The following is a 115,343-nucleotide window of genomic DNA, read 5'->3' on the forward strand; positions in this document are numbered from 1 at the left end:
GAAAGAAGGCAGTGTGCTTGAGCATTTTCCCAAGGAAGCATTATTTCATTCGGATCGCCATCCCTACACACAATCATTACTGGAGGTTTTTTCAACATGTTGCCTTCCCACCGAGCCTATCTTGCTTTAGCTATCCCTTTAATTATTTCGACGATTACAACCCCGCTACTCGGTGCGGTGGATACAGCTGTAATCGGTCATTTGAGCGATTCCGCGTATTTAGGCGGTGTAGCGGTGGGCACTCTTATTTTTAATACTTTATATTGGCTGTTTGGCTTCCTGCGAGTCAGCACATCAGCTTTCACGGCCCAAGCCGCGGGGGCACAAAATAACGACCAGGGCATAGCTGCTCTCATGCGCCCACTGGCCATTGCTTTACTCATTGGTGCGGTATTCATTGTGTTACAAAAGCCCATTCTGTTAGCTTCTCTGCAGCTAATCCATCCAGCTCAGGATGTGGCAGCGCAGGCAGCAATTTATTTTAACATTCGTATCTGGGGAGCCCCTCTTACATTGGTGAACTATGTGCTGCTCGGCTGGCTGATGGGATTATCCCGTGTGAAGGCTACATTATTTTTGCAAATTACAATGAACGTAATCAATATGGTATTAGCTATTGTATTTACACAGATGATGCATTGGAATGTCACTGGTGTAGCAAGCGCTACTCTGATTGCGGAGGCTCTTGCATGTATATTGGGTCTCGTTCTGGTGTTCCGCTCATCGATTTGGAGAGAATGGAAGCAAAGCGGACAGATGAATTGGCGAGGATGGTTTGGAGCTTCAGAGTTGAAAAGTGTCATGGCAACAAACCTTGATCTTATGATCCGTACAGCCTGTCTGCTGACGATGTTTAATCTGTTTACGGCGCGCAGTGCGAGCTTTGGAACCGATCAATTGGCGGCAAACGCTATTTTGTTGCAGATCCATTACATTATGGCTTACTTTTTTGATGGGTTCGCCAACGCCAGTAGCATCATGACAGGTCAGGCTCGGGGTGCCGGGGATCGTAAAATGCTGCAAAGGGTTATTCACTTGTCCTGGTTCTGGACACTGGTGACCAGCGTAGTGACAGGAGGATTGTATTTCGCACTGAAAGAGCCGCTTATCTCACTATTTACGGACAATGCTACAGTGATTAGCCTTACAGGCCCTTATAATGGGTGGCTTGTGGTCTTTCCGCTGGCAGCCGGGCTGGGACTGGTATTCTACGGTGTGTTTACGGGGATGACGGTAACGTATCCGATCCGTAATTCGATGCTGATTTCATTGCTCTGCTTTTTGATCGCTCTCTTCTGGTGCGTTCCCCATTATGGGAATCACGGACTTTGGCTATCCTTTATCGTATTTGCACTAGGACGGTCACTGTTTCTTGTAATCTATTTACCTCGCTTGCAGAGGATATAGCAGCACCTGATTTACATCGCTCTCAAAAACAAAGGATGTCCCATCCACCATGTACGTGGTGTTGGGACATCCTTTTATTATTTATTCATACGGCTTTCAGGTTAGGAGTTTGCAGATACCTCTACTCGCCTTGAGGAACGGTCAAGCCTAAACCTTCGGCTACACGGCGTCCGTATTCAGGATCAGCTTTGTAGAAATGTCCGATCTGACGCAGTTTGATTTCATCACTTTCTACGGGCTTCATCGCATTTACGATGTTTCGGACCAGGCGTGCACGCTCTTCTTCACTGAGCAAGCGGTATAGGTCGCCCGGTTGTGTGTAGTGATCATGATGATCGTAGGCTACACTTTGAGCTTCGCCAGACACTTCAAAAGGAGCCATTTTGTGCGCAGGTGATTCTTTGGGTCCACCGAGACTATTAGGCTCGTAATAGACAGATCCTCCGCCATTGCTGTCACTGCGCAATGCACCATCGCGTTGGTAGTTGTGAACTTCCGCATGCGGACGGTTGATCGGCAACGAATTATGATTTGCACCTACACGGTAGCGATGTGCATCGCCGTAGGCAAACAGGCGTCCTTGCAACATTTTATCCGGGGATGCCTCAATACCAGGAACAAATGAACCCGGGGAGAATGTCGCCTGCTCTACCTCAGCAAAATAGTTCTCAGGATTGCGATCCAGCACCATGCGTCCAACCTCGATCAGCGGGTAATCCTTTTGAGACCATACTTTTGTCACATCAAATGGATCAAAGCGATACGTATCTGCATCTTCTACCGGCATAATCTGCACATGAAGTTTCCATGCAGGAAAATCACCTTTTTTGATGGCATTAAACAAATCTTCTGTATGATAATCCGGATTTTCACCAGCAATTTTCGCAGCCAAATCCACATCAAGATTTTGCACACCTTGCTCTGTTTTAAAATGATATTTCACCCATACTGCCTGTCCTTCGGCATTTACCCACTTGAACGTGTGACTACCGAAACCATGCATATGTCTAAGAGTAGCTGGAATACCGCGGTCAGACATTAGAATACTTACCTGATGCAGCGATTCAGGAGATAAGGACCAGAAATCCCAGACCGCATTCGGGTTTTTCAGATGGGTTTGGGGATGGCGTTTTTGCGTATGAATAAAGTCAGGAAATTTAATGGCATCCCGAATAAAAAACACAGGTGTATTATTGCCCACGAGATCATAGTTGCCTTCTTCTGTATAAAACTTCACCGCAAAACCACGCGGGTCGCGTACAGTATCGGACGAGCCCAGCTCACCCGCCACTGTAGAAAAGCGAATAAACATCGGTGTACGCTTGCCCACCTCAGACAAGAAGCTTGCTTTTGTATATGCAGACAAATCATTAGTAACTTCAAAATATCCGTGTGCTCCTGCACCTTTTGCATGAACGACACGTTCCGGCACACGCTCCCGGTTAAAATGTGCCAATTTCTCCAGCAGATGCACATCCTGAATTAGTGCGGGACCCCGCGAGCCTGCTGTGATCGAATTTTGATTATCTCCAACAGGAGCGCCCCAGCTTGTAGTCAGGTTCGTTGGTTGGTTACTCATGATTGAAATCACCTCTTAAATGAATTGGTTGACTATGTGTCTTTCACTATAAATTGTGCACAAACAAAAATCAATACTTTTTTATAATTATTATAATTTAGGATTTAGAATTAGTTTAAAATCATAAATAAAAAAGCAAGCCCTATAAGGCTTGCCGTATATGCACTACTGTATTTATTTACTAATAGGTATACTTCCATTTTCACGTTCTGTAATGATTCCTTTGATCACTTCTCGAAGTTTTGCCATTGAGGCTTTCAGACAATATTCATATAGAATTCATCATAAAATCATAAAAGTAGCTGCTTGCTATCGAGAAAATCCAAGATATCCTGAACCGACGGGATTACCTCCCGCCCTTCAGTGGATACGATTAGATCCGGTTCCAGCGGTGCTTCATAAGGAGCATCAATCCCCGTAAAATGATGAATTTCTCCGGCGCGCGCTTTCTTGTACATTCCTTTTGGATCGCGTCGCTCACATTCCTCCAGGCTGCACTGTATATATATCTCATAGCAACCTTCTTGCTTTAAAATCTCCTTTACCATTTCACGATCTTCACGATAAGGGGAAATGGTGGCGCAAATGGTTAGGACACCCGCATGTGCCATTAGCTTTGCAACTTCAGCAATACGACGAATATTTTCTTTACGGTCAGCGGGTAGGAAGCCTAGATTCCGATTTAAACCATGCCGAACATTATCCCCATCCAAAATAAACGTGTGTATGCCTCGTGCATATAACGCTTTTTCAAGTGTGGAGGATACCGTTGATTTTCCCGAACCAGACAGCCCTGTAAACCAAAGCACCGGACTTTTATGGCCATTCAAAAGCTGACGCGCTTGCTTATCAATATCGGACACATGCCAGGTTATATTCGAAGATGGTTCCATTCAGCACCTTCCTTTTTCATGAGATATTATAGTAAACGATTTAATGCACTGCCTTTACTTCAAGAAAGAACATTTTTAAAGCTGTTTAAAGTATGTTGGTCTGCTTTGTGATCCAACACTGCAAAAACAATCCGGTCAAACAGCAAACCATATCCTTCATCTACAAGCACTTGCTTGAACCAGAGGGCAACCTCTTCCGGCTTATTGCGGAATACCCCGCAACCATAGGCTCCCAGCACAAGATGTTCTACGTCGTTTTGCTTAGCCATTCCAAGAATGTAACGGATTCGCTCTAGCATCACTTCACCTATCCGATTCACCTGCTCTGGCTCCCGTTCTCGCACCACTCCAGCATTTACAGCAGGTGCTGTCAGGAAATCGACTTGATAGGGCTTCTCCAACAATGTTCCCTGATCATCCCGAAATACCGGAACTTCAGGCGAATAAATCATATAATCTGAATAAAAACAGCTCCGCAGCTTCCGATTATGTCCATACATCTCTTCCATTTGTGAAATGCAAGGATACAACGCTGACGAACGAGCCAAGCTTTCCTCTTGAGCCTGGCTGCCTCCGAGAAATCCACCTCCCGGGTTTTTGGCTGATGCAAAATTCAAACACGCCACGTGGGTCAGCTTCTCCTCTACCTGGAGTCTGTATGCTGCCTGTAACGTACTTTCTCCCGTAACTTCCAATTTTGCAATGATCGTCTGTTCGTCTATGCGGGAAGAAGGCTCCAATATACTTTTTATTATTTGCTCTGTCTCTTGCTTTACAGCCACCAGCTGAGAAGGTGTGTATAACCTCGAGCCTGTGACCGCATTCTCTATCTCTTTTGTCATATTTACTTGAGCCTGCTTGATATTCGTATAATACCCATTTTCCAAAATGGATAGTGTCTCCTGCGCCATCTGCGATCGAGCATCCCGGTTGCTCCGGGAATTCATTGTATTTTTCATGATGACTGTTCCTCCTTTTGCAATACATCCTCACGTAAATTCGTCAATATTTCTCCTAGCCAGTTCGTGCCACGCCATAGCTTGCGGTTCCGTATACGAGCATCGCTCTCAGCTAAGCCTACACCCCAAATGGTGTCGGTCGGACTAGCCTCAACCAGAGTGGTTCCTTTCGTTTTAAGCAGATGCTTGAGCAAATTCGGATTTTGTGTAAACTTGGCGTAATTACCGTCATACACAAATTGCCGGCAATTGGCCTCCCACAAGGATTGGTCAAATCCGCGCACACTGCGGCCACGGGCTTTTTGCTCCCTTGGGGTGGGGGCTTGCATAATTTTCAGGGCTGCCTCTTCATCCCCAAAAAGCTGTGCTTTTTTTAACATCATATATTGCTCGGCACAGTTAAACTCCAATCCATCCATGACAAAATCAGAAGGATACCATTGCGAAAACGGCGAATGACTGCGATAAAAAAACGTAAACTTTTCCATGATGATTCCTCATTTCATATTCCTTATGTTACATAAAACGCGACCGAGGCTTAAATCGGTATAACTTGGATGGACGGTGTCCGGCCGCTTTTCTATACTCATTGGTTTCTTCCACGAGATCAGCTATTTTACGACGAAAAGCTGCGGCCAACAGCTCCTTACCTAGAATAATTTCATACACCTGCTGAAGCTCACTCAGTGTAAATAGAGCTGGCATCAGGTGAAACGCGATATCTGTGTATTCTATTTTGCTGCGCAGACGCTCTATACCGTACGCAATAATTTTGGCATGATCAAAAGCAATTCCCTGTGACTCCAGCACTTCTCGCTTGATTTCAATGGTTCTTCCCTTAAGAATTTCAGTTATTTTTACTTTGGCTGACAGATGGATGTCCCCATGCTTCAATTTGATGTCAATGTCTTGTTCCCATGTGTAACCTTCCGGCTGATTCGTCCGCGTCTCCTGAGCTACGCTGTAATCCAGCTCAAACCATTGGGCATCAGCGGCATCATCCCCCGCCTGTACCTCCAAGGAATCGTGGTCAACTAAAGCCATGTAAGCGCAACTGATCACCCGCATACGTGGATCACGTCCCACATCTCCCCAAGTATATAGCTGCTCCATATAAATCTGATCCACATTCGTTTCCGTTTTAAGCTCGCGTCGTGCAGCTTCTTCCAGACTTTCATCTATGCCTACAAAACCACCTGGCAACGCCCATTGTCCTATATAGGGATGCTCCCCTCTTTGGATCAAAAGAAGCTGTAGGGTCTTCTCCGGCAGCTTACGGTAATTTTGTTGGAGCTGATCCATTACCGTAAATAGCAGCATATCTACCGTTACGGATGGGCGCTCATATTCACTCGCATCATAAGCGGCCAAAAATTCCTCTTCCGTCAAGCCACTGTAATTATGTTTCAATCCATCTGTCACTTGCGTCACCTACCTGTTCATATATGGGTATTTCATCGCTTTTGAGTCAAAAGTGGCGAATGCTCTATGTAACTTTTAATTTGAATCAATTGATAAAAACAAAATGTTAATATCAATACAATAATATATAAAAACTGCTTCGTCAATAGGGTGTATAGACCTATTTTTAATCGTTTGATAGTACTATTAGACTGTTTACTGAATTTTACTTGTTGCTTATTGTCATATCATGTATGATGTTTTGGTCAATATAGGAAACACAACATACTAATCACGTAGGGAGAAGATCCAATTGTCTAACCAGTTTAATCCGCAAAACAATCAACAAGGAGCACCATCCAGACCAGCCCCTGTGTACCCGCCTCCAGTCTCATTCAAGGAATGGATGATCAGTTTACTTCTGATGGCTATACCGGTAGTTGGACTTATTATGCTGTTTGTGTGGGCATTTAGCGGCTCGACTAATCCGAGCAAAGCTAATTACGCTAAAGCAGGCCTTCTTTGGGCCGCTATTGTAATCGTAATCTATATCATTATGGCTGTTGCTCTGTTGCCTGCACTCATAAGTTCATTGAATTCAAGCAGCTACTATTGATTCCAAGTACATAGCAAAACAACCTTCCGATAAATCAATCTGATACATCAGAAGGTCTTTAAACTAAACTGCCGACCCCGTCGGCAGTTTTTATTTGATCTCTTTTCCCTTTAATTGTACCAAAGATCATCTGTTTTAAGTTCCTGTAGACTGCTCAAAAACGATTTTGAGTTATCAACATAAAGTTCAGTATCAATATAGTACAGCTTTTTATCATGTAAGCATTGATCAATATACTCTGCATTTAAAATACTTTTATCTTCTACATTGGCGGCAAAAGCTTGCAGTTTGGGAAGCGCGGTTTTCTGATATTCAAGCCATGAATGATGGAATCCAGCTGGCTCCTCCAGACAATAAATGTCATGATACAGCGCTTCAGCAATCCCTTTCTTCCTGAGATAGTCGGGTAAGAAAGGCATACTTTTGAAGTACCGGCCGGTCATGGCGAACACGCGATAGCTCCAATAAGGAGCACCGTGATTAGATTGGCAAAAAAGATTCAGGAAGAATACAGAGTAGTGCATTTTAATTGTAATAACTTGATGTTTCTTCACTTCCGAAACAATACGATCCGCCATCCGGTTATCAATGATCTCATCAAAATCAGCCAAAATGATCACATCATCATCCTCAACCTTATCCTGCAAGATAGAGGTACTCTTGTTTCTTTGGCAAGCCTCATTATGAAACGCACTGTTATGGCTGAGCAGACGCCAGTACCAGCGGTCAAAGTTGTCCGCACCGCAGCTATCCACATCAAAGTACAATGAGTGCTTCTCAGGTTCACGAAACAGTTGATCCGCATGAAATGGATGATAAATGACCTTGGGACCAACATAATCTGGATTAAAGTTCCGAGGCTTATCTAAATAGCTGAACGTCTTGTTAGCTTCGATCACGTGCAACTCATCAATCCAACCGGAATTTTCTTTTATTTTAATATCTGCAATGCGATTTTCATTGAAAAATGGACAAAATTCATATATTTTCATAATCTGAAGCTCCCCTCCGCTATCATGGTATATGGGCGAACACTGATGCTTTGGCACAGATGTCTGGATATGAGGCGTATTAGCTCAGCGATCGTCTGATCCTTATAATGCAGTGAACTATAATAGCAGGTTAAACTTAATCTGTCGCATCTAAGACCTGCCGTCATATTTAACTTGTAAGCAGAGGGATTGTCCGCCGCGTTCGTATTTCCGTAAGATATGGGTAAAGGCTCAAACAAATCATCAGCTATCCCGTTCATTTCCTCTGATTGGTAATGGAAAAGCATGTGTGTTCCGTCCCTTAGTGGTTCCTTATTTAGATAAATTCCCTGTATCATATGTCGTAAAATAAAATAATCCAAGCCTTCAGATGGAATATGCCGCAACGTATGTGTGACATGTCTCAGTGCCGTTTCCCAATTCCCCAACAGTTCTCCTTCTGGGATCTGAATTCGAAGAGGGTATGCACCAGCAAAAAAACCGATAGTACGATCAATCATAATACCCGGCAAAAAAGACTCACGTTGATAAGACATCACATGCAGCAGCAAATCCGATTGCTTTTTCAATTGGAAACAAGCTTGTGACAACGCCGTCAGTAAGATGCTCAGTGGAGTAGTATGATGCTTCATAGCCAATGCCTTTAGAAGAAGAATATGCTCCTCTCCTTCAAGTAAATCATACGTTATAGTTCTCATGTGTCGGTGAAGAGGCTGTATCTCCGATTCCCTGTCAACCTGTAAAGATTGGCCGCCTTCCACAACCTTACTCCAGAAAGTGGATGCTTTAGGAAAAGGGTCCTTTGCCGCATATTGCGACAACGCTATGCACCAATCCCGATAACTGCTTTCCTTCTCCTCCGCATGTAACGCCAAATCACTCCTTTTTCCCGGCAAGAGAAGACGTCTCAACTCTTCTAAAAAAATGTTTATGGAAATCCCGTCAAAAATTAAATGATGGAACAGAAGTAATATCACCTGTTGTCTCTTTTCGTAATAATGGTCAAACAACACAACTTTCCATAAAGGTCCTTCCTTGATATCGAATTCATGCTGCACTTTCGAGCAGTATTCCGAAATGTAGGCGTCATGTGATCCCGAGATCATGTGCAAATCTACGTAAGAAACTACCTGTCCTGCACTTATTTTCTGCTCAAACTGATACCATTCATCATCCAGTTGAGCAAACGACAGCCGCAACGCCGCATGTTTGTTCAATAGTGGTTCAATCGACGCGTTCAGCAATTCTGTAGGAATGTAATTCTTGAGCCGAGCCAAGTAAGGTACATTAAACATGTTATAATTCACGAGATCTCTTTGGAAAAAACGTTTTTGTACAGCAGACAGCGGAAATCCGTCATCCGGGTATTCTTTTCTTATAGACTGATATGGGATATCCATGTTCGGACAAAGGTCAGTTGCTGTATCCGTCATTGCATTGATCAATGAGAGGGCCAAACGTTCGATCGTCTGTTCGCGAAATATTTGGTTGACCGTAACCGGATATCCACTTTTTTGCAACAGGCTGGCTATGCGTAGTGCATGGAGCGAATGTCCTCCCAACGTGTGGAAATCTTCAGCCTTGCCAATGTAATCAAGCTTCAGAACCGTGCACCAAACTGCTTCTATGGTTTGCTCCAGTTCAGTCTTCGGTCCAGCATTTGCTTCCTTATCGCTGCTATGGATTTCAGGTAAAGGAAGACTTTTGCGATCGATTTTCCCGTTAGCCGTTAATGGGAACGATTTCAGCCAAACGTAACGAAACGGTAACATATAAGAAGGAAGACCTTCGGCCATAAAAGTATGAAGCTGCTCCACTCGTTGCTCCTCTTCCGCTGTATAGTAAGCGATCATCCGCAAATCGCCATAAACCTCCCGGATAAAGACCAGACATTCTTTCACTACAGGATAGCTGCTAAGACGGAACTCGACTTCTCCGAGTTCAATTCGATAGCCGCGAAGTTTTACCTGATCGTCAGCCCGTCCGATATACTCGATATTCCCGTCTGGCAGCCATCTTGCCCGATCTCCCGTACGGTATAGAATTGAATTCGTACCTCTTTCACCATCTTTGGCAGAACGATATGGATTCGGCGAAAACGCCTGCTGTGTCATTTGGTTTTGCCGCCAATAACCCCTTGCAACCCCGTCTCCTCCCATGTATAATTCCCCGATTGCTCCGACAGGCTGAACACGGCCCCGTTTGTCCAGAATATAACAAGTTGAATTACTAATGGGCTTGCCAATAGGGATATTCTGCTCAAAAGGCTTTTCGATCCGGTAGCTCGTCGAAAAGGTGGTGTTCTCCGTAGGACCGTATACATTGAGAATCGAAAGTTCCGGATTGGCAAGACGGATACGATTGATATGCTTAACCGACAAAACTTCCCCACCTATGAGCAACCATTGGATTCCAGCAAATATCTTTTCATTTTCTTCAATCCAGTGATTACACAGTGCAGAACTTAGCCATAGTGTATTAATTCTCCACTCCTTCATCCGCTGCTCCAGCACATGTATATTTAGAAGATCATCTTTTGAAACTACAAACAGCTGTCCTCCATTCAGCAGCGTCCCCCAAATTTCAAACGTAGAAGCGTCAAAAACAGGCGAACCTGTATAAAGCAATCTGATATCAGAAGAAAACGGAAAATAACAGGTGTTTTTGACCAAGCGAATGACATTGCGATGTTCCACCATAACGCCTTTCGGTTTTCCCGTCGATCCGGATGTATACATTAGATAAGCAAGGTCATTGGGAGCAATCATGTTCTCCTTCTCTTCTTGTTCTACAACTCCATTTTGGTCAAAATACTTTGTATCCATCAGTGTTAAACGGATTCCCTTACAGGCTTCCGAGATACGTTCCGCTCCTTCCTGTGAAGTGATAATGGTGTCCAGTCCAGCGTCCTTGATTAATTCGCGGGTTCTTGCTGCCGGAAAATCGGGGTCAATGGGAACATAGGCATATCCCGCTTTCATGATCGCCAGGATGGAGACAATGAATTCAAGAGAGCGCGGCAAGTAAACTCCAATAAACTTTCCACGATTGTTATCATCAGCATCATCCGTTAACATCTTGGCAACGTACTGGGACATGAGGTTTAGGGTGTGGTAGGACATAACCTGATTGTGCGCAATTACTGCAGGCTGTGAAGACCGCAGCTCCACTTGCTCTTGGAATAGATCAATAATTGAACACTCTCTGGGATATGCTGTATACGTATTGTTCCAGTCGTAGACGATTCGTTCATATTCATCCTTGTTCATGAAGCAAACGTCTCTGACGTTGTAATTCGGGTATTCCAGCACATATTCCAGCGTATTTAGCAGATGCTCTGCTAGTCGACAAACCGTTTCTTGGTTCAATCGATCTGCATCATACATAAACTTGATGGTGATCTGTTCCCCGTCATTGGCAACGGTGATCGTCATTGGATAATTCGTTTTCTCTCGTTCCTCCATAGCTGACATCTTCAATTCATTTTCTGGTTGCCGATAGTCGTTCAAATAATTTTCGAATGCTACGATGCTGTAAAACATGACATGTCCTTGAATACCAGTCCAGCTCTTCAGTTCATTCAGACTCACATAGCTGTAGTCATTTAGTTTCTGAATGGTTTGGTGCAGCTTTTGTACATATTCAGTGATGGTTTGCTCGACATTCCAGTGCATGACCAAAGGCAGCGTATTAATCAGCATACCTGTGATCTGATCCGCTTTTGCAAGATCCGATCCCCTTCCGGAAACGACCATACCAAATATGGTTGTATCCGCATCTTGATAGACTTGTAGCACTTTACCCCATGCAAACTGCACCAACGTATTTAGCGAAACTTGCGCTTGCTGAACAAAATCAGCGATCCGCTTGGTTCGTCTCGGATCAATACAAAGAGTCTCGATCTGCTGGTTCTCAATCGGTTGATGTGCCCCGGGAAGTATGCCCTTCTCTATCGGTAGTTGGGTTGGCTCCGTTACGTCGGCTAAATATGCCTTCCAGAATAACTCGGCCTCTGTGCGATCCTTATTGTTTAACCAACGAATATAAGTTTCATAAGAACGGGTCAAGCTGCGCTGTGGCATCCGGTTTTGCAGGCTACAAGCATAGAGCTCATGAACTCGATTTATTAGTAGCGGCAGGCTCCAACCGTCCAGCAAAATATGGTGGTAGCTCCAGATCATCGTCCATTCGTTTGAAGCAGTCTGAATCAGTGTTATGCGGAATGCAGGCTGACTCAGATCAAAACGGCGATTACGATCCATTGTCATCCAGCGTTCGATACACTCTTGTTGCTGCTCTGGTTGCTCTGCTTCAAAATCCAAAAATGTCCAATCCCATTCTGCATTTCGGATAATACATTGTATGGGCTTGTCCAACGCCTCCCAAATGTAGCAAGTCCGCAAGCTATCATTTTCAGAAATAATGCTGTTCCAGACTTCCCGGTAACAGTCTACCTCTAGCCTACCATGATATTTCCAACTAACCTGCACAAAGTATTGATCGGAACTAGGATGATCTAAATAATGGAACAGCAGTCCTTCTTGTAAGGGACTTAGGTACATCATTTTATCCAAACCATATTGCCAATGATATGTCTTTACGATCTCGTCAAGCGAATGTTGTTCCAGTGACACGGATGGAAAATCACTAGGTGTGAACTCTTGGTGTTCAGTCCGGCTACAATGTTCGATAATAGCAAGCACACGTGTTATAAAAGTATCTAACAACTGAGTAATGGTGGTTTCTTCATAGTGATGTTTGCTATATTTCATAAACAAATGCAGCTTGCTATGAACAATGGAACAGTTGAGTTCCAATAGGCTTGTTCCATGATTAAGCGGCGAGCTATAATCCTGTGCTGCGTCACTTGTAAACCCTAACCACTGGTTTAATTCGCTCGCATTCCCCTGATCAAACTGGCCCAAGTAATTGAAAAGAGCCTGAGGTTCAGAAGCTGATAACTCGGAACGGACTTCTGTATTCGGATGGCAGTATCTCAAAGCGGCATATGACATGCCGCGGTGAGGAATACAACGCAACTGCTCTTTGACAGATTTAATCGTCGCTCCCAAGGGGGAACTGTCCGTAATCTGAATGCATACCGGAAACATGGAGGTAAACCAACCGATGGTTCTTGTCAGATCTATATCGGATACAAAGTGCTCACGTCCATGGCCTTCTAAGCGAAACGAAATCGTCTTCTGCCCAGACCAAGCGGAGAGCGCCAGGGACCAGGCTGTAAGTAGCAGGTCGTTAATCTCGGTATGATAAGCTTGGGAGCAATGGTGCAAAAGCAGTTCCGTATCGTCAGGAGTAAGCATTGTAACTAATTCCGAAGATTCACTGCTCTTTTTACGATCCGGGTAATGGTCTACTGGCAATACAAATGCTGTAGTTTGATGCTGTACTTTTTTCCAATATTCAATATGACGTAAAGTATCTTTATGTTTAGAATAACTCATCAATACAGAATGCCACTTCTTGTATGGATTTAAAACAGTAGGCAGCGCTATACCCTGATACAATTGATACAATTCCTGGACTAATATTCTCCAAGACACTCCATCAATGACTAGATGATGTATAGTCATAAACAGACGGGCTTTACCGTCAGGGTGGCCTTGAATTACTCCTGCATACATCATGGCGCCCGTCTCATAATTCAATTGTCTGTTCCACGTATCACATATGCTTGAAATTTCGGATTCGGGATAATCGACTTGTTGAAGGGTGTAGCTAGCCAGTTGAATGGAAGCATCCTTTCGGTAGCGCTGCGAATACGCATGTTCCTTGACTACGATCTCCATCGACAGCTCTGGATGTAATCGAATCAATTGATTAATGGCGGTTTCCAGCTTCACAGGATCACAATCACGGAGTACAAACAGCTGGGATTGGTTGAAATAATGCGGCTCTACAAACTGTTGCTCGAAAAACCAGTGCTGGATCGGTGTCAAACCAAATTCGCCTGTCAAGTCAATGCTGAGATCTTCCTTTTGATCATTGTCTGTCCAAGTAACCACAGCAGCTAATTTCTGAATGGTTGGATACTCCGCAACTTGTCTTGGAGTAAGCATGATACCATGATCCCTGGCCATAGATACGACCTGAATGGCAAGAATTGAGTCTCCCCCAACCGCGTAAAAATGGTCGTTAACCCCGATATCTCCTCTTTTTAAAATCTGCCGCCAAATCCAAAGCAAGCGCTTTTCGAAACCGTCCTCGTCTGCTTCCACAATTTCATCAGCTTGATTAAATAAGGTACCCCTCGGATCAGGGAGAGCTCCACGGTCGACTTTGCCGTTTGTATTTACTGGAACTGACTCCAGATAACAAAAATATGAAGGAACCATATAAGCTGGTAATACAGAGTTTAAGTGCTGTGTAAGATCGGCCTCTTTCAGCTCTTCTACAGCAGTATAATAGGCCACCAGTTTATGGTAGGACCCGTCCTTCCAGGCTTGAACGACACATTGACCGATGTCAGGATGTTGGCGGAGCTGATGTTCTATTTCACCTAGCTCGATACGATACCCTCTGATTTTAATTTGTTCATCACTACGGCCGATAAAAACCAATTCACCATCCGGCGTCCATTTCACAATGTCCCCGGTTTTATATAGCCGCTCACTGTGTGGCGGATATTCACTGCTAATTACAACCTCTTTGTGAACGAACTGTTCCTGAGTCAGTTCTTCACGATTCAAATATCCTCTGGCAAGCCCTATGCCGCCCACCCATAATTCACCGGGAACGCCGACAGGCACAGGACTGCCGAATGGATTCAAAACGAATAAACGTTTGTTATAGACGGGTTTGCCGATTGTAATTTCTTTTCCCGGTCTGCAGACGGAAGTAGAACAAATAATCGTCACTTCGGTCGGCCCGTAAGCGTTCACGAATCGTCTTCCTCTTCCCCAATAGTCCACAATATCAGGCGTACAGGGTTCTCCGGCAGATACAATTGTCCGCAACCTTGGCAGTTCTCTATGTTTCATCGTTCGCAGCACAGATGGCGTTAGCATCGCAACGTGGATATTTTTCTCTTCAAGAATATCTGAAATGTCTGCATAAGGAGGCAGTTCCTCGTCTGACAGAACAACCACTGTTCCGCCTACTGATAGCGTGCCGATCCATTCATAGACTGAAGCGTCGAAACTAATGGAGGCGAATTGCATGACTCTTGAATCTGAGGTGATTCCAAACTTTTCAACAAGATAAGGGATCAACGTAACCAGACCCGCGTGTTCAATAAGGGTTCCCTTCGGTTTTCCAGTAGAACCGGATGTGTAGATGACATAAGCGAGATCATTCTGTGTAACCTTGATCTTCAAGTTTTCGTAGGGATAGTAGTCCTGCTGCACCAAGCATTCATCCACACAAATCAGCGAATGTATTCCCATACCCATTTGAGAAATATATGGATTTAGCCTACTTACTAATTGGCTGTGCGTTATAATTATTTGGGCCTGTGCATCTTCTAAAATAAATCGCAGCCGTTCCCCAGGATATTGGGGATCGATCGGAAGATAAGCAGCGCCCGCTTTCATAACTCCAAACATCGACGGGATCACATCTGCGCTTCTATCCAAGACGATGGCAATCAGCGTGCCGGTCGGCAGAACGCCATGCCCCTGTATCGAATACGACTCTAAAATCATGCGGCTGATTTGATTTGCCCGGTGATTTAACTCATAGTAGGTCAGCTTCTGCTCTCCAAACTCTAAAGCGATTGCATCGGGTGTTCGGCCAGCCTGCTCTTCGATCAATTGAACCACGGTTTTATCCAAAGGATAGGCTTGTTCCGTATCATTCCATTGTTGCATCTGTCTGCGTTCTCTTGTGGTCAGCATGGGGTGAAATAGTACCGTCTTCTCCGGAAGAAGGAGTGCATTTGCCAGCAGTGTTTTGAAATGGCCTGCGAATCTGGCGATTTGCCTTTTTCCGAAACGGCTTCCATCATACTGTATTGCGCACTCCAATATATCCGGGTCATACCGGTAGCAGAGCGCGATTTCTGGCTGATCTATACCCTGTAGGGGAGCCAGCTCTTCCATATTTGAACCTGGAGATGGGAAGTTATCATAAGTCTCTGCGATACCCACATTGAAGAAATCCTTCCCTACCTCTGACGGAGGATCGACTTTAGTTTGCTGTGAAAAATCAGCTCTCAATTCGTCGCTACTATGTTGTTTGTTCCATTCCATTTGTATCCTTTGTATCAAAGAGAGAAGATGATCTTCCTTCTGTATATGAATGAGTAGTGGATAATCCAGACGACATTCTTTCCCTTCCTTGTCTGATACCACGGAATATAAAACAGGCAGAGCGTATTGATTGGAGTAATGGGATAGCAGTACGGACCATATGGCTGTTATAAAAGAAGGCATACCCAACTGATGATGCTGTACAAAACCCATAATCGTTTTGACCTGTCTTGTCCCCAAACGAATCTTGTAAAGTGCTTGATCATCGCCTTCGGGCAATCCGGCATTTCCTTTTTGCTGAGAAAATAAAGGCAAGTAACGTCGCGACCTATCAGAACTACTCTGATTAGATGTATTAGCTGATTCCATCACGTTATTAAACCTCCCCTATCCGGGATGCCATACCGGCAGCTTGATAAAATGCAGCCCTGACTTCCTCAACCTCTATCTCGTAACTGCATCGTATAGAAAAAATAAGGCCGTCCGTGTAGGAAGAAGCAATGCAATTGAACAGTGAATAGATCGGTAGCGGATTGGGTTGCTTTATGATAGTTTCATCATAATAATTGCTGTATTTTGAGTCTGCCTTAGCGCTGTTTCCTAAATAGTTAAACATGAATAAGTCTAGTTGCTCGTACTGCTTCCCAAACTGTGCAAGTGTTCTGGCACGTTCCCACTTGTCTTTGTAATCAGGACTTGTAAGAAGATGCATAAAATTAATCGTATAGTGTTTTAATAATTCCAGTCTGCTTCTGACAGACTGCATCATTTCATCCGGATTTTGTTTCAGTTCAATCAGCATAGGTACAAAATCAATAAATTCACCGGCCGTGTTATAATAAGCCGCCTCCTCGTACCTTCTTCCATCATATAAAAATAACAATGGTAGCTTATCCATACCTAAATAAGTTTGCAAGCCCCTTGTATAGACAGAAAGCGCAAACTCCAAAGAAGGATTTTCAGCAGGGATGCTTACGTTAAACAGGTAGGCTTCTGTGCTCGTTCGAAGATTTGGTGCCTGGAAGACATTTTGCTTGCTTTTTTGGAACGCTTCCAGATTAAAGGCTGATATCAATTCTTGTTCCGTAATTCCTTTCGGTCCACTTTGGATTAGATTGACATACTCCACATAGGGCTTCACTTCATCCGTAGGAAGGGGTCGATTTTGAAGCAGACTCCTGTAGCAAGCAACCAACTGTCTTTCAGCTACTTCCGAGGTCACCCGATCGCATATCGCATGATGATAAATAGTAATGACATAATGTTCACGAAGGTTTCGTTTCAGCACAAACATGTGGAACAAAGTATGTTCTTCGGCGAAACGGGTGTTCGTAACATAATCATTTATCATGTCCGTAATGGGACCACATGGGTTGTAATCCGACACATCAATGATGTTGAGTTTTGGTAAACCATCGCTAGAAGGTACGTATTCCCTCCAATAAGTCCATTCATCTCTTTGGACCGGGACACTTCTCAGTAATCCTTGACTTTGTACAAAATGAGCGAAAGCCTGATCCAAAAAATCGTAATTCACGCACTCATCCAGCCTAAATATACCTAAACTTGGAGGTGTATCAAACGAATTTTGCATTTGCTGAATTCCACTTAGCGGATATTCTTGTGCCACTGCTCCTGTTTTAATCCACTGATCTTTTTTCAAATAATCGTCTTCCAGAAGCTTGCGTAAATCTTCCACCTGATCCAGATCCATGCTTTTTAAGCCCAGACGTTGGAAAAATACCTCTTCATCCATGGTCCAGTATAGATCAGCCATTTTAGCTTTTTGATGCAGTGGTACAATGTAGTGTGGCAGTAGCTCTTGAGTTATTTTCCCGTCCATGATCCGCATGATATGGTTAACGTCAGCCACCGTGTCGCAGTAAAGCACCTGAATATCTCTAACTTCGTGAATAAAATCCCTTACTTGGTATTTCACCAGCTCGTAAACACCATCTGTTTCTTGGTGAAGCCAAGATATCAACTCTTGAGTTGTTTTTATGATGTCCTGTTGCTTTTTGGACCCTACAATATTATTCTGAGTTGAATGAAGATAATCAGCGAGTGCCCGAATCGTTTTATAGTGGTAAATGTCTGTTAAAGTGGCGTGATATCCTGCACGCTCCATTCTCGACATTAATGTAAGCGCATGAATAGAATGCCCACCGAGGTCGAAGAAGCTATCTAAAACACTGAACTGCTGCACACCCAATACATCCTGCCAGATGTCCATCAGCTTCGTTTCCAGTCCTGGCTTCGAAGACACATATTCTGCTCCACCATGCATATTCTCTTCAAGGGCCAACAGTGCCTTGCGGTCCAGCTTACCATTCAGTGTCAATGGCATTTGTTCTAGTTGTATATAAAAAGATGGAATCATGTAATTCGGCAGCTTTATAGAGAGAGCCGTTTTAATTTCATCTGCTGTCAGTTTTTTGGTCGCCGTAAAGTATGCTTCCAGTTGCTTTTGACCGGCCTCCTTTTCACGGGCAATAACTGCCGCTTGTTGTATATCATCTACTTTTAATAAATGCGACTCTATTTCCCCAGGCTCAATTCGATAACCCCGTATTTTCACTTGATCGTCGATCCGGCTGATATATTCGATGTTTCCGTCCGCTTGCTCTTGCACCCAATCTCCGGTTCGATACAACCTGCCTCCAGGTACCCATGAAGACTGAATAAACCTCTCTTCTGTCAGCTCTGGACGATTCAAATAACCTTTAACTAATCCATCGCCAGCGATGTACAGTTCACCTGCAACTCCCTGTGGCAGGGGATGCTGCTCTTGATCCAAGATGTAAACCTTCGTGTTGCTGATGGGTTTGCCGATCGGTACGGTATTTGCATTTTCGTCCAAATGATCGATATGATAATAAGTAGAAAATACCGTGCTCTCCGTCGGTCCATAGACATGAATTAAGCGGCCCGGACCTAGACGGGCAAACGCTCTACGCACATGGCTGACTGAAACCTTCTCACCACCGAATAGCAAGGTTTCAATTGTTGCAAAGCAATCGGGATCCACATCCACCAATGCATTAAAAAGTGCTGTCGTGACGAAGCATTTCGTGATCTGTTGTGTCCGTAGGACGCTTGATAGCTCACGTGCATTCATGGTTTGATCTTGTGAGTTCAAAACGAGAGTGCCTCCGTTAAGCAAAGCTCCATAAATACCAAATGTAGAACCATCGAACGAAAAACTGGCCACTTGTAATATCCTATCTTTTGTCGAGAATTGGATGTAATTCGGCTTTTTAACAACACGTGTAATATTGTAGTGCATCGTCAGGGTGCCCTTAGGTTCGCCTGTAGAGCCAGACGTATACATAATGCAAGCAAGGGTGTCGGAACCTTGCTTAGATGAGAGATTCCCTGTTTCTTTCCCATAGTTCCGCTTGTCCATCAAATCCAGTACAACATAACTGCCGCTTGTTGTATATCATCTACTTTTAATAAATGCGACTCTATTTCCCCAGGCTCAATTCGATAACCCCGTATTTTCACTTGATCGTCGATCCGGCTGATATATTCGATGTTTCCGTCCGCTTGCTCTTGCACCCAATCTCCGGTTCGATACAACCTGCCTCCAGGTACCCATGAAGACTGAATAAACCTCTCTTCTGTCAGCTCTGGACGATTCAAATAACCTTTAACTAATCCATCGCCAGCGATGTACAGTTCACCTGCAACTCCCTGTGGCAGGGGATGCTGCTCTTGATCCAAGATGTAAACCTTCGTGTTGCTGATGGGTTTGCCGATCGGTACGGTATTTGCATTTTCGTCCAAATGATCGATATGATAATAAGTAGAAAATACCGTGCTCTCCGTCGGTCCATAGACATGAATTAAGCGGCCCGGACCTAGACGGGCAAACGCTCTACGCACATGGCTGACTGAAACCTTCTCACCACCGAATAGCAAGGTTTCAATTGTTGCAAAGCAATCGGGATCCACATCCACCAATGCATTAAAAAGTGCTGTCGTGACGAAGCATTTCGTGATCTGTTGTGTCCGTAGGACGCTTGATAGCTCACGTGCATTCATGGTTTGATCTTGTGAGTTCAAAACGAGAGTGCCTCCGTTAAGCAAAGCTCCATAAATACCAAATGTAGAACCATCGAACGAAAAACTGGCCACTTGTAATATCCTATCTTTTGTCGAGAATTGGATGTAATTCGGCTTTTTAACAACACGTGTAATATTGTAGTGCATCGTCAGGGTGCCCTTAGGTTCGCCTGTAGAGCCAGACGTATACATAATGCAAGCAAGGGTGTCGGAACCTTGCTTAGATGAGAGATTCCCTGTTTCTTTCCCATAGTTCCGCTTGTCCATCAAATCCAGTACAACACTGGCGAGTTCTGTTTGCTGGTGGATTGGAAGCCGGGTCAGCAGGAGATTTGCACCAGAATCCGTCAGCATATAGCGTATACGTTCCCTCGGGTGTTCAGGATCAATCGGAACATACGCTCCCCCAGCTTTTAAAATCCCGAAAATTCCGATGATCATTTCCAATGAGCATTCGACCATCATTCCGACAGCCTCGTCTTGTTCTAAACCTTTAGCCCGCAAAACATGTGCTAGTTGATTAGCCTGTTTGTTCAGATCAGCATACGTCAAGTGCTTGTCCCCAAATACAACTGCTATGTGATCCGGTGTGCGCTCAACCTGCTCTTCGAACAGTTGATGAATCGTTTTCTCCCGCGGGTAATCCGCTAACATACCGTGTACCATGCTCCACTTCATCTCCTTCTCCTATTAACTTTTTTAAAGATGGGAATCTTTCTTATGAGCCAATGCTAAAAAAGGTATATGTGCCACTTAGAAGTGATTTCTGGATAGGCAGTTGGATGAAGAGAATGAAGACTACAGAGGATAAACTATAATCCCGATATTACATTAGGTTGGGTATTTAACTGGAGAAAAAGAAATGACATCAGAGCTTGTTTTTTGACTGAAAATTTCTTTAAAATAAGTATATAGCTACTTTTTGCTCTACAATAAAATACCACAGATTGGTTACTCGACTGGAGGAAAAGAAATGACATCGGAGTGGCAGAGATTACAGACCAAACTGCCGGAATGGGTAGAACAAAGCCGTCATGAGTATATTCATGGCAAGGTAGCAGCATATATTCCCGAACTGTCCAAAGCCCCGGCCAACGCGCTTGGTGTTGTTGTAATGAACGGTGCGGGTGAAACCGTGGTAGCCGGGGATACGGAAATCCAATTTACGATGCAAAGTATTTCAAAGGTATTTACGCTCATTCTGGCCTTGATGGATAATGGAGAGGACGTTGTCTTCTCTAAGGTGGGGATGGAGCCTACCGGAGACCGTTTTAATTCCATGCTAAAATTAGAACTGGTTGAGCCGGGGATTCCGTTTAACCCACTGATTAACGCGGGGGCAATCGCGATCTCCTCTCTGATTCGCGGGAACAGTCCAGAAGAGAAATTTGCCCGTGTTCTCCAATTTTTCCGCCTCCTCACCCACAATGACACATTGGAATATGATCAGGATGTCTACGATTCAGAATCAGCTACAGGCCATTTAAACCGTTCCCTTGCTTATTTTCTAATGGAAAAAGGTATTTTAAGAGGTCATGTGGAGGATGTGCTTGAAGTTTATTTCAGACATTGTGCTGTCAAATTGAACTGTACAGATTTAGCACGCATGGGACTTGTACTAGCCTACAACGGCCGTGATCCGGTGACAGGTATACCGCTGATTCCCCGCCGCTATGTACAGATCGCCAAAACATTTATGACGACATGCGGCATGTATGACGCTTCAGGGGAATTCGCCATTCAAGTCGGACTACCTGCCAAAAGCGGCGTATCAGGCAGTATTATGACGATGGTACCTGGACGCTATGGCATTGGACTGGTTGGACCTTCTCTGAACCGTATGGGAAACAGTACAGCCGGTGTACACTTGCTGGAGACGATGTCTCGGGATTTGGATTGGAGCTTGTTCTAGTATACGAAAAAAGGGTATTCCCAGCCTTTACGGCTTATAGGAATACCCTTTTCTATTTCTGTTGAGTTCCTTCTATGTTACGAGATTTGACCGTTAACCAGTTTAATTTGAATGCGGAACGGATCAGCTACATACTTGGCGCCATCGCGTTCTTGCACTCCATAGCCTGCTGCCTCTAAACGAGCCACAATGGCATTCAATTCATTCTGATCTGGTACGATCAATTCAAAATAATCCAGTCCGGCAGCGTGCTCAGGAGCTGGTGGGGCTCCTTCACCTGCCCATATATTCAAGCCCATATGGTGGTGGTAACCACCTGCGGAAACGAATAAGGCTGAAGAGCCATACCGGCACGTAATGTCAAAGCCAAGCACATCGCAATAAAATTGCTGTGCTTTGAGCAAATTAGACACATGGAAGTGGACGTGCCCGATTACCGTTCCCTGAGGTAGTCCCTGCCAAGGTAAATTCTCGGAAATCGCAACCAAATCTTCTGCATCCACGGGATCTGTTCCCATCATGTAAAATCCATTTGCATCCTTTTTCCACTGATCATGGGGACGATCTGCATAGATTTCAATTCCGTTATTATCGGGGTCATGGATATATAGGGCTTCACTTACATCATGGTCTCCCTGTCCGATTTCAATCTCATGAGCCAGCAGATTACGTAAAGACAGGCCCAGAGCTACACGGTTCGGTAGAAGAATAGCAAAGTGGTATAATCCGGCTGCGGACTGGCGCGGCAGAATAACTGCATTTTCAATATAGTTAAGGATCAGTAACGCATGCTTCCCATCGACAGTCAATTCAGCGGTATCCGCCGTTTGACGCAGCAGCTGAAAACCAACGACCTCTGTATAATATTGAATAGAACGTTCCAAGTTGCTTACTTTTAATGAAACCTGCCCGATTTTGGTGTTGTCATGAATATGTGCTGTCATGAGATTTCCCTCTTTCTACATGGATTGGAGGACTAAAGCTATTCAAAAATTATTGTTCGGTTGACTCACGACGGCCGATCAACGAATCCAGAGACAAGCGAGTCGTTGGTGCAAATACCAGATGAAGTGCTACAAGAATAAAAGCAATATCCAGTTCATAGCCAGCTCCTTGGCCATTCCCCATCAACCCGCCGGACAATTTTGCTGTAAAAATAGCGCCGATCAAAACAATCACAAATAGCCCAGATACATAGCGGGTAAGTAATCCAAGAATCAATGCAATTCCGCCGACCAACTCAATCACCGCAATGACATAACCTAAAAATCCTGGAACGCCAATGCTGGAAAACCAGCCTGCTACATTACCCAACCCCATTTGGAATTTAGCAATTCCATGTGCCAAAAACAAAATTCCCAGCGCCACCCGCATAATTGTAGAAATGTTTCTGCTTGCTGAACTCATATTTATCTCTCCATTCTGTTTGTTTATTACACTCATACAAGTGCATATGAATAATTAATTTATATTACTAATAATTTGGTTAAAAAAATAATACTGTCTGAATCTATGCCGCAACACATGAATGTGAATCAAACTCGAATTATTAGTAATAGAAATAATTATTTTGTAATGTGAATTTATCATAAGAAACTGTGGTCTGTCAACAAAATATTTGGTATGATAAATATTACATTAGTATACATTATATTTTCTTAAAGGAGGAACGCTCTATGAGTATAGGATGCAACATACGCGCTGCTCGTAAACGTAAAAATTTATCCATTCAGCAAATATGCGAACGAACCGGACTATCGCAAGGGTTTATGAGTCAAGTAGAAAATAATAAAACCTCACCTTCCATTGCTACATTGGACAGCATCGCTAATGCGCTGAACGTACCTCTTGCTTTTCTGCTTCTTAAAGATGAGGAACGCATGCAAGTGATTCGCAAGGACGAGCGCCGTAAAACCTTATATGGTAAAAACAAGCTCCAGGTCGATCATTTGGGGGGTCAGGGTAACGTCAAAATGATGCTCGTTGAAATGCCGCCCGGCTCATCTACAGAAGAAGAGCATGCTCATGCAGGGGATGAGATTCATTTTATCTTGGAGGGCACGGTATACGTGGAGCAAGGCGAGGATACAGCTACCCTGGAAGCAGGAGATTCCTTTAGCTGGAGAGCAGCCATCCCCCACTATGTCAAAAATGTGGGAGAAAACAACGCCCGAATTCTGATCTCCGTGTTTCTCGAAGCAAATAATGATGCTTAATAGATATTTACGCAAGCACGAAGCAACAAAAGTACAAATCCTATCGAAAAAAGCGCGTACCGGAAGTATCTTTACTTCAACGATCCGCGCTTCTTATATTTTCATTTGCTATTGCTGCTTTTAACTTATTCCATCACCTGCTGGGCATCTGTACGCGATTCCCACGGCAGCTTGAAGGTTTTCATAATTTGTTTGGTATTAGCCGGGAGTCCAGTTATCGGATCACCAGTAGTACCCAGCAGTTCTTCTTTTTTATCCGTAGTAATACGCCCATAGAAAGTGGTACTGCTGTCTCCCCATCCTGTAGTGAACTTCTCCAACGTATAACCTAAATCAAGCGAAACATCTCTCAGAGATATATATACTTCTTCACTTACAACCTCAAAGGTAAGTTGCTACTGGTTCTTACGTGATTGCTCCTTAAGAACCAAGGGTTCTGCCCACTTTTGTAGCGTAATCTGCTTCTTTTTGACATCCCAGTGGTAGGTTGCACCTACAGCTTCGGCTAAAGGTTTAAGCGGAACCATGAGCTTTCCGTCGATCAATAGAGGTTTAGCCTTGCTGTCTATAGGTTGTCCGTTTATAACAATATCTATGAACTGCGTTGATTGAGACGCTATGGCACCCTGTTTAGTAGCTTCGGCAGCCGCCTGATGCATTGTGGTCAAGAGTAAGGATAGCATTAACAAGGCGACAAACAATCGCTGAAATCCTGCTCGTTTTAGCTTCATCATCAGTCTCCGTTCACTTAATGAACTAGTTCATTCCCGATCTATCTCTTTTTGGCTGCGTCAATGTCTCCAGGATTCAAACCTTCCCATATGTTCGGGATACTAACGGTCTCTGGATGCTCAAATACGAGAAACGCAGTCGGCAAATAGCGCTCTCCGTATTCAGAAGAAGGCTTGTTTACAATGGCATTATCCTTGACTAGCACCGTTGAAGAACCTCCATCCAGATTAGCACCGATAACCGCTCCATGTTTAAGCAAAATATTTTGCATATCATACAAGTTGGCACCTATGCTGTACCCAGGCTGACGACCGTCGATGGTCACGAATATAATGGCACCGTCTGCTCTTTGCCCCATTGCGGTACGGGGGGCAATTCCCCACCCCTCGCTTGCATTACGAATCAGACCTTTCCCATTCACGATTAGGCGTGGTTGAAAAGTAACCGCTTCTTGCACATTCATTTTGGACAACTCGGACAACGAATAGTGACCGGCTATCATTTTCCCCTGTTTATCAATACCTACGATTTGAACAGAGGCATTTCTACCCATATCATTGTAGTATATCTTACCCTGGGAAATGACAACGCCAATCGGTTTAAAACCATTCCCATTCCAGTTGGGGTCAGCAAAGCCACCGCCATTTACGCCAGCAACAGCCCCCAAACGCTCGACCATGCTAGATACATGTTCTCCCCGGCCGACTTTAGCAGGAACCCCGAGCCTAATTTTAGTGGGGTCATGCACCGTCATAACATAGCCATGATAGTTACGACCCGACACTTCTTCCACTTCAACCAACGGCGTTTGCTGTACTTTGGTAGGTATCAGATCAGGCAAGTTGATTGTATGTCTATCCTTCTCCTCACCCATCTCTTCGAACCGGGCCGAATATTCAGCCACTCGTTTCTTCGCTTCTGCTTCGCCGATAAAATATTTCGCCCAGTGACGATGCTGAGTCGTAATCAGCGTGTCCGCAGCCAAATAGCGCATGTCCTTGCCAGAAGGGGTTAAAAACAACCATGCACCACCCCCAATTCCCGCTAACAGGAATACAATAAAAAGTCGCAGCATAAAGCGACCAAATTTTCCTTTTCGTTTCTTTTTCTTATTTTTCTGCCTGCGAGCTGCTGCACGCTGTGGCAAGACTTCCGGTTTCATTTATCATCTCTCCTGTTTGGTGACTTCTATCGTATTTCATCACTATTGCCCATCAAATGATCCGTAACGATAGGCTGCGACATCTAACGACAATATCATAAACTAATTTTGTAGAATGATAGTGTCAATTTTTTAACAGATTCATCCACTCTGAAAAAGAATACATTAAAAAGTCCTTCACATAAATGTGAAGGACTGAAATGTAGGGGTGATATCCTATTTACGGAGCAGCCTCCGGTTCGACCAGCATGAACAGCTCTTTCATCTGCTGTCGCTTGAGTTTGGGACTAAGCACGTACAAAGTATCGCCCGGTTCAATCACCGTCGTGCCTCTCGGGGCAATAATTTGCTCGTTCCGAATGATGGCTGTGAATAAAATATCTTCAGGCAACTGTATATCCTGAATCGCTTTGCCCGCTATCGACATCCCATTTTGTACCTGAATGTGGTTGATTTCCGAAGTAGTTTTTCCCAGTGAAACTAATTCCAGCAGTGATGGAGACGACGTCTCGTTAGGGTCCATCAAGCCAAGCTTCACCGCTAGCCACGAAATAGTGGTACCTTGAATAATCGCAGAAGTGAGCACGACGAAAAATACAACATTAAAAAACAAGGGTCCTACATCCATCTCATCCAGTAAAGGATAGGTTGCGAGTACAATAGGTACCGCCCCACGCAGTCCTGCCCAGGATAACAGTGTTTTCTCGCGCACAGAGTACCTGGAAAAAAGCAAGCTTAGGAACACGCCTATTGGACGAGCCACGAGCATGAGGATGAAGGAGAGCGCCAAGCTTTGCCATGCAATGCCCAGCAATTGATCGGGAAAGACCAATAACCCGAGCAGGACAAACATCATAATCTGCACCATCCAGGCGAAGCCATTGTTAAAATGAATAATAGATCGCTTGTAGGTCAAGTCGGAATTTCCCAATACAATGGCCATGACATACACTGCCAGCAATCCGCTTGCCTCTAGTAACGATGCCGCCGCATACGTCAAGACCGCAAATGCCAATGCCATCACAGGATACAAACCGGATGAATCAAAATTCATTTTATTAATGGCATATACACCTAAGCGTCCGAGTACAAAACCAACGGCTAAACCAAAGCCCATTTCCCATAAAAATAACAAGATATGTATCCAAATGGATTGCTCAGGGTGATGTATCAGCTCAATCAATGTTACTGTGAGAAATACAGCCATCGGGTCATTACTACCGGATTCCGCTTCAAGCGTCGAGGTAATTCGCTTTTTGATGTTTTTACCTCCTAGAACGGAAAACACGGCTGCCGCATCCGTCGAACCAACAATAGCGCCAAACAGCATGGATTCCATCCAGCTTACGCCTAAAATAAACTTGGCGCAGACGCCAATGACTACGGTCGTAATGATGACCCCTAACGTTGATAATGACAGTGCAGGTCGAATAACCGGCTTAACATCTGCAAACTTTGTCTGCATCCCGCCTTCAAACAAGATTACAATGAGCGCGAGAATGCCAACTAGCTGTGTGATAAAGGCATTATCAAAATAAATAAACTGACTGAGCACCATACCTACGGCAATAAACAATACGAGCGCAGGCATACCGAAACGGCTGGAAAATTTGGTAGTCAGCACACCGACCAGCAGCAAGCCGGACAGCAAAAGCACAATAAAATTAATAACGGTTGTCTGTTCCATACGGCTTCTCCTATCTTGAAAATAGATGTTCAATTTTTCGCCTTTTATCTATATACCCTCAAATCACACAGAATACTAATTCTAAACAAAAAATTATATAATAAAATAAAAAATCCAGCTCATGGTTTGTGCTAAATCGCACTCCATGAGCTGGTTTGTATATTTTTTATAAAGCTTAAGCAGAGACAATCGTCGTGCTTTAGGCTTTAGGATGAATCATATGCGCAGGTACAACATATTGATCGAACTGTTCTTCAGTCAACAGTCCGCTGCGGAGTGCCGCTTCTTTTAGGGACAGCCCTTCTGCATGTGCAAGTTTGGCGATTTTAGCGGCATTTTCATATCCGATATGTGGATTCAATGCCGTCACCAGCATCAGTGAATTATTCAAATTGTGCTCAATCTTCGTGAGATCAGGCTCGATGCCAACGGCACAGTTGTCATTAAAAGCAATGATGGAATCGGCCAGCAGATGAACAGACTGCAAAAAATTGTATATAATGACTGGCTTAAACACGTTCAGTTCAAAATTACCCTGACTTGCTGCAAAGCCGATAGCTGCATCATTCCCCATGACTTGTGTAACGACCATCGTCAGTGCTTCACTCTGGGTCGGATTCACCTTGCCGGGCATGATGGAGCTACCTGGCTCGTTAGCAGGAATCGTGATTTCGCCCAAGCCGCTACGCGGACCACTTGCCAGCCAACGAACATCATTGGCGATTTTCATCAAATCGGCAGCGAGCGCTTTGACTGCTCCATGTACGGCCACCACTTCATCGTGGCTAGTCAGTGCATGAAATTTATTGGGTGCGGAAGTGAACGTTTTGCCAGTGAAACTGGAAATTTCCGCTGAGGTTCGGGAGCCAAACTCTGGATGAGCATTAATTCCAGTCCCCACCGCTGTACCGCCAATCGCCAGCTCCTTCATGTATTGCACCGTGTCGATGATCATTCGCTTGCTCTTGTCCAGCATGGCATACCAACCACTTATTTCCTGACCCAGCGTAAGCGGTGTCGCATCTTGTAAATGGGTTCGTCCAATTTTTATAATATCCTTGAATTGCTCTGACTTCTGTTGAAAAGTCTCTTTCAGCTTATCGATGGCAGGCAACAAACGGTCTTCCACTGCAATGACACCCGCTACATGAAGCGCCGTGGGAAACGTATCATTCGAGCTTTGCGACATGTTAACATCGTCATTGGGATGCAGCTTCGCATCCTTTCCTTGCTCTTGTAACCATTGGCTCCCCAGATGAGCAATCACTTCATTCACATTCATATTGGACTGCGTTCCGCTCCCTGTCTGCCATACAACCAACGGGAAATGGTCATCAACCCGCCCTGCGAGAATCTCGTCCGCTGCATAAATAATCGCGTCCTGCTTCTCCTGTGATAGCTTACCCAGCTTATAGTTACTGATCGCCGCGCTCTTTTTAAGCACCGCGAACGCCTGTATGACCTCTAATGGCATTTTCTCCGAGCCAATCGGGAAATTTTCCTTGCTGCGCTGTGTTTGCGCTCCCCACAGACGGTCTGCCGGTACTTTGATTTCGCCCAACGTATCCTTTTCAATGCGGTAGTTCAACTCATTTCCTCCTCTTGGCCTATGTAATTCAGACAAAATATGGTGATCTCTCTTGCCTATTATACATTAAATTTCAAATGTTATCATTTATTTTGCAAGCGCTTTTTTACGATGAGGCCAGAGGAGGAAGAAGGAAAATTCGTCTACAAGCCTGACCACTAGGATCAACTAATGGTGATATTGCTTTTGGCATGTACTTCTTTTCTGCCCAGTAGCTTGTTCAGCGCATCGATGTAAGCTTTGGCGCTAGCTTCCAAAATATCAGTACTTGTGCCTCTTCCCAGAGCTGTGTACTCTCCTTGCCTCAAAATGGCGTGCACTTCCCCCAATGCGTCTTTGCCATAAGTTACAGATTGGATCGAATAATCCTCCAACTCCACCTCTTCACCACTGGCCTTGTCTATAGCATGGAAAATCGCATCTACAGAACCGTTACCCATTGCCACTTCATCAATTGCTGTCCCATCTTGTTTACCCAATCGAATGGATGCGACTGGAACCGACTGATTACCATAAGACACCTGAATGGAATCCAGTGTGTACATTTGAGGCGAGGCATTGCGGCTTTCGTCCATCAGGACGAGCAAGTCTTCATCCAACACCTGTTTTTTCTTATCCGTCAATGCTTTGAATTTGCGGAACGTCTCTTGCAGCTGTTCCTCCGTCAAAGCATCAAACCCCATGTCCGCCAGTTTTTCTTTAAATGCATGTCGACCCGAGTGCTTGCCCAACACAAGTTTACTCGTCTTCAGACCAATACGCTCAGGGGACACGATCTCATATGTTGTACGCTCTTTAAGCATCCCGTCTTGGTGTATACCAGACTCGTGAGCAAACGCATTGGCTCCAACAATGGCCTTGTTTCCCGGCACCGACATCCCCGTTCGTTTGCTCACCAGGCGACTGGTAGCATACAGTTCCTCTAAAACCAGACTCGTTTGTGCACCATAAAGCTCGGTTCTGGTGTCAAGGGCCAGTGCAACTTCTTCGATAGGTGTATTTCCGGCTCGCTCACCGATGCCATTGATGGTACCTTCAAATTGGTCTACACCATTACGGATGGCCGCCAGCGTGTTAGCTGTGGCCATACCAAGATCGTCATGACAATGTGTGCTAAGTTGTATTTTTTCGATACCGGGCACTTGTTGTTTTACAATTCTAAACATTTCACCGAACTGATCCGGGGAGGCATATCCCACCGTATCCGGTAAATTGACGATTGTCGCTCCAGCACGAATCGCCATATCTACGACCTCACAAATAAAGTCCAGTTCGGTACGACTGGCGTCCTCTGCTGAAAATTCTACCTTGCTGAAATACTTGCGTCCATAACGAATGGCAGCAGCAGCGGTCTCTAATACTTTCGTTTTATCCATTCGAAGCTTATGGTGGCGGTGAATAGGTGAGGTAGCCAGAAACAAATGAAGACAGGCATCCTCTGCTCCTCGTAGCGCCTCTCTGACCGCATCAATATCCTGTTCTTTCGAGCGCGCAAAACCAACCAGTGTCGCTTGGGTAACCTGTTTGGCAATCTCCTGCATGCTGGTGATCTCACCAGGCGAGGTTGCTGGAAAGCCGGTCTCAATCCGATCTACGCCTAATTTTTGCAGCTGAAGGGCAATTTCCACCTTTTCCGTGCTAGTTAAGCTAACTCCTGGTGATTGTTCTCCATCTCTTAACGTTGTGTCCAACACCCATATTTTGCGCACACAGATACCACCTTTGGTTTGATTTTAGGAGATGCTCGAGCAGAAGGTTTAAAGATTTCATTCATCCGATCATCTGATGTTTAAGAGTAAAAAAATTATGAACTTCCCATATGCTTTTGCAGCTCCAGCTTGGTGCCGTCCAAATGTTGAATACTATACAGCTCGGCAGCCTTGCCATCCTGATCTCGGATTGCTTCATATATTTTTTCATGCTGCACAGTAAAATGATTTTGCATCGCCGGATCGGTAATGAGATTGTTCAACGCCTTGCGAATGGCCTCTACAAAGCTGCCATATACATCTGTAAGCACCTTATTGCGTGTAGCTCCGGCAACAGCCAAGTGAAAAGTGATATCCGCATCCAAATACCCGTTCATATCTCCAGCGGCCAAGGTTGCAGCACGACGATCCAGCGCCTCACGCATCAAGCGTAGATCCTCGTCTTTACGACGTAACGCAGCCAATCTGGCAATCTCTAGTTCCAACACACTCCGCACTTCATAAACCTCAATAATTTCAGCACGGCTTAGACGGTAATCCAATGGCTCTTGAGAAGTTGTCGGTTGGCAAACAAAAGTTCCGTGTCCTTGCTTTTTCTCTAATAGACCGGCATGCACCAGAACGCTAACCGCTTCACGTACTGTAGATCGCCCGACTCCGAATAGCTTCATGAGCTCAGGTTCGGTTGGAATCTTAGTGCCCACATCCCATTCACCAGTAGCAATTTTTCGTTGCAGCTGTTCAGCTACTTCATCGGCGATTTGCTTGCGTTTGACGGCTTGAAAAGGAAAATTCATCTGATCATCTCCTGTTTCGTATCATACTATGACTGCTTGGCATTCTGCAACCTTTTTCGTCCTCCTTCCCCATTGGCCCTTACCTGTGCTTTACAACCCCAAATAAAGCCTGCACCGTTGGACACGATACAGGCCTATAAGGATAAATTTAAATGCTAGGATTTCGATTTATTAGGTGTAATACAATACAAACGGCTGGTTGCTTCAAAAATATGGCCTGGAGCCAGTGCTATCAATCCGATCTCCTCCGCTGGTAGGTCTGGACGATTCGGTGCATTGATCATGTTCATTTGCGGCTCAGGACAGATGAATTCCTTGTTCGCTTTGTTATTCCAGATCATCCAATGCTTATAAGCTGTACCTACATCGTATACGAGGGTAGCACCTGTCTTACTGTGTGTCAGTTCCATGTAGTTGCGTCCATTTTGCGGAGCTGCCGTGTAATGATTATCCATAGAGGCAAAATAAGGACTAACTCCCGTCGTCTTCAGCAGTTCCTCTTCCGGAGATAAAGGCTGGAACTGACCTGTGGCCAACAACCGTTCCGTCAGCTCACGACGCTCACCGATTGTGACCTTAATCTTGTAGTCCTCAGGCGAGCTATCGGGTACGAACGGAACGCGAATCGCTGTGTGAAAGGCAAATAAATTGGGGATCGGTTGATCGCCCTCGTTATGGATCACATAACGCTGATGCAGGCCAAATTCGTCCAGACTGTACGTTAGTTTCATGGTAAAGGTGAAGGGTAAATAGCGGAACATGGGATGTCCTTCCCTTACATGCTGATTCATCACCACATAGCTGCCCTGCTCCCCGGAACCGTAGTCCTCGACCTCCCACCGAACAGTGTGTAAAAAGCCGTGCAGATGGTTGTGGGTCGCCTCTTCATTTATCGGCAGCTCATATGTAACACCATTCCACAGGAATTTTCCATCCTCATACCGATTCGGAGGGAACAGGAAAGGAATTCCGTAAACGGACGGGCTTTGCTTAAAAGCCTCTATGCTCTCAGCATCTGGCTCACGCAGAAAAGAATATCCCGTTTCATTGTCACGAAAAGAAATCAGATTTGCGCCGTTTCCCGGCAGGGCAACCGCTTCATATCGTCCAAATTTAAGACGAATCGCCGGTATTCCATAATAAAGATCACCAATTGCAGCATGTTGTTGTGTCATCAAAAAATCCTCCTTGATGAAATGACGATGTTTAATGAAAGCGTTTAGCTTTTGGCTTGACTATACCATGCTGAGCAAAAAAATTCCACGTCCACACAAAAAACGATGCCCCGCAAGGCATCGTCCTTCACACATGACTACACATAACGTCCTTGTTTGGGTACAGCTATGTGCTCAAAATCTCCTGCCAGTCGCTCTAGCTGATCTGTCAGCTCAGCACCATGCATGTAATGACCATGTCCTGTAACTGCAATCTCAGGCTTTAACTTGGCCAGCATTTCCACCGAGCGCTGCGCAGCTTGCCAATCTGTTGTAAAATACGCAGGAGGCCCGTGTATTTCTTTTTCCTGTAAAATAACGGCCAGTGCCGATTCCTGTTTCACCGTAATAAAAGCGTCACCGGCCACCATTAACCTTCTTCGCTCATGAAAAAGCGATACATGACCAGGTGTATGTCCTGGCGTATGCAGCCACTTCCAACCAGGGGCACCAGGGACACTGCCATCTTGGGGCAGGGAGGTGATGCGATCATCGAGATCTATAGCATCACTGGGGTATAAGAAGGAAATGCCCGACATTAAACCTCCCCCTACACTAGGGTCAGGTTTTTGATAATCCTTCATTCCCGTCAAATAAGGTAATTCCAAAGGATGTGCATAAACAGGTGTACCCCAATGCTGTACCAACTCAATAACCGAACCTACATGATCAAAATGACCATGTGTAAGCACAATAGCGATCGGAGGGCCAGTGAACCGTTTCTCTGCCAGGCGTATAATCGAGTCCGTAAATCCTGTCATCCCCGTATCCACCAGCACCCAGGAACGGCTTCCTGGCTCCCCAATAAAACACATATTTACAAATAGCGTCCGTAAGCTCAGGAGATCGGGAGCAGCCTCTTCATTTGCCGTCATTCCTTCGGTGAACAGATGATTTGCCAAAGCTTCACCCTCCTATTCACATGGAATTTACTGTTAATATCGACCTTTAGGCTTCCCCCATGTCAGCAGATTATGCGGACACTGCTAAATATAATCCGCTTGTCAAGAAAATAGACCATGTTTACATTACTCGGGTAATTTGCTCCATGCCGTATCTAGCAAATAGTCGAATAAATCATCGTTCTCTTCAATCCAGCTATCCATTTGCAGCATCTCTTCCTCCACCCGTGGCTCCCCCGCAAAATGGAGACTGTAATCCCATTCCTTTCCTCTTTTACTGTGGAATGTGATTTCATATACAGAACTCTGCCCATCTACTCCAAATACCACTTGGCCCAAATAAGCACCATTCTCATCTCTTGTCATTTGTGCCTGTTGAATATGTACTTCTTTCACTTCCTGAGGTGAATTTTGCTCTGTCATTCATCTATCCGCCCTTTCATTTTCACTAAATAGTACCAAAACTAATTTGTGAACCTTTTCGTTACATTGTACAATATATAAGCTATGTGTGGAATTTGCAAAAAAACTGTGCAAGTTACCCAAGCCTTATTTAAGGCTTTTCGTGAAATGGAGGAAAGTTACATGTCAGATTTTCAACAAAAATTGCAAAAATATGCCGAGTTAGCCGTTCGGGTCGGCGCCAATGTCCATCCTGGGCAGACACTCATCGTTCATGCACCAATTTTGTCCGCCGAACTCGTGAGACTTATCGTCAAATCAGCGTATACTGCCGGAGCCAAGCTGGTTACAGTAAAATGGAGTGATGAGACCATTACTCGATTACAGTATGAACTAGCTCCTGATGAAACTTTTAATATTGCTCCCAAATGGTACGCAGCCGAAATGACTGAAGAGGTCGAAAATGGCGCAGCTGTACTCCATGTCATTGCAGAAAATCCGGATTTGCTTCAGGGGATTCCGTCCAGCCGAATTACTGCTGCTCAGCGCGTGCGGTCACATGAATTACGTCAATACCGCGAATATCAAATGGCTGACAAATTCAGTTGGTCTCTGATTGCTTATCCTTCTGCAGAATGGGCTGCCAAAGTATTCCCTGATCTACCAGCTTCCGAGCAAATGGATAAACTGTGGGATGCCATTTTCAGCACCGTGCGTGTGGATCTGGATAACCCCGTGGAGGCATGGAAAGAGCATTTGAAAACCCTTTCCAGTAAATCTGATATTTTAAATGCCAAACGCTATAAAAAGCTGCATTATCTGGCTCCAGGCACAGATCTCACCATCGAATTGGCAAAAGATCATCTGTGGGTAGCGGCTGAAAGCGTCAACCAACAGGGACATACTTTTGTAGCCAATATGCCTACTGAGGAAGTGTTTACAGCTCCGCTTAAAACGGGAGTGAACGGTAAGGTCAGCAGCACCAAGCCACTTAGCTACAGCGGAAATATCATCGACAACTTTTCACTGACTTTTGAAAATGGACGTATTGTCGATGTTCAGGCAGAAACCGGTTTGGAAACTCTTCAGCATCTCGTAGAAATGGATGAAGGTTCACACTACCTGGGTGAGGTTGCTCTTGTACCTCACAAGTCACCTATCTCTGATAAAAATATTTTATTCTATAATACGTTGTTTGATGAAAATGCCTCTAACCACTTGGCCATCGGTAATGCTTATGCATTTAACCTTAAAGGCGGCAAGGATATGACTCAAGAGCAGTTGGCTGCCAACGGCCTGAATTCCAGTCTGACTCACGTCGACTTTATGATCGGTTCAGGTGAAATGGACATCAACGGCGTTACTGAGGACGGTACTGAGGAACCTATCTTCCGTAAAGGAAATTGGGCGATCTAACACGGCAAAAAGGCTCTCACCGCTTCATGCGTGAGAGCCTTCTTGCTTCAACCTTAGGCTAAGTTGATCTATTTTACAACGTGTTAATCCAAGAATTCGCTGCAATTCCAAAAACAATTTGTATCACGCTGATGATGAGAAAGACAATAAAGCAATTTACAACTCTTCGATTGGTGGTTTGATGCATGGATAAAGATGATTTCACGTAAAACATGCTGCCCAATATTCCTATACACACACCGAAAATCCCTGAAAATAGCAATCCTATAACCAAGCTGACCACGACAAAAGCCCAACTCCAGCTCGGAACTTTACTCACAGGAACATAAGGTTGATTGGACCCAAGATATACACCGTCCACAGCTAAATCCGCTTTGTTGCCAATGACAACAACATTTACAGCTTTTTCTTTCAATCTAATAGGAAAATCAATCAAGTTCAAAAATGCATTCTGGCTTTTAACCTTCTGCTCGCTTCCATTCACAATAATTTTCCCGCCAGTTAAGCTACGCTTGTACTCAATACTATATTGAGTACCTTGATCTTCTACATGCCATTTTGCCATCGCTAAACTCCTCTCAAATTTTAGGGGAGTCATAAATATACTCCCGGCATTTCCTGATTATGTACCATAAAAATCATAACATAAGTTGCAAGTTAAATAATGGAAAAAAGGCCGCTGATTAGCGGCCTTTGAATCTACTTTATTTCGTATGGAGTTAGTTTCTATGTCCAATTTTGGCCTTATAGGCAAGTGAATACTGGTCAGCCGCAAAAATTGCATCAAGCACATCATCCGCTGTGACAGCAAATGGTAGATTGTGAGCAGTTTCGCCTTCTTTGGTAGCAGCCTGAGCTACCCGGTACAAATCCTCTCGGGAAGTTTCCTGTAGCTTAATGTCTTCCAGCGTGACAGGCAGATCGAGTTTTAGATAAAAGTCAATATACCGCTCCACCTCGGACAAAGGTCTTTTTTCCAAGGCAAGCTGGACTAAGGTGCCAAAAGCTACCTTCTGACCATGTGTTAGGTGATGAATATCTCCTTCCAGAACGGTAAAACCATTGTGAATCGCATGTGCGCCTGCCAAACCGCCGCTTTCAAAGCCCAAACCGCTTAGCAACGTATTCGCCTCCACTACCGCTTCAAGCGCAGGTGTGACGACTTTGCGTTTCACGGATTCGTAAGCCTGCAGTCCGTAATCGAAAAGAACTTCCTCACACTTGGACGCAATGGCTTCTGCCGCCAAAGTTGGCAAACCACCAGCCATTGTCGTTGCACGAGCTTCAATGACCGCACGGGCTTCAATCCACGTCGCCATGGCATCTGCAATGCCTGAGGAGAGGAATAAGGGCGGTGCTTGAGATATGACTTTTGTGTCCACCAGGATCAGGCTCGGATTTTTACTGAAAAAGGAATACGTATCAAATGCACCTTCGTCGGTGTACAAAACAGATAGTGCACTAGTAGGGGCATCTGTAGAAGCAGTCGTTGGAATAATCACAACTGAAGAACCGAGAAGTTCATTTACAGCTTTAGCGGTATCCAGCGTTTTACCGCCACCTACACCAATGACAATGTCGACCTGGGCGCTTCGTCCCTGATCCACAATACGGTTGACTTCGTTTTTGGAGGCTTCCCCTTGAAATTCAATTTTAACTGCTGTAATATCAGCCAGTTCCAGACTTTTTACCACGCGGTCGGCTGCAATCTCCCAAACCAGCTTGTCCGCAATAACCAAGGCAGTATGGCCTAATGGCTTAACATACTCACCTGTTTTATCAATCACATTTTTCCCTTGCACATATTTACCTGGACTAATAAATACTTTTTCGCTCATTGTTTAACTCTCCCTTCCAAGTTTGTACAATTTCTATTATACGGTTGAAAGGGCACACATCTCAATTTCGAAACCAAGATCTTCAATCATTTGATGATCAAATATGACCTCTTGGCCTTCTGTCGTTAAATAATCTCCTACAAAAATTGAATTCGCTGCATACAGGCAAAGCGGTTGTAACGAGCGTAAATTCAACTCTCGTCCACCTGCAACGCGTATTTCTTTGGATGGACAGATGAATCGGAACAGTGCCAGCACTTTCAAAGCTTGGATAGGTGATATTCGCTTTGCTCCCTCCAATGGGGTTCCGGGGACTGGATTCAAGAAGTTAACCGGAATAGAGTCAGCATCCAACTCCCGTAAGGCATAAGCCATTTGAACGATTTCCTCATTCGTTTCCCCCATCCCGATAATAACGCCAGAGCATGGAGACATTCCGTGAGATTGTGCCATTTTCACAGTTTCGACGCGTTGATCGTATGTATGTGTGGTTGTAATCGAGGGATAGTTGGCCTTACTTGTATTTAAATTATGATTGTATCGATGTACCCCAGCCTCTGCCAACCGCCGTGCCTGATCTCCCTTGAGAATCCCTAAGCAAGCGCAAATTTTGAGTGGCATTGTGTGAGTAATTTCTTGTACAGCCTCAATCACCTGATCCAGCTCCCGATCTGTTGGGCCCTTGCCCGAAGCTACGATGCAATACGTCCCTGCTCTCCGTGCTACTGCTTCCCTAGCTCCAGCCAACAGTGATTCCTTGTCCAACATACTGTACTTGTTCACAGGCGCCGTGGATACGATAGATTGTGAGCAATAACCGCAATCCTCCGGGCACAAGCCACTTTTGGCGTTCATGATCATGTTGAGCTTTACTTTTTTTTCATAAAAATGGTGTCGTACTCGAAATGCAGCTTGCATAATCGGTAATAACTCCTCATCGTCGGCTTCCAGTACCGCTATACCTTCTTCCAGTGTAACATGGCTACCATCTATCGCTTTTTCAGCCAACGAGCCCCATTCTATAACCTTGTTTTGTAAATTCATACTTCTTGCCTCCCAAAATTTAATGATCATGTAAATGGATAAAATTTTCAGCGTAGAGAAAATTCTTTTCTTATTGTCAACCTAAAAAAAATATAATGAGGTTGACAATAACACAAACATCATATCAATTCATGTCCTTTCTGTAAAGAAGACAAATTAAAAAGCGACCCCACATCTTTCAAGGTCGCTCTCCAAATTTATTCCGTTATGAGACTCCTGCTTCTTCCACGACGAAAGGCTGTTTTATCAGCCTAATACGTGAAATCCGCTTGTTTTCAACCTCTTCTACCGTGAACATACATCCCTCAAACACTACAGACTGGCCAGGCTGTGGGGGAATAACCTCGACATGTGAGTATAGCCAACCCCCTACCGTATCATAATCCTCATGATCAAGATCCAGTCCAAAGCGGTCGTTCACTTCATCAATTAATAACATGCCGTCAATGGAAAATTCCTCGTCATTAATCTGCTCACAACTCGGACGTTCCTGATCGAACTCATCCTGAATTTCACCAACGATTTCTTCCATAATATCTTCCAGCGTTACCATACCCGATGTACCGCCATATTCATCAATCAAAATTGCGATTTGCGTCTTGCTACGCTGCATGCGTTTGAGCAGATCACTAATTTGTGTAGATTCAGGGACAGCAAGAATCGGTCGAATCATCGTACGGGTATCCAGTGTGTTCGCCCGCAGAAGGTCCTTAATATGGATAAAGCCGATAATATGGTCCTTATCTTCGGCGCAGATTGGATAACGGGTTCTCATGCTTTCCGTCGCAATCGCGAGATTTTCTTCTGTGGACTCATTACTGTATAAGCAGATCATCTCAGTTCGCGGAATCATGATTTCCCTGGCGGTCGTGTCGGTAAAATCAAATATATTATCAACAAGCGCCAATTCCGTATTATCAATTAGTCCGCTCTTATTGCTTTCTTTCATCAGAATACGTATTTCATCCCCCGTATGCGCGGATTCATCATTTTCGGATACCGGCTCCAGACGGAATAAACGCAGCAGGCTGTTCGCCATTCCATTTAACGCCCATATGAATGGATACATCAACTTGTAAAACCAAGTCATCAGCATGGCTGAATACAGCGTAATGGTCTCAGATTTACGAATAGCTATCGTTTTGGGCGCCAATTCACCCAACACAATATGCAGAATCGTAATAACAATAAATGCAATAACCACGGCAGTACCGTGCACATATACCGCTCCTAATCCAGCGGCTGTAAATACAGGTTCGATCAAATGTGCGATGGCCGGCTCTCCGATCCATCCTAGTCCCAACGATGCTAGTGTAATACCCAACTGGCAGGCAGACAAATAAGCGTCCAAGTTGTGTAACATATTGGCGGCGTATACGGCCTTTTTATTGCCCGCCTCCACCAAAGTCTCAATACGGCTGCCTCTGACCTTCACCATGGCAAATTCCGCAGATACAAAAAAACCATTCAATAGTACTAATGCAAAAACAATAAATAAGTTAAACATACTCGGTAAAGGGTCACTCAATATGCTCCCCATCAGCCGTCATTACGGCAGACAGGCGCACCTCCTTCGGATAGTTTCATCATAGACAGAACGATAACACATCATAAGCAGCGTCAACTTCCCAACACATTCACTCCTTCCGGCTTCCAAAGCCATATTCCGCATAAATGATTAGATCATTCATCAGCTTATATTTAATTATATAACTATACTCTATACAGTCAAACCACAAGCAATGTCAGAAAAAACAGCTCCACTATCATTTAGGTCGTAAAGCTCTCGTTTTCGCGCGCTACCACCAAGAAAGCTACTATACTTGAGAAAGACTATAAACAAAATACATCCCCTGCCGTCTGGCAGAGGATGTAGACTCATATATATGAAGGCATCAGCGAACCGGGGATGCACCCGGATTCCCGATGACGCCGGGATATTGGTATAACAATGGCTCATCAAAAGTAGCATAGTCCAGATTCACCATCAGCAAAATCGTCCGCTTGCCCGTAGCCGGATCACTGATAATAATGTGGTCACGACCCGCTGCTTCCAGAATACCTTTGAATATTTTCGCATTCCATTCCCGGTTATTTTCATACGTCATATAAAAGGTACCTGTTTTACCCAAGTTCAAGCGCAAAATGTTTTCAATATATGATTGCTCAAATTGTGGAGTCTGGCTCTGTACCACCATACCAGCCGGTGTCATCGCACTACCGCTGTTAACCTGAGGGGGGAAGGTGCTGATGGGCTGCATAGTTCCGACCGGATTCATCCCTCTGGGCCATTCGGGATACCCGCTACCAGCAGGATAAGAAACAGGACGGTAAGCTTGCTGTGAAATCATGTAAATTCCTCCTAAAATGGTTTAAAATTATTCAAACTCATGTTGAAGCGTTCTAATAGACGGCAGGACAATCCTGTACAGACGGGCTAAAAAAGCAATGGGCTTTAAAACGTCCAGTATTGGTCTGGTTATACCAGGTGTTCGGACAGTCTCCTGCCGGTCTGAAAAACCATAATGCATTGGACGCCGGGCGTATTTTTTCCCCATTAATGACACGACGGGCAAGACGAATGTCACGGTCACGGGCTCTTTGATAAAAGTACCCCTTTTGGGTAGCTTCAAATCCGCCTGGACTTTGAAACACCATATCGTTCATAAGGCGAATCCCCTGAAAATCCAGACAATTGCCCAAAATCCTATTTACTCCGACATTGCCAACCATGAGCATCCCCTGCTCTCCTTCTCCTTCGGCCTCTGCCCGCATCAATCGGGCGAGTGTCCTTACATCCTCTGAGTTGGTCTTGATTACAGCCAACGCGTCCCCTCCTCGCTTCTCCATCACATACCCTATCATATGGTACAAATGCCCAATGGGTGACAGTCCAGAAAAACAAAAAAAATAGCCCCAAAATTGGGACTACTCATTTAGGCTTTTACTACGGCTCGTAAATCATTTTACGCGTCATGCCACCATCTATTACCAGATTCGTACCAGTTACAAAATCATTGCCGGGTTGTGTCAAATACAGACAGGCCCGTGCGATGTCCTTAGGGATTCCTACTCGCCCAGACGGATGCTGTTGATGGTCTTCTGTACGCAATTGCTCATAATCCCCGGTTTCAATCCACCCTGGACTGATGCAATTGACCTGAATCCCGTCCTTTCCTAGTGATATGGCCATCGCGTGCGTAAGAGCCGCAATGGCTCCTTTGGATGCCGCGTAGGCTTCTGTATTCGGCTCTGACATGAAAGCTCGTGTAGAGGTCATATTGACCACAGAGCCACCTTCTGCATTTCGTTTCATCACCTTAGCTGCTTCCCTAGTGGCAATAAAACAGCTGCGTACGTTAGTATTCAAAATGTCATCCCATTCTGCTAGCGTTAACTCATATGGAGATTTCCATTTGGATACGCCTGCGTTGTTAATTAGCGTATGAATCGTGCCGTATTCTTCTACCGTGGCACGGATTAGCGCCACAATATCTTCTTCCTTCCGTACATCACAAGGAATAAAAATGGCCTGATAGCCCTCGTTCCGGGCTACTGCAGCGGCTGCGGCACCCTCTTCCTCATTGTAGTCCGCAAATACAACATGGGCACCCTGAGCAGCGTAGGCAAAAGCGACCTCTTTCCCAATGCCATGCGCCGCTCCTGTTACAATAACAACTTGTCCCTCAAATGACACGAATCATTCCTCCTCTGAACTACTCTGTTCTAGTATATATGTACCAAAATGTGCTGAACAAGAAACATCTACAGCCCCCTACTCTGGTTTCTTACAGAAGGCTGTAAATGAATCCAAAAATAATTAGACTGAATTCTACATTTTAACCTGTTCCAAGCTATAGCGATTAAGACGCTGAAACCCGATATACCTTGTACCCTGAAAAGTAAGCCGTCCCTCATCCCCTTCAGCGCATTGACCATATTCTTCCCCAGATACCTTAAACTCCATCCGGTCGCCACTTTCCACTTCGAAGGTTACGTAATAGAAAGTATAGGTGCGAGTCCCTTGTTCCTCCTGCCGCCTCTGTTGGAGATGTGTCCTTCTGGCCGTAATTCGGGAACCGACCGTCAGTACAGGCTGCCTTTTATTCCGACTCCATTCCATGACTTCCCTGCCTGCAGACAACACGACAATACCCAACACGACAACGAAAAATACGGGCAGTACCGTGCCCAGCCAATCGAACATCCATAATGATTCAAAACCCATGCACCGCACTCCTCTCCGCCAGGCATTCCACAGGGAAACGACCGGGCATCCTGACCTCACCTAAGCTTTCCATAACAGTATATGTATGTTCCTGCCCAAATTTGATAGCAACCCTCAAGAACGCCAAGAGCCCCCACGGAATAATCCGGGAGGCTCAAGATATGGCGATATCAGAATGATTCATTGATTTACACATGTACAAGCTGGAGATAACGTTGTGTTTCATCCAGAGCTTCATGATCTTCGTCTTCAGCGTAACGCTCTGCACACTGCTTGCAGTCCTCTTCAGTCGTGCAACCATAGGCATCCTGGCAAGTATAACAAAATTGTAGGTAGTATTGGGTTAACATATGATCCTGATTCGCTCTCATGATTATCACTCCTATCGTTGTTTACAGGTTTAGTATAACAGCGGCTTATTCGTTAGTTTGTGATTTTTTTCACATATAGTCGTATAAAATTTAAATTTTTTAAAAATAAAACGCCCTGAGAAAAATACCCCAGGGCAATCACCTTTATAGCGATTATAAAATTCTCCAGTTCGCACCGCCGTCCGTCGTTTTCAGCAGCAGTGACTTCTTGTCATCAAGGCGTTCCAGAAGCAGCCAACCCACCGAAGAAGAGGCGAAACGGAGCTTGACCGATCGTGGGTAGTCTTTTAGCTTCAAGGGTAGCACTTTGTTGCCTGTGAGACTTGTCCACGTCTTCCCCCCATCCAATGTACGGGTCAATCCGGTTTCGGTTATGATCCACCCTTCCTTTTCGTTTAGAAACGTACGGCCAGGGATAATAGAATTAATGTTGCTACTCAGACCCAAAGATACATCGCTCCATTGGGCCCCTGTATCATTTGTAAACAGTCCATTATATTTTGTGCCGTTAACCCCAGAGCAAAGAACTGGAATCCAATACGAGGTACTGCTCCCTTTCAGAGACTGCTGGGCTTCTGCTTTGGCCTGAGGGCAGCCCTGAATTCTGTTAGCTACCGGCGTCCAGGTTTTCCCTTGATTCAAAGTCTTGTACAACTTAACACTGTTATCTAGATTGATCGCTACAAATCCCTGCTTGTTGGAAGAAAAGCTCATCCCGGCCAGACTGCCCCGATCGGGTAAACCTGAGCCTGATTTGTTGGATGTCATACCAGAACTTTGCGCAACTTTATTCCACGTGGCTCCACCGTCAGTGGTGTGATACAACAGTTTTTGTTGATCCTGCTCATTCAGTTTTACATATGCCATGATCCAGCCAGTAGTTGGATTTACATATTGGATCGAGCTCACATGATCCCCGCTTGGAAGCGCTGAAACATCCCAGCTCTGTCCTCCATCTGCTGTTCTCAGAATGACGGTTGCTGTTTTATCCAAATTTTGGCGAACAACCCAACCGTGACGCGAATCAGTGAAACTGATGTCCTTTCCATATTCAAGTTTGTCTTGAAATTGGACGTTTTCGGAGGGGGAAATATTATTCCATGTCTTTCCGCCATCATGAGTATCATAAAGTCGGAGCTCATTATGGGTAACTCCCCAAACTAACCCTTTATTATTATCAATCAAATGAAAATCCGCTATTCGCGTCTGAACTACATATTTGGCGTTGGGATCGCCCACCTTTGGAGTCACTGGTGGATTAATAGTAATCGTCTGACCCTGATCATCAGGTTCCTCAATCGGAGGTTTTGTTAACGTTTCTGGGGCTTCAGCAGAACAGGCAGTCAGCAGAATACCTATCAGCAGTAGTACTCCCCCCAAGAGCGCACGCCAGCGCAGTTTCATATAAAAATCCTCCCTCGATGGCATGCTGTAATCACGTGCCAAAAGCTTATCTGAAACAGAATTATACCATAAACGCCTCTATGTGACACATTTCGCGTAATGACAAAAAAAACCGGCCCCTTCACAAAAGTGCAGGATGCCGGCTTTTTATACTAAAATTTATTAGGATTTACGGTTCAACAAACTTTTGTGGTATCCATAGAAGAAATAGATCAGCAATCCAAGCAGGAGCCACACAATGAATCCAATCCAGGTGCTAATATGAAGCTGAAGCATCAGACCGATGCAAACCAACGCACTTAAAAGCGGGAGCAACGGAACCCACGGCACAGTAAAGCCTCTTTTCAAATCAGGGCGTTTCTTGCGCAGAACGATAACCCCTACCGATACCACAGCAAAAGCGAACAGGGTTCCAATACTCGTCAAATTGGTCAGTGCATGTAACGGGAACAATCCACTAGCCAATGCGATAATACTACCTACCAGCCAAGTGCTTCGAATCGGTGTTTGAGTTTTGGCATTTATTTTAGATAAAAAAACGGGTAAAAGACCATCACGTGACATGGAGAAAATCAACCGTGTTTGACCAAACAACAGCACCAGTAAAACGGTGGTCATCCCCGCAATCGCTCCGACTGAAATCAATCCGGCTACGAAATCCTGATGAATAAAACGGAGGGCAAACGCAACAGGATCACTTACCCCCAACTGCGTATAAGGTACCATTCCCGTTAGCACAACTGAAACGGCAATGTACAATACCGTGCAGATCGCAAGAGAAGAAATAATGCCGATGGGCATATTCCGCTGCGGATTGCGAACTTCTTCGGCTGCAGTTGAGATGGCATCGAAACCCAGATAAGCAAAAAATACGATTGCCGCAGCACTCAAAACACCAGAAAATCCATAAGGCAAAAATGGTGTCCAGTTGTCAGGCTTAACATAAAAGATACCGATTGCAATAAATAGCAATACAACTCCGACTTTAACACAAACCATTATTAAATTGAATCGAACCGTCTCCTTGGCTCCGAGACTCAGTAACAGTGTGATGAGCATAATGATGCACACGGCTGGTAGATCAATAATGGTTCCCTTGGTCGAATCGAAGGCTGCGGTTAAAGCCAGCGGTAAATGTATATCAAATCCAGCCAGCAAGCCTTGAAAGTATGCAGACCATCCACTACTCACAGAGGCGGCCGCCACTCCATATTCCAGAATCAGGTCCCAACCCAGTACCCAGGCCAAAATTTCTCCAAATACAATATAACTATACGCATAAGCGCTCCCAGCTGCGGGAACTGTAGATGATAGCTCCGCATAACATAAGGCTGCTAGTACGCAGGCAATACCTGCAATAACAAAGGAGAGCATCAATCCAGGACCTGCATTTTCTGCTGCTGCCTTGCCAGTAATAACAAAAATCCCGGTACCGATAATACATCCTACACCTAGCATGGTGAGATCAAAGGCACCCATTGTTCTCTTTAAGCGACCTGTAGATCCGCTTTCCTCATGCGGGAGCAGTCCTGTTTTTTTTCGAAATAAGTCCATATGCCGAATCCTCTTTCCATAATTTCATGCGTCAATATCGGTGCTGCAACGCTTTAGTGCGTGTTCTTATCATTCGATTAATTATTAGCGAGCTCGCCTTTGAAGTCAAGGAAAAATGTCATATTTCTTTGCGATGGGTTAGTATATAGGGTACACTGAGTTGGAAAGATAAATTTTTAAGTAATATCCCAAAATGAAAAGGTATACAACCCGAGAAGGAGATGAGGATTTTATGAGCTTAAAACCTTACAAACGAAGTAGAGTGGCTATTGTCGGCATGGGAGCGGTTGGCACAACAACCGGCTACACCCTGCTGCTGCGCCAACGCATGCAAGAACTTGTCTTTATTGATGTCAACGTCAAAAAGGCGAAGGGGGAAATGCTCGATATGAATCATGGGCTTCCTTTTCTCGGCGGTGTCAAAGTATGGGCGGGTGATTATGAAGACTGCCGTAATGCAGATATCATCATTGTTGCAGCGGGAGCTTCACAAAAGCCGGGAGAAACACGTATTGATCTTCTCAAGCGTAATGCCGAAATTTTTGAAAGTATTATTGATAATATCGTCAAGGTCAATACACATGGCATTTTGCTGATCGCAACCAATCCAGTGGACATTCTCTCCTACATCTCTTGGAAACGCAGTGGTTGGCCTTCAAGCAGAGTCATTGGATCAGGAACGTTGCTGGACAGCGCACGCTTCCGCTATTTGATCGGGAAGCAAAAAGGCATCGATCCACGAAGCATCCACGCCCACATTATTGGAGAACACGGTGACTCCGAGTTACCTGTATGGAGCACGGCCAACGTAGCTGGAACTCCGCTGGAACTGGGTGAAGAAACGAAAAATGAAATTTTTGAAAATACCAAGAATGCTGCCTATGAAATTATAGATGCTAAAGGCGCAACTTCTTATGCTATAGGGCTGGCTCTCGACCGAATCGTAGCCGCCATTCTCGGTGACGAGGGGTCGGTACTTAATGTGTCCACCTTGCTGGAAGATTATAACGGAGTATCTGACGTATATTTAGGTGTTCCAAGTATCGTAGATCACAATGGAGTACGTGAAATTTTGGATCTTCCGCTCAATGACGAGGAACGTGCTAGGTTGCTTCAATCTGCGGACAAGCTGAAAGATCAAATTAGCAAAGTTCATATGTAGATCGGGAACATAAAAGCTAAACAAAACTGGCCTCCACAGCGGTAATATCCGTTGAGAGGCCAGTTTTTTAGTCATTATAATGTAAAAATTCAGTTTGTCGTCCTGCTATGCATTCGAATTACCAAGGTGGCGTATCGCCATCCGCATCCTCATTTTCATGCTGGCGTTTCTCTTTTAGCCGCTCAGCCACCGTTTCAAACGATTCAGGTTGAAGCAGCTCAATCGGTGAAAATCCCTTTTCAAACGTAAATGCGTCACCTTCAATAATAAGTGCATATCGATCATGAAGTTTCGTGATATGCAGCTTGGCGCCAAAGTCGGACAGTAGCCCACGCACGGCCGTATCATCTAGTTTAAAACGAACTTCAATTTCTGGTTTCAGCTCGACAATATGCTGTGCAGCCTCTACGACCTGGAGAGGTTCCCATTTCCCTTGCAGATCCCGTTTTTCGCTCGCCGCCCACAATTCCAGATCGCGCTCTTCCTGCTGTCTTTCCTCATTAGATGCATCCGGCCATTTGGTTTCTACGTAATTCTGAACGAAGCCCATGACATGCTCATTGACGATTTCCGGCATGGATTGCTCATAGGTCACGAATTTCAAAAAATCTTCAAAATACCGGGCATGCGAAGACTGGTGAATTTTAAGCTCCCACTCATCGTTCATCCCCTCCTCAAGCATGTAAGGATACATGATGGATTTCATATTACGGGCAGAAATAGCCATTTCGACCTCACTCACCAGACTGCTTTCAGTAATTCTGGCAATTTTAGGCTCGAAATCACATTTAAGCACAAAAATAAACGGATCATCCGAGTGTGTATTCAAGGTTGCCTGTACAATGATCAGCGCTCCGCCGCGTACTGCGCTCGTATCCAGATACATCCGCACCAGATCGTCACAAGCATTTTTAAAATCTTCCTTATCCTCTGCTGCCCGCAGTCGGGCGAACATATTGAAATTCGGATTACTGCTCAATTCATGCTCCGGTTCGACGATAAAGCGGCCGATTTTGGTCGGTGCCTGCTCTGTGCTGGGATTTTTTTCAACCTTCCGCTTACTAATACGAGTAAATTCCCCGTCCAGAAATTTTTTAACATCGCTTTCGTCATAATCGTAGTCGTCCATCGTAGCATAATGCTTATAGGACTTACCACCCTGTCCTTCTTTTCCATCTACCTGAATTACAAAAAAAGATAAAAAATCCACTTGAAAGTTCATTTACGTTCCATTCGCTCCTTTTCAGGCATGTACGCGTAATTATATCACTATGATTTTAAAAGGTACATCGGATTCAGCCGCCTATTATTAAGATAAATATTTTTGGTTAACATAATATTTATTATGTAAATTAATTTTTCGATTAGATATCATTCCTAATTCACAAGTTTAAAGTGAGTACTTTTACTACTATTCTATTTCACGTTCTTAACGATCATTGACCTCTTTATTTTCTATGCTCTACTTTCTTCATGATTCAAAAAACATTTGACTAAATAGTAGTTAATTTATTATATTATCTATTATTACATAGACAAAAATATTTTTTGTTTATTTAAAATGACATCTCAAGGATCTTGTACCCTGGAAAAGGAAAGGAGAGTTTGTAGTTGTTTAATAATCCATATATAAGGACCATTATCGCCTCCAATGCGCTGCTAAATTTGGGCATTTGGGTGCGCAACTTTGCCATACTGTTGTATGTAACAGATTTGACTCATAATGATCCCGTATACGTGTCGCTCATTTCAGTTGCTGAATTCATGCCTATTTTTCTGTTCGCTATCATTGGAGGAACATTCGCGGACCGTTGGCGGCCCAAACGGACCATGATTAGTTGCGATTTGCTGTCCGCTGCCTCTATTTTTATTGTCTTGTTGGCATTATGGTACGGGTCATGGCAGGTGCTTTTGCTGTCCACTTTCTTTTCGGCCATTCTATCTCAATTTTCTCAGCCGTCTGCGATGAAGATATTTAAGCAGCATGTAGCACCAGAACAGCTTCAGGGAGTGATGGCCCTTTTTCAATCTCTCATGGCATTATTTATGGTTATCGGCCCCGTTATCGGTACATTTATTTATCAACACTTTGGAATTTTCATTTCAATGTCTATAACCGGAATATTGTTTCTCATCTCGGCGCTTGTCCTGACTCGTATTCCACAAGATGAACAAGCACTTGAGATAGATGATCAACCCCCTCATTTCATTCAAGAGCTTAAAGAAGGAATACGTTATGTATGGAATAACCGCACACTTCGCACGCTTGGGGGAACATTCACCGTAATTGGGCTAGCGGTCGGACTTATTCAACCATTAATGGTTTTTATCGCCATCGAGAACCTTGGACAAAACAAGGAATTCCTGCAATGGCCATTAATGGCGAACGGAGCGGCTATGCTGGTGGGAGGCGGTCTGATTATGGGGGTTGCCAAAAAAGTACAGCCGCAATTACTGCTGGTGGTCGGACTTTTGGTCAGCACACTGACAACCTTTGGAGTCGGATGGTCGCACAATATTGTGCTGACCATGGCACTACAAGTTTTCAGCGGCCTATTTTATCCTTGCATTCATATCGGTATCAACACAATGATGATGAAAAACGCCGAAGCTGCTTTTATCGGCCGCGTCGGTGGTGCCCTCTCTCCCCTGTTCTCCGGGATGATGGTCGTCGGTATGAGTATTGGCGGAACACTCAAACACGAATCCTCCCTGAACACCGTATATACCGTGAGCGCCGGCTTGTTTTTGGTCGGAGCGACGCTGTTGTTACCATTGCTTCGTGACAGGCGGCCTGTACAAGCTGTCATAGCCGATGATTCTGAATAGCAGCACAAGAAGCCGCCCCTGGAGAGGTGATATGCCATCCTCCGGGGCGGTTTCTTAATGTTTGTATCATAATTTCAGACGGATTATGACTCTCTTCCTTCATGCTGTCTTTTCCACAATCGTGCATCCAGGCCGTTATCATCCAACAGCTCATCATGTTGTCCCTGCCCTACGGCCATTCCTTTGTCCAATACTACAATACGGTCCGCGTTTCGTATCGTTTTGAGGCGATGAGCAATAGCAATGACCGTTCCACCTTGGACAAGGCGGTTAATAGCCTGTTGTATCCTTCTCATTATCATTTAATAGATAACAAAACTTTATTAGATATCGAGTTTACATAATATATGTTATGTTAATATAAGGATCACCATTGTAGCGTATTAAAGAAGTAGGACTTGACTTCAACGCCTGTCCAATCGTATAGTATGGTTATATCTTCAATTAAGGGAGAGATTTTGATGTCGGTGAACGTTCTTAACTAAGCAATTGCATATTCAGGGAGTATCATCAGGCGCTTGTACCCTTCGGGGACAGGTTTGTTTGTTGCTATATTGTTACCCTGATATTAGTTAAGAACATGCGGATATCATAGATCGCCTTCGGGATTATCTTCATCTAGGCCCTATTCCGTGCTGTGTTCAGCGCGGTTTTTTTTGTTTTCAGATTTTGTAACTTCCCTTTAAACGTCTTCCTTTCACGATCCCAATAGCTTAGCAAAGAACTATTGCGTGAATGAATTGGAAACACGGAACTCGGAACTACAAAAGTTGAATAACAGGCTTATTTGAAGATAAATTCCCTCTTTCCTTAAGGGCGGAGAATGAACGTTTTGTTCATTCTCCGCCCTTTTTTATTTTAACAGCAAGGTTTTCTAAATCCTTACACCACACAACCAAAGGAGAGATTTATTCATGAACGAAACTACAATGCTGCGTTTGGAATATGATCAAATTAAAACAAGAGTTTCTGAATGTGCTTTTTCTTACCTGGGTAAGCGTCACGCTGCTACTATGCGGCCAATTACTGATATCCGTACCATTAAGATTCGTCTTGACGAAACGAACGAAGCGTTACAGATCATTCGCCACGGAGCAAGCGTTCCTGTTCCTTCGTTGGAAGGTATGGAGCACATTCTTCAACTGCTCGGAACCGGGTATATGTTCAGCGAGCGTGATTTTTCTCATATGGCTCAATTCATTCGAAGCTGTATTCAACTGATAAAATATATGCATTCCAAGGCGGACGCTGCTCCAACCGTCAGCGCTTATGCATCTTCCATGTATAGCATGGAGCCACTTTTATCCGAAATCGAAAGATGTATTCATTCGGGACGTGTGACGGATATGGCCAGTAAAGAACTAGCTAAAATTCGCAAAAAAATTGCGGTTACTGAAGAACGTATCAAGAGAAAACTTGACTCTCTCACCAGCCGTCACCGATCCATTATGCAAGAAAATATGATTAGTCAGCGCAATGGCCGTTACGTGCTTCCAATCAAAAAAGAATTCCGTAAACAAGTGAAAGGTAATGTACTGGATGAATCAGGAAGTGGTCAAACGGTTTACGTTGAACCTGCCGAGATTACGAATCTGCAATTCGATCAGAGCGCGAACATGGCAGAAGAATCAAAAGAAGAAATGAAAGTGCTGGGAGACCTGACGGCAATGGCTGAGTCATACAACCGGGAACTAAGCATCAATACAGAGACAGTAGGTGTATTGGATTTTTTATTGGCAAAAGCCAAATACGCCATGACTCTGGATGCTATCCCTGTCGAACTTAACCTTAACGGGATTATAGACATCCAAGGTGCACGTCACCCGTTGATGTCCCATACCATGGTGCCGCTTGATTTCTCAATTGGCGAAGGATATTCCTCACTCATCATCACCGGACCGAACACAGGCGGAAAAACGATGGCCCTCAAAAGCGTCGGTCTTTTAACACTAATGGTGCAATCGGGGCTACTGGTACCTGTTTTGCATGGCAGCCGAATGGCTGTATTCGAGGAAATTGTGGTAGACATCGGGGATGGACAAAGCATTGAACATGCTTTGAGCACCTTTTCTGCACACATCCGCAACATGATTAGCATATTAGAGACAACAGGCAACTCTACTCTGATCCTGATTGATGAAATGGCATCCGGCACCGATCCGGGAGAAGGAGTAGGTCTCTCTATCGCGTTGCTAGAAGAATTCCATCGTCGCCGGGCGACAGTAGTGGCTACAACGCACTTTAGCGAAATTAAGCATTTTGCTGAAAATACACCGGGATTTCAGAATGCTCGTATGGAGTTTGATACCGAAACGCTACAGCCTTTGTACCGACTTCGCATTGGAGAGGCCGGAGAAAGCTACGCATATGCAATTGCCCTGAAGCTGGGCATGTGGACACGTATTATCGAGCGTTCCGAGGCCATTTCTGCGGGCAGAGCATCTCAAAATACACAGGAATCGTTTGTTATTCCCCCTTGTGTTGATGATGAAATGTCGTCTGATGATGCAAATAAGTCTCTTCCTAAAAAAGCGGCTTTTGACGATACAGCCACAAAACGGAGGAAACAAGAACTTCCTCTCAAAACCAAGCCATTTGCCCTTGGTGATAGTGTTTATGTAGGCTACCTGGATCGAACTGGAATTGTATACAAAACCGAGGATGAACGGGGGAATGTCGGAATTTTGATCCAAGGACAAAAACTGAGCATTAACAAAAAGAGGCTCGTCCTTCACATCGCTGCTACTGAACTGTATCCTGACGACTATGATCTGGATATTGTTTTAGAAACCAAGGAAAACCGCAAAAAACGGAAACTGCTGAGACGCAAGCATGTCGAAGGAGTGATGATCGAATCTCCCCCAGAAAATGAAATATAGACGCACCGGTATATTCTCAACTGAAAAATAAGCTATTTTTATATTGTCAGTGAAACTTGAATCTGCAAGCGGACACTTAACAAGAGCGATCCACTTGCAGATTCTACCACAACGAAAAACATAATATATATTATGTAAACTAAACGGTTTCCCTCTTATTTGTATTACTCAATCCGGCACTCATCGAATAATCACTTTTGTTATCATTCTAACGTTAGGATACAAAGGCATCTTATGCTTAGATTTGTAGGATTCAAAAAATTGATAGGGATGTTCTTCTTTCATGAGAACGTCCTCATTTAAATTAACTACCATAGTACCAGGTTCAAATTTATTTCTTTAAATAAATTTGTGTTAGCTTTCGTCAAGGCAATATCATACTAACCTTTAATTCACCATTGCTTTCCAGCTTATTTTGAATTATTCTAATGCTAATCATAAGACGATCATTAAAATAAGGAGGCTAGTCTATTGAAGAATGCTGTTGAAGAACTGGCGAGAATCATCGAAGATTTATCATGATTAAGCATTCAACATCCCCTATCAAAATTGAATCGTATGCGCAAAATGAACGGGTGGCAGCTAATCAGTATCAGGAAGTGTTCTCTTACGTGGATGTCATACATCTATGGAAACTATTGAATAAGCAAATCATAAATGTTTTAAACTCATGTACATCATTCGATTCTAAGAAAAGATTTCAAAAAGATGACCACTCCACCGAAACATTACAGTGGCTAGTTGACGATTATATTCAGCATTTGCGGCATCATTTGGAACAAATCAATCAAAAACAAGACTAACGCTATGAAAAAGAATACTACGTTCATGATTGTAATGACCTAATGCCGTTGATGTGATTTTCAAGTCAGGATGTAATTCTGCCCAATGAGTTTACATAATTATTATTATGTAAACTCATTTTCATTTAATCTCAACTTTCACGCTGTACTTATAATCCTGATATTGGTATCTGAATATCCAGCTTATCCATTGCTTTTTCTTTTTCCCGATCAGTGACATGTGTGTATACTGTGGTTGTCTGAATAGATGAATGCCCTAGCAGCTCCTGTACGGTACGCAGATCTGCTCCCTTACGCAATAGCATTGTCGCAAATGTATGTCTCAGCTTATGGCTGGAATAAGCCTCCCGGCGTTCTATACTCTTATCTTGCTGGAATCTTTCGAACGTTTCTGTAGCGATCTGTTGAATGGTGCGCACTGCCAGACGGCGACCTTTTTGGGATACAAACATCGCATCCTCTTTACCTCTCCACGGCGTCAATCTTTCCTCCAACGCATGCTCCACAAAATCACACACGGCTTCCGGTACCGGGAGAGTACGCCACTTACGTCCTTTACCGAACACATCTAAGGTACGTCTTTCTCGGCTGTAATCCGAGACATTCAATGAGTGAACCTCCCCCACCCGCAATCCCATGTAGACCATCAGCAGAAAAATTGCCATATTACGATTTGCATATTTCCCCTCCACCGCAAGCAAAAACGGATGAATATCCTTTTCATCCAGATAGACGGGCATACGATTCTTTTCAGTCTTTGCTTTTTTAATTCCCGCTGCCGGATTTGTGCTGCATAACTCAAATTCCTGTAGCGCTTTAAAAAAACTGTTCACCGCTGCATGCTTCCGGTTCCGCGTACTATCTCCGGCTCCTCCCTCCCGCGCTTTAGACAAATACGACATAACATGAATCTTCTTCACCTGATCGAGTGGTTTATCACGCAACGTGCGTAAAAACTGCTTCACATCCCCTATATAATTTTTTTGCGTATGTATCGTATATCCAGCATCCTTCATCCAAATCAAAAAAGCTTCCAGCTCCTCAGTATATATTTCATCAATTTCTTCTGTTGTATCGAGCTCCACATGTCGCAACTCTTTTTTCATCCCGCTCGCCTCCAATTCAGTTCATATTCCGAAATATACTGTAAAACGATCATTTTCGTCTTATTTTTATCGACAATTCAATCGACATCTTACGCAGAAGAGATTCCAAAAGTCGTTTTAAACCTAAACAGCGTATAATTTATATTATACGCTGTTTTTTAAACGCTTTTCAAGGGCAAATAGAGCGTTTTTCCTCTTGTTTAGCATCCGAGCGAAAGCTTTAGCATTAAAAAAGAACCGCATTTATGCGATTCTTATTCGTTATAATTTTGTTCGCCAGTAACCAGAAAGGCACTACTACTTTATAGCAGTGTCAGAATTTGAGGACCATCCTCTGTAATCGCAACTGTATGTTCATATTGAACACAAATCGAATGATCTATTATTCGAGCTGTCCAACCGTCATGTTCCACACAAAATTCCCCATGATAGCCTTTAAATCAGAAAACATGAGACAGTCAAATTATATACATTAAGTTAATTGCCCCTAATCCCTTGTTATCGCCAGCATCAGGAAGTATATCTAAGAACTCATGGGGTGAGTCGCTGTCGACACGGCATGGATGATGAGAAAAAGTAATTTGCAGTCTCGCTCCGTTTTCCCTTGATCATTCAGCACGATATACTTAAAGAAGTCGAAAGGCAACCTTATATTCGACCTATGCTCATTTCAAAAATATAGGTTTATTCATGACAAAGGGAGTGTTCATTTATTTATGAGTACCGAAATGCTGGAACGTCGAAGTGAAATTCTAAAACGAAACATCCATCAATTGCTGGTTCAGGAAAATCAACACGGCGTGACACGTCAGGAAAATTACACGTTGCATAAAATGATCAGAGAGCTGCATCAAACCTCTCATGCCTTGAATACTTCCCGTTGAGATGAAAGGCTGCTAAATTAAATGAAACAAATAACCTTCAGCCCCACTTGCTTAGTGGTGTTGAAGGTTATTTGTTTGCGTATCCTTTAATTGACAGGTGGTACTCTTTCGTGATGTTACCCTTTGGAGCGACTCAGCAGATATAAGAAGTATGGCGCACCAAGGATGGCTACAATCAAACCTGTCGGAATTTCTTTCTGTAAAGGTAAAGATCGTGTGATCGTATCCGCTACAAGTACCAGGAGTGCTCCGACTAAAGCACAGGTTACCAGCAGCATTTTATGCTTCGGACCCACCAGCTTTCTCGCCAAATGTGGAGCCACCAAACCGACAAAGCCGATACCGCCACTAACCGAAACACTAGAACTGGCCAATCCAACCGCAGCAGCGAGAAGGAGAATACGTTCCTTTTCGATAGGTGTACCCAACCCCGATGCCGTCTGATCTCCCAGATTAAGCACATTCATCACATTTGCTTTGTAGTATGCAAAAGGAAGCAATACAATCAGCCAAGGCAACAGAGCCATTACGAATTTCCAGTTTGAGCCCCAGATGCTTCCTGCTAACCAATTAGCTACAGACGTGTAACTTTCAGGTGTCAGCTTAAGAGTCATAATGATCATCGCAGCACTGATACCCGCCGCTACGCCAATTCCGCTCAGTAGTAGCCTTGTCGGGGAAATCCCTTCGCCTTTCTTGTAAGAAAGCGCGTAGATCAGAATAGCAGCTGCTCCTGATCCAATCAGCGCAAGAGCGGGAAGTAAAAACAATGAATTCGTAGTTTGCATAGATGGAAAAAGCAATACAAACAGCATGACCATCAACCCAGCACCCGCATTAATCCCCAGAATACCCGGATCCGCTAGACCGTTACGCGAAACCCCTTGCATGATGCAGCCAGAAACAGCGAGACCTGCACCGATTAGAAGGGAAATAACCATTCGTGGCAATCGGAATTCAAATAGGATTAATTCCTGCTGTGGAGTCCCTTGTCCAAACAAGGTTCTAAATAACTCCATTGGGGAAAGCCGGATAGTTCCCGTATTCGTACTTATGGTGAACGCAGCAATGAGCAATATGAGCAGAATGACAACAACCATCCAATCATGGATTTTTTTACGATGACTAGCTTTGGCAATAGCCCCATTCGTAACGTTATTCATCTTACAGTGCCCTCCTTTCTTTACGTGCCAGATAAAGGAAGAATGGAACCCCAATTAAGGCAATAAGTACGCCCACCGGTGTTTCCTCAGGCGCGTTAATCATACGGGCTGCCAGATCGGCAAACACAATGAGTAAAGCTCCCATAATGGCTGAGCATGGAATAATCCAGCGATAATCGACGCCAACCAGCTTGCGGGTTATATGGGGGATAATCAATCCTATGAAACCTATAGAACCAACCAACGACACCGCTGCACCCGCCAGAATCAGAACAAGAATCATTCCAACTACCTTTACCACCCCAGTTCGCTGACCAAGACTCAACGCAATTTCGTCTCCCAGACTAAGCAGCGTAATGGAGCGCGACAACATGAGAGCGCCAATAAAAGCTGCCACAACCCAAGGCAAAACTATACCGAGCTGAACCCACTTGGTTCCACTAAGACCTCCGGCATACCAAAAGGCCAAATCCTGCCCAACATTAAAGTACAAACTGATCGCATCTCCTAAGGCAGACAGCAATGCCGTGACAGCTGCACCCGCCAATACAAGACGAACTGGCGTAAGACCTGATTTGGATATGGAGCTTGTACCATATACCATCACAACAGCCAGAGCTGCACCAACAAAGGAATACAACATTAACTGTAAAAAGGAAGAGCCGGGAAAAAGGGCAAAGCAAATCGCCATCGCCAAGCTGGCTCCCGAGTTCAGTCCAAGCAAGCCCGAGTCAGCAAGCGGATTTCGAGTCATTCCTTGCATAATTGCACCTGCTACGGCAAAGCAAACTCCGATTAAAACCCCACCCAGAATCCGAGGTAGACGGATTTCCCATATAATTTGATGGTTTTGCAACTCGGGTTTAAAATGAAAAACGGCGTTCCATACCTCTTCTAGCCTAATAGAGGCTGCACCAAAAGATAGGGATAGCGCGATACCGAACGCTAAAAGTCCAAGCCCAGCTGTCAGGATAAGCGAAGCCGCCCAAGGTCGCGAGTGGAATTGAGTCGGCGACTGGTTATGTTTACTTTGAGCGGGGCCATCTGATGATTCTGATAATTTCATAACTATTGTTCACCCTTACTGTTGAATAGTATGTAGCTATCACGAACTGTGTTGAAGATGATGTTGATAATGAGAATTATTATCACGCAATCTTTACTATTGTAAATTAATGTGGCAATAGCTTCAATAGCAAATTTCGAGGAGTGCCTAATGCTCTACCCTATTGTGAAAAAATAAAGCCCTTCGGCATAAATACCAAAGGGCTAAGAACAACACCGAAGCGACTACTTCTGTGCGGCGTTCTCTTTATTCCGCTGGACGATCATACCTGCGATTTCCTCAGCTTGTCCTACAATGGCAATCGGGTCGAAGTACCAATATCGATCCTCCTGAAGCTCAAAAACCTTACCTTGCCGGACCGCATTCAGTGATTTCCATATGCTGTCTCCTTTATAACCTCTCAAATCCTTGTTAACCGTCAGAAAGATATAAGAGCCTGCATATTGATTAATGACTTCTTTTGACACCGATTTCCATTGAGTCTCACCTAATAATTCTTTTTGGACAAGCGGCGGAGGTGTCAAATTGAGTCCTCTGTATACGGCCTGTCCTCCTCTGCCAAAATTATCACCATATACATAGTATTCTTTATCCGAAGCTTCCATTACGGTGAACGTATCCTCAGGCTGAATAATTCCCTTTAGCTTGTCACGTGCGGCCTGCATCCGCTGATCGTATTGGGCAAGCCATGTTTTGGCTTCCTGTTCTTTTCCAAGTAGCTCACCAAAAGCTGTCAGTTCCTCATGCACATTCTTATACGTTCCATAAGGAATGACGATGGTCGGAGCAATTTTACTATATTTTTCATATTCAGAAGCATCTTTGGAACCAATTAGAATCAAGTCAGGCTCCAGAGTCAATACTGTTTCAATGGATACGCTGCCGCGATCTCCAATGCTTGCAATGCCCTGCACAAGCTCCTTCGAAAACGGATTATCCAGATAATATTTAACACTTCCCACAGGTTTAATCCCTAGTGCTAGTAAATCATTCTGGTACATATCTACTACAATCCGCTGAGGGTGAACCGGAATCTTAATATCTCCATGAATCGTTTTGACTGTTTTCATTTCCTCTGACTTTTGTTCACTAGAAGTTTTATTCTGCTTTTCATCCGGTTGCTTCACGTTTCCACTACAGGCGGTAAGAACTAAAGTGACTGACAGAAGCATCATCACAATCCACATTTTCTTTATCAAGCCCAATCTTCCTCTCTCTATTTACGGTGTCATATCGGCCTATTTACGTTCCATATTGAGCTTGGTGCAGGCGACTATATGCTCCTTTTACTGCCAATAACTCTTCATGTCTGCCTTGCTCGGCAATTCCTTGATCTGCAACTACGATAATGCGGTCAGCATTTTTGATTGTTGCCAGACGATGGGCGATAACGAGTGTCGTGCGACCTTGGGAAAGCTCTGTCAGCGCCTGCTGAATCGCGGCTTCTGTCTCTGTATCCAATGCTGATGTCGCTTCATCTAAAATGAGAATAGGCGGATTTTTAAGGAACATCCGGGCAATAGACAAACGTTGCTTTTGACCACCGGAGAGCTTTACACCTCGCTCACCGATCATTGTACCCAGACCATCCGGATATGAGCGAACAAGGTCTTCAATCTGAGCTCGACGAGCAGCATCCCAGATTTCTTCTTCCGAAGCATCAAGCTTACCGTAAGCAATATTTTCACGAATCGTTCCATCAAAGAGGAATACATCCTGCTGTACGATACCAATCATGGATCGCAGCGAATCCAGCTTCATTTCACGGATATCCATCCCATCAATGGTAATGCTACCTTCCTCAACATCGTAGAAGCGAGGCAACAAACTGCAAAGTGTCGTTTTACCTGCTCCTGAAGGACCTACAAGTGCTACGGTTTCACCTGCATGGATAGATAGGTCTACTTTGCGTAATACCTTATCTTTGTTCTCGTAACCAAACGTTACACATTCAAATTGAATATCTCCGTTAAGATGGCTAACCGCCTTGGCCCCAGGCAGATCTTCTACATCCGATTCACTTTCCAGCAAATCCAGGTACCGTCGGAAGCCGGCAATCCCTTTCGGATACGTTTCGATGACAGAATTAATTTGTTTAATTGGCCCCAGGAATACATTAGACAGCATCACAAATGCGATAAATTCCCCGTAGGTCATCTGCCCTTCGATAACAAACCATGTTCCACACACAAGCACAAACAATGAAACCAGCTTCATTAGTATAAAACTAATCGAGGAATTCCAGGCCATAATCCGGTACGCGATCAGCTTCGTTTTACGAAAACGTCCATTATTCTCAGCAAAACGTTCCATTTCATGTGCTTCGTTGGAGAACGCTTGAACAACGCGAATCCCGCTGACATTATTTTCAATGCGAGCGTTATAATCTGCAATATCAGAAAACATACGATGGAAAGCAGCAGACATTTTACGGCTGAAATAAAGAGACAAGTAAATCATGAGGGGTACAATGATGAAAGTCAGTACAGCCAGCTTCCAGTTAATGCTGAGCATGATACCAAAGGCTCCCCCCAGTGTCATCAACGCGATGAACAAATCTTCGGGTCCGTGGTGGGCAATTTCCCCAATATCCATCAGGTCGTTGGTCATACGGGAAACGAGATGCCCTGTTTTGTTATTGTCAAAAAAGCGAAAAGATTGCTTTTGTACCCGATCAAACAGCTTTTTACGCATGTCCGATTCGATGTTAATACCCAGCTTGTGTCCCCAATAGGTAACTACGTAATTCAGCGCAGCACTTATGACATAAATACCGAGTAGAGCTAGACAGGCATATAAAATCCATTTCCAGTTCCCACTGGGTAGCAAATCATCGACCACCCGGTTGACTGCAAGCGGAAAAGCTAACTCCAGCAGTGCTGCCAGCAAGGCACAAGAGAAATCAATGATGAACAAAGTCCGGTAAGGACGGTAGTATTCAAAAAATCGTCTAAGCATAGTCATGACTTCTCCTTTCTAATTTCAATTGAACTGATCACTTCGGATCTACGGAAAACATTTTAACGGCCTCATCCAGAGATTGGTCAACGGCTAGCGGTGAGTACGTAAACCACGGATCTGCTTTGATGAAATACACTTTGTGGTTCTTGACAGCCGGAAGATTTCTCCACAGTGCACTTTGTTCAATTTGCTTAAGCATTCCGTCCTTGCTCGCTTCATCATAAACCAGCATAATAATTCGGTCTCCTGATAGTTCAGGCAGCTTTTCCATTGAAATAACATCATAAACATAATTAAATCTCGGGTCCTTCGCCAGCTTCTGGCGTATGTACTCAGGAGGATTCAATTCCAGTGAACGGTAAATAACATGTCCTACATTCCGCGCTCCGTATACCCTTAACACATTCTTATCGTAGGCCATATAAATCGTAACCGTTTCATCTTTTTTGAATTTTCCAGCCAGCTTCTTTCGACCTTCTTCAGCCTTTTTGTTGAAACTAGCGATCCACTGCTCGGCTTCCTTGTCCTTACCCAGCACGGCTGCGACATTCCGCAGTTGCTCAAATACGTCGCCATCTCCAAACGAAACGACTACGGTTGGAGCAATTTTCTCCAGCTGCTCCTTCACTTCTGGCGTGGTATATTCTGTTGTGATGATCAGGTCCGGTTGTAACTCCAGCACCTTTTCTACATTTGTCGGGTTCCCAATATCCGCAACTCCGTCAATCTTACCTTTTAAATAGTCGCCTTCCAACAAATGGGAAGCAGCACCAGCAGGCTTAACTCCCAAGGCCAGCATAGCATCCAAATATTGTGTCGTGACAACTCGCTGTGGATTTGCAGGGATACTGATCTTATTACCAGTAGCATCAGTATATTCGCGCATGGCAACCGTTTTGGATTGTCCGGAAGGATCATTAGTGCTGGTCTTGTCGTTTGTCTGGTTGTTGCTAGCTGCGTTTCCACATGCACTCAATACAACCATCAAAAGAACCACAAGACAAAGCGTGGATTCCCATTTTAATCTGTACCTTTGTTGCACAATATACGTCCTCCTTAGATATATACAATTCATAATATGATAGTGATTCTCATTATCATATAATTGTTATTCTATCTTTTACCGTCTCTTCTTACAATACAAAAATAAAAAACTTCCATTTATGTGTATGTATCGTCATCGTAGAATAGCCAAAAAAAGAACTGATGCGCATTACAGCATCAGTCCGAATAGCTTAATATGTTGGGTCAAGCGCCCTTTTTATTTCGATTGATCCACTAACTCCAGCTTAGCGGGAATGGATGTTTTCACGGTTTTACCTTGAAGTACATCCTTGGCTGCCTGCACCGCCAATTGACCAATAAGCTCGGGTTGCTGAGCTACGGTGGCTGTCAGTTTCCCTTCCTTAATTGATTTAAGCGCATCCTCGTTACCGTCAAAACCGATAACTGGAATGTCCTTACCTGAGCTTTGGATTGCTTCGATGGCCCCCAACGCCATTTCATCATTGTGGGCAAATACAGCCTGAACGTCCGGATTGCCTTGCAGCAGATTTTCCATCACGTTCAAGCCTTTCGTCCGATCAAAATCGGCCGATTGTTTAGCTATGACTTTCAGATCCTTATCTGCTACTTCATGAAATCCTTTTCCGCGTTCACGGGTAGCGGATGCTCCTGGAACACCTTCCAGCTCGACCACTTTGGCACCTTTTCCAACTTGATCAATCACATATCGGGCAGCCATTCGTCCTCCCTCTACGTTGTCTGAAGCGACAAGTGCTTTTACGTCTCCTTTGTCAGCAGAACGGTCCAGTGTAATCACCGGGATGTTCAATGCATTCGCTGATTGTACCACAGTGGAAATGGCCGAAGAATCTGTCGGATTAATGAGTAACGCGTTTACTCCCTGTTGGATCAGATCATCCTTTGTTTCGCCGAATCATTTTGTGCATCCACAACAATGACCTGCATTCCTTGTTTTTTGGCCTCTGCCACAACTCCGTCTTTGAGAGAGACGAAGAATGGATTATTCAGTGTTGAGATCGACAAGCCGATTTTAATGTCCTTCAGGTTCGCGGCCGCTTTAGGTTTCGCCCATTCGGGCGGTTCCAAGGAACACCCTGTCATGAGCAGGAGCAGCAAGGCAGTCATGATTAATGTAAGCTTTTTCATATTTATGTGTCTCCTTCTACGCAGATTAGGTGTATTATGCGGATTTTTTACGGTCAATCAATACAGCAATAGCGATGACGATCCCTTTTACCACCATTTGATAAAATGAGTTAACCCCCAGCAAGTTCAAGCCATTGTTTAGCGTACCGATGATAAGCACACCAATTAATGTACCTACGATTCGTCCGCGTCCTCCCGAGAGGCTTGTTCCACCTAATACGACAGCCGCAATGGCGTCCAATTCATAAGAAGTACCTGCTGTCGGTTGCGCCGAGTTCAAACGTGAAGTCAAGATAGCTCCCGCCAACGCGGAAAGCATTCCAGCCAGAGAATAAATCCAGATTTTTACACGCGGTACTTTAATACCAGATACAATTGAAGCCTTCTCGTTACCACCAATGGCATACGTTTTGCGTCCGAATGGTGTTTTATGCAAAATGATCCATAGAACAGCAAAGGTAATGAGCATCGTAATCGCTGGAACCGGAATACCGAACTGATAGCCACGTCCGAACAATTGAAATACCAGACTGTCTCCGAGTCCTGTAATAGGGTTACCGTTGGTATAAACGAGTGTCAATCCTCTGAAAATAGTCATGGTTGCTAGTGTAGCGATAAACGGAGCCATTTTACCTTTCGTAATCATCAAGCCGTTGACCATCCCCATCACGCCACCCAATGCACAACCGATGATAATCGCCAAAATAGGATCGAACCCGGCCAGCATCATATTTGCGACAAACGCACTGGATAGTGCTAATATGGAGCCGACTGACAAATCAATTCCACCTGTGAGAATAACGAAGGTCATGCCGAACGCAATCAACGCATTAATGGATACCTGGCGCAATAAATTCAAAATATTAAGCGGTTCCAAAAAGCTGGGATTTAAGACCGATACAATGATTACCAAAATAATGAGCCCCAACAATGGGCCAAGCTTCTGTGTGATTTGTGACATTTGAAAGCCTTTGCTGCTTTTTGATTCATTCATAGTTGTCATATTACTGTCCTCCTGTAGCTAGCGTCATAATATTTTCTTGTGTGGCTTCTTCCCTGCTCAGCTCTCCGCTGATCTTTCCCTCGTGCACCACGACAATACGATCGCTCATGCCGAGTACCTCAGGGAGTTCCGAGGATACCATGATAATCGCGACTCCACGTTCGGTCAACTCGTTCATTAACTGGTAGATTTCCCGCTTGGCTCCCACATCCACACCTCTAGTCGGTTCGTCAAGGATAAGTACATTCGGACCAATACCTACCCATTTGGCAATAACCACTTTTTGCTGGTTACCACCTGACAAACTGCGAACCGTTGTTTCGCCCGATTGGGTTTTTATTTGTAAGCGCTTAATTAAAGTGTTAACAAAATCCAATTCTTTTTTACCTGAAATAAATCCTTTTGAAGTAAAACTGAACAGATTCGGCAGTACCATATTTTCCCGGATAGAAAAATCCAGCACCAAACCCTCATCTTTTCGGTCTTCTGTAATGAAGCCAATCCCTAGTTTCACTGCATCATCCGGTTTACGAATAGACACCTTTTTTCCACGCACATGAATCTCACCACGATCCAAAGCATCCAGTCCAAATAACGCACGCATGATCTCGGTCCGTCCCGAGCCCATCAAGCCTGAAAAACCTACAATTTCCCCAGATCGTACAGTGAAATTCACATTTTCAAACAACCCTTTATGCGAAGCATTTTTGACCTCCAGCACCACTTCTCCCAAAGCAGGCGTTCTTACCGGGTAGCGTTCAGTCAGCTCTCTACCTACCATTTTCCGTACAACCTCATCAAAATTCGTATCGGGAATCGCCTGAGTATCCACCGTTTTCCCATCACGCATGATGGTAATCCGATCACAGATCGCGAATATTTCCTCCATCCGATGTGAAATATACACAATCGAAACACCAACTTTTTTCAAGGAAGTAATAACCTCGAATAGCTTCTGAATTTCCCGTTCGGTTAAGGCGGCTGTCGGCTCATCCATCACGATAACTTTAGCATCTGTCATGAGTGCTTTGGCAATTTCAATCATCTGCTGTTGACCCACTGAACACTCGCCTGCTTCACCGTTCAATGGAAGGTTTACCGAAAGCTTGCTGAATTGTTCATTTGCTAGCGCTTTCATTTTGGAGCTATCTAGTAAGCCCCACTTGGAGGTCATTTCCTTGCCGATAAACAGATTTTCCAGCACAGTCATCTCCGGCCACACATTCAGTTCCTGATGAATAAAAGCAATTCCTTTTTGCTCCGCTTCTTTGGGGTCAGCAAAATAGGTTTCCTGGCCGTCAATGATGATCGTTCCCTCATCTCGCCGATGCAGTCCGATTAGGATATTCATCAGCGTTGATTTGCCTGCACCATTTTCACCCATGAGGGCATGTACTTCTCCTTCACGAAGATCAAAGTGAACACCACTCAGTACCTGATTTGTTCCAAAGGCTTTGTGAATTCCTTTCATTTGAATCTGCATGCTGTACCCTCCTTTTTATTCAACATTGATTTATCCAAAATGGACTCCTGCCTGCAAAATACAATTGGCATACGGTTTAGCTTCTCCTGTACGAATGATCGCCTTTGCATAACGGGTCAGCTCCTTGAATTGTTCATGAGAGCAAAATTCAATGACAGCAACCTGCTTACTAATCTGTGGCTGTTCTAATTGCTCCCCTGCAAAGTTGTACATAATATACTGTAATGCTTGCTCATTTTCTTGTTTGATTTCTTCGGCCAGCGTTACTTTTTCGATCACCATATCTGCTGCAATGACATCAACGACGTCCTGAAAGGATGGAACACCCAGTTTAAGGGCCAAATCAATTTTGGTAACGCCTTCAGGAACAGGTAAGCCAGCATCAGCCACGACAATATAGTCAGTGTGGCCGAGATCCGACAGTATTTTGGATATATGACTGTTTAGGATTCCATGTTTCTTCATATTATATTTGCTCCTCCACTTCACGACGGGTTGGCATTCCACCTTGGGCTCCAAATTTGGTAACGGATAATGACGCAGCACGATTAGCAAATTTCACACTGTCTGCCAGCGAATTTCCTTCAGCTAAAGCCACTGCAAAAGCAGCGTTAAACGTATCTCCTGCACCTGTCGTATCAATAGCTTCTACTTTATAAGTAGGAACCACGACTTCCTGTTCTCCGTCGAAGAACCGTACACCGTTGCTGCCCTCAGTCACAAACAGCTTGTTGGGATATTTGCGCAGCGCTTCTTGAAGACTTAAATCCTTAAACATAATGGCAGCTTCATGCTCATTAGGCGTAATGTAGGTCGCATTCGCAATTACGCTTTCCTCCACTTCACGAGCCGGGGCTGGATTTAGCAACAAGGGTATCTGGTATTTCGCACAAATCTCGCTTACGTAAACAACCGTTTCTGTTGGTATTTCCTGTTGAATTAGCACAATATCCGAACTTCGGATGACGTCAAGCGCTTCTTCCACATAGGCGGGTGTCACTTCATTATTCGCTGCTTTTACCACGACAATACTGTTATCGCCTTCAGCTAGTATAATATGCGCTGTACCGCTTTCCATATGTGTAACCGGTTTCACATAATCAGTATGAACATGATTTTCTTCAAAATTACGTAAAATCTGCTTCCCAAAATGATCATCCCCTACTCGTCCAATCATCGTAACGTCGGCTCCGAGTCGTGCTGCGGCTACTGCCTGATTGGCTCCTTTACCTCCAGGTACGGTTGTGAAGCTTTCACCCAATACCGTTTCACCAGCACCGGGACGTTTGGACGAAGTAACTACGAGATCCATAGAACTGCTTCCGATAATCGAAATTTTAGCCATCATTATCCACCCTTCTCGTTGTATCCCGTTCTATAAATTTGACGGGCAATTGTATGCTTGAATAGGTAAGTACTTTCGAATGAAGATTAGGTACACTTGACTTCGTTACTTGCGAATGCTCAATCAACTGAATGAGTAGTCCTGCTGCTTCCCAGCCCATTTCATAAGCAGGCTGTCGAATCGTTGACAAAGGCGGGAATAACAAACTACTTAGTGGTATATCATCAAACCCGATAATTTGAACATCATCCGGGATTTTCTTTCCTAATCTATGTGCCTCATGCATCACCGCTGTAGCCACGATATCATTACTTGCGATAACTCCGTCCGTATCGGGATACTTGCTAAACAGCTCTTTGGCCCACGACTCGGCCTCCTTGAACGAAAAGGACGTTGTCTCGACCACATGGTAAGCAATTCCGGATTGCTGAAGCTCTTCAACCGCCCCGCGAAAACGGTCTTGTGCTGGACGAATATGTGCAGGGCCCTGCATGACTGTAATTTGTTTGCTGCCGCGTGCAACCATTTCTTGAGCAGCCAAGCAACCGCCATGGGCTCCATCTGCATATACGGAGAGGCTGTCACTGGAAGTTCGATCGAGAAAAACGACCGGGATCTTCAATTTTGCGTAACAATCGGCATCGGGATCATTGGTAGAAGAAATAACACCAACGACATTATTTTGAACAAAAGTATCCATGTAATCCAATTCTTTTTGGCGATCTTCATCACTATTACCGAAAATAATCCGGAAATCATTTTCCTGCATTCGATCCTCTACCCCACGGGCTAACAAGGGAAAGTACGGGTTCGTAATATCCGGCAGCAAGAGACCTATTAATCTAGATTTCTTTTTATACAAAGAACGTGCAACTTCATTAGGCTTGTAATTTAACTGCTTCACAGCAGCCTCAACCTTTCGACGTGTATCCTCGTGTACGTACCCAGTTTCATTAATAACTCTGGATACGGTTGCTACGGAAACCCCTGCAAAGCTGGCGACTTCTTTAATTGTTGTCATAGTGTAGGTTCAACTCCAATGTGTAACCGGTTACACATATAAAATATCACAGCATTAATTTTTTGACAAGCATTAATTATTTGCACGTTGAATCCTTTAGCTTTATAATTCTTATTGTAACTAATGAAGTTTCACCTTTATACACATTCTAAAGTGAGGAGCAATGCTCCCGGTTACACAATAAAATACGTATACATGGAGGCTTATCCCTGATGAATATTGAAGTTTGGTCTGATTATATGTGTCCGTTCTGTTATATTGGTAAACGCCGTTTGGAGCAAGTGTTACAGAAATTTCCACATCACGATGAGGTGCAATTGACATTTAAGAGTTTCGAATTGAACCCGGGTGCTGTGAGAGATAGTGGTAAAACGATCAATGAAGAACTAGCCGCTAAATATGGGGTCAGTCTGCAAGAGGCTCAGGCTATGAATGATCGAATGAACGAAAATGCACGCTCTGCGGGTCTTGAGTATAATATTCATGCCATGGTGCCGACGAACTCTCTTGATGCTCACCGCTTAACACTTTGGGCTCAAACACAAGGCAAAATGCTGGAGCTGAGCGAGCGCTTATTCCATGCTGTTTTCATCGAAGGCAAGCATACAGGGGATCATGAAGTGCTGGCAGCGCTGGCTACTGAAGTTGGTCTAGATCAAAAGGAAGCGGCTGCTATATTAGCCAGTGACCGTTTTACCGACGAAGTTAGAGCTGATGAAGCCGAAGGCGCTGAGTTGGGTGTTCAGGGTGTACCATTCTTTGTATTTGATCGAAAATTTGCCGTTTCTGGTGCCCAGCCGGAGGAAGTATTTCATGACGCACTTCAAAAAGCATGGGATGGACGCTCACCTTTCACTATGATAAGTGGCAGCTCGTCCAAACAGGATGCAGGTGGTGTATGTACGGATGAGGGTTGTGAACTTCCAGGCCGCGAGAGCTGAACAGTCCTTGAATGAACATTTCCAACTCCCTAAATAAATTTTAAAAAAGCGTGCCAGCCCCCTATTAAACCTGAGGCTGGCACGCTTCTTTATTTTATAACGATTTAATCATTCCGCCATCCACAAGGATGGTGCTCCCTGTCAAATAGGATGAAGCTGAAGACGCCAGAAAAGCAACAACTTTACCGAACTCTTCAGGCTCTCCATACCGCCCCAATGGAATGCCCTCTTCTGCTTGTTTTCGAACCTGATCCGTCGTTTGCTGGGTTTTCTCAGCTCGATGCTCGTCCAAGCTACGCACGCGATCGGTTGCAATTCTCCCCGGTGCTACAGTATGTACCAGAATATTATGAGGAGCCAATTCCAGAGACAATGTTTTCGCCAATCCAGCGACTCCAGTACGTAGCGTATTTGAAATGATTAGTCCCGGAATTGGCTGCTTAACTGAGGAAGAAGCAATATTTAATATCCTACCGCTTTGTTGTTTTTTCATATAGGGTAACACCTCACGGATCAACCGGATATGACTAAGTAAATTTTGTTCAAAGGCCTGCATCCACACTTCATCAGTAAAATCATCAAAGGTACCAGCAGGAGGCCCACCCGCATTGTTAACCAAAATATCAACGGTGCCAAACAAATCAGCTGTACGGCGGATGGCCTGGGAGATATCTTCTGGTTTTGTTACATCGCAAACTACATATTCAACGCGGCCACTCGCTGTTTCCAGTAATTCCGCCTGCGTCCGCTGAAGCTCTGCTTCGTTCCGTCCTGAAATGATGACATTCGCACCCTCGCGTGCCAGCTCCCGTGCGCTTGCCTTGCCGAGTCCTTTACTGGAACCTGCAACAAAGGCTGCTTTTCCCGTTAATCCTAAATCCATCTATAACACTCCCTTTTGTCAGTGTTCTCTATTTAATTGTACACATGACCAGCACATAATGCGAATAGCTTGGTAGTATCATGAAGGCTATCTATCCTCTCACCATTAAAAAGAATACGGAATCATTCATTGCAAGGTAAAACAAAAAGGCCTGACATTTAGTCAGGGGCCCTTTTTGTTTACAAAATATTTGTTACAGCACGTTATGATGTTGATGCAGGTGTTGTTGGCTGCTCGTATACAACAACGGACTGGCTCTCAGGCTCCCATTTAACATTTGTCCCCAAGGCCTCTCCGATTACCCTTACAGGTACCATTGTCGTCCCATCCACTATGGATGCTGGCTGCTCGATAGAATACGGCTGACCGTTAATATATGCTTTCGGACTGTTAACAAATAATTTGACGGACACGCCGTTACGGGTGACAGTAACAGCCTTTTCTTTCGGATCCCAGGAAACCTTTGCATCCAAAGCTTCGGAAGCTGTTCTAAACGGAACAAGTGTGGTCCCATTGCGGTTAATCGGTTTGGCGTCGTATTCTTCACCATTCACGAACAGCTTCATACCCGACGGCCGTCCGGCCTTCTTCGAGAATTCACCCAGCTTTTTGTAGCTGTCCAGATCGGACACATTAGCCAGTACCGCCTCCTCCTGCATGTAAACGGCATCTGTCACATTTCCGTTTTCAGCCAGTAGCTCAGCTGCCTCAGTCAGTGCTTTACCAGAATTCCGGATCAATTCAAGTTCAGCAACCTGCTCCGAAGTCAAACGGTCCGGGTATTTCGTAAGCAGCAGATTCGCAATAACCGCTCCTGCCGGCTTATCCTTCGTATTTTCTACCGCGTGAAGCAGACCCTTGTAACCGTTGCGTCCCTTGTGACCATTATGGTCTTTGGACCCCCCGTATGTATCATCCGTTACTGCAACAGGTTCAGTTTTTCTGATTTCTGCGTGTTTGTCTTTTTTACTGTTTTCATCCTTTTTACCGGATGCTTTGTCCTTTTGTTTTTTGGACTGATCATTGTCTGAGTCATGGGGATTGATTAGCTCTTCCCCGCTCTTTTCATTCCCGTCTTTAACAGACGTCTTTGCTTCCTGTTTGTTCCCCTGATCATTTCCGCGTCCCTGCTTGGCTTCAGCGGTTCCCGCTGCCAATCCCAAGACCAGTATACACGCTAGTAAAGCTGTCCAAGTGTTTTTCATGATGCGATTCCTCCTTATAGTAAACACCGGGCTCAATCGTCCCTAGATGTATTAACGGTTTCTCTAAGCTGATTTTTTATCTTTTTTTATTTAATGTGTGAGACACCACTATAGCTGCAGTCCAGATTACCAAAACCACTATAAAATTTTATTATACGCCTAACCTATTTACACAGTATAATGAGAAAATGCCCATGCATTTATAAGAAACAGCCTTTACATTCGCATAATAGAAAGAAGATGAAACAGACATGTTCGGCACCATTCTTTTGGACGTTGTTTTACCTATTTTTGTACTTATCGGTTTTGGTTGTATCATGCAATATTATTTTCGACTGGATTTGTATACCTTAGCTAAAATCAATTTTTATTATATCACCCCCGCAGTTGTGTTTACGGGTCTATATCACTCGGAAATTTCTTTAATGCTCATGGGTGAGGTTTCACTTTTTTATGCCTTGTACATAGCTATTCTGTACGTAATCAGTACTACCGTCGCCAGATCGCTGAAATACAGCCCTGGAATGCGTGGAGCTTTTACAAACAGTGTAATGCTAGATAATTCAGGAAATTATGGTCTACCAATCAATCAGTTGGTGTTCAAAGGTGATCCGCTAGCCATTTCCGTTCAGGCTCTGATTATGACCTTTCAAAGCTTTGTTACATTTACATACGGTACTTTTGTTGTACAGAACGGTAAGGCTAACACTCGAAAAATTTTAATTAATTTTTTGAAAATGCCTGTACCTTATGCACTTGCACTAGGTTTGCTCCTAAATCTGTTGCATAGTCCGTTGCCTAATTTACTGGCTGAACCTTTGAATTATATTAGTCAGTCGATGGTTGCCGTGGCTCTGCTTACTTTGGGAGCACAAATTGTGCAATATCCCTTTCGCTTGCGCCGTACAGCCGTGTACATCAGTATGGTACTACGCCTGATTGCTGGTCCAATAGTCGGTTTTATGCTTGTCTTGCTGCTGGGTCTTAAGGGGATTCCCGCTCAAGCCTTGCTCATTGCATCGGGTATGCCTACCGGAGTTAATACAAGTATTTTGGCGGAAGAATATAAAAATGAACCCGATTTTGCCGCACAAACAGTATTACTTTCAACGATTATGAATGTCATTACGATGACACTGTTAATTTCAGTATCCCGGCATCTTGTTTGAGGTGTATGATAATATAAAAAATGGATTAGAGACGCTTTTTGTCTAAGGACAGGAGCGTTTCTTTTTCGAAATAAAAGAACGTATGTTCTCGTTAATGTTTCATTTTTTTACTTAAAGTGGTGTGTTTGTTTTGTGCAGATTGTATGCGAGCAAGAGTTTTTTCTATTATGAATTTTTCATATAGTGAAATAATTATATTATTTAATTTGAATCTCTATTAGTTGCTGTTTTCACCTTGTCGTTGCTTTTTCCTAAAAAAAGAATGCGGGACAATAAGATCGTCAAAAATAAAGCCAGCTCACTCATTAGAGTGGCTGACTTAGGATTATCCTTATTAAGGTTTAGGGCTCAATTCCCCATTGCTTGCTTCCAGACAGATAAGCGGTTATTTTAGCGGAATCTTGTAAACTGTTTGCTGTAGGATTAAATGAATAATCATCGGTCTGTGTGTAACTGCTCCAGTCCTCTTTGGATATCCGGGTTTGCAAATCCACACTTTGACCAGGCTCTAAAGAACCCGCAGCCGATTTAAACCCAATTTCTGCATAAGAGTCTGCCCCTGGCTTCGCATTGGATAATGTTTTGAAGCTAGCAATCACATTCCCTGTACCGACGCTCGACCAATCCGTGAAGAAATTTTGTGTTTTCTCCCCGTTAATGGTGTAATAATAACGCAATGTCACATCTGCTAGGGAAATGGATGAGGTTCCCGTATTGGTTATTTTAAATTTGGAACTGATTGTATTACTTGTGGTGGATACATTCCCATTGAAGGTTTGCACCTTCAGAACGCCCTCGCCTGTTCCCGGCTCACTTGGCGTATCCCCTTTCACCGTAATCGTAAACAACACATCATTGCCTGTACTAAAATGGAAGTTTAGTGCTGTCTCTCCTTTAGGAAGTTTAGATAAATACTTGTTGGTAAGAACGACTGTTTCCTCACTAAGCGTATAATCTTCACCTTTGTTCAACACCACACTCCCCTGCTTGATCGCTTCTAGCGTATTGCCGTTAAGTGTTAGCTTGACAGTAATATCCGGATTGCTGTTATTCACTCCATAGGTTGCAGTCGTTGGTGTAATACTTGCTTGCCCGGTAGATGGCTGATCACCACCCACACGATCTGCCACCAGAATGCCGCGCCCATTCGTTCCCAGATAAGCACGTCCATAAACCCGTGGGTCCCCAATAATTTTGGTCACTCGAGCATATTGATGTTTGTCATCATTAATGCGCGCCCAGTTTGCACCAGCATCGTCCGATCGGTAAAATCCACGTGTACCATCCATTTTACCAACGATAAATACCGCTGCATTCGTGCGGTTCGGCGCTGCCTTACCAAAGCCTACAAAATCCGCTTCCTGCACATTAGAGAGCTTGGTGAACGTAGCGGCGGAATCCTTGGAATGCCATAAGCCATATGGACCTCCATCCTCGGAGCCTCCGGCGAACCACACATCTCCTTCTGCTCCTCGTACAGCATCAATATCAGCATTGCCTGCTGTCGGTAAGCCAGTTACCGCTGAAGGCGTAAAGGATACGCCACCATTGGTGCTCACATATATTTTCCCGGAGACAAATGCGTAATATTTATTAGGGTTCACTCGGTCAGAGACGATCTTTGCATTCGCTGGAATCCCTGTGCTTGCTGTCCATGAGTTGCCACCAGTTTTGGAGTAAAACACACCTTTGTCTGATGTACTCCACAGCAAGCCATTACCATCAGCCGCTACGGCGATACTGCCTCCTCCTGCTGTACCTGAAGGCTCGCTATTTGCTTTATACCAGTTGGCTCCGCCATCATTGGAAAAACCGATGGATTTGGCATTTGGATCTTTTTTGTAATCTGCTTTACCTACCCGGGCCATAAAGGAAGGGTTCAGTTCGGCATAATCAATGCTTTCGCTGCTTGTAAAGGTCGGATTATCCAGCATTTTAGCTGGAGCCTTGAATAAATCGTCATGTCTGAATCCAGAGACATCGCCTACTGCGCTCACCAAAGGCGCACCGGTTGGAGGGCTCACCAGGTCCAAAATCGCCGTTTCCTCTACCCCTTTAGCGGCTACTGAAATATCCAGCTTTCCGCCTTTATCCCAATTGGTTAGATTTTTAGAGCCATAAATCGTAGCTCCGGTGCCGTACAACATATGGTCTGAATTAAATGGATCTATCTCCAGATCACCGATCATCCACCCCAGCTTGGGCGATACTTCCGGTGGAGCCGGGTTGGCATTGAAAGTCAGCCAAGGCGCACCGCTTATATCCAGATTATATTTCAGCTTGCGAGACGGATAACCATCAAATTCCCAAATAGGACTCCAGGTTGCCCCACTGTCCGTGCTGCGGTAAATCGTTTCATCCGGCCACCAGGCATTCAACGTAGCAACCATAAGTGTACCTGGCTTCTGGGCATCCACCGTCAGTCCACCATATCCAAAATGATTGTCCGCGCTGCTGCTACCTATGGGGCTAATGTTAGTCCACTGCCCGCTGGCTGTATTTAATTTCCACAGTTCACCCTTTGATCCATCATATGGACCTGCTCCATCGCTATAAGAAATATACAGATTGCCGTCCGTTGATAACACACCGTGATGTGGCAAATAGCCCGTAGGCTGTCCCGCTATAGCAGACCAGGTTGTCCCGCCATCTGTACTGCGATAGACACTTTGCTTTTTATCTGCTACACCTACATAGATCGTCTGCGTTGCTTTACTCGAAGAGCCTGTTTTTTTGTCAAAGGTGATCCAGGCTAAACCGACAATGTCGCTGGTATATTCATTGGAAGGGTCCTGTACATACGTCCCTGGATTTGGGAAACTGCTCACCTTGCTCCAAGTTGCTCCAAAATCAGAGCTTTTCCATAGTCCATTACCACTTCGAGCTCCAAAGAACAAAATATTATTCCTATTTGGATCAATCGTCAGACGTTCCCCCATCGAGCGCCCCGGCATATTGCCCCCCACCTTAAAAGGAAGCTTGGTCGTCTGCCACGTATTGCCCCTGTCGGTGGAACGCATAATTTGCCCGTTTTGTTTATCCCATGAATTAGTATACGTACCTGTAGCTATATATACACGGTTTGGATCAACAGGATCAGTCGCTAGTGCATCGACACCATTTTTGTTCCAATCCTCCCAGCCCACAGAATCCGTCAGCGGAATCCAGCTCTCATTGGCAGCATTCCACCGGTAAGCCCCTCCAATATCTGTACGTGCATAGATCAGGTCTTTTTCCGTTTCATTAAAAATAATGCCAGGTACAAAACCACCACCTCCACCCGTAACGACACTTTTCCAACTGTAATCGTCACTTGAAGCAGCATGAGTCGGCGCTATCATTCCTGTCCAGGAAGCACCCGCTACCACAAGCGCCAAACAAGCAATCTTCAACCTGTTTTTTGCCTTAGTCAATGAATTCAACCTCCTTCTTCATAATCATTTGAATATACGAATTCGTTCCTATCGTTATCGTTGCTTCTCACAATTCTGACAAATGTTCTCTTAGACTCACCCCCATTCATCCCAATAAATATAGTGCAACACCCAATTTGTTAGCGCTTACACTGTTGTCATGCTCAATAGATTCGTCATCTTTTTTTCATTTCCTTGTACGAAAAATCAAGATCATGCGATATTATCTCCTGCTCCGCAGCTTATAGTATGAGGTTTAGACTTCCTTCAGAGTTAACACCTTTTATTTATTTCTATTATGAATTTTTCACATAGTGAATTAATTACTTTATTTTCATTCTTTATGGGTGTCAAAATACTTGGATTTACAACAAAAAAACCGCGCTATGCGCGGTTCCAGCTTCCGTTACTTCCGTTAATACTGGCTTTAGTCATAAACAAATGCATATTATTGCAAGTATTCAAGCGCCAGAGCTAAAAAAATATGCCCTGAGACGAGCAATGCCCGCTCATCAAAATCAAAGTGAGGATGGTGATGAGCAAAATGCGTTCGTTCATCCTCATTACGGGCACCTACATGAATGAAGGCTCCCGGTCGTTGCTCCAAATAATAGGCAAAATCCTCTGCTCCCATGACCGGCTTCAAATCCAAAAAAGCGTCTGCTCCATACAGTCTGCCGATGAGCTCGCGTACACGCTCCGTTTCGGCTTCGGCATTCACCAAAGAAGGATAGTCATTCAAATAGTCCATTTCGTATCCGGCATGATAAGCCTCAGTCAACCCCTTGACGATACTGCGAATTTCATTCTCGACTTCCTTACGCACTTCCTTATTAAACGTACGTACAGTCCCTTCAATTTTGGCCTTATCTGCAATCACATTAAAGGCAGTTCCAGCTTGAAATACCCCAATCGTTAACACTGCTGATTCAATAGGGTCCACCCTGCGACTAACCACCTGCTGCAACCCGTTCACAATTTGACTGCCGATAACAATAGAGTCTACCGTCTGGTGCGGTCGTGCGCCATGCCCGCCTTTACCGTTGATCTGGATCGTAAACGCGTCGACAGCCGCCATCGCAGGCCCACTCTTTAATCCAATTTTACCAAAAGGAATTTCAGACGCGAGGTGAATACCGTATACCGCCTCTACCCCTTCCAGACAGCCATCCTCAATCATAAACTTGGCTCCGCCAGGCGGTTTTTCTTCTGCATGTTGAAAAATAAACACAAGCTTTCCCTTCAGCGCCTCACGGTTATGGCTCAACACGCGTGCCACTCCAAGTAATGCAGCCGTGTGACCATCATGCCCGCAGGCATGCATAACACCCGGAACGGTCGATTTATAAGGCACTTCCTTTTCATCCTGAATAGGAAGTGCATCAAAATCAGCACGAAATGCAATCGTTCTACCTGGCTGACCGCCTTCTAAAAACCCGAGCACACCGTTTCCACCCACATTCGTTCTTACCTCAATACCAAAAGAGCGCAATTGATCGGCGATAAAAGCAGATGTATTCGTTTCTTCAAAAGAAAGCTCGGGATGCTGATGTAGATGTCTTCTCCACGCAATCAGCTCTTGTTCACCATCTTTTAATTCCTGAACCCATTTTTCTAGCATAATACCCTCTTTTCCTATTGAATTTATATGCTTCTATCCTTATCTTACCATGAACAGCCTGTAGAATGTAGCTCTCTTATCATAGAAGACTTGAATTTACAACAAAAAAGAGCCGATAGGATACTCTCCCCAACTCTTTTTCATTACTAACTTATCTATTTAGAATTTTTCAGGTATTGAAAAACTGACTAATGTTTCCTCTTACGGGATGTGTCTGTTCCCTGTACTCACCTTTCGTATAGCTTCCAATCACCTTACGCCAAAAGGATTGTGCCGGCCTATTCGTACTCATCTGGGTCACCTTCCAGCGTCCGTTAAAACGTCCAAACAGCTCATGAGCCGCCCAAGTCCCAACCCCATTATGCCGATAAGGACGAAGTACAAAGAACTCAGCCATGTAGTAGTCTGCTTCTCGATTGCTGGACATTCGGTCAACGAGTGCAAAGCCCACAGGAACATCCTGTCTCCAAATCAGAAAAGGCAACTTCTGTTCGCCGCTCGTCCAATATTGATACAAGTCTGGATAAGCCGGGAATGTCCCCTTCTCAGTGACATCAATTCGCAGATAGGCTGTAAAATCGTATAAATAAAATTGCATGAGCTGTACAATAATGTCCTTTTGCGACTCCGGTACACTCTTAATAGACAGCTTCAGTTCCGATTTGATATTATACCCCATACTTTCACCTCTCTTGGCGGTTCAATCCGTTCTTTAACTTCGAATTACATCCCATCCAGTGCTGTTCAAAATATGCTAAAATACATATATATTATGACCGGACGAGGTGGAACCCAATGAATATACAAAAGATCATCGACCGGCGCAAACTAGATGAAAAAATGCCGGGATTACCATGGTACGTGCAGCAATTTATGGATTATAAGCTGCCCGACCTGTCCCCTTCCACACTACTAGAATATGTGCGGGATTACGAAGCTTTCTTTTCATGGCTTCGCTCGGAAGGCTTGTCTGCCGGAGAAACGAATGCCCAAGTTACACTTGAAGAGTTGGAGACACTTCACATGGACAGTATTACAGGCTTTCGATTATTTCTGTCTACTAAGCTCGAAGGCTCCAACTCCCGTATAACCATTTCACGTAAGCTGTCGTCTCTGCGTTCGCTTTTTCATTATTTAAGTCAGATCGCTGAGGATGAAAATTTTTATCCATTGCTCAAACGCAACATTATGGCCAAGGTCGAAATCAAGCGTATACATAAACCCAAGGATACGGCGGCCAAGCTTAAAGGTAAAATACTGGAAGAGGAAGAATTGCTTGAATTCATCGGTTATATTTATGAAGGCTATGGTCAGGATTTGGCCGATAATAAGCAGGCGCTATACTCCTATGAACTAAATAAGGAACGGGATGCCTGCATCGCCAGCCTCATTTTGAACTCAGGCCTGCGCGTATCTGAAATCGTCAATCTGAATCTGGATGATTTAGACATAAACAATAAATTATTATATGTGTATCGCAAAGGCAATAACGACGAAACCTTTAAAACGCCGGTGTATTTCCGCGAGCAATCCAAAGATGATCTCGTACTTTATTTGTCCCTGAGACATACCCGTTACCGCGCTCCAAAAAAAGAAAAGGCTCTCTTTGTCACACGTCCTAACGGGAGTACAGAAGGCAAACGGATGACCAAAAGAGCGATTCAGGCAATGATCATAAAGTACGCCAAGCGTTTCGGTAAGCCTTACCTTACCGTGCATAAGCTTCGTCATTCCTTTGCTACTGATTATTATTTACAAAATGATATTTACAAAACAAAGGAACAACTGGGGCACGCTTCGACAGAAACAACAGAAGTGTATGCCCACCTGACTGACAAAACCATGTCCCAGGCGATCGAACGGCGGGTAGAGACTCTAAGCGACTCAGCCGATTGACGTCTCACCCCTGCTTATTCCTCATTCCTTCTATCTGCTTTTGAATCTGTTCGAGTAGCCAGCGGCCTGCGGGTCCGTTGGCCTCAGCAGGAAATATTTGTATCATTTCATCTGAGTAGTGATGTTGAGCCCAATCCATTTGATGCTCCCAAACCGCTACCCCCTGTACATTTGTCAGCTTATCGGTAAGCTGAGCATCCGATTGTTCCTTAACCATGACCAGCTTCGGATAATCCTCCTGCTTGAAGCCTTCCAGCAACACACAATCATAGGCCTGAAAATGCCGTATCAGACTGGTGACAGGCTGACTATTCTCCTCTAAAATAGCTGTTCTTCCAGCCGAAACAATAGCTACGCCTTCAGCACCCGCCTGTCGGTGCTTATACGTATCAGTACCCTCATGATCCATTTCAAATTCATGTCCATCATGCTTGATCACTGCTACGCGTAGACCTGACTTCTGCACATAACGAATTAACCCTCCGAGAAAGGTCGTTTTCCCCGTATTTTTGAATCCGACGATTTGACATACAAATGGATGTTTCGTATTCACGTTACCTGTCCACCTTGTAATACCAGTACGCGCACCTCTTCACCTTTGCGTAATCCTTCTGTTGTAGGAGGAATCACGATCAGACAGTCGCTGTCCTTAATGGTCACCATGACACTAGATTCATCTGCTCGCGCAGGAATCGCGTATACTTGTCCACCACGTATCTCCAAAGAGCTGCGTACAAAGCGTGTATAGTTGTTTACCTTCGTATAATCTGCGCCTAACTTCGCCGTCCAGGTTTGTAAATATGGATGTGCCGCAGATAACATCATTTGGATCGTCGGCCGTACAAACAGCTCACAGCCTACAAAGCACGCACCGGGGTTGCCTGAAAGCGCAAATAACAGCTTGCCGTCAATCACTGCGGCTGTGGTCACACTTCCTGGACGCATCGTAACTTTGTTGAACAGCATATTCACATCTTCCTGTCGTACCAGGTCACCCATAATATCAAAATCCCCCACCGATACTCCTCCACTCGTGACCACGATATCATAGGCAGCTATGGCTTTACGTACAGAGATACGGGCAAGACTCAAATCATCATGAATGGCTTGTAAAATGAACGGCTCTCCTCCTGCCTCTCTGATTTGAGAAGCCAGCATATATGTATTACTGTTTCGAATTTTTCCCGGTTGTAACGGCTCATCCACTGCGAGCAATTCTGACCCTGTGGAAAAGACAGCCACCCTTGGCTTCCTGTAAACAGGCACCCGATGTACACCAAAAGTAGCCAGTACTGAGACATGCCCCGCTCCCACGCAAGTTCCCTTACTGAGCAAAAGCTGACCTTCCTTAATCTCATGACCAATTTGTGTCACATTTTTGCCAACTTCCATACGCTTCTTCAAGCCAACATATGTCTGTCCATTTTCCTCACGCAGCTGTGTCGCCTCCAGCATAACCACCGTGTCCGCTCCTTCAGGTAGTTGTGCTCCTGTCATGATGCGGGCTGCCATTCCCGTCTCCACCCGCTTGTCCGATACAGTGCCACAAGGAATTTCATCAATCACGTGTAGCCAGATTTCCTGACCGGTCGAACAGACTTCAGTGTCCGAGGCAAGGATCGCATAGCCGTCCATACCAGAACGACGAAAGCGGGGATACGGATGTGGCGCAGTCAAATCCATCGCCAGATAGCGACCATGTGCTTGCTCAAGCCCTACGTCCTCCCTTTCACCCTGTTTAACATGACTAGCTATCCTGCTTTGTGCCTCTTCCACCTGAACTGCTTTACGCTGGAATTTTTCTGCGTTTAATGATGTATGATTCATATTTTCACTCCGTTCTTCTTAAATGCCCTCTTTCTGTTATAACGCTAAAACCGTTATCTGGCAAATCCAAACGGTATTTATTGAATTGCTCCAAGTCTTTATCCGCCAAAAAACAGCCTGGATATCATATCGCGGCTGTTTTTGGTAGATTTCAGTTTTTAATTTTGCGTATCATCCGGTCATTTCTCTATTTTATTAGTTTATATTAATTTTTCCGAAATAGATTGAATCTATTGAAACCTCATATAACGAGGACATTTGCTGTGCTCGAGCTATTGTTAAATCGGATGAATCTTCCTCTATATGTTTTAATTCATTCATTGACATACCAAGTATATTGCAAGCTATTAACTCACTATATCCTGAAGCGAGTCGTGCCATCTTTATTGTATAAAAGCTAGTGCAAGTTACATTTTCATTTTTATCTGCAACCATCCAATCAACTCCACAATATAATTGATAAAAAAGTAATTTACCTGTATACTCTGAACGAAACACTTTTCCCCTGTTAGGAGCAAGTAAGGTGCAAAAACTTACTCGGGGGAAATGCCTTTTGAAAGAGGAACTCAAATCTCATGGACGCACTCAATCATGGCTCGCCCGACGAACTGGATATTCGCGGCAACAAATATCCAACTGGATCGCGGGACGTGACAAAATGTCATTCGAGGCGGCAGTCCTCATTTCTAGGATATTGGAGTGTAAAGCTGAGGACTTATATGAGTGGGAACTTGCCTGACAAACAGGCATTTCCTTCGGGGCATTTGTACATGCCGGCATTTACAATATATATCCCGCTTTCACCCTCCTTTTCTTATATGTAGATTGTTTTCACCTTTATTTAAAAGATTGTTATTTTTTTCATAATCAATTTTATCACATGGAAAATGATTAAAAACGGGAAATATGTCGAATTAAATCGAACCCGTCCGGCTTATCCTAGTCTAACTGATTATTGACTTATTCATTTAAATCTGGTAACAAAAATGACCCCTGAATTTTCATGGGTCATTTCCACAATTTTTTAAACGCTTTAAGTTTATTATGAGACATCGAGCAAGTGAAGTCAGATCCTTCGAATCGTACCAGCCCTCCAAATGCGTTAGACTCAATTTCACAAACCAAGTCGAGATTTATCAGGGTATCTTTATAAGCTGGATATAGATACGGAAAAGCTTCCCTGCAAGCCTGTGCGGTTAGCCCGATTGTATAAGAACGATCTCCAGAGTTGAAACGAGGGACATAATAATTTTTTTTAGGTTCCCACATATCCACACTATGCATATTCATTATCTTAAAAAAACCGCTCACTGCTGCCTTACCCACTACCTTAATTTCCGATCCGAAAATATAACGAATTTCTCTATCGGCATTCATTGCATCTGCATATATTTGTTTCCACCGAGATAAATTTGCTGAATTTATACTTTCCTTAATATCATGATTTTTAAAAACAACCTGCCCCCCTCCATAATCTCCCGTAATGATCTTGTCCACTTGTGTGATGTTAACCAAATTAGATCCGTCCAAATTGCAAAAAGTGGGTAAGCCTACGGAACATTCATGGAGGGTGGTGGGAACTGTAAATCTTCCATGAGAAGTATGAAAAAGCGGAATGTGATAATTGCTTTTAGGCTTCCACAATTCAATCGCAACTAGGTGATTCTCACAAAAAAAAGAGCAATCTCCAAGTGAATTGTCATCAAGCAATGGAGTGGCTAGGATTCGCTTTCCCTCTTCCATTAAATTCAGTTCTTTTCTGTTTTCTTCAGCTCAGCTGGTACAGGTTTAGCGCCAAAAATTGTTTTTTCTTTTTTCGTAGACTCGTTAGCGTATTTACCAAGGCTTATACTTAAAGCTCTCGCCAATTTCTTATCCATTTTCGCTCACCTCCTTTCCATAAAGGAAGAATACTGAATGCTTGTATAATTAAAGCTAAACATATTATGTGAGATTGTATAAAAAAATTTAATATGCAAACCAAAATACATATCGTTTTATAATATTTGTGATGTTTGGTCTTATTAATATAGATAAAATGATTGGGAGCATATAGTACAATCACTAATAATGAACAAGCGTTAATTATCAAAATCGTTGCTAAACTTAAAGAGACAAAAGGTATAGTTACACATATGGCCGTTGTAAAGAAGACACAAAGTGTAAGGTTGCTGAAGTGTACCCCTCCTGAAAATCTCCTTACAAACATGATCGTAGCCAGAGCTAGTAATGCCCCCCAAAAATGTCCTGTTATCCATCCTATAACTGCGACCATGAGCACTGCTGAAATTTCGGTAATTTTTATACCAATCGCATACTCCATCACTTCAACACTTGTGGGTCCATCAGGATCAGCTTTCTTTATTTCTGATGCGATGTGCCTCGATAGCGTTTCTAGCATCCTCGTAATCTCCTTTCTCTGATAAGAAGTACGATATTCCAAAAGTTAGTAATGAGATGGAAAGTAATCCTATCGTATTGGAGTTATAGAGCATATACAAAGTAACAAAAATAGTGACAAATGATATTAGGGACCCTATAATGAACATTTTATTTAGAGATGCTAGGTAATTTTCACCTTTCAAAAAATCATGTGGGGGTTGAATGATAAATGAGAATCCAAAGTTATATTTACCCATCACAAAAGAAATAAAGTACGCAGTAAGGATGGAAGACAACTGTATAACGTATATAGAAGAGCCAGCTGTATCACTTATAACACCTGGCTGTGCTACTCCGAAAAAGTTTGCAAATATATATACAAATAGCTGTAGGTTAATGTAAGCTGTAAGACCGGAACCAGCAGAAAAAGCCGCAAGATATGTTTTGATCCCTAAACCAAATCTTAAAAAGAGAACCATTAACAAATACTGAAGCGGAAAATCTAATTTAGGCATGCCTATTACTTCTCTCATGAGAAAGGAAAACAAAGTTATGCCAATTGCATAGAGAAGTATTTTTCTTCGATTTTCCCACACGGGGAGCATATAAATCTTCAAGACCAAAGTAACTGCCGCTAAAGCATCGAAAAAACCAAGTAAAATATATAAAAAAGCAGATAACACAGTTACACCATCCTCCTATTTCGCCTGATGTAATTGTATATTTTACTAATAGATGTGGCAATGAAATAATCTAGTAAATTGGATTTTTTTGTATAAATATGAGTTGGAATTTTCTTCCCCTGGCTTTCTTCTTCAAACTCGACACCCATTTATACTAACAAAAAAAGTCACCCCAAGTGAGCGACGTTGCTTTTGCTAATGTATTATGTTGGTTTTTTTTCGATATCAAGGTTATAATCTACTTAATTTGGGGTGGAGGGATTATAGTGGCTTTAAGTGACAATTTTAAAAAATTACGTATAAAATATCATTTGACTCAACAAGAACTTGCTGAGATCGCTGGGGTTACCAATAAAGCAATTTCAGCTTGGGAGAGCGGACTTTCTGAACCACGGATGGGTGCTATAGAAAAGATAGCTCGTCATTTCCATATCAAAAAAAGCAACATTATTGAAGACGATGGTATTGAACACATAAGCTCTGATCAAGTGTAGGTCAAAATAGACGGCAATAAAATCGAAGCAAAGGAGCACCGTTCAATTCACTTTAGGTTATATCAAACTACAAAAAAGGAACTGTGCAACAGCTCCACAGTTCCGCAAACAACTTTAGAAGAAAATAAAATTTTACCCATTATCGTCGACTTCGTCGGCTGATTTTACCTGAACCGCTACGTGTTTTGGGCTTACTATAAGATTTACGCGGCGAATCAAATATGCTGGAACCGCCGCTGTCGCTCCGGTCACGTGAAATCGAGCCTCTGCTCGGTGAACTGCTGGACCCTCTGTCGAACAAACTTCCGCTTGACCCAACGCTAGAATCCGAGTTCTTCCCTCTACGGGTAACCGAACCTTTCCGCTCCACCGTAATCGGCGGAATCGCCTTTTTCTCCTGCACTGTAGGAGCACGATATTGGCCCTGAGAAGGTCGGTATACATCTCTGCTGGAGTAGCCCCGATAGGAGCCTGAACCACGTAAGGAATCAAACAGAGCATCCAGCACAGTTGCGGTTAAGTATCCTTTTAAAAAGCTTGAACTGTAATTTTGTTCTACATACTTTTTACTGTCAATTTCAATGAGTGTATCTTCCTTCTTAGCTGGATCTTGCTGCAAATGGTACCACTCATCGCTATATACCAGAAACATCCGCTCATTGCTCTGCGGTGACATTTGTTCCGGTGTACGCTGTTCTTTCAATTCCTCCGCTACTTCCGGGACTGTCTTGCCAGCTGCCCGGTATACATACGAGGTTGAATTTCCGCTGCCACTAACCGATTCCAGCGGATACGTATCCTTTACACTTGGCGCGCCGCAACCGCTTAACACGGATACGAACAAGCTCAGCGCCACAAAGACCTTTAATGCATACTGCCAGGTGCGTTTGCTCATGTGTAACCCTCTCCTAGCTTGCCCGAATAACCTTGACGTCTCCGGTAATCACTTCTTCTCCTTCATAAAGCATAAAGCGACCGTCCTGCCACTCTACCCGCAACAAATGGTAATTATCAGACTGGTACTGCCAAACATGCTGCTCTCCACCCTGTCGGAAAGGAGCACGGCCCATGACGGTAACTTGCCCAGAATATTGCTCCTCCAAATGATACGTTGTATCATCCAGCTCTAAAATGGTCGGCACTTCCTCAGGGTTGTCAAGTCTGCCGTCGATGGCCTGATATAGTCCGAATTGCAGTGTTTCCCGTTCCTCTATATGAAGATAACTGATTTGATTACCATCCTGAAGTGTCAAAACAACGGCATTCCGGGCACGATTATGTACACGACCTACCACTTCATAGGTGACAAGCGAAACTTCACAGATATCACCTGGATTTAAGTGAAGCATGCTTTTCTCTGCTTTTGGCGGCTCCGGCTTAGCAAATAGATTTGAAATTCGTTTCCAAACACCCATGGTTATATTCCTGCCTTTCTTAGCCTAGAAGCATGCTGTAATGATCAAGGCGCCAACCAGATGCAGCGCTCCTGAAAACAGGCCGAAACCAATTTTACCTTCCTGTGTACCTTTATCCAGATCAAACTGGGCCCAGTACCGCAACAGCAGACGTACAATAACTTCCAAAACAAGCAGGATGACAAAAGCGATCACAGAATACACAAGCGCTTCGAGCAAATTATTAGCTGTAGCGATAGAGCCTGACAAAATATAGCCTTGTGCAACCAGCTTCATAATCATTCGTACCGTTACGGCCATATTTCCAGCTTTCACTTCGGCAAAATCCTTATACTTCGTGAATAAAGAGTCGACATACATTAATGCGAAGATCAAAATAGCTCCCGCACCAGTCCATACAAGCATTGCTTTCATCGTTTCTAAAAAATGCATTTCATACCATCCTCCACATCTTCTTGACCTTCATATAATGTTTTACGCCTGCGGGCAGGGAAAAGCGAAGGAGAAAACGTTTCTCCTTCGCTTCCTGAGCAATCAAACTTGGCGGCACTGCTTAAATGTTCTTATTTATTTTCGTATTGCTTCAACAAAGCGGCAAGCTCATCGTCCACGGCGCTTTTCTTATCCAGCTCTTTGAACTCCTCATCCAACGATTTTTCCTTAGAAGACATTTCGTTGCTCGCTTCGGCACGTGCTTCTGCTTGCAGCATTTTTTCCTCCATACGCTTCAATCCGGCAGTTGCCGTATCAGAGCTAAAACCGTTCATAGCTTTGTTAATTTCAGTTTGCGCTTTAGCTGCGTTATAACGGGCAACCAGTGTCTCGCGCTTGTTTTTCATTTCTGTCAGCTGTCTGCGCATTTCATCCAGCTTGCCACGCAGGTTATCGGCTGCAGCTTTGTTCTGTTCGTAACCAGCTTTGAACTCGTTCATTTTTTGTTCAGCAGATTTCTTTTCTTCCAGCGCGCGACGGGCCAGATCTACATTTTGTGCTTTTGCAGCGGTATGTGCCTGTTCTTCGCGTTTCTTTACCAAAGCAGCCTGTTCTTCGTATTGCTGTTTGAATCTCTTTTCAATAGCAATTTGAGCGGCTACCGCTTTCTCTGCATCTTCCAGGTCCTCTTGCATATCACGAATGTATTGGTCCGTCATTTTAACTGGATCTTCTGCCTTGTCAATAATGGCGTTAATGTTGGACATCGTAAGATCTCTTAATCGTTTGAAAATAGACATGTGAAGTTCCTCCTAGAGTTGAATGCTTAAATTTTAAGCTCTGTACACATGTTTACGCAAGCTTTGCAAAGAGGGTTTCAAAAATTATCTAAAAGCCGCGCAAGTAAGGCTCTGGGATGTCGGCCTGTACTTTTAGCTCCCGCGATGCATGCAACGCCCAATAGGGATCACGCAGCATGGCGCGGCCTATTGCTACCAGATCAGCTTCTTTTTGCTGAACAACCCGACGGGCGTCCTCATAATCATCCAGTAATCCAACAGCAATTACAGGTACATTCAGCTTTTCACGGACGGTATGAGCTAAATCCACCTGATAGCCAGCACGCGCAGACGGCCCTCCGCCAGAACCAATTGGACCCTCGCCACCAGAAGAGATATGGAAAATGTCCACACCTGCATCACGATATCGTTCCCCTACACCTGTTATGTATTCCACATTATATCCATCCTCGACGTATTCTTTGGCAGATATCCGCATAAGCACAGGCATATCAGCAGGAAGAACCTCTTTAACAGCATGTATGACCTCAACACCGAACAGTGACAGATCCTGGCCATATTCATCTTCTCTCGTATTTGTTAAAGGCGAATGAAATTGATGGATCAGATAGCCGTGAGCGCCATGTATCTCAACCGTATCAAAACCGGCTTCCACCGCGCGGCGCGCGCCTTCTTTGTATGCCTGAACCAGTTCCCTGACTTCTGCTGTCTTTAAGGGGTGCGGCTTTTTAAGGCGTTCGCTAAAAGGAATCGAAGAAGGACCCACAGGTTGCTCAGCATCTTCGGCCTTGCGTCCAGCGTGGCCTAGTTGAATGCCAATTTTGGCGCCATACTTGTGAACTTCCTCTACAATCTTACGATATGCAGGAATATGTTCGTCACTCCAAATACCTAAATCACGATCCGTAATACGTCCATCAGGATGAACCGCTGTCATTTCCACAATAATAAGTCCAGTACCTCCTACTGCTCGGCTCACATAATGGACATGATGCCAATCCGTCGGATTTCCATCCTCGGCCTCCACACTGAATTGGCACATCGGGGGCATAACAATTCGATTTTTTAAAGAAAGCCCCTTTAATTGATAAGGAGTAAACAAGTCGGTCACTTTTATCCTTCCTTCCTTCAATTCCATGTCTGTATAATTATGAATTGCAACCCCATTATACACCAGCTGTCACGGGATACCGAATCCGTTGTAAGGCTAAAACTTGCGAAAATGCTCTTGTTTTCGGTCATGTTTAAGAGAATATGTACGTTTAGCTCCATCATCTTCATTGATAATCATTTCATCGCGAACTTCTTTCCAGACGTTTATGAGCCTAACTTGGTAACCAGCATATTTTTAATAGGACAGGTACATAATAGTCGAGAGCACCACTAGGTACCACTGCACGAAAAGGGGGGATACATATGCCGTACAGGGGAGTGTTGCCATGCTTGGCACTGTTACTAGCATTTTCAAGTTTACCCGTTCACGCGGATGCGCCTCCCAAGATCGGAACGCCCCATCCCAAGGAAGCAGCTGTTGCTTCTTCTGTACATCTGAGTACAGATCGAGCTACTCCTACATTAGCAATGTTGCGTAAAAAACATGCGGACATTTTTAAAATGTGCGGCCCACACACCCGCCAAATTGCCTTAACCTTTGATGATGTGCCCGATTCTAGGTATACGCCGCAGGTTTTGGACGTATTACACGCCAACGGCATCAAAGCCACCTTTTTCATCGTCGGTCACCGTGCGGAAAAGCATCCGGGGATTATACGTCGTATTATCCGTGAAGGCCATGCTATAGGAAATCATTCCTATACTCATCCGGATTTTAGGAAGGCTACACCAGAACGCTTTCGCAACCAGATTACAAAAACAGAACGTATTTTACAAGCCAGCGCAGGTTTTCGCCCCAAGTTGATTCGTCCACCCTACGGTGAAATTACAGAGCCTCAAATAAAGTGGGCACGTCGTCATGGCTACATGATTGTCAACTGGAATGTAGACTCTCTCGACTGGAAGGGACTAAGTAAAACACAAATTCAGCGAAATGTGATTCCAGCTACAGGGCCTGGCTCTATTATTTTAATGCACGCTGGTGGAGGTCAAAGTTCCAACTTGCAAGGCACTATCCAAGCTTTGCCGGGTCTAATTCACTCTCTAAAAGCTAAGGGCTACAAATTTGTGACAGTCCCCCGGCTACTCCACACATCGGAACGAAAATAACAGTATGTTTATAATTGAGGTCCAAGCTAAAGCAACGTAAAAAGGCTGTCTTACCAGCAGAAGTATTCTGCTCGTCAAGACAGCCTTTTTACGGATAGGACCTGATAAGAGTCCGACCTAGATATATACGGATATAGGCGTTATGTTTACATAATATATATTATGTTTAATTAAACTGTATATACGTACAATGCTATTTATCAATAACGTACAGCTTCACATTTTGAAATCCAAAGTCGTTCACAAATGATTTGTTGCCTGGAATAAAGATATCAATCCGCTTTCCTGTAATGGCGCTGCCCTGATCGCGAGCGACAGCTACAAAAGAATGATCCGGCAAACCTGGATGGGAGTAGCCTGTAACCAGTACTTTCGTGCCCATCGGAATGACGTTAGGATCTACCGCAATTGTACCTAGTTTAAGCGGATTGCCGTAGTAGTCCACTGCGCCCCATTTACCATTCTCATCGGCTGCGGCAGAATACGCTGAAGCCTTAACGTCAACTATTTTGCTATAGTTGAATGTTTTACCCCAAGCTTCAATCGTTGGCGCCTCATTCGCTGCTGCTTTCTCCGTAAGAAGCTGCGGCTTCGATTCCGAAGCTGCCTTTACACTTTTTTCGCCAGGCACCTTAATTTGCAGACCTGCATATATATTGCTGGAGGCAATGTTTGGGTTAGCCTTTGTTAGCTCGTCTACCGATACTCCATAACGTTGAGCAAGCAAAAAGAAGGTATCGCCCTCTTTGGCAGTGTGAAGCGAGGCAGCATCCGCTATTCCAGCTGTCTGTGCCAACCCTGCAATAGCTGCGGCAAGCACCGCAATTTTCATCGTTTTACCAATATGTTTTAAATGTTTCAAAGATATGTACCTCCTCTTTTATGCCTGCGAAGTTAGCTGTCGGATTCGGACTCAGGAGAAGCCCTATGCTTGTGCAATTCACCCCTAGGCATATTCCTCATCGTCTTATGACGTATCGGAATGGCTGCCGTTGTTACGTCCCCCGCACTTCCCATAGTTTGGGCCAGCATTTCAGCGCTTGTCTAACCGCATGCTGTCCCGGTAAGTTTTGGCTTACTGCATAATATCACAATTTTGTAACCTTATCCGCATGAAAATGTTGGGAACCCTGAACATCATACTACACTCGTTACAATTTTGTCATTAAGAAATCGATATTTGTTACGAAAGTATGGGGAAATGGTGACAAAATAAGAAAAGCCCTCCGTCAACGGAGAGCTTTTTTATGATTAGACCAGCACTTTCTTACAATACTTTGGCAAGAAAATCACGAGTGCGATCATGGCTTGGAGTGCCAAATACCTGGTCTGGTGCACCCTGCTCCACAATTTGACCGTTATCCATAAAGATAATTCGATCGCCTACCTCGCGGGCAAAGCCCATTTCATGCGTTACAATTACCATTGTCATACCGCCTTCGGCGAGCTTCTTCATTACATCCAGAACCTCTCCAACCATTTCAGGGTCCAATGCAGAAGTCGGCTCATCGAACAGCATTACGTGCGGCTGCATGGCCAAAGCACGCGCAATCGCAATACGTTGCTTCTGACCACCGGATAGCTGGTTCGGATAGGTATTCTTCTTATCCTCGAGCCCCACGGTACGCAGGAGTTCTAATGCAATTTTTTCCGCTTCCTTACCTGACTGTTTTCTAACCTGCGTCGGTGCAAGCGTCAGGTTCTGCAACACTGTTTTGTGTGGGAACAGATTAAAATGCTGGAACACCATCCCCATTTTTTCCCGGGTTACATTAATATTATGACCACGAGCTGTAATCGGCTCGCCCTCAAATAAAATCTCCCCATCCGTCGGCTGTTCTAACAGATTCATACAACGCAAAAACGTACTCTTCCCCGAACCGCTGGGACCGATGATAACGACAACTTCTCCTTTGGCGATATCTATATCAATGCCTTTTAAAATCTCATTCTTGCCGAACGATTTACGCAATTGTTTAACGGTGATCACTGGCTCTCAACTTCCTTTCCCATAAACCAAGCAGCTTAGACAAGCTGAATGTCATTACAAAATAAATAGCGGCTGTGATTATGAACGGACTTAATCCTTCGTAGGTAATATTCTTAATGACCTGGGCTTGATACATAATATCCACCATACCAATAGTCGAAATAATGGAGGATTCTTTAATAATTGTAATAAACTCATTACCTATAGCAGGCAAAATAGATTTAAACGCTTGTGGCAAAATGACGTGACGCATAGCTTTGCCTCGTCCCATACCCAATGAGCGTGCGGCCTCCATCTGTCCACGGTCTACTGCCTGGATACCTGCACGGAAAATTTCAGCCAGATATGCCGAGCTATTCAGAGACAATGTGATTATACCGGACTGGAGTGGAGTAAAATTGACACCCAGCGTCAAAGCAATCCCGTAGTGAATGATCATGAGCTGCACCAGCATAGGTGTGCCACGCAGGATCTCCACATATGTGGTACCTAACCACTCAATGATGCGTATACCACTCATCCGCAACAAGGATACGATCAGACCAATGATAAATCCAAACAGTACTCCGAGTGCAGACAGCAACAGAGTGTAACCAATACCCGTAGCGTAAAGACTGCGGTATTTCCAAAAAATATCTACGATGTTATTAGAAGAAACCTGTCGATCTGCCGAGAGTGCACTCGCTTCTGTAGAAAACTTTTCAATCGACCCGTCCGCTTTCAGGCGAGCCAACGTTTTATTTACAGAGGCAAGCAATTCTGCGTTCCCCTTGCGTATACCTACAGCAGTTTCTGCTCCGGCATCCTCAGGTATCGCTTTGGCAAGTGTTACGGTCCCATCTAACGTGTACCCTTTAGCAACCGTATCTTCGATCACAACAGCGTTGATACGCTGGGTCCGCAGCTGGAGTACCAGATCGGATATTTTGTCCAGTGAGGTTACAGAGGCATTGGGTACTTTTTGAGCAATTTCTTCCTGAATACTCCCCTTTTGCGCGCCAATCTTCTCGCCTTTCAAAGCAGCCATCGTAGGATATTTGTCTTTATCCTCTGGGCGTACCATAATGACTTGCTTGGAGCGATAATATACATCTGAAAAATCAATGCTTTTTCTACGCTCATCCGTCGGTGTCATACCGGACAGTACCAAGTCTACGCGACCACTTTGCAGAGCAGGTAGCAAAGAGTCAAAACTCATGTCCTCAGGGACCATCTCCGCACCCAAATCTTTGGCGATTTCCTTCGCGATTTCCACATCGAAGCCAACAATAGTATCCTTACCGTTAATAACTTTATGAAACTCATACGGCGGAAAGTCGGCACTCATGCCCACTACAAGTTTTTTCTGTGGCTTTGCTTCCGTTCCGTATGCATTGAGCATGGGAAGACCCGTCAACAGCAAGATAACCGCCGTCAAAACCAGGGCGGTAAAACGATATGCCTTTTTCAATCTTTTTTTCTCTCCTTAAATTCTTTATAATAAATAAGATTGTGTCATTATAAATGAATATGCATGATTATGCAATGAATGTTATAGTACAATTTCAGCATACCTAGCGCAGTACCTACATTACAGCTTATATAAAGGAGTTTTCAGCATGAATTTTAAACAGACCATTCAAAAGACAATTGAGCAGCATGCCCCACGCTTTAAGGACATTTCGTTATATATTGGGGCAAATCCTGAACTTGGAAACGAGGAATTTCTGGCCGCTGCCCGTTTAAAAGAAGAACTCATTTTTCACGGTTTTGAGGTCCAGGCACCCGTATTGGGCATAGAAACAGCCTTTATTGCAACTTACAAAGCTGAAAAATCCGGGCCGGTTGTCGCTTTTCTGGCAGAATATGACGCTCTGAAAGGTTTAGGACACGCCTGTGGGCACCATCTGATATGCATGATGAGTACCGGTGCTGCCGTTGGCCTCAAGTCGATCATCAACGAAACTGGTGGAGAAGTACGGGTATACGGCACACCTGCCGAAGAAACTCGTGGTGCTAAGGTCCCTATGGCCGCTGCCGGTTTGTTTGATGATTGCGACATAGCACTTATGACGCATCCTTATGATCGTTACGAAAAATCAGGCAAATCGCTGGCGATTGATGCTGTACAATTCGAATTTTTTGGTCAATCCGCTCACGCGGCTGCCAGCCCGCACGAAGGCATTAACGCGCTGGACGCTGTGATTCAAACGTTCAATGGCATCAATGCGTTCCGTCAACAAGTAAAAAGCACAGTGCGTATCCATGGGATCATTAATCAGGGTGGCCAAGCAGCCAATATTATTCCTGATTACGCCTCAGCGCAATTTTATGTAAGGGCCGCTACACGTCAAGAACTGAACCCGCTGACTCGCCGTGTTATTCAAATTGCTGAAGGAGCTGCTTTACAGGCCGGGTGTCGTTTGGAGACCTCCAATTATGAGACTTCTTATGATGAAATGGTCACGAACCGTGTACTTTCCGATGCGTTTACCGCAAATTTGGTACAGGCTGGCATTTCGCAAGAAGATATAACGGAAGGCGAAGATCATGGCTCTATGGATATCGGAAATGTATCGCTTCATTGCCCTGCTATCCATCCTTACATTCAAGTTATTGACGAGAAGCATGCCTTGCATACACCAGAATTCCGCGATTTGGCGATGCAGGACCGAGCCATGGAAGGAATGCTGCTGGCTGCGAGAACTTTGGCATGGACTGCTTGCGATGTAATCACGAATCCTGAACTGCTAGCCCAGATAAAAAAAGAATTCGCTCTGCTGAATAACGAATGCTAAATCTTAATTCCGTGTTATTTCAGAAAGGAGTAGCCAGCCATCATGGATAGTATGAGTAGCTTTTGGACGTTGTTTATTGTGATAGACCTCATCATTTTTTGGTTTATATTCCGTGCAATACGCAGGAACCGGGGAAACAGAAAAACACGGCGCCGGAATGCTTTTTTCCTCAGCTCCCCTTCTCCTTCTTCCCTTTCGCAGGAGCGTCATCCAGAGATTACGGAGCTGATGCAGCTATTGGAGCAATCCATTCCCGTCTCCTATGCTCATAGCGTAAGGAATCGTGTAATGGAAGCCCACCCAGAGATTACGGAGCAAGAATATGATTGGCGTTGGCATGAGCTAAAACGATATTTTATGCTATGCGCGATTATGAATCGTGTGCCTATGTTCAGTAGTGATGTGGATGAATTATGGCACGAAATGTTGATGTTTACCCGCGAATATCAGCAATTCTCGGAAGCTTTTTTTGGTCGTATGCTTCACCATGCGCCCCATTCTGGCGGCTCTCAGCCGATGCCGGAGGAGCGTGCGTGGTTTGATTGGTTGTATGTGGAATGCTTTGGCTGGAACCGCTATAGCGCCAGTTTGTGGGGGACTTTTTTTAATCATCCATTACCGAACGACGAGCTTTCACACTATTACAAACTCACAACTTCGGCGCAGCCAGCAGGTAACCGTTGGAATACTCAGGAGAATATAGCCATTTCACAGCAAGCCCAACAAACGGTTCATAAGATTGTACAACATCTGCGCGAGCGGGTGAATAAAGCGGTGGATGATCCTGAGGGTAAGCAATTGCCTAAGGTCAACTATTTACAGGTCGACTATCTGTTATTAGCTGTTGTATGGTATTCATGGTATCAACCTGAACAATTTGCCATACACATGCACCCGGATGCTACAGGCAATGCCGGGTTAGCTAGCTCATCTGGTTGTAGCTCGGCAAGCGGCTGCTCGAACTGGGATACGCATCACTCGCATCATCATTCCTCCCATGACAGTTCTCATCATGGAGGCTCTTCTCACCATGATTCAGGCGATTCTGGTAGCCATTCTTCGTGTAGCAGCGGCTCTTCATGTGGAAGCAGCTGTGGTGGCGGGGGCGACTGATCATAGCAAAAAAGGGAATTCCTCAGCCAAACACTGGCTAAAGGGATTCCCTTTTTCATTAATATGAATATGGTGTTCCTACTCCGTTCAGTCCGTCTTTGTGAGCAAATGGTAAATATCCATATACGCTTCGGCTGAAACATCCCAACTATATTCTCCTGCGAAAGCCGTCTGTGTAAGCTTCGACCAATGCTCAGATTGGCGATAAAAATGAACAGCACGACGAATGGTGTTCAGCATATCATGTGCATTGTAGTTCGTGAAGCTAAATCCATTTCCTTCCCCTGTAGACTCATTGTAAGCCTGCACGGTATCGTTAAGGCCCCCAGTTTCTCGCACAATAGGGATACTTCCATAACGAAGCGCTAGCAGTTGGCTGATCCCGCAAGGCTCAAACCTTGATGGCATAAGATACATATCGCTTGCCGCATATATTTTTCGTGACAGAGGTTCGCTAAAAGCAAGCTGCGCCGACATTTTCAGTGGATAGCGTCCCGCTGCCTCACGGAACCAATGCTCAAAAGCCGGATCCCCTGTTCCCAAAACGACAAACTGGATATCATCATAATACAAGATTTCATCAAGCACTCTCGTTACCAGATCTAGCCCCTTCATATCTACAAGTCGGGTTACCATGGCAATCATAGGTACGTCCGGCCGTACCGGCAGACCCAGCTCCTTTTGCAGACCAATTTTGTTTTCCTTTTTCTTTGTCAGACTCGTTCGGTACTTCGTATAAATACGATTGTCCGTAGCAGGATTATAGCTTTTGGTGTCAATTCCGTTCACAATCCCTGTTAAGCGACCCTGATCTCCCAATTTACGAAGCAGACCCTCAAGCCCATATCCGTAAAATTCCGTTTGAATCTCCTCTGCATAGGTCGGACTCACGGTCGTGACATGATCCGAGTACGTAAGCCCACCTTTCATAAAATTCAGTCTGCCATGATACTCCACACCCTCGGAGGTGAAATAGCTCCCATCCAGGTTGAGCAGCTCAGTTAAGACCTCATACGGAAAATCCCCCTGATACAGCAGATTATGTATGGTAAACACCGTGCGAATATCGCTGTAGAAGGGCAAATGTCGATAATCGGCATTCAGAAGCAGCGGAACCATTGCTGTATGCCAATCATGACAATGCAAAATATCCGGCCGAAAGTTCAGTTCAGGCAGCATTTCTAAAATCGCTCGGTTAAAAAAGGAAAAGCGTTCGCCATCATCCATATAACCGTAAATACCGTCACGACCGAAGTAATACTCATTGTCTATAAAATAAACCTTGATTCCGTCTAATGTCAGTTCCTCTATTCCACAATATTGATTACGCCAGCCTACGGCTACTTGCTTTACCGCTACCGGACGTAGAGACTTTTTATAAGTATCGGGAATCCCCGCATATTTAGGCAAAATGATTCGGACGTCGCACCCCGCCTGACGAAGTGCCTTCGGCAGTGCGCCAATGACATCAGCCAACCCGCCTGTTTTAATAAATGGATGTGCTTCTGCTGCCGCAAACAAAATGTTCATATATGCTTCCTCCTTATGTGGTTAATCTGCTTTTTTAGGCCTCCGAGGCGCTTTCTTGAGTATAACGATGCTCAGGGGTGGTATAGTCACCTCCAAGCTGTGAAGCTGACCGTGGCAAGGAATACGGGCGGTCCGTATCATTCCGGTATTTAGCTGGCCACTTCCCCCAAAGTCCTTATGATCACTGTTCAGCAGTTCGATATAACTCCCGGCCTTTTCCAGCCCAATTCGGTAGTTCTCTCTCGGTACGGGCTGAAAGTTAATAAGCACGACCAATGTATCTCCTGGCTTTTTACTTTTACGTAAATACGTAATTACGCTCTGCCCACGGTCCTCCGCCTCAATCCACTGATATCCATCCCACGAATGATCCAGTTCCCATAGTGCCTTTTCCTGAATATACAAATGATTCAGCGCTTTCGTAAAAGCGTGCAGCGAACGGTGACTGTCATAATCCAGCAGAAACCAGTCAAGCTGCTCCTCATCCTTCCATTCGATGAATTGGCCGAATTCCCCTCCCATAAATAATAGCTTTTTGCCCGGCGAGGTGAGTTGGTAACCGAGAAGCGCTCGAAGCCCGGCAAATTTTTGCTCATAGTTACCTGGCATTTTATCAAGCAGCGACTTCTTACCATGAACAACCTCATCGTGCGACAATGGCAGTGTAAAATTTTCGCTGTACGCATAAGCTATGGGGAATGTCAGCAAATTATGGCGCTCCGGTCTCTGATCGAAATTCGTTTCGATATAATCAAGCGTATCGTTCATCCAGCCCATATTCCATTTGTAATTAAAACCGAGTCCTCCATCGCTTACCGGGGAAGTTACCATAGGCCAGGCACTGGACTCCTCTGCCATCATCAGAGCATACGGATAATAGCGGAATACTGTTTCATTCAGTTGTTGAAGGAAGGCAATAGCCTCCTCATTTTCAATACCTCCCTTAGAGTTAAAACGATATTGACCGTCCTGCTTTTCAAAATCCAGCCGTAGCATACTCGTCACAGCATCTACGCGCAGGCCGTCAATATGGTACATATCCATCCAAAATAACGCATTAGATATCAGGAAAGAACGCACCTCCGGTTTGCTGTAATCAAACGTCAGCGTTCCCCAGCCGGGCTTTTCCGCAATCAGCGGATCCGCATATTCGAACAGGGGCGATCCGTCAAACAGCCTTAATCCATGAGCATCTTTTGCAAAATGGGCTGGGACCCAATCCATCAGCACTCCAATTCCCGCCTGATGGCAACGATCCACCAAATACATAAAATCATGCGGTTCTCCATAACGGCTTGTGAGTGCAAAATATCCAGTAAGTTGGTAGCCCCAGGAAAGATCATACGGATGTTCACTCAGCGGCATCAGTTCAATATGTGTATACCCCATATCAGTCACATAAGGCACAAGAAGCTCAGCTATTTCCCTGTATGTATAAAACGTACCATCTTCTTTTTGCTTCCAAGTGCCCAGATGAAGCTCATATATGTGTAGAGGCTTTCCATACGGTGCTCTACGTTTTCGGCGCCAAATCGCATCGTTCCAAGTATAACCATCTATAGAAGCTACCACAGAAGCCGTTGCCGGTCTCACTTCAGCACGTACCGCGTAAGGGTCTGCTTTCAGAAATCGTTCACCGTTTGCACCCGTAATGTCGTATTTGTAAAAAGTTCCTTGGGATATCCCCGGAAAAAAACGACTCCAAAAACCGGATTTGGGAACCCTATATAAGGAATCCTGTTCCCCATTCCAGTTGTTGCGATCTGTAGCAAGCCCGACATGGAGAGCATGAGGAGCCCAGACCGTAAAACGGACGCCCTGTTCTCCGTTCTCCACAGTAAGGTGGGAACCCAAAGATCGGTAGCTGTGATAAAGCGTTCCTTCATGAAACAAATAAATATCTTCCGATGAAATAGCCTGTTGCGGAAGAGTTTGGTCTGTCATCACGTCACCACCCTTATATGTTTGTAAGTAAAAATGTATGAATCGGTAATGCATTCGCTTTTGGCTCAAAGCTGACTTGAGTTATTACCCCATTCTAGCCACAATGAACAGAAAAATGACTAGGAAAAAAATAAACCTTAGTTTTTGGGGAATCTTATATACCTAATGGTTTCAAGAGTACCCCATACCGTTTATGTATGTACTACACTGACAACTAAACCGGGAGGGAAACGAAATGTTTAATAAAGAATGCATTGCCATGCTGCTGGCAGGCGGAGAGGGACGCCGTCTTGCTCCCCTTACTTCAACGATTGCAAAACCCGCCGTACCTTTTGGCGGTCATTACCGAATCATCGATTTTCCTCTCAGTAACTGCGTAAATTCAGACATTGATACTGTAGGTGTACTGACGCAATATGAGGCAGAATCCTTGCACGAACATATCGGGGATGGAACACCATGGGGTCTTACAAAAACAGATGACAAAGGAATTACCCTGCTTCCATCTTACAACACAGGTAACGCTGAATACTTAGGAACGGCAGATGCTATTCATAAGAATATTGAATATATTGACAGCCAAAATCCGGAGCATGTGCTTATTTTATCCGGTGATCATATCTACTATATGAATTATCGCGAAATGCTGAACCACCATAAGGAAAAAGGAGCTGCGGCTACCATTTCTGTCATGGAGGTACCTTGGGATGAAGCACACCGTTTTGGTGTTATGAGTGCGGATGAAGATCTACGTGTCATAGAATTTGCAGAGAAACCTGAGAAACCGGAAAGTAATTTGGCCTCTATGGGTATTTATCTTTTCAAATGGGATTACTTGAGAAACTACCTGTTAGAAGACGCACAGGATGCTCAATCCAGTCATGATTTTGGTAAAGATATCATACCTAAAATGTTAGCGGATCAAGAATCCTTGTACGTTTATGAATTCCAGGGCTATTGGAAGGACGTAGGTACCGTTAAAAGCCTGTGGGATTCACACATGGATTTGTTACACGAGAATTGTGCGATCGACCTTCAACGTAAGGATTGGCCGATGTATACACGTGAACGCCGCACAAGGTTGAGCGCACAAAAGGTACCTAACCGTCAAACGCAGCCATTGGGCAGCTTGTTGCATGATTCCTGTCAAGTAGAGGGCCGAATTGAACGCTCCGTTGTATTTAGTGGTGTCGAGGTAGGTAAAGGATCAGCCATCAAAGAAAGTATCGTTATGCCGGACACACGCATTGGACGTAACGTCCATATTGAACATGCGATTATCGGTGAAGGTGCTGTGATTCGCGATGGTGCTGTCATTAAAGGCAGTCCGGGCGAAATTATGGTCATCGGACCCAATGAAGTGGTATTTGGTAAAATGGCGGTACGGCCGCAAACTACACGTATGCTGAAAGAAGCTTACGAGCGCAATACACGCTTGCGTGCCGAAGGTTTTACTTCATAACGTTACCCCAAATCAAAAACAGCCAGCCCTCCCGATTTAAGAGGACTGGCTGTTTTTCTAATTGCACCTATAAGTAGGCTTTAAATCTATTCTTCAGTGAGTTGTGGTGGTTCCACGGATTGCTCTGCTTGCAGAGCAGGTAATGAAACCGTAATAGTGGTGCCAGCCCCCAGTTCACTTCTGATGAGCATCTGACCATGATGGCGCTCGACAAACTGTTGTGAGATTGCCAATCCCAGTCCAGTACCACCGTTTTGGTGGTCTACCTGGAAAAAGCGGTCTCTTACTCTGGCAAGATTTTCAGCACTAATTCCAATTCCTGTATCTTGTACGGATATCTCGATATTGCCATCAACCCGTTGAAGCGACAGAAAAATAATTGAGCTTTCATGCGAAAACTTGATAGCATTATCCACAATGTTCAAAAATACCTGTTTTAGACGGTTACCGTCTCCATGGACGAAATATGCCGCTTCTTCCGAATCAAGCTGAAGTTTTATTTGCTTCATTTCTGCTTTGGCCCATACGTTCAGCATAATTTCCTGCAAAAGCTCCCGAAGATCTACCGTTCCCATTACAAGCTTCATGGCATTTTGCTCCAGCTTGGAAAAATCGAGAATTTCCTCCACCAAGCCAATCAGCCGATCCGTCTCTTTAGAGATAATCTTCATCCCGATTTTCGTCTCTTCGGGGTCATAGCCGCCAGAATTTAACGTTTCACTCCAACCCTTAATAGATGTAAGCGGAGTACGCAATTCATGAGATATAGATGAAATAAAATCATCCTTGATTTGATTTGTTCTGACAATTTCCTGTGCCATATAGTTCAGTGTCGAAGCCAGTTCACCCAACTCATACCGATAATCGCCTTCAATGCGTGTATCAAACCTTCCCTGAGCCATCTGAGCAGATACATCGCGGATATTATTAATCGGTCTAACAATGGAATTCGCGAGCCCTGTACTGACCACAAATACAATAACCAGTACAGCTGCCATGATGCCAAGAGAAAACAGCGTAATCGTAAACAGCTTATCATTTACCAATTCCAGCGAGGTTGTATACCGAATAACGTACACCTGGTCTCCGACGATATTGTCCAGTTTTTGAGATACCGCCATCACCTGCTGCCCCGTGCTCGGTTGCTTTCCGATCCATTTGCCCGTATCCCCAGCTAATGCTTGTGTCACATCACTTGTTTGCACACTTAGATCTGCTGCAAAATTCGTTGAGTTATCAATTACATTTCCCTGTTCATCGAGCAACTGCAGTTCAGTAAAGGGCAGAGAAAATGTATTTAACAAATACGATTGCAAAGACTGTTCCGGCTCTTTAAATTTGGGTGCAAATTCACTTACCGATTCGATACGGCTTTCGATATGTTTGTAAATGGAATCGTAATAGTACGACCGGAGTGCAAACATAAAAATGACTTCTACTAACAGAAGCGCTAAGAACACTACGAAAAAATAGTGAAGCACAATCTGTCGGCGAATTCCCTTTTTGATCATTGAGACTGACCTTTCCATTTATATCCATGTCCCCAAACTGTTTGTAAAAAAGCCGGCTCGGATGGATTGTTTTCAATTTTCTGCCGAAGACGTCGGATATTCACATCTACAATTTTCGGATCGCCCATATACTCTTTGCCCCATACGTGATCAAGTAGAACATCTCGGCTGAGCGGCGTGTTCTCTTTTTCCAGAAAAAATTGAATCAGGGAAAACTCAGTCGGTGTCAGCTCAATCAGCTGCCCGTTCTTCTTAAATTGCTTAGCAATCAAATCTAGGGTGAACGGTCCAGACTGGAAGGACACTTTGGCTGCTGTTTCACGATGAACATTCACCCGACGCAATAACGATTGAATACGTGCAATCAGCTCCGTTGGGCTAAAAGGCTTGCTCACATGATCATCGGCCCCTACAGACAAGGCATAAACCTTATCCTGCTCCTGTACCTTCGCTGTGAGAAAGATAATGCCGATGCGCTCATTCGTCTCCCGGATTCTCCGACAGACTTCAAAACCATCCATACCGGGCACCATTACGTCAAGCAGTGCAATATCAATATCCCGCACCGTGTTCAAAATATTCAGAGCCTCATGCCCTTCCGACGCCTCCAGCACCTCAAAACCGTTACGTTTCAAATTAATGACGATAAAGCTGCGAATGGATTCCTCGTCTTCCATGATTAAAACTTTACTCACTCTACTCTACCTGCCTTTCCCCCAACTTGTTTTTAATGGTTTTACGCGGTTCCAGCTCACTGGATCGCTTAATGCCAATGACCTGCGCATTCGTTCGCCACAGTTGGCTATACCCTTCGTTGTTTCGCTCCCATTGTGACAACGAGAAAAATTTAATTTCCGCTATCGTTTTGTCTGTATCATCCAAAATAAAGCGCAAATAGCTGTCCTTCTTCGAAACTTTCGGATCAATCGTCACCTTGCCATGCAGCTCTTTCGGTAATCTGAAGTAGACCTGTTCATTAGAATCACGATACTGCTGCTGCTTAAAAATCGTTCCTTTCGCCCCGTCCCACTGATAGAACGACACAAAATATGGAACCTCATCCAGCGGCTTGTTACTCCAACCTTTAGGCTTCTCCAAATTACCAAATTCCAGAATACCGTCACCATCCACATCACCACTGGCGATGGTCGCATCCTTGAAGGTGACATCCATAAGATTAAGCTTCCTAAGCTTGCCGTGATCCATCACAATAACATTGGAAACGGTAGTGGTCTGGGCAATTTTGGTGTCTATAATAATCCCCTGCCTACCCTCGGCTACCTTGCCAGCAACGACATTATAGACATCTAAGACCTGACTGTCCAAATCCAACGATCCGATTTCCTTAAAGGTTCCCCCACTGAATTGGAATGTTTTAACTGTAAAGAATTCATTACGTCGCAGCGTGATAATCGTCAAATCATTCAATTTATCCCCGTTTAAGTCCATCTTGTTATGCTTAAAATCATCTACGACGAAGTCCGTATAACCTGTAGCATATATTTTCTCCAGAGTTCCTCCGGTATAGGAATACACGATGAGTCCCTTCTGGTCCCCGCCATCGCCACTATCTCCGCTGGAAAAACCCGCTACAATATCGAGTGTTCCATCATTCGTTAAATCCACGAGCTTAAATGACTCCAGCACAGTTCCTTCCCCATCAAACGTCAGCTTCTTTACCCACGTTCCGCCCTGATCTTCGAACAAGGCACCATGTATTTTTACGCTCTCATCTGGAGTTTCATAAAAGAGCACTGCTTCGTCTGTGCCATCATTGTTCAAATCACCCGTTCGAATTGGCGTCGGGTCATCTGGATCATTCGGCCTTAAAGGCTGTACCGCCCCTAGTTGCGTATTCACTGCACCATTCAGTTCCTGCTTCTCGTCAGACATCGTCGGTGTCTCCATCAGCGAAATGGGATCGCTAATAACATTACAGCCGCTTAAAAATCCAGCAAGGAGCAGCAAGGAACAGCAGCCAGTCACCATTCTCAACAGCATTATTTTCACTTCTCTTGCCGTCCCCTTCACAATTTGTTCTTTTCCGCTTGTGTCAATCGTCTTCCCTGAATATCAAACACCAATTCACCATCATTCAACCCCCATATACGGGAAGCAAAGCGTTCAGCCATTTCCAACGGCAGTACAGTCATGATCGTCACCCGCTCGTCAGAACACAGCTTGCGAAAAGTCTCCAATACATGCGCTACCGAAGCTGGATCAAGTCCATTTACAGGCTCATCAGCTAAAATAACTTTAGCTCCGTGCACGAGAGCACGCGCAGTCGCTACCCGCTGCCGCTCGCCACCGCTGAGCTTGTCGCATTTATCATGCGCCTTATCCAGCAGACCCAGATCCTCCAGTACGTCCATCGCTCCCATATAATCGTCGGAACGCACCATACCGGTCACCATTCTCCACATTGGAGTTTGACCGGATCTGCCAATGAGCACATTTTTAAGAGCGGTTCGATTCATATTTAGATGCGGGTTTTGCTCCAGGTATGCCCATTCCCGCTTTATTTTCATCTTGCCAGTCCAACCGGATTTCAGCACATCATTGCCACCTACAATTAAACTGCCTTCATCCCATGGCTCTTGTAAAGCAAGACAGCGAAGCAGCGTCGTTTTGCCGCTTCCACTTGGCCCCACTATGGCTATGAATTCGCCTTGATGAATTTCAGCATCAATTCCTCGAAGTAGCCGGGTCCGTTCAGGTCCCACTTGTTTGGTCAGCTTCCGAATTTTAATCATCTAAGTGATTCCCCTTTGCGCACCATCAATACTGTTTATATTTTATAGTAAATGTGAAACAAATACCATGCAAACCGCAGTTTTAAACCGCCGTTACTCTTTTTCTGGAAAACAAACCTAACAATCCGAAAACAATGTAACTACCACCAAGGAGAAGAAACATGCTGCCTTGAGTTCCAAAGTCCAGCAACCCCCCGCTAATATTAGGTCCGATCACACTTCCCAGATTAAAATGAAAGGATGCCAGTACATTCGCGGCTGCTAAAAATGATTTGGGCAACAGATCAGCGGCGTAGGCCAAACCGAGGGAGAAAAAGGAGCCTACTAAACCACCTGCTAGGGTCAGCAATATCAAAGTGAACATAAAATGATTGCCGCTCCATGGTAGCAACATAAAGGTCATTCCCCCTGCTATGCCTACGCTCATTAGCACCTTTTTACGTCCCCAACGGTCACTCAATATCCCTAGCGGCAGCTGCAGAACTAACCCTCCCAAACTGACGAACGGCAGCAAGGCGGCGATTTCATCGGTATGAAAGCCAATACGCAGGCCATAGACTGGAAAGTTACTGTTCAGGCTCGCTTCCATATAGCCATATAGAAATGCAGGCAAAAGAGCGTACCATGCCCAGCTGTAGCTGCGACGAAATCTTTGAGTGGGACGCGCCTCGGACTCCAGCTTCTCTGGTCTGGAGTCCGGCAGCTTAATTAACACCAACAGCAAAACAAGCAAGCACAATAAGGCCAACGCAGCAAATGGAACCAGCATTCCATAATCAAGTAGCCATAATCCCAATGGTCCTAATGCAAAACCCAGACCATATGACATACCATAAAAGGAAATGTTGCGGCCTCGCTTCTCTGCTGGAGTCACCAGCAATATCCATAGCTGCGCAGAGTAGTGCAATGCACTGTCACCAATACCTACTAGCAGACGCAGTATGAACCATACTCGAATATCAGGGATTAGCGGAAACAGCAGCAGCGTAATGAGCACTAGCACAAGCCCACCGGCCATCAGCTTTTTGAACCCTAACCAGCCCAATGTCCGTTCTGCCACCAACGTCATTGCAAATGAACCAATATACAGAGCAGCCGCATTCATTCCATTTAGTGAAGATGAAACTCCCATTTGTTCCAACGAGATTGACAGAATAGGTAATAATAAACCTTGGCATAATCCGGCAACAATAATAACAGCAATTAAAATAAAATAATGAACCCGTAACGACGACGACATCCTAGCTCCTCCTGATCGAACAAATAAAATAATAAAAAAATCAATGTTAAGAAATGATTTGCATTTGATTCCATAATCAATAATAATTCTTATCACTATGTATTCCATGCCGTCCTGCAAAACCGGCAAATCACATATACAAATTCAGGTGTAATTAGTGTATTAAAGAATAGAAGAAAAAAATCGCCATCTGAGATGACGATTTTACGGAAAGAGCTTGTCTGGTATGTATCCGACTCCTTCGGTTAAGGAGCCTCGTATGTTCAATCCGAACCCATTCACGTCACAACGCACTATTTCATATTATAGTGGACAATCCCTGGCAGAACAAGCCATAATAAATAAGTGAGCAATCATTAAAATGCTCATGTTTTGCTTATGGACGGGCTTAATTACGTTCACCGCTCTGGGCTAGAAGACAGAATAGGAGGCATTGGGTTCCATGAGTTATCAAATTAAAATAGACACTTCTCCAATTTATGAATTGCTCGGCAGCTTCATGGCCTATGTGACTAAAAAGTGGGTTCAAGATATGGACTTGGGCCATGAATGGATCGACAAGGTAGATGCACGACTACAACATGAAGTTCGTACTGAGCTGGCTACAGCTCAGGATTGCCCTTTTAGCGATTATGACGCACTCTATGCTTGGGCGTTACTTCGTCCGGAATCAGATGAAATATCTGATTATATCTCTTATTTGGACCACGGTCCGGATAAAGATATGTTTGAGTTGCTCGTTCCGCATATCCCTTTTTTAACCTTTGAAGAATCTTTACGCATTCGTAAGGTATACGCACCACTCCTCAGATTGTGGGATCGTGATTATTTTCGGGCCCTGGAAGGCGAACTGCGTGTGTTGGCAGAAGAAGACGCTGCGGAAAAGCGCATGCTGCTGAGTAAAATGGAACCGGAAGCACTGGTTGAATATGCGACAGCTGGACTAGTCGTGCCACACATGGAAGACCTGGATACAGTAGTCCTATTTCCAGTTGTCCATAATCGCCCGATTAATTCATACTGTTTTTATACCCGCACACTGCTGATCCAGTATCCAGTAGATATCCCCGAGGAGAGCGAGGAAGAACCGCCTACGCTTCTGCTACGGCTCACTCGTGCGGTTAATGATCCGCAGCGGCTACGAATTCTGCGTTATGTAGCTCAAGGTCCTAAGTCTCTCGAAGATATGCGCCATGATTTGAGCCGTTTGGAAGATACACTCATGTCTGATATGATGATTTTACGAGTCGCTGGTCTGCTCCGAATTCACATCGGACGTTATCATAAGGAAAGATTCAGCATCCGTCCCGATGGCGCGGCTGATTTACAGGTATTTTTGGAATCCTATATTGGATTGTAATTTGAATTGTACTTTTAGTTATAACCGAAGCAGCGTTAAAGCTTTGGCTTGGAAGGAGTATGCATCATGTCGTATCCGAAGCAGCACATTTTATTTGATCTTGATGACACCTTAGTCCACTGCAACAAGTATTTTGACCTGATCCTCAACCACTTTTTCGATTTGCTTCAGGAATGGTTTGCAACTCATAATCTAACGAAAAATACGATTCGTGAAAAACAAATCGAAATTGATGTGGCTGGAGTTCATCAAGTAGGCTTTGCCAGCGAGCATTTCCCACAATCTTTGATAGATACGTACCAATTTTTCTCGGAACAATTCGGACGCCGTCTCGATTCTCGGGAAGAGCAGGAGCTTCGCTCTCTTGGCCGAAGTGTGTACGAACAGGAAATCGAACCATATCCAGGCATGGTCGAAACGCTGAACTCCCTCCAAAAAGCAGGGCATTCCCTCCATCTGTATACTGGCGGTGAGCAGATCATTCAAGAAAGAAAGATTGAACAAATGAAACTGGCTACCTACTTTGATGACCGCATCTACATTCGCCAGCATAAAAATGTCAAAGCCCTAGAAGAAATCATCCAGATGAATCGCTTGGACCGAAGCATCACCTGGATGATCGGGAATTCTCTGCGCACTGATGTTTCTCCAGCCCTTGCCGCAGGTATTCATGCTGTATATCTCAAGCAGCCTAAGGAATGGATTTACAATATGGTTGAACTGCAAAAAAACGTGAACTCCGTGATGTATACGATACAGAAGCTAACGGAAGTACCACGGGTTATCCACGAAAGCATACAATTGCACCAACAAAAAAGGACCCTCGGATAGGGTCCTTTTTTTGTATTGGTCTAAACCCTGTCTCAGGATTGCTCTCGAACGCTAAGTTGTCCTGTACCAGGTTCATTCAGAACAATTCGCGCTTTGACGGTCGATCCATCTTTACGCTTAAAAGACAACAATTGCGTCTGTCCCTTCGTCAACAAGGACTTGAGCATCGTTTCGGTAATCTGCTTTCCAGCATATTCCTTCCAGACGACAAAACCACAACCCTGCTTGTAGTGGCTGCACCCATACCCTTTACGCCCTTCAATAATGCTTCCGCCGCAATTAGAGCGTGGACAGCTACCTAAAGCTTGCCTTTGGCTTCCTGAAATGCCTGAGGATCCGTCGGAAGAGCTGCGTGCTGGTGGTGCTGCTTGCTCTAGCGTTGCGCTTCCAGCGCTGCCACCGCGTCCTGATGTAGCACGCCCCACCCCTTTGGCGGCGGTGCGTCCGCTCGCACGCGCACTACGTGCGCCTTCTTTTCCAACCGCACGCTTCCCCCTTGCTTCCTCACCAAAGGCATTTGCCGGAGCCGGCGGCTGCTGCCTCACCTTATCAATGATGGACAACGTAAATCTTTTAACGTTCTCCATAAACTTCTCTTGAGCCGCCTCACCCTTGGAAATTTGATGTAGGCGACGTTCCCATTGACCTGTCATCTCCGGGGAGGCTAATAGATCAACCCCAGCATGACGGATCAGGTCAATAGCCATCTTTCCTTTTTCCGTAATAAGAATCTTTTTACCCTTCATTTCAATATAGCCAACTTTTTTCAATCGTTCAATTGTGGCGGCCCGCGTCGCAGGTGTGCCTAAACCGGCATCCTTCATGACCTCACGCAATTCCTCATTCTCCATCTGTTTACCCGCGCTTTCCATCGCCTTAAGCAATGTACCCTCCGTGTAGCTTTTAGGGGGCTGAGTCGCCTTTTCTTTCATCTCGGCGCGAACACAATCCACGGGACGCCCTGCATCGATCTCAAACTTCTTGTCCGTCCACTCGTCCGTTTCCTCTTCATCTTCTTTTTTCGGTGATTTGCTCTTTTTACCTTTATCCTGATCAACCTTACTTAAAACTACTTTCCACCCCAAGGAAAGAAGCTCTTTAATATTTGTTTTAAACAGATGCTTGTCCACCTGTGTCATTACGGTATGCATTTTGTATTCAGCAGGCGGAAAAAAATGCGACAAAAACCTGCGAATAACCAGGTCATATACATTTTGCTCTTCTTTGCTTAGTGTTCCTGGCCTTTTTAATGTCGGCAAAATAGCATGGTGATCCTCAACACGAGATGGATTGCAGACCGATTTATTCTGTTTATGAACCAAATTGGGGTTGGCTTGTTGGACCAGATCAGCATAAGGACCTGTACCCAGCATCCGTAGTGCCTTGTGCATGCCGTCTATATTTTGCTCTGTCACATAGTTAGAATTGGTACGCGGATAGGAAATGACCTTGTGGCGCTCATAAAGCGCTTGTGCCACATCCAGTGTTTTTTTGGCCGAATAACCGTACTTGGCATTCGCCTCGCGTTGAAGCAGCGTTAAATCGTACAATTTAAAAGGATACTCTTTTGTCTGCTTGGTGTCATATTTGGTGATTTTACCTATTTTTCCGCGAACAGCCGCAGCGATTTCCTCAGCTTCCTCTGGCTTCGTCAGCCTATCCCCCTGCCACGCACCTTTGTACTTGATCTGATCTTGCTTAAATTCTGCCCACACGTCATAGAAGGTTTGAGACTGAAATGCCTCAATTTCTTTTTCCCGGTCATGAATCAGTGCCAGCACGGGAGTCTGCACCCGTCCTACCGACAGCAGTGTGTTATGTCGTGTTGTGAACGCTCTGGAAGCGTTCATGCCGATCAGCCAGTCCGCTTCACTTCGTGCCCGCGCAGCTTGAGTCAGAAATTCAAACTCCGAAGCATCTCGCAATCGTTCAAAGCCTGTCGCAATACTTTCCGCTGTCAAGTCTGAAATCCACAGTCGCTTAACTGGCTGACGCAACTTTAATTGCTGTTGGATTAACGCAAAAATATATTGCCCTTCCCGTCCAGCATCACAAGCATTTACGATGGCATCGCAGCGTTTGGCCAGTTCACCAATCATTTTCAGCTGATCTTTTGTTTTCGGATTCGGTACAATTTTGAACTGCTCAGGGATAATAGGAAGATCCTTAATATTCCATCGCTTGTACTTAGCATCGTATGCATCCGGCTCAGCCAAACCCAGTAAATGCCCGATCGCCCAGGTTACAATGTATTTCTCCCCTTCCAAATAGGTACGGTTATTTTTAGCCCGCGGCTCCATAACAGCGGCAATCGTCCGTCCCATATCCGGTTTCTCAGCAATAATCAACGTCTTCATTCATACTCCATTCCTTCCTGACGGCCTTCTGTTTCTCCTCCATGAATCATACATATACATGGATATTAATGAAAACACAGGTATCCCGGCCTCATGCAAAAGGAGCCTTCTCCCGACGAAAGCTCCTTTGTAAATTCATTTAGTCAAACGCTTCAACAATATACGTGTATTATACCATAGATACCATGGTTCTCTCAGGTCATGATTTTAAATAGTCACCGAAAGTTATGTATATGTTAATTTACATTACATATATATCAGATTTTCTTGTGAAATAATTCTTTTTTCTATAAAAAAGCTACACTAAACACTCTTTTTTATGTTATGATCAATTTAGATAAGAAATATATGGTGATACGATTAAATTTAAGTTATATTATATAACATATATTTCACAATGTTTCACAGCTCAATAATCATTTATTCATTTTTCGCTTCTGGCAGACTCAGCTTGAAATACAATAAAGCCCCATCCGAAGATGGAGCTTTGACTGATCCGTAACATAAAATTTATAATTACACCAAAACGGTAGCGCCCATGAGGTATTTATCAACTTCACGCGCAGCTTCTCGACCTTCATTAATAGCCCACACAACAAGACTTTGTCCGCGACGCATATCACCTGCAGCAAAAACCTTATCCACATTAGTAACATATTTTCCATAACGTGCTTTAACGTTGGAACGACGATCCGTCTCCAAGCCAATTTGCTCTACAATCGTTTGCTCAGGACCATCAAATCCAATGGCAATAAGAGCAATTTGTGCAGGGAATACGCGCTCCGTACCTGGAATCGGTTGATAGATTTTGCGCCCTGTTTCATCAACAATCCGTTGAATTTGAATGGTGTGCAGCTCTTTCAGATTACCGTTTTCATCACCTACAAATTTGGTCGTCATGATGGAGAACTCACGTGGATCTTCTCCGAACAGCGCCTTAGCTTCTTCCTGTGCATAATCAAGAGAATACACGTTTGGAAATTGTGGCCAAGGATTGGCAATCGGGTCACGCTCCATAGGTGCTTTGGTATGTGTGCCAAATTGAGTGATACTCCGACAACCATGACGCAAAGAAGTAGCTACACAGTCCGAACCCGTATCACCGCCACCGATTACAATAACGTCCTTACCTTGGGAAGACAAATAGTTGCCATCTTCCAGATTGGAGTCCAAGTAACTTTTGATGGTACCATTCAGATAATCCATCGCATAATGAACACCCTTCAAATCGCTACCTTCAATGTTGAATTCTCTTGGCTTCGTAGAACCACCGCATAGAACAACAGCATCATATTCACCAATCAACTGATCGGTAGGGATATCTTTGCCGATTTCCGTATTGGTGATGAATTGAATACCTTCAGCCTCCAGCAAATCCACACGCCGCTGAACAACCTTTTTATCCAATTTCATGGACGGTATGCCATACATCAATAATCCACCCACACGATCTGCACGCTCATACACAGTCACGCTGTGCCCTGCTTTGTTAAGCTGAGCCGCTGCAGCCAAACCTGCCGGACCCGAACCGACAACAGCCACTCGTTTGCCTGTACGCTTTTCTGGCGGATTAGGGACAACCCAGCCTTCCTCAAAACCCTTTTCGATAATAGCTTCCTCAATGGTTTTAATTGTAACAGACTGTCCGATCAGTCCCACAGTACATGAACCCTCACATGGCGCAGGACAAACACGACCTGTGAATTCTGGGAAGTTATTCGTTTTGTGCAGCCGCTCTAGCGCTTCCTTCCACAAACCACGATATACGAGATTGTTCCATTCCGGAATGAGATTATGAACCGGGCAGCCTAAAGTTGCTCCCATGATATCCATCCCCGTATGACAATAAGGGGTTCCGCAGTCCATACAACGCGCCCCTTGGGTACGCAGCTCTTCCTCAGACATATGCTTATGGAATTCTTCCCAATCCTTTATACGCTCTGCCGGGTCCCGGTCTGTAGGAAGCTGTCGTGTGTATTCCATAAATCCAGTTGGTGTAGACATGTTACGTTCCCCCATCTCTTCGCTTATGAACCCCGATCATCCATTCAGAATTTAAGTCAAATTCGAATTTGTCTATTTGTATTATGAAAGGGTCTGTTCTCATTGAATTTGATTTATTGTATCACAATACAGCGTAAAAGTGATGAAAACTTATGCAACTTTCTGCATCAACAGCCAAAAGGATTTTTTATATGGTTTATTAATTTTTCAAATGAGTGGGGTCGGATATAGTCTATTCTTATTCGGTTCTCTCGTAAACAACAAAACGATACTCATAGGGATTTTTGTCATCCTTGATACCTGGGGTCTCACTAACTATATTCCAGCCGTTCCAATCCAGCTCAGGGAAGGTTGTATCGCCTTCAAAAACCTCCTCAATCCGAGTCACAATCAGCCGATCAGCATGTGGCCAAAACAGTGAATAAATCTCTGCTCCTCCGATGACCATTAACTCTTCCTGCTTTGCTAATTGGAGTCCTTCTTCCATTGAATGAATTACTTCCGCACCTTCCGTCTGATAGCGCAGATCTCGGGTCAAGACAACGTTACGCCGGTTTGGCAGGCTTTTTCCTCCAAAGGATTCCCACGTTTTGCGTCCCATGAGTACCGTTTTATTAATCGTCTGCTCTTTGAAAAAGGCCATGTCTCTAGGGAGGCGCCAGGGAAGTTTGTTATCTCGGCCGATCACACCATTTTGTGCCATAGCCCATATCATTGAAATGCCCATTTTCCCACCTCCTCTAATCAAATGGCGACAGGCGCCTTAATCCCTGGATGATATTCGTAATTTTCAAAAGCAAAATCGTCGTAGGTATAATCAAAAATCGAATCCGGCTTGCGCAGAATTTTCAACTGAGGCAACGGATAAGGATCACGTTCCAACTGTGTATGCACTTGTTGCATATGATTTGAATAAATATGCACATCGCCGCCTGACCAAATAAATTCGCCGGGCTCCAAACCGCACTGCTGTGCAACCATATGCGTTAGTAATGCATAACTTGCGATATTGAACGGCAACCCTAAAAAGGTATCCACAGAACGCATCGTTAGCATACAGGAAAGCTTCCCTCCAGCTACATAGAACTGAAATACAAAGTGACATGGCGGCAACTTCATCGATTCGATTTCAGCCACATTCCAAGCACTGACAATGTGTCGACGTGAATCCGGATTTTTTTTAATAGCTTCAATGACATTCGCAATTTGGTCAATATGTTGTCCGTCTGTTGTTTCCCACGAGCGCCATTGCGACCCATATACAGGCCCCAGATTCCCCTGCTCGTCTGCCCACTCATCCCAAATGGTAACTCCGTTCTCCTTGAGATAAGAAATGTTGGTATCTCCCCGCAAAAACCATAACAGCTCATGAATAACGGATTTCAAATGTACTCTTTTGGTGGTCACCAAGGGGAAGCCCTTGGCCAGGTCAAAACGGAGTTGCCTTCCGAAAACAGATAGTGTACCCGTTCCTGTACGATCCTCTTTTTTTACTCCATTCTCTAGAATATCCTCCAGCAGTTCCAAATAGTTACGCACGTTATTCCTCTCCTTTGAGCATGAATAAAAACCTGGCATCGCCAGATTCTAATCTTTAAAATTCTTTTCTGCACCCATATCTATAGTTAGTTTATCATGTACGGTACTTCGTTGACCATGTACTGTGTGAATTTTCATAGTAGTCCTGAAAATCCTAAAGTTTGAAAAAAAAGAGACAAAGAGCGCAGATATAGCGCTCCTTGCCTCTCTTTGTCATGTATGAAAACGAAAACGAGATAATGAAAAATGGTATTAGCGACGTGGTGCCAATGCGTGGATCGGATGACCCAGCACGACTTCCGCTGCTTCCATAACGATTTCGCCCAATGTAGGGTGAGCATGAATAGTCAAGGAGATATCTTCGAGTGTAGCACCCATTTCAATCGCCAGACCCAGCTCAGCAATAAGGTTGGAAGCTTCCAGACCTACGATTTGCGTACCCAGTACCAAACCTGTGTCAGCGTCAGCAACGATTTTCACAAAACCTTCAGCAGCGTTCAGGGAAACCGCACGACCGTTTGCTCCATAAGAGAACTTGCCAACTTTGACATTGTAGCCTTTTTCTTTGGCTTGTGACTCTGTATAGCCTACGCTGGAGCATTCTGGATCCGTGAAAACGACAGCCGGCATACACTTGTAATCTACTACAGACGGCTCGCCTGCAATTGCTTCAGCAGCTACTTTACCTTCGTAAGAAGCTTTGTGCGCCAGAGCAAGACCAGCTACGATATCGCCGATTGCAAAGATGTGAGGAATGCTAGTACGTCCTTGGTGATCAACTTTCACCATTCCGCGCTCATCCAGTTCTAGGCCGATCAGATCCAGCCCCAGTTCACCGTCTGTGTTTGGACGACGTCCAACAGTTACAAGCAGATAATCAGCAGTTACTTCTTTGCTTTCGCCGTTAACGGAGAATTTCACTGTTACGTCTTTATCTGTTTGCTCTGCACTTTCCGCTTTAGCGCCAGTGAAGATTTCGATGCCCGTTTTCTTCATGCTTTTCGCAACGATCGAAGTCATATCTTTGTCGAAACCAGGAAGCACTGTATCCATACCTTCAATAATCGTTACTTTGGAACCGAATTTGGAGTACATTTGTCCGAGCTCTGCACCAATGTATCCACCACCGATTACGATCAGGCTTTTCGGAATTTCAGGCAGGTTCAATGCTTCTGTAGAAGACAGAATGCGTCCACCAAAAGGGAATGGTTTCAGTTCGATTGGACGGGAACCTGTTGCGATAATTGCATTTTTAAAACGGTAACGTGGTGATTCATGTTCGTTGAATACACGCGCTTCGTTTTCGTTGATGAACATGCACTCACCATTGAAAACTTCAACTTTGTTGCCTTTGAGCAAGCCACTTACGCCGC

At 44.4% G+C, this 115,343-nt stretch carries 97 protein-coding genes, 3 pseudogenes and 1 riboswitch (2 of these 101 only partly in view); of the genes and pseudogenes, 21 read left to right on the forward strand and 79 right to left on the reverse strand.

All coding sequences use genetic code 11. From position 1 onward, the window contains the following. Positions 1–130: the end of an ABC transporter ATP-binding protein gene (locus tag ACYCS5_RS28510; RefSeq protein WP_165146521.1), read on the forward strand. 713 nt of this gene lie to the left of the window's left edge; 130 of the gene's 843 nt are visible here — the last part of the coding sequence; its start codon lies off the left edge, out of view; the stop codon is at positions 128–130. Next, a complete protein-coding gene (locus ACYCS5_RS28515; RefSeq protein ID WP_165146524.1) occupies positions 97–1,407 on the forward strand; it encodes an MATE family efflux transporter in 1,311 nt (436 codons plus the stop codon). Before ACYCS5_RS28510 ends, ACYCS5_RS28515 begins: the two co-directional genes overlap by 34 nt. 121 nt (positions 1,408–1,528) lie before the next feature. Here the strand turns inward: ACYCS5_RS28515 and katA are convergent, their stop codons facing one another. The 5 genes from katA to ACYCS5_RS28540 form a co-directional block, all read right to left on the reverse strand. Continuing rightward, positions 1,529–2,986 carry a catalase KatA gene (katA, locus tag ACYCS5_RS28520; RefSeq protein WP_029515135.1) on the reverse strand — a complete coding sequence of 486 codons (1,458 nt, stop codon included), beginning with the start codon at positions 2,984–2,986 and terminating at the stop codon, positions 1,529–1,531. A gap of 290 nt (positions 2,987–3,276) precedes the next feature. Then, positions 3,277–3,879 carry an adenylyl-sulfate kinase gene (gene cysC, locus ACYCS5_RS28525; RefSeq protein ID WP_165146527.1) on the reverse strand — a complete coding sequence of 201 codons (603 nt, stop codon included), beginning with the start codon at positions 3,877–3,879 and terminating at the stop codon, positions 3,277–3,279. A 59-nt stretch (positions 3,880–3,938) separates the two neighbouring features. Next, positions 3,939–4,838 carry a TIGR02452 family protein gene (locus ACYCS5_RS28530; RefSeq protein ID WP_459760545.1) on the reverse strand — a complete coding sequence of 300 codons (900 nt, stop codon included), beginning with the start codon at positions 4,836–4,838 and terminating at the stop codon, positions 3,939–3,941. Further along, entirely contained in the window at positions 4,835–5,326 is a 492-nt protein-coding gene (locus tag ACYCS5_RS28535) for an NADAR family protein (RefSeq protein WP_340885587.1), read from the reverse strand. The genes ACYCS5_RS28530 and ACYCS5_RS28535 overlap by 4 nt, the downstream gene beginning before the upstream one ends. Positions 5,327–5,354: 28 nt before the next feature. After that, on the reverse strand, positions 5,355–6,260 hold the full coding sequence (locus ACYCS5_RS28540; protein ID WP_459761355.1) for an NUDIX hydrolase: 906 nt from the start codon (positions 6,258–6,260) through the stop codon (positions 5,355–5,357). 292 nt (positions 6,261–6,552) lie between these two features. Between ACYCS5_RS28540 and ACYCS5_RS28545 the strand changes: the two genes are divergently transcribed. After that, a complete protein-coding gene (locus ACYCS5_RS28545; protein ID WP_069011801.1) occupies positions 6,553–6,855 on the forward strand; it encodes a hypothetical protein in 303 nt (100 codons plus the stop codon). A 110-nt stretch (positions 6,856–6,965) separates the two neighbouring features. On the opposite strand, the gene ACYCS5_RS28550 is transcribed toward ACYCS5_RS28545, so the two are convergent. The 4 genes from ACYCS5_RS28550 to ACYCS5_RS28565 form a co-directional block, all read right to left on the reverse strand. Then, positions 6,966–7,847 carry a glycosyltransferase family 17 protein gene (locus ACYCS5_RS28550; RefSeq protein WP_029517521.1) on the reverse strand — a complete coding sequence of 294 codons (882 nt, stop codon included), beginning with the start codon at positions 7,845–7,847 and terminating at the stop codon, positions 6,966–6,968. Then, positions 7,844–16,423, reverse strand: a complete 8,580-nt coding sequence (locus tag ACYCS5_RS28555; RefSeq protein WP_459761356.1) for an amino acid adenylation domain-containing protein — start codon at positions 16,421–16,423, stop codon at positions 7,844–7,846. The genes ACYCS5_RS28550 and ACYCS5_RS28555 overlap by 4 nt, the downstream gene beginning before the upstream one ends. Positions 16,424–16,430: 7 nt before the next feature. Beyond that, on the reverse strand, positions 16,431–19,385 hold the full coding sequence (locus ACYCS5_RS28560) for an AMP-binding protein (RefSeq protein WP_459760546.1): 2,955 nt from the start codon (positions 19,383–19,385) through the stop codon (positions 16,431–16,433). 74 nt (positions 19,386–19,459) lie between these two features. Further along, on the reverse strand, positions 19,460–20,800 hold the full coding sequence (locus tag ACYCS5_RS28565) for a non-ribosomal peptide synthetase (protein ID WP_459760547.1): 1,341 nt from the start codon (positions 20,798–20,800) through the stop codon (positions 19,460–19,462). Between the two features lie 295 nt (positions 20,801–21,095). On the opposite strand from ACYCS5_RS28565, the gene glsA reads away from it, so the two are divergent. Beyond that, entirely contained in the window at positions 21,096–22,034 is a 939-nt protein-coding gene (glsA, locus tag ACYCS5_RS28570; RefSeq protein ID WP_029517518.1) for a glutaminase A, read from the forward strand. A gap of 77 nt (positions 22,035–22,111) precedes the next feature. Here the strand turns inward: glsA and ACYCS5_RS28575 are convergent, their stop codons facing one another. Together ACYCS5_RS28575 and ACYCS5_RS28580 are read right to left on the reverse strand one after the other, a co-directional pair. Continuing rightward, positions 22,112–22,978 (reverse strand): VOC family protein, encoded by an 867-nt coding sequence (locus ACYCS5_RS28575; RefSeq protein WP_459760548.1) that lies wholly within the window; start codon positions 22,976–22,978, stop codon positions 22,112–22,114. 49 nt (positions 22,979–23,027) lie between these two features. Further along, entirely contained in the window at positions 23,028–23,441 is a 414-nt protein-coding gene (locus tag ACYCS5_RS28580; protein ID WP_039273147.1) for a DoxX family protein, read from the reverse strand. Between the two features lie 269 nt (positions 23,442–23,710). Here ACYCS5_RS28580 and ACYCS5_RS28585 point away from each other — a divergent pair, with 269 nt between their 5' ends. Then, positions 23,711–24,250 (forward strand): helix-turn-helix domain-containing protein, encoded by a 540-nt coding sequence (locus ACYCS5_RS28585; RefSeq protein ID WP_341039399.1) that lies wholly within the window; start codon positions 23,711–23,713, stop codon positions 24,248–24,250. 125 nt (positions 24,251–24,375) lie between these two features. On the opposite strand, the gene ACYCS5_RS28590 is transcribed toward ACYCS5_RS28585, so the two are convergent. From ACYCS5_RS28590 to ACYCS5_RS28635, 10 genes are all read right to left on the reverse strand, one after another. Beyond that, a complete protein-coding gene (locus ACYCS5_RS28590) occupies positions 24,376–24,570 on the reverse strand; it encodes a hypothetical protein (protein ID WP_459760549.1) in 195 nt (64 codons plus the stop codon). Between the two features lie 75 nt (positions 24,571–24,645). Continuing rightward, on the reverse strand, positions 24,646–24,933 hold the full coding sequence (locus tag ACYCS5_RS28595) for a stalk domain-containing protein (RefSeq protein WP_459760550.1): 288 nt from the start codon (positions 24,931–24,933) through the stop codon (positions 24,646–24,648). Between the two features lie 89 nt (positions 24,934–25,022). Next, positions 25,023–26,144: a phosphodiester glycosidase family protein gene (locus ACYCS5_RS28600; RefSeq protein WP_318627325.1), complete on the reverse strand. Its 1,122-nt coding sequence runs from the start codon at positions 26,142–26,144 to the stop codon at positions 25,023–25,025. A 220-nt stretch (positions 26,145–26,364) separates the two neighbouring features. Further along, positions 26,365–27,831, reverse strand: coding sequence for a potassium/proton antiporter (locus ACYCS5_RS28605; RefSeq protein WP_459760551.1), 1,467 nt, complete (start codon positions 27,829–27,831; stop codon positions 26,365–26,367). 199 nt (positions 27,832–28,030) lie between these two features. Beyond that, positions 28,031–29,419 (reverse strand): class II fumarate hydratase, encoded by a 1,389-nt coding sequence (gene fumC, locus ACYCS5_RS28610; RefSeq protein WP_318627324.1) that lies wholly within the window; start codon positions 29,417–29,419, stop codon positions 28,031–28,033. Between the two features lie 164 nt (positions 29,420–29,583). Next, positions 29,584–31,128 carry a 2-isopropylmalate synthase gene (locus ACYCS5_RS28615; RefSeq protein ID WP_029517510.1) on the reverse strand — a complete coding sequence of 515 codons (1,545 nt, stop codon included), beginning with the start codon at positions 31,126–31,128 and terminating at the stop codon, positions 29,584–29,586. A gap of 95 nt (positions 31,129–31,223) precedes the next feature. Beyond that, entirely contained in the window at positions 31,224–31,925 is a 702-nt protein-coding gene (locus tag ACYCS5_RS28620; protein WP_029517509.1) for a FadR/GntR family transcriptional regulator, read from the reverse strand. Between the two features lie 155 nt (positions 31,926–32,080). Continuing rightward, a complete protein-coding gene (locus ACYCS5_RS28625) occupies positions 32,081–33,100 on the reverse strand; it encodes an aldose 1-epimerase (RefSeq protein WP_013310435.1) in 1,020 nt (339 codons plus the stop codon). A 137-nt stretch (positions 33,101–33,237) separates the two neighbouring features. Further along, positions 33,238–34,041, reverse strand: a complete 804-nt coding sequence (locus tag ACYCS5_RS28630; protein WP_459760552.1) for an MBL fold metallo-hydrolase — start codon at positions 34,039–34,041, stop codon at positions 33,238–33,240. Positions 34,042–34,167: 126 nt separating this feature from the next. Continuing rightward, a complete protein-coding gene (locus ACYCS5_RS28635; RefSeq protein ID WP_023988878.1) occupies positions 34,168–34,464 on the reverse strand; it encodes a hypothetical protein in 297 nt (98 codons plus the stop codon). Positions 34,465–34,626: 162 nt separating this feature from the next. On the opposite strand from ACYCS5_RS28635, the gene ACYCS5_RS28640 reads away from it, so the two are divergent. Next, on the forward strand, positions 34,627–35,859 hold the full coding sequence (locus ACYCS5_RS28640; protein ID WP_039273168.1) for an aminopeptidase: 1,233 nt from the start codon (positions 34,627–34,629) through the stop codon (positions 35,857–35,859). 73 nt (positions 35,860–35,932) lie between these two features. On the opposite strand, the gene ACYCS5_RS28645 is transcribed toward ACYCS5_RS28640, so the two are convergent. From ACYCS5_RS28645 to ACYCS5_RS28695, 11 genes are all read right to left on the reverse strand, one after another. Continuing rightward, positions 35,933–36,424 carry a hypothetical protein gene (locus ACYCS5_RS28645; protein ID WP_459760553.1) on the reverse strand — a complete coding sequence of 164 codons (492 nt, stop codon included), beginning with the start codon at positions 36,422–36,424 and terminating at the stop codon, positions 35,933–35,935. A 154-nt stretch (positions 36,425–36,578) separates the two neighbouring features. Beyond that, positions 36,579–37,697, reverse strand: a complete 1,119-nt coding sequence (locus ACYCS5_RS28650; protein WP_459760554.1) for a glycerol dehydrogenase — start codon at positions 37,695–37,697, stop codon at positions 36,579–36,581. A 36-nt stretch (positions 37,698–37,733) separates the two neighbouring features. After that, on the reverse strand, positions 37,734–38,741 hold the full coding sequence (gene bioB, locus ACYCS5_RS28655; protein ID WP_340955524.1) for a biotin synthase BioB: 1,008 nt from the start codon (positions 38,739–38,741) through the stop codon (positions 37,734–37,736). A 205-nt stretch (positions 38,742–38,946) separates the two neighbouring features. Then, a complete protein-coding gene (locus tag ACYCS5_RS28660; protein ID WP_459760555.1) occupies positions 38,947–40,281 on the reverse strand; it encodes a hemolysin family protein in 1,335 nt (444 codons plus the stop codon). Between the two features lie 355 nt (positions 40,282–40,636). Further along, positions 40,637–41,092, reverse strand: a complete 456-nt coding sequence (gene gerQ, locus ACYCS5_RS28665; protein WP_029517502.1) for a spore coat protein GerQ — start codon at positions 41,090–41,092, stop codon at positions 40,637–40,639. 52 nt (positions 41,093–41,144) lie between these two features. After that, on the reverse strand, positions 41,145–41,567 hold the full coding sequence (locus tag ACYCS5_RS28670) for a cell wall hydrolase (RefSeq protein WP_029517501.1): 423 nt from the start codon (positions 41,565–41,567) through the stop codon (positions 41,145–41,147). A 121-nt stretch (positions 41,568–41,688) separates the two neighbouring features. Then, the gene (locus tag ACYCS5_RS28675; protein ID WP_459760556.1) at positions 41,689–42,438 is read right to left on the reverse strand and encodes an SDR family NAD(P)-dependent oxidoreductase; all 750 of its coding nucleotides are present in this window, start codon (positions 42,436–42,438) and stop codon (positions 41,689–41,691) included. Positions 42,439–42,573: 135 nt separating this feature from the next. Continuing rightward, positions 42,574–42,969: a DUF2500 domain-containing protein gene (locus ACYCS5_RS28680; protein ID WP_013371386.1), complete on the reverse strand. Its 396-nt coding sequence runs from the start codon at positions 42,967–42,969 to the stop codon at positions 42,574–42,576. 188 nt (positions 42,970–43,157) lie between these two features. Continuing rightward, complete coding sequence (locus ACYCS5_RS28685; protein ID WP_029517499.1) at positions 43,158–43,340, reverse strand: hypothetical protein; 183 nt, start codon at positions 43,338–43,340, stop codon at positions 43,158–43,160. 153 nt (positions 43,341–43,493) lie between these two features. Next, positions 43,494–44,744 (reverse strand): WD40/YVTN/BNR-like repeat-containing protein, encoded by a 1,251-nt coding sequence (locus ACYCS5_RS28690; RefSeq protein ID WP_029517498.1) that lies wholly within the window; start codon positions 44,742–44,744, stop codon positions 43,494–43,496. Positions 44,745–44,906: 162 nt separating this feature from the next. Further along, positions 44,907–46,298 (reverse strand): amino acid permease, encoded by a 1,392-nt coding sequence (locus ACYCS5_RS28695; RefSeq protein ID WP_029517497.1) that lies wholly within the window; start codon positions 46,296–46,298, stop codon positions 44,907–44,909. 232 nt (positions 46,299–46,530) lie between these two features. On the opposite strand from ACYCS5_RS28695, the gene ACYCS5_RS28700 reads away from it, so the two are divergent. Further along, positions 46,531–47,460, forward strand: coding sequence for an L-lactate dehydrogenase (locus ACYCS5_RS28700; RefSeq protein WP_029517496.1), 930 nt, complete (start codon positions 46,531–46,533; stop codon positions 47,458–47,460). 118 nt (positions 47,461–47,578) lie between these two features. Here ACYCS5_RS28700 and ACYCS5_RS28705 read toward each other — a convergent pair whose 3' ends face one another. Next, positions 47,579–48,682: a DUF3900 domain-containing protein gene (locus ACYCS5_RS28705; protein WP_029517495.1), complete on the reverse strand. Its 1,104-nt coding sequence runs from the start codon at positions 48,680–48,682 to the stop codon at positions 47,579–47,581. A 389-nt stretch (positions 48,683–49,071) separates the two neighbouring features. Between ACYCS5_RS28705 and ACYCS5_RS28710 the strand changes: the two genes are divergently transcribed. Further along, positions 49,072–50,289 carry an MFS transporter gene (locus ACYCS5_RS28710; RefSeq protein WP_322252707.1) on the forward strand — a complete coding sequence of 406 codons (1,218 nt, stop codon included), beginning with the start codon at positions 49,072–49,074 and terminating at the stop codon, positions 50,287–50,289. 83 nt (positions 50,290–50,372) lie between these two features. Here the strand turns inward: ACYCS5_RS28710 and ACYCS5_RS28715 are convergent. After that, a pseudogene (locus ACYCS5_RS28715) lies at positions 50,373–50,579 on the reverse strand (ABC transporter ATP-binding protein); the annotation flags it as partial. Between the two features lie 624 nt (positions 50,580–51,203). Here ACYCS5_RS28715 and ACYCS5_RS28720 point away from each other — a divergent pair. Continuing rightward, positions 51,204–53,168 (forward strand): endonuclease MutS2, encoded by a 1,965-nt coding sequence (locus ACYCS5_RS28720; protein WP_459760557.1) that lies wholly within the window; start codon positions 51,204–51,206, stop codon positions 53,166–53,168. Between the two features lie 952 nt (positions 53,169–54,120). Here ACYCS5_RS28720 and ACYCS5_RS28725 read toward each other — a convergent pair. Together ACYCS5_RS28725 and ACYCS5_RS28730 are read right to left on the reverse strand one after the other, a co-directional pair. Beyond that, on the reverse strand, positions 54,121–55,077 hold the full coding sequence (locus ACYCS5_RS28725; RefSeq protein ID WP_029517491.1) for a tyrosine-type recombinase/integrase: 957 nt from the start codon (positions 55,075–55,077) through the stop codon (positions 54,121–54,123). A 302-nt stretch (positions 55,078–55,379) separates the two neighbouring features. Then, positions 55,380–55,490, reverse strand: a pseudogene (locus tag ACYCS5_RS28730) (type I methionyl aminopeptidase); the annotation flags it as partial. Between the two features lie 303 nt (positions 55,491–55,793). Between ACYCS5_RS28730 and ACYCS5_RS28735 the strand changes: the two are divergent. After that, positions 55,794–55,961 carry a hypothetical protein gene (locus ACYCS5_RS28735; RefSeq protein ID WP_007432475.1) on the forward strand — a complete coding sequence of 56 codons (168 nt, stop codon included), beginning with the start codon at positions 55,794–55,796 and terminating at the stop codon, positions 55,959–55,961. A gap of 116 nt (positions 55,962–56,077) precedes the next feature. Here ACYCS5_RS28735 and ACYCS5_RS28740 read toward each other — a convergent pair whose 3' ends face one another. The 11 genes and pseudogenes from ACYCS5_RS28740 to ACYCS5_RS28790 form a co-directional block, all read right to left on the reverse strand. Next, a complete protein-coding gene (locus tag ACYCS5_RS28740; RefSeq protein ID WP_459760558.1) occupies positions 56,078–57,124 on the reverse strand; it encodes a FecCD family ABC transporter permease in 1,047 nt (348 codons plus the stop codon). A gap of 1 nt (position 57,125) precedes the next feature. Beyond that, complete coding sequence (locus ACYCS5_RS28745) at positions 57,126–58,190, reverse strand: FecCD family ABC transporter permease (RefSeq protein ID WP_459760559.1); 1,065 nt, start codon at positions 58,188–58,190, stop codon at positions 57,126–57,128. Between the two features lie 224 nt (positions 58,191–58,414). Beyond that, entirely contained in the window at positions 58,415–59,395 is a 981-nt protein-coding gene (locus tag ACYCS5_RS28750) for an ABC transporter substrate-binding protein (RefSeq protein WP_459760560.1), read from the reverse strand. A 37-nt stretch (positions 59,396–59,432) separates the two neighbouring features. Next, a complete protein-coding gene (locus ACYCS5_RS28755; protein ID WP_459760561.1) occupies positions 59,433–61,148 on the reverse strand; it encodes an ABC transporter ATP-binding protein in 1,716 nt (571 codons plus the stop codon). 37 nt (positions 61,149–61,185) lie between these two features. Next, positions 61,186–62,193 carry an ABC transporter substrate-binding protein gene (locus ACYCS5_RS28760; RefSeq protein ID WP_459760562.1) on the reverse strand — a complete coding sequence of 336 codons (1,008 nt, stop codon included), beginning with the start codon at positions 62,191–62,193 and terminating at the stop codon, positions 61,186–61,188. A gap of 219 nt (positions 62,194–62,412) precedes the next feature. After that, positions 62,413–63,323: pseudogene (rbsB, locus tag ACYCS5_RS28765) on the reverse strand (ribose ABC transporter substrate-binding protein RbsB). A gap of 34 nt (positions 63,324–63,357) precedes the next feature. Beyond that, entirely contained in the window at positions 63,358–64,326 is a 969-nt protein-coding gene (locus ACYCS5_RS28770) for an ABC transporter permease subunit (RefSeq protein WP_013310465.1), read from the reverse strand. A 1-nt stretch (position 64,327) separates the two neighbouring features. Then, complete coding sequence (locus ACYCS5_RS28775; protein ID WP_340885597.1) at positions 64,328–65,809, reverse strand: sugar ABC transporter ATP-binding protein; 1,482 nt, start codon at positions 65,807–65,809, stop codon at positions 64,328–64,330. 30 nt (positions 65,810–65,839) lie between these two features. Next, the gene (gene rbsD / locus ACYCS5_RS28780) at positions 65,840–66,274 is read right to left on the reverse strand and encodes a D-ribose pyranase (RefSeq protein ID WP_322252716.1); all 435 of its coding nucleotides are present in this window, start codon (positions 66,272–66,274) and stop codon (positions 65,840–65,842) included. Between the two features lies 1 nt (position 66,275). After that, on the reverse strand, positions 66,276–67,154 hold the full coding sequence (rbsK, locus tag ACYCS5_RS28785; RefSeq protein ID WP_069011915.1) for a ribokinase: 879 nt from the start codon (positions 67,152–67,154) through the stop codon (positions 66,276–66,278). Further along, positions 67,147–68,175, reverse strand: coding sequence for a LacI family DNA-binding transcriptional regulator (locus ACYCS5_RS28790; RefSeq protein WP_069011760.1), 1,029 nt, complete (start codon positions 68,173–68,175; stop codon positions 67,147–67,149). The genes rbsK and ACYCS5_RS28790 overlap by 8 nt, the downstream gene beginning before the upstream one ends. 212 nt (positions 68,176–68,387) lie before the next feature. On the opposite strand from ACYCS5_RS28790, the gene ACYCS5_RS28795 reads away from it, so the two are divergent. Continuing rightward, entirely contained in the window at positions 68,388–69,116 is a 729-nt protein-coding gene (locus ACYCS5_RS28795; RefSeq protein ID WP_318627308.1) for a DsbA family oxidoreductase, read from the forward strand. Between the two features lie 94 nt (positions 69,117–69,210). Here ACYCS5_RS28795 and ACYCS5_RS28800 read toward each other — a convergent pair whose 3' ends face one another. Together ACYCS5_RS28800 and ACYCS5_RS28805 are read right to left on the reverse strand one after the other, a co-directional pair. Beyond that, positions 69,211–69,999, reverse strand: a complete 789-nt coding sequence (locus tag ACYCS5_RS28800; RefSeq protein ID WP_029517480.1) for an SDR family oxidoreductase — start codon at positions 69,997–69,999, stop codon at positions 69,211–69,213. Between the two features lie 203 nt (positions 70,000–70,202). Then, complete coding sequence (locus tag ACYCS5_RS28805) at positions 70,203–71,204, reverse strand: copper amine oxidase N-terminal domain-containing protein (protein ID WP_029517479.1); 1,002 nt, start codon at positions 71,202–71,204, stop codon at positions 70,203–70,205. Positions 71,205–71,455: 251 nt separating this feature from the next. Between ACYCS5_RS28805 and ACYCS5_RS28810 the strand changes: the two genes are divergently transcribed. Further along, positions 71,456–72,373 (forward strand): AEC family transporter, encoded by a 918-nt coding sequence (locus ACYCS5_RS28810; RefSeq protein WP_340955554.1) that lies wholly within the window; start codon positions 71,456–71,458, stop codon positions 72,371–72,373. Between the two features lie 341 nt (positions 72,374–72,714). On the opposite strand, the gene ACYCS5_RS28815 is transcribed toward ACYCS5_RS28810, so the two are convergent. From ACYCS5_RS28815 to ACYCS5_RS28825, 3 genes are all read right to left on the reverse strand, one after another. Beyond that, positions 72,715–75,786, reverse strand: a complete 3,072-nt coding sequence (locus ACYCS5_RS28815) for a X2-like carbohydrate binding domain-containing protein (RefSeq protein ID WP_459760563.1) — start codon at positions 75,784–75,786, stop codon at positions 72,715–72,717. Between the two features lie 448 nt (positions 75,787–76,234). Further along, on the reverse strand, positions 76,235–77,407 hold the full coding sequence (locus tag ACYCS5_RS28820; RefSeq protein WP_459760564.1) for a M20 metallopeptidase family protein: 1,173 nt from the start codon (positions 77,405–77,407) through the stop codon (positions 76,235–76,237). A gap of 169 nt (positions 77,408–77,576) precedes the next feature. Continuing rightward, the gene (locus ACYCS5_RS28825; RefSeq protein WP_029517475.1) at positions 77,577–78,086 is read right to left on the reverse strand and encodes a GNAT family N-acetyltransferase; all 510 of its coding nucleotides are present in this window, start codon (positions 78,084–78,086) and stop codon (positions 77,577–77,579) included. 116 nt (positions 78,087–78,202) lie between these two features. Between ACYCS5_RS28825 and xerS the strand changes: the two genes are divergently transcribed. Next, on the forward strand, positions 78,203–79,303 hold the full coding sequence (gene xerS, locus ACYCS5_RS28830; RefSeq protein ID WP_029517474.1) for a tyrosine recombinase XerS: 1,101 nt from the start codon (positions 78,203–78,205) through the stop codon (positions 79,301–79,303). 4 nt (positions 79,304–79,307) lie between these two features. Here the strand turns inward: xerS and mobB are convergent, their stop codons facing one another. From mobB to ACYCS5_RS28845, 3 genes are all read right to left on the reverse strand, one after another. After that, a complete protein-coding gene (mobB, locus tag ACYCS5_RS28835; RefSeq protein ID WP_029517473.1) occupies positions 79,308–79,856 on the reverse strand; it encodes a molybdopterin-guanine dinucleotide biosynthesis protein B in 549 nt (182 codons plus the stop codon). Continuing rightward, positions 79,853–81,130: a molybdopterin molybdotransferase MoeA gene (locus ACYCS5_RS28840; protein WP_459760565.1), complete on the reverse strand. Its 1,278-nt coding sequence runs from the start codon at positions 81,128–81,130 to the stop codon at positions 79,853–79,855. Before ACYCS5_RS28840 ends, mobB begins: the two co-directional genes overlap by 4 nt. A 195-nt stretch (positions 81,131–81,325) precedes the next feature. Continuing rightward, positions 81,326–81,565 carry a helix-turn-helix domain-containing protein gene (locus ACYCS5_RS28845; protein WP_029517471.1) on the reverse strand — a complete coding sequence of 80 codons (240 nt, stop codon included), beginning with the start codon at positions 81,563–81,565 and terminating at the stop codon, positions 81,326–81,328. Between the two features lie 88 nt (positions 81,566–81,653). Here ACYCS5_RS28845 and ACYCS5_RS28850 point away from each other — a divergent pair, with 88 nt between their 5' ends. Continuing rightward, positions 81,654–81,869, forward strand: coding sequence for a helix-turn-helix transcriptional regulator (locus ACYCS5_RS28850; RefSeq protein WP_016820733.1), 216 nt, complete (start codon positions 81,654–81,656; stop codon positions 81,867–81,869). Between the two features lie 269 nt (positions 81,870–82,138). On the opposite strand, the gene ACYCS5_RS28855 is transcribed toward ACYCS5_RS28850, so the two are convergent. Genes ACYCS5_RS28855 through ACYCS5_RS28870 form a run of 4 tightly spaced genes read right to left on the reverse strand, consistent with a single transcriptional unit; the run spans position 82,139 to position 84,195 of the window. Then, positions 82,139–82,873, reverse strand: coding sequence for a hypothetical protein (locus ACYCS5_RS28855; RefSeq protein ID WP_459760566.1), 735 nt, complete (start codon positions 82,871–82,873; stop codon positions 82,139–82,141). Between the two features lie 5 nt (positions 82,874–82,878). Next, entirely contained in the window at positions 82,879–83,010 is a 132-nt protein-coding gene (locus ACYCS5_RS28860; RefSeq protein WP_256026089.1) for a hypothetical protein, read from the reverse strand. Then, positions 82,983–83,531, reverse strand: coding sequence for an accessory gene regulator ArgB-like protein (locus tag ACYCS5_RS28865; RefSeq protein WP_069011745.1), 549 nt, complete (start codon positions 83,529–83,531; stop codon positions 82,983–82,985). The genes ACYCS5_RS28860 and ACYCS5_RS28865 overlap by 28 nt, the downstream gene beginning before the upstream one ends. Next, complete coding sequence (locus ACYCS5_RS28870; RefSeq protein WP_029517468.1) at positions 83,482–84,195, reverse strand: hypothetical protein; 714 nt, start codon at positions 84,193–84,195, stop codon at positions 83,482–83,484. The genes ACYCS5_RS28865 and ACYCS5_RS28870 overlap by 50 nt, the downstream gene beginning before the upstream one ends. Before the next feature lie 266 nt (positions 84,196–84,461). On the opposite strand from ACYCS5_RS28870, the gene ACYCS5_RS28875 reads away from it, so the two are divergent. Beyond that, a complete protein-coding gene (locus tag ACYCS5_RS28875; protein ID WP_029517467.1) occupies positions 84,462–84,689 on the forward strand; it encodes a helix-turn-helix transcriptional regulator in 228 nt (75 codons plus the stop codon). A gap of 139 nt (positions 84,690–84,828) precedes the next feature. Here the strand turns inward: ACYCS5_RS28875 and ACYCS5_RS28880 are convergent, their stop codons facing one another. The 5 genes from ACYCS5_RS28880 to ACYCS5_RS28900 form a co-directional block, all read right to left on the reverse strand. Next, positions 84,829–85,584 (reverse strand): DUF4247 domain-containing protein, encoded by a 756-nt coding sequence (locus tag ACYCS5_RS28880; protein ID WP_029517466.1) that lies wholly within the window; start codon positions 85,582–85,584, stop codon positions 84,829–84,831. Between the two features lie 13 nt (positions 85,585–85,597). Next, positions 85,598–86,104 carry a DUF4178 domain-containing protein gene (locus ACYCS5_RS28885; RefSeq protein ID WP_029517465.1) on the reverse strand — a complete coding sequence of 169 codons (507 nt, stop codon included), beginning with the start codon at positions 86,102–86,104 and terminating at the stop codon, positions 85,598–85,600. 24 nt (positions 86,105–86,128) lie between these two features. Continuing rightward, complete coding sequence (locus ACYCS5_RS28890; protein WP_013310484.1) at positions 86,129–86,536, reverse strand: DUF350 domain-containing protein; 408 nt, start codon at positions 86,534–86,536, stop codon at positions 86,129–86,131. A gap of 131 nt (positions 86,537–86,667) precedes the next feature. Beyond that, positions 86,668–87,336, reverse strand: coding sequence for a PspA/IM30 family protein (locus ACYCS5_RS28895; RefSeq protein WP_010348252.1), 669 nt, complete (start codon positions 87,334–87,336; stop codon positions 86,668–86,670). 88 nt (positions 87,337–87,424) lie between these two features. After that, a complete protein-coding gene (locus ACYCS5_RS28900; RefSeq protein WP_459761357.1) occupies positions 87,425–88,447 on the reverse strand; it encodes an NADH:flavin oxidoreductase/NADH oxidase in 1,023 nt (340 codons plus the stop codon). 305 nt (positions 88,448–88,752) lie between these two features. Here ACYCS5_RS28900 and ACYCS5_RS28905 point away from each other — a divergent pair, with 305 nt between their 5' ends. Further along, positions 88,753–89,559 (forward strand): polysaccharide deacetylase family protein, encoded by an 807-nt coding sequence (locus tag ACYCS5_RS28905; RefSeq protein ID WP_069011741.1) that lies wholly within the window; start codon positions 88,753–88,755, stop codon positions 89,557–89,559. Positions 89,560–89,752: 193 nt separating this feature from the next. On the opposite strand, the gene ACYCS5_RS28910 is transcribed toward ACYCS5_RS28905, so the two are convergent. The 3 genes from ACYCS5_RS28910 to ACYCS5_RS28920 all read right to left on the reverse strand — a co-directional run bounded on the left by ACYCS5_RS28910 (position 89,753) and on the right by ACYCS5_RS28920 (position 92,999). Continuing rightward, complete coding sequence (locus ACYCS5_RS28910) at positions 89,753–90,421, reverse strand: 3D domain-containing protein (RefSeq protein ID WP_029517462.1); 669 nt, start codon at positions 90,419–90,421, stop codon at positions 89,753–89,755. 6 nt (positions 90,422–90,427) lie between these two features. Then, positions 90,428–90,596: riboswitch (cyclic di-AMP (ydaO/yuaA leader) on the reverse strand. Between the two features lie 230 nt (positions 90,597–90,826). Continuing rightward, complete coding sequence (locus ACYCS5_RS28915; protein WP_029517461.1) at positions 90,827–91,549, reverse strand: amino acid ABC transporter ATP-binding protein; 723 nt, start codon at positions 91,547–91,549, stop codon at positions 90,827–90,829. Then, the gene (locus tag ACYCS5_RS28920) at positions 91,536–92,999 is read right to left on the reverse strand and encodes an ABC transporter substrate-binding protein/permease (protein WP_029517460.1); all 1,464 of its coding nucleotides are present in this window, start codon (positions 92,997–92,999) and stop codon (positions 91,536–91,538) included. Before ACYCS5_RS28920 ends, ACYCS5_RS28915 begins: the two co-directional genes overlap by 14 nt. Before the next feature lie 148 nt (positions 93,000–93,147). Between ACYCS5_RS28920 and ACYCS5_RS28925 the strand changes: the two genes are divergently transcribed. Continuing rightward, positions 93,148–94,326: a M20 family metallopeptidase gene (locus ACYCS5_RS28925; RefSeq protein ID WP_459760567.1), complete on the forward strand. Its 1,179-nt coding sequence runs from the start codon at positions 93,148–93,150 to the stop codon at positions 94,324–94,326. Positions 94,327–94,377: 51 nt separating this feature from the next. Then, a complete protein-coding gene (locus ACYCS5_RS28930) occupies positions 94,378–95,439 on the forward strand; it encodes a glycine-rich domain-containing protein (RefSeq protein ID WP_459760568.1) in 1,062 nt (353 codons plus the stop codon). A gap of 87 nt (positions 95,440–95,526) precedes the next feature. On the opposite strand, the gene glgA is transcribed toward ACYCS5_RS28930, so the two are convergent. Both glgA and glgB read right to left on the reverse strand, forming a co-directional pair. Further along, positions 95,527–96,969: a glycogen synthase GlgA gene (gene glgA / locus ACYCS5_RS28935; RefSeq protein WP_029517457.1), complete on the reverse strand. Its 1,443-nt coding sequence runs from the start codon at positions 96,967–96,969 to the stop codon at positions 95,527–95,529. Positions 96,970–96,990: 21 nt separating this feature from the next. Beyond that, positions 96,991–98,913, reverse strand: a complete 1,923-nt coding sequence (glgB, locus tag ACYCS5_RS28940; RefSeq protein WP_029517456.1) for a 1,4-alpha-glucan branching protein GlgB — start codon at positions 98,911–98,913, stop codon at positions 96,991–96,993. Positions 98,914–99,148: 235 nt separating this feature from the next. On the opposite strand from glgB, the gene ACYCS5_RS28945 reads away from it, so the two are divergent. Next, positions 99,149–100,375 (forward strand): glucose-1-phosphate adenylyltransferase, encoded by a 1,227-nt coding sequence (locus ACYCS5_RS28945; RefSeq protein ID WP_459760569.1) that lies wholly within the window; start codon positions 99,149–99,151, stop codon positions 100,373–100,375. 86 nt (positions 100,376–100,461) lie between these two features. Here ACYCS5_RS28945 and ACYCS5_RS28950 read toward each other — a convergent pair whose 3' ends face one another. From ACYCS5_RS28950 to ACYCS5_RS28970, 5 genes are all read right to left on the reverse strand, one after another. Then, on the reverse strand, positions 100,462–101,886 hold the full coding sequence (locus ACYCS5_RS28950; protein WP_029517454.1) for a sensor histidine kinase: 1,425 nt from the start codon (positions 101,884–101,886) through the stop codon (positions 100,462–100,464). Then, positions 101,883–102,581: a response regulator transcription factor gene (locus tag ACYCS5_RS28955; protein WP_007432526.1), complete on the reverse strand. Its 699-nt coding sequence runs from the start codon at positions 102,579–102,581 to the stop codon at positions 101,883–101,885. The genes ACYCS5_RS28950 and ACYCS5_RS28955 overlap by 4 nt, the downstream gene beginning before the upstream one ends. Position 102,582: 1 nt before the next feature. Further along, the gene (locus tag ACYCS5_RS28960) at positions 102,583–103,917 is read right to left on the reverse strand and encodes a hypothetical protein (protein WP_322252736.1); all 1,335 of its coding nucleotides are present in this window, start codon (positions 103,915–103,917) and stop codon (positions 102,583–102,585) included. Further along, positions 103,914–104,639: a phosphonate ABC transporter ATP-binding protein gene (locus tag ACYCS5_RS28965; protein WP_459760570.1), complete on the reverse strand. Its 726-nt coding sequence runs from the start codon at positions 104,637–104,639 to the stop codon at positions 103,914–103,916. Before ACYCS5_RS28965 ends, ACYCS5_RS28960 begins: the two co-directional genes overlap by 4 nt. Positions 104,640–104,721: 82 nt before the next feature. Further along, positions 104,722–105,879, reverse strand: coding sequence for an MFS transporter (locus ACYCS5_RS28970; RefSeq protein WP_459760571.1), 1,158 nt, complete (start codon positions 105,877–105,879; stop codon positions 104,722–104,724). 442 nt (positions 105,880–106,321) lie between these two features. Between ACYCS5_RS28970 and ACYCS5_RS28975 the strand changes: the two genes are divergently transcribed. Continuing rightward, positions 106,322–107,239 (forward strand): ArsR family transcriptional regulator, encoded by a 918-nt coding sequence (locus ACYCS5_RS28975; RefSeq protein WP_459760572.1) that lies wholly within the window; start codon positions 106,322–106,324, stop codon positions 107,237–107,239. 66 nt (positions 107,240–107,305) lie between these two features. After that, on the forward strand, positions 107,306–108,070 hold the full coding sequence (locus ACYCS5_RS28980) for an HAD family hydrolase (RefSeq protein ID WP_459760573.1): 765 nt from the start codon (positions 107,306–107,308) through the stop codon (positions 108,068–108,070). A gap of 32 nt (positions 108,071–108,102) precedes the next feature. Here the strand turns inward: ACYCS5_RS28980 and ACYCS5_RS28985 are convergent, their stop codons facing one another. The 5 genes from ACYCS5_RS28985 to lpdA form a co-directional block, all read right to left on the reverse strand. Then, the gene (locus ACYCS5_RS28985; RefSeq protein WP_459760574.1) at positions 108,103–110,427 is read right to left on the reverse strand and encodes a type IA DNA topoisomerase; all 2,325 of its coding nucleotides are present in this window, start codon (positions 110,425–110,427) and stop codon (positions 108,103–108,105) included. Positions 110,428–110,943: 516 nt separating this feature from the next. Continuing rightward, complete coding sequence (locus tag ACYCS5_RS28990; protein ID WP_459760575.1) at positions 110,944–112,431, reverse strand: glutamate synthase subunit beta; 1,488 nt, start codon at positions 112,429–112,431, stop codon at positions 110,944–110,946. A gap of 238 nt (positions 112,432–112,669) precedes the next feature. After that, complete coding sequence (locus tag ACYCS5_RS28995; RefSeq protein ID WP_069011722.1) at positions 112,670–113,158, reverse strand: dihydrofolate reductase; 489 nt, start codon at positions 113,156–113,158, stop codon at positions 112,670–112,672. Positions 113,159–113,175: 17 nt separating this feature from the next. Continuing rightward, positions 113,176–113,970, reverse strand: coding sequence for a thymidylate synthase (thyA, locus tag ACYCS5_RS29000; protein WP_069011721.1), 795 nt, complete (start codon positions 113,968–113,970; stop codon positions 113,176–113,178). Between the two features lie 252 nt (positions 113,971–114,222). Next, a protein-coding gene (gene lpdA / locus ACYCS5_RS29005) for a dihydrolipoyl dehydrogenase (RefSeq protein ID WP_039271311.1) crosses the window boundary here: on the reverse strand, positions 114,223–115,343 show its 3' portion. 301 nt of this gene lie beyond the right edge of the window; 1,121 of the gene's 1,422 nt are visible here — the last part of the coding sequence; the start codon falls outside the window, past its right edge; the stop codon is at positions 114,223–114,225.

The sequence above is a fragment of the Paenibacillus sp. SEL3 genome, assembly GCF_054602585.1.

What these genes read in the sequence shown, in the direction of transcription:
- ACYCS5_RS28690 (WP_029517498.1), bottom strand. Translation starts at nt 44,744, where the DNA reads ATGAAACTGCGCTGGCGTGCGCTCTTGGGGGGAGTACTACTGCTGATA.
- ACYCS5_RS28685 (WP_029517499.1), bottom strand. Translation starts at nt 43,340, where the DNA reads ATGAGAGCGAATCAGGATCATATGTTAACCCAATACTACCTACAATTT.
- ACYCS5_RS28905 (WP_069011741.1), top strand. Translation starts at nt 88,753, where the DNA reads ATGCCGTACAGGGGAGTGTTGCCATGCTTGGCACTGTTACTAGCATTT.
- ACYCS5_RS28865 (WP_069011745.1), bottom strand. Translation starts at nt 83,531, where the DNA reads ATGCTAGAAACGCTATCGAGGCACATCGCATCAGAAATAAAGAAAGCT.
- ACYCS5_RS28535 (WP_340885587.1), bottom strand. Translation starts at nt 5,326, where the DNA reads ATGGAAAAGTTTACGTTTTTTTATCGCAGTCATTCGCCGTTTTCGCAA.
- glgA (WP_029517457.1), bottom strand. Translation starts at nt 96,969, where the DNA reads ATGAACATTTTGTTTGCGGCAGCAGAAGCACATCCATTTATTAAAACA.
- ACYCS5_RS28650 (WP_459760554.1), bottom strand. Translation starts at nt 37,697, where the DNA reads ATGAGCGAAAAAGTATTTATTAGTCCAGGTAAATATGTGCAAGGGAAA.
- ACYCS5_RS28600 (WP_318627325.1), bottom strand. Translation starts at nt 26,144, where the DNA reads ATGAAACCGGAAGTCTTGCCACAGCGTGCAGCAGCTCGCAGGCAGAAA.
- ACYCS5_RS28680 (WP_013371386.1), bottom strand. Translation starts at nt 42,969, where the DNA reads ATGGGTTTTGAATCATTATGGATGTTCGATTGGCTGGGCACGGTACTG.
- ACYCS5_RS28515 (WP_165146524.1), top strand. Translation starts at nt 97, where the DNA reads ATGTTGCCTTCCCACCGAGCCTATCTTGCTTTAGCTATCCCTTTAATT.
- glgB (WP_029517456.1), bottom strand. Translation starts at nt 98,913, where the DNA reads ATGACAGACCAAACTCTTCCGCAACAGGCTATTTCATCGGAAGATATT.
- ACYCS5_RS28635 (WP_023988878.1), bottom strand. Translation starts at nt 34,464, where the DNA reads ATGACAGAGCAAAATTCACCTCAGGAAGTGAAAGAAGTACATATTCAA.
- ACYCS5_RS28725 (WP_029517491.1), bottom strand. Translation starts at nt 55,077, where the DNA reads ATGAAAAAAGAGTTGCGACATGTGGAGCTCGATACAACAGAAGAAATT.
- ACYCS5_RS28885 (WP_029517465.1), bottom strand. Translation starts at nt 86,104, where the DNA reads ATGGGTGTTTGGAAACGAATTTCAAATCTATTTGCTAAGCCGGAGCCG.
- ACYCS5_RS28975 (WP_459760572.1), top strand. Translation starts at nt 106,322, where the DNA reads ATGAGTTATCAAATTAAAATAGACACTTCTCCAATTTATGAATTGCTC.
- ACYCS5_RS28795 (WP_318627308.1), top strand. Translation starts at nt 68,388, where the DNA reads ATGAATATTGAAGTTTGGTCTGATTATATGTGTCCGTTCTGTTATATT.
- ACYCS5_RS28980 (WP_459760573.1), top strand. Translation starts at nt 107,306, where the DNA reads ATGTCGTATCCGAAGCAGCACATTTTATTTGATCTTGATGACACCTTA.
- ACYCS5_RS28990 (WP_459760575.1), bottom strand. Translation starts at nt 112,431, where the DNA reads ATGTCTACACCAACTGGATTTATGGAATACACACGACAGCTTCCTACA.
- ACYCS5_RS28930 (WP_459760568.1), top strand. Translation starts at nt 94,378, where the DNA reads ATGAGTAGCTTTTGGACGTTGTTTATTGTGATAGACCTCATCATTTTT.
- ACYCS5_RS28595 (WP_459760550.1), bottom strand. Translation starts at nt 24,933, where the DNA reads ATGCTATCCTTACTCTTGACCACAATGCATCAGGCGGCTGCCGAAGCT.
- ACYCS5_RS28945 (WP_459760569.1), top strand. Translation starts at nt 99,149, where the DNA reads ATGTTTAATAAAGAATGCATTGCCATGCTGCTGGCAGGCGGAGAGGGA.
- ACYCS5_RS28560 (WP_459760546.1), bottom strand. Translation starts at nt 19,385, where the DNA reads ATGTATACGTCTGGCTCTACAGGCGAACCTAAGGGCACCCTGACGATG.
- ACYCS5_RS28995 (WP_069011722.1), bottom strand. Translation starts at nt 113,158, where the DNA reads ATGGGCATTTCAATGATATGGGCTATGGCACAAAATGGTGTGATCGGC.
- ACYCS5_RS28810 (WP_340955554.1), top strand. Translation starts at nt 71,456, where the DNA reads ATGTTCGGCACCATTCTTTTGGACGTTGTTTTACCTATTTTTGTACTT.
- ACYCS5_RS28550 (WP_029517521.1), bottom strand. Translation starts at nt 7,847, where the DNA reads ATGAAAATATATGAATTTTGTCCATTTTTCAATGAAAATCGCATTGCA.
- ACYCS5_RS28640 (WP_039273168.1), top strand. Translation starts at nt 34,627, where the DNA reads ATGTCAGATTTTCAACAAAAATTGCAAAAATATGCCGAGTTAGCCGTT.
- ACYCS5_RS28735 (WP_007432475.1), top strand. Translation starts at nt 55,794, where the DNA reads ATGAGTACCGAAATGCTGGAACGTCGAAGTGAAATTCTAAAACGAAAC.
- ACYCS5_RS28575 (WP_459760548.1), bottom strand. Translation starts at nt 22,978, where the DNA reads ATGACAGCACATATTCATGACAACACCAAAATCGGGCAGGTTTCATTA.
- ACYCS5_RS28530 (WP_459760545.1), bottom strand. Translation starts at nt 4,838, where the DNA reads ATGAAAAATACAATGAATTCCCGGAGCAACCGGGATGCTCGATCGCAG.
- bioB (WP_340955524.1), bottom strand. Translation starts at nt 38,741, where the DNA reads ATGAATTTACAAAACAAGGTTATAGAATGGGGCTCGTTGGCTGAAAAA.
- ACYCS5_RS28705 (WP_029517495.1), bottom strand. Translation starts at nt 48,682, where the DNA reads ATGAACTTTCAAGTGGATTTTTTATCTTTTTTTGTAATTCAGGTAGAT.
- ACYCS5_RS28645 (WP_459760553.1), bottom strand. Translation starts at nt 36,424, where the DNA reads ATGGCAAAATGGCATGTAGAAGATCAAGGTACTCAATATAGTATTGAG.
- ACYCS5_RS28890 (WP_013310484.1), bottom strand. Translation starts at nt 86,536, where the DNA reads ATGCATTTTTTAGAAACGATGAAAGCAATGCTTGTATGGACTGGTGCG.
- glsA (WP_029517518.1), top strand. Translation starts at nt 21,096, where the DNA reads ATGACATCGGAGTGGCAGAGATTACAGACCAAACTGCCGGAATGGGTA.
- ACYCS5_RS28825 (WP_029517475.1), bottom strand. Translation starts at nt 78,086, where the DNA reads ATGGGGTATAATATCAAATCGGAACTGAAGCTGTCTATTAAGAGTGTA.
- ACYCS5_RS28580 (WP_039273147.1), bottom strand. Translation starts at nt 23,441, where the DNA reads ATGAGTTCAGCAAGCAGAAACATTTCTACAATTATGCGGGTGGCGCTG.
- gerQ (WP_029517502.1), bottom strand. Translation starts at nt 41,092, where the DNA reads ATGATTTCACAGCAAGCTTACCGTCCTGTTTCTTATCCTGCTGGTAGC.
- ACYCS5_RS28860 (WP_256026089.1), bottom strand. Translation starts at nt 83,010, where the DNA reads ATGGATAAGAAATTGGCGAGAGCTTTAAGTATAAGCCTTGGTAAATAC.
- ACYCS5_RS28820 (WP_459760564.1), bottom strand. Translation starts at nt 77,407, where the DNA reads ATGCTAGAAAAATGGGTTCAGGAATTAAAAGATGGTGAACAAGAGCTG.
- ACYCS5_RS28555 (WP_459761356.1), bottom strand. Translation starts at nt 16,423, where the DNA reads ATGGAATCAGCTAATACATCTAATCAGAGTAGTTCTGATAGGTCGCGA.
- ACYCS5_RS28625 (WP_013310435.1), bottom strand. Translation starts at nt 33,100, where the DNA reads ATGACACAACAACATGCTGCAATTGGTGATCTTTATTATGGAATACCG.
- katA (WP_029515135.1), bottom strand. Translation starts at nt 2,986, where the DNA reads ATGAGTAACCAACCAACGAACCTGACTACAAGCTGGGGCGCTCCTGTT.
- ACYCS5_RS28800 (WP_029517480.1), bottom strand. Translation starts at nt 69,999, where the DNA reads ATGGATTTAGGATTAACGGGAAAAGCAGCCTTTGTTGCAGGTTCCAGT.
- cysC (WP_165146527.1), bottom strand. Translation starts at nt 3,879, where the DNA reads ATGGAACCATCTTCGAATATAACCTGGCATGTGTCCGATATTGATAAG.
- xerS (WP_029517474.1), top strand. Translation starts at nt 78,203, where the DNA reads ATGAATATACAAAAGATCATCGACCGGCGCAAACTAGATGAAAAAATG.
- rbsD (WP_322252716.1), bottom strand. Translation starts at nt 66,274, where the DNA reads ATGAAGAAACATGGAATCCTAAACAGTCATATATCCAAAATACTGTCG.
- ACYCS5_RS28740 (WP_459760558.1), bottom strand. Translation starts at nt 57,124, where the DNA reads ATGAATAACGTTACGAATGGGGCTATTGCCAAAGCTAGTCATCGTAAA.
- ACYCS5_RS28880 (WP_029517466.1), bottom strand. Translation starts at nt 85,584, where the DNA reads ATGAGCAAACGCACCTGGCAGTATGCATTAAAGGTCTTTGTGGCGCTG.
- ACYCS5_RS28695 (WP_029517497.1), bottom strand. Translation starts at nt 46,298, where the DNA reads ATGGACTTATTTCGAAAAAAAACAGGACTGCTCCCGCATGAGGAAAGC.
- ACYCS5_RS28840 (WP_459760565.1), bottom strand. Translation starts at nt 81,130, where the DNA reads ATGAATCATACATCATTAAACGCAGAAAAATTCCAGCGTAAAGCAGTT.
- ACYCS5_RS28790 (WP_069011760.1), bottom strand. Translation starts at nt 68,175, where the DNA reads ATGACAACAATTAAAGAAGTCGCCAGCTTTGCAGGGGTTTCCGTAGCA.
- ACYCS5_RS28720 (WP_459760557.1), top strand. Translation starts at nt 51,204, where the DNA reads ATGAACGAAACTACAATGCTGCGTTTGGAATATGATCAAATTAAAACA.
- ACYCS5_RS28565 (WP_459760547.1), bottom strand. Translation starts at nt 20,800, where the DNA reads ATGAAGTGGAGCATGGTACACGGTATGTTAGCGGATTACCCGCGGGAG.
- ACYCS5_RS28895 (WP_010348252.1), bottom strand. Translation starts at nt 87,336, where the DNA reads ATGTCTATTTTCAAACGATTAAGAGATCTTACGATGTCCAACATTAAC.
- ACYCS5_RS28845 (WP_029517471.1), bottom strand. Translation starts at nt 81,565, where the DNA reads ATGGTTGCAGATAAAAATGAAAATGTAACTTGCACTAGCTTTTATACA.
- ACYCS5_RS28605 (WP_459760551.1), bottom strand. Translation starts at nt 27,831, where the DNA reads ATGGAACAGACAACCGTTATTAATTTTATTGTGCTTTTGCTGTCCGGC.
- ACYCS5_RS28950 (WP_029517454.1), bottom strand. Translation starts at nt 101,886, where the DNA reads ATGATCAAAAAGGGAATTCGCCGACAGATTGTGCTTCACTATTTTTTC.
- ACYCS5_RS28805 (WP_029517479.1), bottom strand. Translation starts at nt 71,204, where the DNA reads ATGAAAAACACTTGGACAGCTTTACTAGCGTGTATACTGGTCTTGGGA.
- ACYCS5_RS28925 (WP_459760567.1), top strand. Translation starts at nt 93,148, where the DNA reads ATGAATTTTAAACAGACCATTCAAAAGACAATTGAGCAGCATGCCCCA.
- ACYCS5_RS28700 (WP_029517496.1), top strand. Translation starts at nt 46,531, where the DNA reads ATGAGCTTAAAACCTTACAAACGAAGTAGAGTGGCTATTGTCGGCATG.
- ACYCS5_RS28775 (WP_340885597.1), bottom strand. Translation starts at nt 65,809, where the DNA reads ATGCAGATTCAAATGAAAGGAATTCACAAAGCCTTTGGAACAAATCAG.
- ACYCS5_RS28755 (WP_459760561.1), bottom strand. Translation starts at nt 61,148, where the DNA reads ATGCTTAGACGATTTTTTGAATACTACCGTCCTTACCGGACTTTGTTC.
- ACYCS5_RS28745 (WP_459760559.1), bottom strand. Translation starts at nt 58,190, where the DNA reads ATGAAATTATCAGAATCATCAGATGGCCCCGCTCAAAGTAAACATAAC.
- ACYCS5_RS28965 (WP_459760570.1), bottom strand. Translation starts at nt 104,639, where the DNA reads ATGATTAAAATTCGGAAGCTGACCAAACAAGTGGGACCTGAACGGACC.
- rbsK (WP_069011915.1), bottom strand. Translation starts at nt 67,154, where the DNA reads ATGGCTAAAATTTCGATTATCGGAAGCAGTTCTATGGATCTCGTAGTT.
- ACYCS5_RS28970 (WP_459760571.1), bottom strand. Translation starts at nt 105,879, where the DNA reads ATGTCGTCGTCGTTACGGGTTCATTATTTTATTTTAATTGCTGTTATT.
- ACYCS5_RS28770 (WP_013310465.1), bottom strand. Translation starts at nt 64,326, where the DNA reads ATGACAACTATGAATGAATCAAAAAGCAGCAAAGGCTTTCAAATGTCA.
- ACYCS5_RS28985 (WP_459760574.1), bottom strand. Translation starts at nt 110,427, where the DNA reads ATGAAGACGTTGATTATTGCTGAGAAACCGGATATGGGACGGACGATT.
- ACYCS5_RS28855 (WP_459760566.1), bottom strand. Translation starts at nt 82,873, where the DNA reads ATGGAAGAGGGAAAGCGAATCCTAGCCACTCCATTGCTTGATGACAAT.
- ACYCS5_RS28585 (WP_341039399.1), top strand. Translation starts at nt 23,711, where the DNA reads ATGAGTATAGGATGCAACATACGCGCTGCTCGTAAACGTAAAAATTTA.
- ACYCS5_RS28660 (WP_459760555.1), bottom strand. Translation starts at nt 40,281, where the DNA reads ATGGGGAGCATATTGAGTGACCCTTTACCGAGTATGTTTAACTTATTT.
- ACYCS5_RS28620 (WP_029517509.1), bottom strand. Translation starts at nt 31,925, where the DNA reads ATGAATTTTCCTTTTCAAGCCGTCAAACGCAAGCAAATCGCCGATGAA.